Annotated in this window: 99 protein-coding genes, 3 pseudogenes and 1 riboswitch; of the genes and pseudogenes, 48 read left to right on the top strand and 54 right to left on the bottom strand. The window is 73.2% G+C overall.

The window, feature by feature from the left end; genetic code table 11:
- Positions 1–907: 907 nt before the first annotated feature.
- Positions 908–1,738 (bottom strand): alpha/beta fold hydrolase, encoded by an 831-nt coding sequence (locus I3F58_RS10915; RefSeq protein WP_240108112.1) that lies wholly within the window; start codon positions 1,736–1,738, stop codon positions 908–910.
- A 240-nt stretch (positions 1,739–1,978) separates the two neighbouring features.
- Between I3F58_RS10915 and I3F58_RS10910 the strand changes: the two genes are divergently transcribed.
- The gene (locus I3F58_RS10910) at positions 1,979–2,749 is read left to right on the top strand and encodes a GntR family transcriptional regulator (protein WP_240108111.1); all 771 of its coding nucleotides are present in this window, start codon (positions 1,979–1,981) and stop codon (positions 2,747–2,749) included.
- Positions 2,750–2,789: 40 nt separating this feature from the next.
- On the opposite strand, the gene I3F58_RS10905 is transcribed toward I3F58_RS10910, so the two are convergent.
- Positions 2,790–3,947 (bottom strand): ROK family protein, encoded by a 1,158-nt coding sequence (locus I3F58_RS10905; RefSeq protein WP_240108110.1) that lies wholly within the window; start codon positions 3,945–3,947, stop codon positions 2,790–2,792.
- A gap of 163 nt (positions 3,948–4,110) precedes the next feature.
- On the opposite strand from I3F58_RS10905, the gene I3F58_RS10900 reads away from it, so the two are divergent.
- The gene (locus I3F58_RS10900) at positions 4,111–4,545 is read left to right on the top strand and encodes a hypothetical protein (RefSeq protein WP_240108109.1); all 435 of its coding nucleotides are present in this window, start codon (positions 4,111–4,113) and stop codon (positions 4,543–4,545) included.
- A gap of 472 nt (positions 4,546–5,017) precedes the next feature.
- On the opposite strand, the gene purB is transcribed toward I3F58_RS10900, so the two are convergent.
- From purB to I3F58_RS10875, 5 genes and pseudogenes are all read right to left on the bottom strand, one after another.
- Positions 5,018–6,451: an adenylosuccinate lyase gene (gene purB, locus I3F58_RS10895; protein WP_240108108.1), complete on the bottom strand. Its 1,434-nt coding sequence runs from the start codon at positions 6,449–6,451 to the stop codon at positions 5,018–5,020.
- A 115-nt stretch (positions 6,452–6,566) separates the two neighbouring features.
- Positions 6,567–7,346 carry an SGNH/GDSL hydrolase family protein gene (locus I3F58_RS10890; RefSeq protein WP_240108107.1) on the bottom strand — a complete coding sequence of 260 codons (780 nt, stop codon included), beginning with the start codon at positions 7,344–7,346 and terminating at the stop codon, positions 6,567–6,569.
- 47 nt (positions 7,347–7,393) lie between these two features.
- Positions 7,394–8,416, bottom strand: a complete 1,023-nt coding sequence (locus I3F58_RS10885; RefSeq protein ID WP_240108106.1) for a hemolysin family protein — start codon at positions 8,414–8,416, stop codon at positions 7,394–7,396.
- The gene (locus I3F58_RS10880) at positions 8,413–9,792 is read right to left on the bottom strand and encodes a hemolysin family protein (protein WP_240108105.1); all 1,380 of its coding nucleotides are present in this window, start codon (positions 9,790–9,792) and stop codon (positions 8,413–8,415) included. The genes I3F58_RS10885 and I3F58_RS10880 overlap by 4 nt, the downstream gene beginning before the upstream one ends.
- Before the next feature lie 182 nt (positions 9,793–9,974).
- Positions 9,975–10,266 (bottom strand): annotated as a pseudogene (locus I3F58_RS10875) (GNAT family N-acetyltransferase).
- A gap of 92 nt (positions 10,267–10,358) precedes the next feature.
- Here I3F58_RS10875 and I3F58_RS10870 point away from each other — a divergent pair.
- Positions 10,359–10,610, top strand: a complete 252-nt coding sequence (locus I3F58_RS10870; RefSeq protein ID WP_240108104.1) for an antitoxin — start codon at positions 10,359–10,361, stop codon at positions 10,608–10,610.
- A 25-nt stretch (positions 10,611–10,635) separates the two neighbouring features.
- Positions 10,636–11,007, top strand: a complete 372-nt coding sequence (locus I3F58_RS10865) for a fic family toxin-antitoxin system, toxin component (RefSeq protein WP_240108103.1) — start codon at positions 10,636–10,638, stop codon at positions 11,005–11,007.
- 386 nt (positions 11,008–11,393) lie between these two features.
- Here I3F58_RS10865 and I3F58_RS10855 read toward each other — a convergent pair whose 3' ends face one another.
- The 6 genes from I3F58_RS10855 to bioB all read right to left on the bottom strand — a co-directional run bounded on the left by I3F58_RS10855 (position 11,394) and on the right by bioB (position 17,218).
- Positions 11,394–12,692 (bottom strand): MFS transporter, encoded by a 1,299-nt coding sequence (locus tag I3F58_RS10855; RefSeq protein WP_374207946.1) that lies wholly within the window; start codon positions 12,690–12,692, stop codon positions 11,394–11,396.
- 70 nt (positions 12,693–12,762) lie between these two features.
- Complete coding sequence (locus tag I3F58_RS10850; protein ID WP_240108102.1) at positions 12,763–13,419, bottom strand: class I SAM-dependent methyltransferase; 657 nt, start codon at positions 13,417–13,419, stop codon at positions 12,763–12,765.
- A 69-nt stretch (positions 13,420–13,488) separates the two neighbouring features.
- Positions 13,489–13,833: a VOC family protein gene (locus I3F58_RS10845; protein WP_240108101.1), complete on the bottom strand. Its 345-nt coding sequence runs from the start codon at positions 13,831–13,833 to the stop codon at positions 13,489–13,491.
- 209 nt (positions 13,834–14,042) lie between these two features.
- Positions 14,043–14,747, bottom strand: coding sequence for a dethiobiotin synthase (gene bioD, locus I3F58_RS10840; protein ID WP_240108100.1), 705 nt, complete (start codon positions 14,745–14,747; stop codon positions 14,043–14,045).
- 1 nt (position 14,748) lies between these two features.
- On the bottom strand, positions 14,749–16,047 hold the full coding sequence (locus I3F58_RS10835; RefSeq protein ID WP_240108099.1) for an adenosylmethionine--8-amino-7-oxononanoate transaminase: 1,299 nt from the start codon (positions 16,045–16,047) through the stop codon (positions 14,749–14,751).
- Positions 16,040–17,218 (bottom strand): biotin synthase BioB, encoded by a 1,179-nt coding sequence (bioB, locus tag I3F58_RS10830; protein WP_240108098.1) that lies wholly within the window; start codon positions 17,216–17,218, stop codon positions 16,040–16,042. The genes I3F58_RS10835 and bioB overlap by 8 nt, the downstream gene beginning before the upstream one ends.
- Positions 17,219–17,390: 172 nt before the next feature.
- On the opposite strand from bioB, the gene I3F58_RS10825 reads away from it, so the two are divergent.
- Both I3F58_RS10825 and I3F58_RS10820 read left to right on the top strand, forming a co-directional pair.
- On the top strand, positions 17,391–18,545 hold the full coding sequence (locus I3F58_RS10825) for an 8-amino-7-oxononanoate synthase (protein WP_240108097.1): 1,155 nt from the start codon (positions 17,391–17,393) through the stop codon (positions 18,543–18,545).
- 207 nt (positions 18,546–18,752) lie between these two features.
- Positions 18,753–19,184, top strand: a complete 432-nt coding sequence (locus tag I3F58_RS10820; RefSeq protein WP_240108096.1) for an anti-sigma regulatory factor — start codon at positions 18,753–18,755, stop codon at positions 19,182–19,184.
- Positions 19,185–19,203: 19 nt separating this feature from the next.
- Here I3F58_RS10820 and I3F58_RS10815 read toward each other — a convergent pair whose 3' ends face one another.
- The 3 genes from I3F58_RS10815 to I3F58_RS10805 form a co-directional block, all read right to left on the bottom strand.
- Entirely contained in the window at positions 19,204–19,644 is a 441-nt protein-coding gene (locus I3F58_RS10815) for a C40 family peptidase (protein ID WP_240108118.1), read from the bottom strand.
- Between the two features lie 117 nt (positions 19,645–19,761).
- A riboswitch (cyclic di-AMP (ydaO/yuaA leader) is annotated at positions 19,762–19,946 on the bottom strand.
- 315 nt (positions 19,947–20,261) lie between these two features.
- A complete protein-coding gene (locus I3F58_RS10810) occupies positions 20,262–20,579 on the bottom strand; it encodes a hypothetical protein (RefSeq protein WP_240108095.1) in 318 nt (105 codons plus the stop codon).
- Positions 20,576–21,196 (bottom strand): ATP-dependent Clp protease proteolytic subunit, encoded by a 621-nt coding sequence (locus tag I3F58_RS10805; RefSeq protein WP_240108094.1) that lies wholly within the window; start codon positions 21,194–21,196, stop codon positions 20,576–20,578. Before I3F58_RS10805 ends, I3F58_RS10810 begins: the two co-directional genes overlap by 4 nt.
- Before the next feature lie 56 nt (positions 21,197–21,252).
- Here I3F58_RS10805 and I3F58_RS10800 point away from each other — a divergent pair, with 56 nt between their 5' ends.
- The 7 genes from I3F58_RS10800 (at position 21,253) to I3F58_RS10770 (ending at position 26,273) form a co-directional block, all read left to right on the top strand.
- A complete protein-coding gene (locus I3F58_RS10800) occupies positions 21,253–21,528 on the top strand; it encodes a type II toxin-antitoxin system Phd/YefM family antitoxin (protein ID WP_240108093.1) in 276 nt (91 codons plus the stop codon).
- 230 nt (positions 21,529–21,758) lie between these two features.
- Positions 21,759–22,061, top strand: a complete 303-nt coding sequence (locus I3F58_RS10795; RefSeq protein ID WP_240108092.1) for an urease subunit gamma — start codon at positions 21,759–21,761, stop codon at positions 22,059–22,061.
- A gap of 16 nt (positions 22,062–22,077) precedes the next feature.
- Positions 22,078–22,389, top strand: a complete 312-nt coding sequence (locus I3F58_RS10790; RefSeq protein ID WP_240108091.1) for an urease subunit beta — start codon at positions 22,078–22,080, stop codon at positions 22,387–22,389.
- Positions 22,382–24,130: an urease subunit alpha gene (locus tag I3F58_RS10785; protein WP_240108090.1), complete on the top strand. Its 1,749-nt coding sequence runs from the start codon at positions 22,382–22,384 to the stop codon at positions 24,128–24,130. Before I3F58_RS10790 ends, I3F58_RS10785 begins: the two co-directional genes overlap by 8 nt.
- Positions 24,131–24,142: 12 nt before the next feature.
- A complete protein-coding gene (locus I3F58_RS10780; RefSeq protein ID WP_240108089.1) occupies positions 24,143–24,814 on the top strand; it encodes an urease accessory protein UreF in 672 nt (223 codons plus the stop codon).
- Between the two features lie 17 nt (positions 24,815–24,831).
- Entirely contained in the window at positions 24,832–25,530 is a 699-nt protein-coding gene (gene ureG / locus I3F58_RS10775) for an urease accessory protein UreG (RefSeq protein WP_240108117.1), read from the top strand.
- Entirely contained in the window at positions 25,527–26,273 is a 747-nt protein-coding gene (locus tag I3F58_RS10770) for an urease accessory protein UreD (RefSeq protein WP_240108088.1), read from the top strand. Before ureG ends, I3F58_RS10770 begins: the two co-directional genes overlap by 4 nt.
- Positions 26,274–26,288: 15 nt before the next feature.
- Here the strand turns inward: I3F58_RS10770 and I3F58_RS10765 are convergent, their stop codons facing one another.
- From I3F58_RS10765 to I3F58_RS10735, 7 genes are all read right to left on the bottom strand, one after another.
- Positions 26,289–28,922 (bottom strand): serine protease, encoded by a 2,634-nt coding sequence (locus I3F58_RS10765; protein WP_240108087.1) that lies wholly within the window; start codon positions 28,920–28,922, stop codon positions 26,289–26,291.
- Positions 28,919–29,071 carry a hypothetical protein gene (locus tag I3F58_RS10760; protein ID WP_240108086.1) on the bottom strand — a complete coding sequence of 51 codons (153 nt, stop codon included), beginning with the start codon at positions 29,069–29,071 and terminating at the stop codon, positions 28,919–28,921. The genes I3F58_RS10765 and I3F58_RS10760 overlap by 4 nt, the downstream gene beginning before the upstream one ends.
- A 557-nt stretch (positions 29,072–29,628) precedes the next feature.
- Positions 29,629–29,793 carry a hypothetical protein gene (locus I3F58_RS10755; RefSeq protein ID WP_240108085.1) on the bottom strand — a complete coding sequence of 55 codons (165 nt, stop codon included), beginning with the start codon at positions 29,791–29,793 and terminating at the stop codon, positions 29,629–29,631.
- Between the two features lie 60 nt (positions 29,794–29,853).
- Entirely contained in the window at positions 29,854–30,807 is a 954-nt protein-coding gene (locus I3F58_RS10750; protein WP_240108084.1) for a cytochrome c oxidase assembly protein, read from the bottom strand.
- 141 nt (positions 30,808–30,948) lie between these two features.
- On the bottom strand, positions 30,949–31,974 hold the full coding sequence (locus I3F58_RS10745) for a 6-phosphofructokinase (protein WP_240108083.1): 1,026 nt from the start codon (positions 31,972–31,974) through the stop codon (positions 30,949–30,951).
- Positions 31,975–32,230: 256 nt separating this feature from the next.
- Positions 32,231–32,962, bottom strand: coding sequence for a type 1 glutamine amidotransferase (locus I3F58_RS10740; RefSeq protein ID WP_240108082.1), 732 nt, complete (start codon positions 32,960–32,962; stop codon positions 32,231–32,233).
- Positions 32,963–33,005: 43 nt separating this feature from the next.
- Positions 33,006–34,244, bottom strand: a complete 1,239-nt coding sequence (locus I3F58_RS10735; protein WP_240108081.1) for a MurT ligase domain-containing protein — start codon at positions 34,242–34,244, stop codon at positions 33,006–33,008.
- Between the two features lie 114 nt (positions 34,245–34,358).
- Here I3F58_RS10735 and def point away from each other — a divergent pair, with 114 nt between their 5' ends.
- Entirely contained in the window at positions 34,359–34,919 is a 561-nt protein-coding gene (gene def / locus I3F58_RS10730) for a peptide deformylase (RefSeq protein ID WP_240108080.1), read from the top strand.
- A 65-nt stretch (positions 34,920–34,984) separates the two neighbouring features.
- On the opposite strand, the gene I3F58_RS10725 is transcribed toward def, so the two are convergent.
- On the bottom strand, positions 34,985–35,635 hold the full coding sequence (locus tag I3F58_RS10725) for a TetR family transcriptional regulator (protein WP_240108079.1): 651 nt from the start codon (positions 35,633–35,635) through the stop codon (positions 34,985–34,987).
- Positions 35,636–35,792: 157 nt separating this feature from the next.
- Between I3F58_RS10725 and I3F58_RS10720 the strand changes: the two genes are divergently transcribed.
- Positions 35,793–37,028: an acyl-CoA dehydrogenase family protein gene (locus I3F58_RS10720; protein ID WP_240108078.1), complete on the top strand. Its 1,236-nt coding sequence runs from the start codon at positions 35,793–35,795 to the stop codon at positions 37,026–37,028.
- A 152-nt stretch (positions 37,029–37,180) separates the two neighbouring features.
- Complete coding sequence (locus I3F58_RS10715) at positions 37,181–38,251, top strand: peptidoglycan-binding protein (protein WP_240108077.1); 1,071 nt, start codon at positions 37,181–37,183, stop codon at positions 38,249–38,251.
- 115 nt (positions 38,252–38,366) lie between these two features.
- Here the strand turns inward: I3F58_RS10715 and I3F58_RS10710 are convergent, their stop codons facing one another.
- From I3F58_RS10710 to I3F58_RS10690, 5 genes are all read right to left on the bottom strand, one after another.
- The gene (locus I3F58_RS10710) at positions 38,367–39,284 is read right to left on the bottom strand and encodes a carbohydrate ABC transporter permease (RefSeq protein WP_240108076.1); all 918 of its coding nucleotides are present in this window, start codon (positions 39,282–39,284) and stop codon (positions 38,367–38,369) included.
- Complete coding sequence (locus tag I3F58_RS10705; protein WP_240108075.1) at positions 39,281–40,645, bottom strand: ABC transporter permease subunit; 1,365 nt, start codon at positions 40,643–40,645, stop codon at positions 39,281–39,283. The genes I3F58_RS10710 and I3F58_RS10705 overlap by 4 nt, the downstream gene beginning before the upstream one ends.
- Before the next feature lie 14 nt (positions 40,646–40,659).
- Positions 40,660–42,009, bottom strand: a complete 1,350-nt coding sequence (locus I3F58_RS10700; protein ID WP_240108074.1) for an ABC transporter substrate-binding protein — start codon at positions 42,007–42,009, stop codon at positions 40,660–40,662.
- A 22-nt stretch (positions 42,010–42,031) separates the two neighbouring features.
- Positions 42,032–43,732 carry a glycoside hydrolase family 13 protein gene (locus I3F58_RS10695; RefSeq protein ID WP_240108073.1) on the bottom strand — a complete coding sequence of 567 codons (1,701 nt, stop codon included), beginning with the start codon at positions 43,730–43,732 and terminating at the stop codon, positions 42,032–42,034.
- Positions 43,733–43,933: 201 nt separating this feature from the next.
- Complete coding sequence (locus tag I3F58_RS10690; protein WP_240108072.1) at positions 43,934–45,229, bottom strand: ABC transporter substrate-binding protein; 1,296 nt, start codon at positions 45,227–45,229, stop codon at positions 43,934–43,936.
- Positions 45,230–45,360: 131 nt separating this feature from the next.
- Here I3F58_RS10690 and I3F58_RS10685 point away from each other — a divergent pair, with 131 nt between their 5' ends.
- The 6 genes from I3F58_RS10685 (at position 45,361) to I3F58_RS10660 (ending at position 50,894) form a co-directional block, all read left to right on the top strand.
- Positions 45,361–45,885 carry a PadR family transcriptional regulator gene (locus I3F58_RS10685; RefSeq protein WP_240108071.1) on the top strand — a complete coding sequence of 175 codons (525 nt, stop codon included), beginning with the start codon at positions 45,361–45,363 and terminating at the stop codon, positions 45,883–45,885.
- Positions 45,882–46,676 (top strand): ABC transporter ATP-binding protein, encoded by a 795-nt coding sequence (locus I3F58_RS10680; protein WP_240108070.1) that lies wholly within the window; start codon positions 45,882–45,884, stop codon positions 46,674–46,676. Before I3F58_RS10685 ends, I3F58_RS10680 begins: the two co-directional genes overlap by 4 nt.
- Positions 46,677–46,681: 5 nt before the next feature.
- The gene (locus tag I3F58_RS10675) at positions 46,682–49,018 is read left to right on the top strand and encodes an ABC transporter permease (protein WP_240108069.1); all 2,337 of its coding nucleotides are present in this window, start codon (positions 46,682–46,684) and stop codon (positions 49,016–49,018) included.
- A gap of 103 nt (positions 49,019–49,121) precedes the next feature.
- Positions 49,122–49,949, top strand: coding sequence for an aldo/keto reductase (locus tag I3F58_RS10670; protein WP_240108068.1), 828 nt, complete (start codon positions 49,122–49,124; stop codon positions 49,947–49,949).
- Between the two features lie 61 nt (positions 49,950–50,010).
- A complete protein-coding gene (locus I3F58_RS10665; protein WP_240108067.1) occupies positions 50,011–50,697 on the top strand; it encodes a DUF4389 domain-containing protein in 687 nt (228 codons plus the stop codon).
- Positions 50,694–50,894: a DUF6011 domain-containing protein gene (locus tag I3F58_RS10660; protein ID WP_240108066.1), complete on the top strand. Its 201-nt coding sequence runs from the start codon at positions 50,694–50,696 to the stop codon at positions 50,892–50,894. Before I3F58_RS10665 ends, I3F58_RS10660 begins: the two co-directional genes overlap by 4 nt.
- Before the next feature lie 49 nt (positions 50,895–50,943).
- Here the strand turns inward: I3F58_RS10660 and I3F58_RS10655 are convergent, their stop codons facing one another.
- A complete protein-coding gene (locus tag I3F58_RS10655; RefSeq protein WP_240108065.1) occupies positions 50,944–53,457 on the bottom strand; it encodes an RNA helicase in 2,514 nt (837 codons plus the stop codon).
- Positions 53,458–53,579: 122 nt separating this feature from the next.
- Between I3F58_RS10655 and I3F58_RS10650 the strand changes: the two genes are divergently transcribed.
- Positions 53,580–54,374 carry a metal-dependent hydrolase gene (locus tag I3F58_RS10650; protein WP_240108064.1) on the top strand — a complete coding sequence of 265 codons (795 nt, stop codon included), beginning with the start codon at positions 53,580–53,582 and terminating at the stop codon, positions 54,372–54,374.
- An 89-nt stretch (positions 54,375–54,463) separates the two neighbouring features.
- Here I3F58_RS10650 and I3F58_RS10645 read toward each other — a convergent pair whose 3' ends face one another.
- From I3F58_RS10645 to I3F58_RS10635, 3 genes are all read right to left on the bottom strand, one after another.
- A complete protein-coding gene (locus I3F58_RS10645) occupies positions 54,464–56,251 on the bottom strand; it encodes an ABC transporter ATP-binding protein (protein WP_240108063.1) in 1,788 nt (595 codons plus the stop codon).
- Positions 56,248–58,023: an ABC transporter ATP-binding protein gene (locus tag I3F58_RS10640; protein ID WP_240108062.1), complete on the bottom strand. Its 1,776-nt coding sequence runs from the start codon at positions 58,021–58,023 to the stop codon at positions 56,248–56,250. The genes I3F58_RS10645 and I3F58_RS10640 overlap by 4 nt, the downstream gene beginning before the upstream one ends.
- 131 nt (positions 58,024–58,154) lie before the next feature.
- Positions 58,155–61,052, bottom strand: coding sequence for an FAD-binding and (Fe-S)-binding domain-containing protein (locus tag I3F58_RS10635; protein ID WP_240108061.1), 2,898 nt, complete (start codon positions 61,050–61,052; stop codon positions 58,155–58,157).
- Between the two features lie 312 nt (positions 61,053–61,364).
- Here I3F58_RS10635 and I3F58_RS10630 point away from each other — a divergent pair, with 312 nt between their 5' ends.
- Together I3F58_RS10630 and mltG are read left to right on the top strand one after the other, a co-directional pair.
- Positions 61,365–63,245 carry an ABC transporter ATP-binding protein gene (locus I3F58_RS10630; protein ID WP_240108060.1) on the top strand — a complete coding sequence of 627 codons (1,881 nt, stop codon included), beginning with the start codon at positions 61,365–61,367 and terminating at the stop codon, positions 63,243–63,245.
- Positions 63,246–63,509: 264 nt separating this feature from the next.
- Positions 63,510–64,355 (top strand): endolytic transglycosylase MltG, encoded by an 846-nt coding sequence (mltG, locus tag I3F58_RS10625; protein WP_240108059.1) that lies wholly within the window; start codon positions 63,510–63,512, stop codon positions 64,353–64,355.
- Between the two features lie 182 nt (positions 64,356–64,537).
- Here the strand turns inward: mltG and I3F58_RS10620 are convergent, their stop codons facing one another.
- On the bottom strand, positions 64,538–65,635 hold the full coding sequence (locus tag I3F58_RS10620) for an NAD(P)-binding domain-containing protein (protein ID WP_240108058.1): 1,098 nt from the start codon (positions 65,633–65,635) through the stop codon (positions 64,538–64,540).
- Positions 65,636–65,697: 62 nt separating this feature from the next.
- On the opposite strand from I3F58_RS10620, the gene I3F58_RS10615 reads away from it, so the two are divergent.
- On the top strand, positions 65,698–66,120 hold the full coding sequence (locus tag I3F58_RS10615) for a secondary thiamine-phosphate synthase enzyme YjbQ (protein WP_240108057.1): 423 nt from the start codon (positions 65,698–65,700) through the stop codon (positions 66,118–66,120).
- A gap of 524 nt (positions 66,121–66,644) precedes the next feature.
- Here the strand turns inward: I3F58_RS10615 and I3F58_RS10610 are convergent.
- Positions 66,645–67,232: a DinB family protein gene (locus tag I3F58_RS10610; RefSeq protein ID WP_240108056.1), complete on the bottom strand. Its 588-nt coding sequence runs from the start codon at positions 67,230–67,232 to the stop codon at positions 66,645–66,647.
- Positions 67,233–67,237: 5 nt separating this feature from the next.
- On the opposite strand from I3F58_RS10610, the gene I3F58_RS29340 reads away from it, so the two are divergent.
- From I3F58_RS29340 to I3F58_RS10600, 3 genes are all read left to right on the top strand, one after another.
- On the top strand, positions 67,238–67,366 hold the full coding sequence (locus tag I3F58_RS29340) for a hypothetical protein (protein WP_275678384.1): 129 nt from the start codon (positions 67,238–67,240) through the stop codon (positions 67,364–67,366).
- A gap of 321 nt (positions 67,367–67,687) precedes the next feature.
- Positions 67,688–68,170: a hypothetical protein gene (locus tag I3F58_RS10605; protein WP_240108055.1), complete on the top strand. Its 483-nt coding sequence runs from the start codon at positions 67,688–67,690 to the stop codon at positions 68,168–68,170.
- 28 nt (positions 68,171–68,198) lie between these two features.
- On the top strand, positions 68,199–68,366 hold the full coding sequence (locus tag I3F58_RS10600) for a hypothetical protein (protein WP_240108054.1): 168 nt from the start codon (positions 68,199–68,201) through the stop codon (positions 68,364–68,366).
- 16 nt (positions 68,367–68,382) lie between these two features.
- Here the strand turns inward: I3F58_RS10600 and I3F58_RS29775 are convergent.
- The 5 genes and pseudogenes from I3F58_RS29775 to I3F58_RS10585 all read right to left on the bottom strand — a co-directional run.
- Positions 68,383–68,595: pseudogene (locus tag I3F58_RS29775) on the bottom strand (hypothetical protein); the annotation flags it as partial.
- 107 nt (positions 68,596–68,702) lie between these two features.
- Complete coding sequence (locus I3F58_RS10595) at positions 68,703–69,881, bottom strand: cytochrome P450 (RefSeq protein ID WP_240108053.1); 1,179 nt, start codon at positions 69,879–69,881, stop codon at positions 68,703–68,705.
- Entirely contained in the window at positions 69,878–70,273 is a 396-nt protein-coding gene (locus I3F58_RS29770; protein WP_374207945.1) for a DUF6545 domain-containing protein, read from the bottom strand. Before I3F58_RS29770 ends, I3F58_RS10595 begins: the two co-directional genes overlap by 4 nt.
- A 272-nt stretch (positions 70,274–70,545) precedes the next feature.
- Positions 70,546–71,186 (bottom strand): annotated as a pseudogene (locus I3F58_RS10590) (methyltransferase domain-containing protein).
- A gap of 34 nt (positions 71,187–71,220) precedes the next feature.
- The gene (locus I3F58_RS10585) at positions 71,221–71,658 is read right to left on the bottom strand and encodes an ATP-binding protein (protein ID WP_240108052.1); all 438 of its coding nucleotides are present in this window, start codon (positions 71,656–71,658) and stop codon (positions 71,221–71,223) included.
- A gap of 150 nt (positions 71,659–71,808) precedes the next feature.
- Here I3F58_RS10585 and I3F58_RS10580 point away from each other — a divergent pair, with 150 nt between their 5' ends.
- Together I3F58_RS10580 and I3F58_RS10575 are read left to right on the top strand one after the other, a co-directional pair.
- A complete protein-coding gene (locus tag I3F58_RS10580; protein WP_240108051.1) occupies positions 71,809–72,678 on the top strand; it encodes a helix-turn-helix transcriptional regulator in 870 nt (289 codons plus the stop codon).
- Positions 72,675–72,863 carry a DUF397 domain-containing protein gene (locus I3F58_RS10575; protein WP_240108050.1) on the top strand — a complete coding sequence of 63 codons (189 nt, stop codon included), beginning with the start codon at positions 72,675–72,677 and terminating at the stop codon, positions 72,861–72,863. Before I3F58_RS10580 ends, I3F58_RS10575 begins: the two co-directional genes overlap by 4 nt.
- Positions 72,864–72,916: 53 nt before the next feature.
- On the opposite strand, the gene I3F58_RS10570 is transcribed toward I3F58_RS10575, so the two are convergent.
- On the bottom strand, positions 72,917–73,939 hold the full coding sequence (locus I3F58_RS10570) for an AsnC family transcriptional regulator (protein WP_240108049.1): 1,023 nt from the start codon (positions 73,937–73,939) through the stop codon (positions 72,917–72,919).
- 111 nt (positions 73,940–74,050) lie between these two features.
- Here I3F58_RS10570 and I3F58_RS10565 point away from each other — a divergent pair, with 111 nt between their 5' ends.
- Positions 74,051–75,136, top strand: coding sequence for an S-(hydroxymethyl)mycothiol dehydrogenase (locus I3F58_RS10565; RefSeq protein ID WP_240108048.1), 1,086 nt, complete (start codon positions 74,051–74,053; stop codon positions 75,134–75,136).
- On the top strand, positions 75,133–75,747 hold the full coding sequence (locus tag I3F58_RS10560) for an MBL fold metallo-hydrolase (RefSeq protein WP_240108047.1): 615 nt from the start codon (positions 75,133–75,135) through the stop codon (positions 75,745–75,747). Before I3F58_RS10565 ends, I3F58_RS10560 begins: the two co-directional genes overlap by 4 nt.
- Positions 75,748–76,270: 523 nt before the next feature.
- Here I3F58_RS10560 and I3F58_RS10555 read toward each other — a convergent pair.
- Positions 76,271–76,783 carry an Lrp/AsnC family transcriptional regulator gene (locus I3F58_RS10555; protein WP_240108116.1) on the bottom strand — a complete coding sequence of 171 codons (513 nt, stop codon included), beginning with the start codon at positions 76,781–76,783 and terminating at the stop codon, positions 76,271–76,273.
- Between the two features lie 334 nt (positions 76,784–77,117).
- On the opposite strand from I3F58_RS10555, the gene I3F58_RS10550 reads away from it, so the two are divergent.
- Together I3F58_RS10550 and I3F58_RS10545 are read left to right on the top strand one after the other, a co-directional pair.
- Positions 77,118–78,632, top strand: coding sequence for an FUSC family protein (locus tag I3F58_RS10550; protein WP_240108046.1), 1,515 nt, complete (start codon positions 77,118–77,120; stop codon positions 78,630–78,632).
- Between the two features lie 97 nt (positions 78,633–78,729).
- Positions 78,730–79,821 carry a lactonase family protein gene (locus I3F58_RS10545; protein WP_240108045.1) on the top strand — a complete coding sequence of 364 codons (1,092 nt, stop codon included), beginning with the start codon at positions 78,730–78,732 and terminating at the stop codon, positions 79,819–79,821.
- A gap of 85 nt (positions 79,822–79,906) precedes the next feature.
- On the opposite strand, the gene I3F58_RS10540 is transcribed toward I3F58_RS10545, so the two are convergent.
- Positions 79,907–80,827, bottom strand: a complete 921-nt coding sequence (locus tag I3F58_RS10540) for a sirohydrochlorin chelatase (protein ID WP_240108044.1) — start codon at positions 80,825–80,827, stop codon at positions 79,907–79,909.
- Between the two features lie 265 nt (positions 80,828–81,092).
- Entirely contained in the window at positions 81,093–82,088 is a 996-nt protein-coding gene (locus I3F58_RS10535; protein WP_240108043.1) for an N-acetylglucosamine kinase, read from the bottom strand.
- A 103-nt stretch (positions 82,089–82,191) separates the two neighbouring features.
- Between I3F58_RS10535 and I3F58_RS10530 the strand changes: the two genes are divergently transcribed.
- Entirely contained in the window at positions 82,192–82,869 is a 678-nt protein-coding gene (locus tag I3F58_RS10530; RefSeq protein WP_240108042.1) for a uracil-DNA glycosylase, read from the top strand.
- Positions 82,870–82,904: 35 nt separating this feature from the next.
- Here I3F58_RS10530 and I3F58_RS10525 read toward each other — a convergent pair whose 3' ends face one another.
- The 3 genes from I3F58_RS10525 to I3F58_RS10515 form a co-directional block, all read right to left on the bottom strand.
- Positions 82,905–83,993: a sialidase family protein gene (locus tag I3F58_RS10525; protein ID WP_240108041.1), complete on the bottom strand. Its 1,089-nt coding sequence runs from the start codon at positions 83,991–83,993 to the stop codon at positions 82,905–82,907.
- 139 nt (positions 83,994–84,132) lie between these two features.
- Positions 84,133–85,545 carry an FAD-dependent oxidoreductase gene (locus I3F58_RS10520; RefSeq protein ID WP_240108040.1) on the bottom strand — a complete coding sequence of 471 codons (1,413 nt, stop codon included), beginning with the start codon at positions 85,543–85,545 and terminating at the stop codon, positions 84,133–84,135.
- A gap of 147 nt (positions 85,546–85,692) precedes the next feature.
- Positions 85,693–86,400, bottom strand: coding sequence for a DUF305 domain-containing protein (locus I3F58_RS10515; RefSeq protein ID WP_374207944.1), 708 nt, complete (start codon positions 86,398–86,400; stop codon positions 85,693–85,695).
- A 160-nt stretch (positions 86,401–86,560) separates the two neighbouring features.
- Here I3F58_RS10515 and I3F58_RS10510 point away from each other — a divergent pair, with 160 nt between their 5' ends.
- Complete coding sequence (locus I3F58_RS10510; protein ID WP_240108039.1) at positions 86,561–88,078, top strand: LVIVD repeat-containing protein; 1,518 nt, start codon at positions 86,561–86,563, stop codon at positions 88,076–88,078.
- Between the two features lie 4 nt (positions 88,079–88,082).
- Here I3F58_RS10510 and I3F58_RS10505 read toward each other — a convergent pair whose 3' ends face one another.
- The 4 genes from I3F58_RS10505 to I3F58_RS10490 all read right to left on the bottom strand — a co-directional run bounded on the left by I3F58_RS10505 (position 88,083) and on the right by I3F58_RS10490 (position 91,167).
- A complete protein-coding gene (locus tag I3F58_RS10505; protein ID WP_240108038.1) occupies positions 88,083–88,721 on the bottom strand; it encodes a TetR/AcrR family transcriptional regulator in 639 nt (212 codons plus the stop codon).
- A gap of 133 nt (positions 88,722–88,854) precedes the next feature.
- The gene (locus I3F58_RS10500) at positions 88,855–89,550 is read right to left on the bottom strand and encodes a phosphatase PAP2 family protein (RefSeq protein ID WP_240108037.1); all 696 of its coding nucleotides are present in this window, start codon (positions 89,548–89,550) and stop codon (positions 88,855–88,857) included.
- Positions 89,551–89,586: 36 nt separating this feature from the next.
- Complete coding sequence (locus tag I3F58_RS10495) at positions 89,587–90,522, bottom strand: M56 family metallopeptidase (RefSeq protein WP_240108036.1); 936 nt, start codon at positions 90,520–90,522, stop codon at positions 89,587–89,589.
- A 90-nt stretch (positions 90,523–90,612) separates the two neighbouring features.
- Positions 90,613–91,167, bottom strand: coding sequence for a DUF5134 domain-containing protein (locus I3F58_RS10490; RefSeq protein WP_240108035.1), 555 nt, complete (start codon positions 91,165–91,167; stop codon positions 90,613–90,615).
- Between the two features lie 154 nt (positions 91,168–91,321).
- On the opposite strand from I3F58_RS10490, the gene I3F58_RS10485 reads away from it, so the two are divergent.
- Positions 91,322–91,891, top strand: coding sequence for a GNAT family N-acetyltransferase (locus I3F58_RS10485; RefSeq protein WP_240108034.1), 570 nt, complete (start codon positions 91,322–91,324; stop codon positions 91,889–91,891).
- 19 nt (positions 91,892–91,910) lie between these two features.
- On the opposite strand, the gene I3F58_RS10480 is transcribed toward I3F58_RS10485, so the two are convergent.
- Positions 91,911–94,529: an ATP-dependent Clp protease ATP-binding subunit gene (locus I3F58_RS10480; protein ID WP_240108033.1), complete on the bottom strand. Its 2,619-nt coding sequence runs from the start codon at positions 94,527–94,529 to the stop codon at positions 91,911–91,913.
- Positions 94,530–94,817: 288 nt separating this feature from the next.
- Here I3F58_RS10480 and I3F58_RS10475 point away from each other — a divergent pair, with 288 nt between their 5' ends.
- From I3F58_RS10475 to I3F58_RS10460, 4 genes are all read left to right on the top strand, one after another.
- On the top strand, positions 94,818–96,215 hold the full coding sequence (locus tag I3F58_RS10475; RefSeq protein ID WP_240108032.1) for a DUF6421 family protein: 1,398 nt from the start codon (positions 94,818–94,820) through the stop codon (positions 96,213–96,215).
- Positions 96,216–96,286: 71 nt separating this feature from the next.
- Entirely contained in the window at positions 96,287–97,051 is a 765-nt protein-coding gene (locus I3F58_RS10470; RefSeq protein ID WP_240108031.1) for an SDR family NAD(P)-dependent oxidoreductase, read from the top strand.
- Positions 97,052–97,083: 32 nt separating this feature from the next.
- Positions 97,084–98,154 carry a low specificity L-threonine aldolase gene (locus I3F58_RS10465; protein WP_374207948.1) on the top strand — a complete coding sequence of 357 codons (1,071 nt, stop codon included), beginning with the start codon at positions 97,084–97,086 and terminating at the stop codon, positions 98,152–98,154.
- A gap of 109 nt (positions 98,155–98,263) precedes the next feature.
- On the top strand, positions 98,264–98,956 hold the full coding sequence (locus I3F58_RS10460; protein WP_240108113.1) for a B3/4 domain-containing protein: 693 nt from the start codon (positions 98,264–98,266) through the stop codon (positions 98,954–98,956).
- Between the two features lie 12 nt (positions 98,957–98,968).
- Here the strand turns inward: I3F58_RS10460 and I3F58_RS10455 are convergent, their stop codons facing one another.
- On the bottom strand, positions 98,969–99,691 hold the full coding sequence (locus tag I3F58_RS10455; protein ID WP_240108030.1) for a 1-acyl-sn-glycerol-3-phosphate acyltransferase: 723 nt from the start codon (positions 99,689–99,691) through the stop codon (positions 98,969–98,971).
- Positions 99,692–99,952: 261 nt separating this feature from the next.
- On the opposite strand from I3F58_RS10455, the gene I3F58_RS29765 reads away from it, so the two are divergent.
- The 4 genes from I3F58_RS29765 (at position 99,953) to I3F58_RS10440 (ending at position 102,630) form a co-directional block, all read left to right on the top strand.
- A complete protein-coding gene (locus I3F58_RS29765; protein ID WP_374207947.1) occupies positions 99,953–100,033 on the top strand; it encodes a putative leader peptide in 81 nt (26 codons plus the stop codon).
- A gap of 52 nt (positions 100,034–100,085) precedes the next feature.
- The gene (locus I3F58_RS10450) at positions 100,086–100,613 is read left to right on the top strand and encodes a flavin reductase family protein (protein WP_240108029.1); all 528 of its coding nucleotides are present in this window, start codon (positions 100,086–100,088) and stop codon (positions 100,611–100,613) included.
- A 201-nt stretch (positions 100,614–100,814) separates the two neighbouring features.
- On the top strand, positions 100,815–101,600 hold the full coding sequence (locus I3F58_RS10445; protein ID WP_240108028.1) for an electron transfer flavoprotein subunit beta/FixA family protein: 786 nt from the start codon (positions 100,815–100,817) through the stop codon (positions 101,598–101,600).
- 55 nt (positions 101,601–101,655) lie between these two features.
- Entirely contained in the window at positions 101,656–102,630 is a 975-nt protein-coding gene (locus tag I3F58_RS10440) for an electron transfer flavoprotein subunit alpha/FixB family protein (protein WP_240108027.1), read from the top strand.
- 67 nt (positions 102,631–102,697) lie between these two features.
- Here I3F58_RS10440 and I3F58_RS10435 read toward each other — a convergent pair whose 3' ends face one another.
- Positions 102,698–102,898, bottom strand: coding sequence for a hypothetical protein (locus I3F58_RS10435; protein ID WP_240108026.1), 201 nt, complete (start codon positions 102,896–102,898; stop codon positions 102,698–102,700).
- 222 nt (positions 102,899–103,120) lie between these two features.
- Here I3F58_RS10435 and I3F58_RS10430 point away from each other — a divergent pair, with 222 nt between their 5' ends.
- Together I3F58_RS10430 and I3F58_RS10425 are read left to right on the top strand one after the other, a co-directional pair.
- Complete coding sequence (locus I3F58_RS10430) at positions 103,121–104,431, top strand: aldolase/citrate lyase family protein (protein ID WP_240108025.1); 1,311 nt, start codon at positions 103,121–103,123, stop codon at positions 104,429–104,431.
- Between the two features lie 92 nt (positions 104,432–104,523).
- The coding region (locus tag I3F58_RS10425) for a serine/threonine-protein kinase (protein ID WP_240108024.1) at positions 104,524–105,512 on the top strand (989 nt) is incomplete at its 3' end.

Genomic DNA, 105,512 nt, shown 5'->3' with positions numbered 1-105,512 from the left:
CCGCCGGGCCGCCCCCGTCGGCAGCGGCACAGGCGTCGGCAGAAGCGCTCCGGCGCCCCGCTCGTCGTCACCGCGGCCCCCGTCTCGACCGGCGGAAGCCGCGCCGCCGACGCCCGGCGGCCCACCGGCAGCGCCGCGGTCCCGGCCCCGGCCACGGCACGACCGCTGCGGACGGCTCCGGCGCGGGACGGGAGGCGGGACGGCGGACGACGCCTCGTTCGCCGGACGGGCCCCGAACCGTCGGATCGCGGCCACGGCGCCCGAACAGCCGGTGACCGTGAGGGGTTCCCACCGGCGATGCGCTCGCCGGGTGAGGCGTTCACCCACCGGCTTTCCCGGTGCCGCCACTGGGGCGAGACCGCGGATCCGGTCCGGGCGCCGTCGAGACCCTCGCTCCGTACGACCGGGCGCGCGTCGACGGCGGCCGCGGCGGGAGTGCGGCTCGCGCCGCAGCCGGTCACCGTTTCCGGTCACCACCGGTGCGGGGACCGGGCACCGCCGCCGACCGCGGCGCGCGGCGGCGTCGTCCGCCTCGCCCGGCGGCGCTCGGGCCGCCGTGCGGGGCGATGCCCTGAAGGCGGAGAACAACCGCGAGGGGCCCCGGAGCCGGTGGGCGCCGGCGCACCGGTGGTCTCCGGCCCGAGAGGCCGTCCCGACACTGAGGAGCCCAGGGCGCACAGGTGGGCGAAGCCGGGGCCCGCACGGATCGCGTCATGCCTCCGGTCGTGGAACCCGAGGCTGACAACGCTCCGTTCACCCGGATCCGGGCATCAATGTCAGTGGGGCGCGCTACGGTGCGCAGCAATCCGATCCGCGCTTGCTGGCTGCGGCGCTGCCGGACCCGCCGCCCCGCCCTGCCCGCGCAGGGCGGAGCGGATCCCGGCGACTGACCGGGGCCGCCTGGATGTCAGCGGCTGCCGTCCAGGATGACGCGGGCGACCAGGGCCGGATCGTCGTTCATCGGAACATGCCCGCACCCCGGCAGCCGTACCAGACGGGCAGCCGGGACCACCCGCTTGGCGCGCGGGCCCTGCCGGGGCAGCAGGAGCCGGTCCCGGGTGCCCCAGGCGATGGTGACGGGCACGTGCCGTATGTCGTCCAGGAACAGCACGTCCCGTCCGGCGGTCAGTGTCTGGTCGAACCCGGAGGCCTCACGCAGTGCGAGCGTCTCCGCGACCACCGCCTCGGGGGAACGGCGCCCCGGCCGGGCGTAGATCGTCCCGGCCAGCGCGGCCCGCCCCGCCGCGGACCGGGACAGCCGCTCGACCAGCGGCACCGGCAGGGTCCGCGCCCCCGCGCGCATGGCCCGGAGCGTTCCGAACGCGTACCGCCGCTCGCCCTCCGTCCAGAAGCCGGCGGGGGACAGGGCGGTCACCGAGCGGACCAGGCCGGCCCGGCCCAGCTCCAGGGCGAGCAGCCCGCCCAGTGAGTTTCCGGCCACATGCGGCCGGTCCACGTCCAGGGCCGTGCAGAGCCCGTCCAGCACCGGGACGACCGAGGCCAGGTCGTACGCCATGCCCTCGGGCAGGGCGGAGGAGGCGCCGAAACCGGGCAGGTCGACGGCGATGACGTCCCGTTCGGCAGCCAGCAGATCCAGCACGGGCCGCCAGGCCTGCCAGTGGTGGCCGATGCCGTGCAGCAGGAGCAACGGATCGCCGCCACCACGCCGTTCGTACCGTACGGACACCACGCCCGGCCCCTGAGGGGCGTCCACCGTGAACGAGATCTCCCTGGTCATGCCGCCCCTCTCGCCTGTCCGCCCATCGCCCTGTACGGCGCGTCAGCAAGGATTACCGGCTGGTAGCCAAGAGTTCAAGGGGCCCTTGACCGGATTGCGCCCCGGGGCCGCACGCGCGGCCGACGATTGGTCTTGACCAAGTCCGGGGCCCGTCCTATGGTCGCAGAGTTAGTGAAAGAACCTTTAATAAAGAGCGTCGCGGAAAGTCGTTCCGGGCACGGCGATCGCGGAGGAATCAGGGTGGGGACCACACAGCTGGAGCCGGTGCCGGAGCCGAAGTACTGGCACCTGAAGACCGTTATCAGCGAGGCGCTCGACTCCGAGTTCGAGGTGGGCGAGATCCTGCCCAACGAGCGTGCGCTCGCGGCCCGCTTCGGCGTCGCCCGTGCCACCCTCCGGCAGGCCCTGGAACAGCTGGAGCTGGAGGGCCGCCTCCAGCGCCGCCGTGGCGTCGGTACCACCGTGGCCCCGCCGCGCGTCGGTGTGGACGTCTCGACCGCCCGTCACCACTGGCCCGCCGCGGGTGAGGACACCTGGCAGGCTGTCGACTGCGCCGCCGCCGTACCTCCCGCCGCCGTGGCCCGCCTCCTGGACCCGGAGGGCGAGGACGCGCCGGGCGGCGAGCCGGCGGCCGCCCGCCCCGTGTACGTCGTCCGCAGGCTCCGGGCCTCGAACGGCCAGTCCGTGGCCGCCGAGCAGCTCTACGTCCCGGCCGCCTCCGTTCCGGACCTCGCGGCCTCAGGCGACCCGGCCGGACAGGGGCTCGCGCGCGGGGTGCTGCGCGCACTGCAGTCGCTGCCCCTGGAGGGCCAGGACCGGGCCGTGGAGCTGGGCTCCGCACGCGCCGACGACGCCAGGGAACTGGACCGGCTGCCCGGCGCGCCCGTCCTCGTGGTCACCACCCGCTACTTCTCCGGCGGCCGTACCGCGGCCGTCTCCGTCGCCACCTACCGGGCCGACACCTGCCGACTGACCTTCGGAGACGTGGGCGACCTGCAGATCGCCTCCTGAAGAATCCGGGCCGCGCATGCCCCGGGCCCGCCGCCCCCGGTCAGCGGCGGGCCGTCACCGTGCCCTCCACCGCGAACAGCTGCTCCTCCACGTGGTCGAGCGCCAGCCGCAGCGCGCCCGTCGCCACCGCCGCCTCGCCCAGCAGCGACAGCGCCACCCGGGGCGGACGCAGGCAGAACCTCGCCAACTGCTCCCGCAGCGGCGGCAGAATCCCGTCGAGACCGGCCGCCCAGCCGCCCACCACCACCAGCTCCGGATCGAGCGCCAGCACCAGCGCCGCCACGTCGTGCACCAGCCGCTCCGTGAAACGGTCGACTGCCGCCTGGGCCCGCTCGTCGCCCTTACGGGCCCGCGCGAACACCTCCGCGACCGCCTGCTCGTCCAGAGGGTGCAGCGGTTCGTCCGTCGTCGACAGCAAGGCCTCCGGGGCGTCCCCCCGCCCCAGCAGATGCAGCGCCCCGATCTCCCCGGCCGCCCCGCCGAACCCCCGGTGCAGCCGCCCGCCGATCAGCGACCCGGCCCCCGGGCTCAGTCCGGCCAGCACGAACACGATGTCGTCCGAGTCGATCGCCGCGCCCTTCCAGTGCTCGGCCACCGCCGCCGCGTTCGCGTCGTTCTCCACGAGCACCGGGCAGCGGAACGACCGCCGCAGCCGCTCGCCCAGCGCCAGCCCCGTCCAGCCCGGCAGAGCCGTGCCCAGCCGCACCGTCCCGTCGGCCTCCACGATCCCGGGCGTGCCCACGCCGACCGCACGCAGGCTGCCGCGCGCCACACCGGTGCGCCGCAGCACGTCCGCGACCACCGTCCGTACACGCTCCAGCCGCTCGTCCTCAGAGGCGGTCTCCGCGACCGCCCGCTGTCCCGCGCCGATGATCCGGCCGTCGAGACCGGACAGCAGTGCGGCGACCCGGTGCGGGCCGATCTCGACACCCAGCAGGTGCCCGGCCTCCGCCCGGAACCGGAAGCGGCGGGCGGGACGCCCCTGACGCCGGACCCCGCCCTCCTCGGGCGCCGCCTCCATCACCAGCCCGGTCGCGATCAGCCCCTCGGTCACGCCCTCCACCGTGGGGCGGGAGAGGCCCGTGAGGCGTGAGAGGTCGGTCAGCGTGCGGGACTCACCACCGCGCAGCGCATGGAGTACCACCGCGGAATTGATCCGCCGCAGCAGCGACGGGTCCCCGCCGGTCAGCCGCCCCACCGTGTGTCCTCCCAGCTCGTGCCGCGTTTCGCAGCCGCTCGTCGCGTGTCTGGCGGATCGTACTCAATGTCCCGGCCGACGGGCGAGCAAGCCCGCTGGCTGCGCCGGGGGCCACGACGCTGACGGAACACCAATTGTCAGTGGCAGCAGCTTTACTGGACCCATGACCACCGCTCGGCATCTGGCGACGATCGACCTGCTGCGCCTCCGGCCCTTCCCCGGGCGGTGCGGCCGGTCCGAGGCGGGCGACAGCGGCCCGGGCTACCACGTGGCGGAGCTGGCGACGAGCGAGCACTTCTGGGAGGACGCCTCCCGGATCGAGCCGGTCGCGGAGCAGTACGAGGCCGAGCGCGACGCTTTGAGCGCGCTCCTGGCAGGACGCTGGGGCGAGCCGCAGGTGTTCAGCCTCTGGTCGGTCTTCCGGCGCGGCATGGACGGCGAGGACATCCCGGAGCCGTGGCACGGCCTGAGCGGCCATGTCCCGGACCTGCACCTGTGGCGGGCCGACGGCCGGTGGATAGCGCTCGGCGTCTCCCAGTGGGACGAGGAACTGCCGTTCCAGCTCCTCGCCGTGGTCACCGAGACCGATCCTCCGTAGCGTCGTCCTCCGCGCCGGTCCGCTCCCCGGAGGCGGCCGGCTCCGGCCGCGCGTACCCCTCCGCCGGCGTCCGTGCCGTCCGGCGTGCGTCGAGGCCGCCCGGACCGGGCGGCGCCCGCATCCGCATGCCCCGGACCGGTCCCCGCCTTCCTGTCCCCGAGGATTCTCCGGTGCACGGTGACGCCGACGACCCCGAGCCCAGGGGGGCGGAACCGCTCAGCCTGCGCGGCCCTCGGGGGGCGGCCCTGTCGGCCCGGACGGCTTCATCCGCCGCGGAACGGAACCGGACGTAGCCCGAGGGCCCTCGCCGGACCCGCCGAAGCGGCGGCCTCTCGCCCCTGGCACCGGGCTCGGGCCGATCCCGCGGCAGGGGACGGACAGGCCGCCCGCGGCCACGTCGGGAAGGACGCTGCCGCGGGCGGCCCGGAGTTCTTCAGCGGTGAACCGGCGAGCGGCGCCGCCTGAGGCCGTGTCAGAGAATGGCGCCCGGCGCGTAGGAGGCGGCCGCCGGGTGCTGCTTCACGATCTCCTCGATGCGCGAGACCACCGCGCCGACCTGGTCGGCCGCCGCTCCCGTGAAGGACAGCTTGTCCGCCATCAGCGCGTCCAGCCCGGCCCGGTCCAGCGGGATGCGCCCGTCGGAGGCCAGCCTGTCCAGCAGCTCGTTGCGCTCGGCGCCCTGCTCGCGCATCGCCAGCGCCGAGGCCACCGCGTTCTCCTTGATCGCCTCGTGCGCCTCCTCACGGCCCACACCGGCCCGCACCGACGCCATCAGCACCTTTGTCGTCGCCAGGAACGGCAGGTAGCGGTCCAGCTCCCGCGCCACGACCGCCGGGAACGCCCCGAACTCGTCCAGCACCGTCAGGAAGGTCTCCAGCAGACCGTCGAACGCGAAGAACGCGTCCGGCAGCGCGACCCGGCGCACCACCGAGCACGACACGTCGCCCTCGTTCCACTGGTCGCCCGCCAGCTCGCCCGCCATCGAGGCGTAGCCGCGCAGGATCACCATCAGCCCGTTCACCCGCTCACAGGAACGGGTGTTCATCTTGTGCGGCATCGCGGACGAGCCGACCTGGCCCGGCTTGAAGCCCTCGGTTACCAGCTCGTGCCCGGCCATCAGCCGGACCGTCTTCGCCAGCGACGACGGCGCGCCCGCGAGCTGCACCAGAGCCGTCACGACCTCGTAGTCCAGCGAACGCGGGTACACCTGGCCGACCGAGGTGAACGCGTGCGCGAAGCCCAGGTGCCCGGCGATCCGGCTCTCCAGCTCGGCCAGCTTCGCCGCGTCCCCGCCCAGCAGGTCCAGCATGTCCTGCGCCGTGCCGACCGGGCCCTTGATCCCGCGCAGCGGGTAGCGGCCCAGCAGCTCCTCCAGCCGCGCGTACGCGACCAGCAGCTCGTCGGCGGCGGTCGCGAACCGCTTGCCGAGCGTCGTGGCCTGCGCGGCCACGTTGTGCGAGCGGCCCGCCATGACCAGCTCGCCGTACTCGGCGGCCAGCTTCCCGAGCCGCGCCAGCACCGCGACCGTGCGGTCCCGCATCAGCTCCAGCGACAGCCTGATCTGCAGCTGCTCGACGTTCTCCGTCAGGTCGCGCGAGGTCATGCCCTTGTGCACCTGCTCATGTCCGGCGAGGGCGTTGAACTCCTCGATCCGGGCCTTCACATCGTGCCGCGTGACCTTCTCGCGCTCAGCGATCGACGCCAGGTCGACCTGCTCCAGCACACGCTCGTAGTCGGCCAGGGCGGCGTCCGGGACCTCGATCCCGAGGTCCTTCTGGGCGCGCAGCACGGCGAGCCACAGCCGCCGCTCCAGCTTCACCTTCTGCTCGGGGGACCACAGGACGGCGAGCTCGGTGGAGGCGTACCGGCCGGCGAGGACATTGGGGATACGGGGCTTGGCAGTCACGTGACCGGATTCTACTGGCGATTCGTGCAGGCCAGCGCCCCGGCCCGGCTTGTGGCTTGCTACGAGACCCCGGTCGCCGCCGCCGCGCCCGCCGACCGCCGCCCGGCCGGGGCGGTCAGGGCGCGGGCACCTCGTACGGCAGCAGCTCGGGGCGCTTCGCCGGGAGGCCGTCGCCCGAGGAACGGCCGGTCAGCCGCCGTCCGATCCACGGGCCCAGGTGCTCCCGGGCGAACCGCAGGTCGCCGCGCCGCCGCGCCAGCCACGGGGCGGGGACCGCCGGGGGCAGGGGCGCCCTCCAGTCCTCCTCCGGCGGGAGGCCCAGCGTCTGCCACACCGCCTCGGAGACCCGACGGTGCCCCTCCCCGGTCAGGTGCAGCCGGTCCACGTCCCACAGGCGCGGATCCCCGAGCACCTCGGCGCCGTACAGGTCCACGACCAGTGCCCCGTGCCGGGCGGCCAGCTCGTCGACGTACGAGAGGAGCGCCTCCATCCGGGGGCGGAACCGTTCCATGACCGGGCCCCGGCGGCCGGGGCTGCGCATCAGCACCAGCTGCCCGCACGACGGGGCGAGCCGCTCCACCGCCTCCTCCAGCAGGGCCCGCACCCGCCCCAGGTCGCAGCGGGGGCGCAGCGTGTCGTTGAGGCCGCCGACCAGGGTCACCACGTCGGCCCGCATCGCCGCGGCCGGGCCCACCTGCTCGTCCACGATCTGGCGGATCAGCTTGCCCCGCACGGCCAGGTTGGCGTACCGGAACCCGGGCGTGCGGGCGGCGAGGCGGGTCGCCAGCAGGTCGGCCCAGCCCCGGTAGGAGCCGTCCGGCATCAGGTCGGACATGCCCTCGGTGAAGCTGTCGCCGACCGTGACGAGACTGGTGTGGTTGGCAGTGGTCTCCATGGCGGACCGATCATACCGGTCGGTATGGAGACCACCGCCGCGGCGGCTCAGCCCGCCGAGGGGGAACCGCCCACGAGCTCGCGCAGGACGTCCTCCATGGTGACGAGCCCGGCCAGCCGGCCGTCGTCGTCCAGCACGGCGGCCAGGTGCGTCCGGCTGCGGCGCATCGCCGTCAGGACGTCGTCCAGCGGTGTCGAGGCCCGCACCCGGGCGATCGGGCGCATCGCGGACACCGGCAGCGGCAGGTCCCGCGGCACGATGTCCAGCGCGTCCTTGACGTGCAGGTAGCCGAGGATGCGCCGGTTCGCGTCCACCACCGGGAAGCGGGAGAACCCGGACCGCGCCGCGATCTGCTCCAGCTCCTCAGGCGTGGTGCCCGCGCCCGCGTACACCACCCGCTCCAGCGGCGTGACGACGTCCCGCACCGGCCGGCGGCCCAGCTCCAGAGCATCGTGCAGCCGCTCGGCCGCGCGGCCGTCCAGCAGCCCCGCGTCTCCGGCGTCGGTCACCATCCGTGCCAGCTCGTCGTCGGAGAAGGTCGCCGCGACCGAGTCCTTCGTCTGCACCCGCATCAGCCGCAGCAGTGCGTTCGCGAACGCGTTGATCGTGAAGATCACCGGCCGCAGCGCCCGGGCCAGAGCCACCAGCGGCGGGCCCAGCAGCAGCGCCGTACGGACCGGCTCGGCCAGGGCGATGTTCTTCGGCACCATCTCGCCCAGCAGCATGTGCAGGTAGGTGGCCACCGTCAGGGCGATCACGAACGAGATCGGGTGCACCAGCCCGTGCGGCACGCCGACCGCGTCGAACAGGGGCTCCAGCAGGTGCGCGATGGCCGGCTCCGCGACGATGCCGAGCACCAGGGTGGACAGCGTGATGCCGAGCTGCGCCGCCGCGAGCAGCGCCGACACGTGCTCCAGGCCCCACAGGACGCTGCGCGCCCGCCGGTTCCCGGCCTCGGCCTGCGGTTCGACCTGGCTGCGGCGTACCGAGATCAGCGCGAACTCCGCGCCGACGAAGAACGCGTTCAGCACGAGCATGAGAAAACCGACCAGCAGTTGGATGAAGATCATCGACCGGCCTCCCCACCGGCGGCGGGGTCGTCCCCGTCCGTGCCCGGACCGCCGGGATCACCCGGTGCGTCCGCGGGCGGGGCGTGCAGGATGACGCGCGCGGCGCGGTGTCCGGTGTCGTCGACGACGTCCAGCCGCCAGCCGCCGACCTCGACGTGGTCCCCGGCGACGGGGATCCGGCCAAGAGCGGTGGCGACGAGCCCCGCCAGCGTCTCGTACGGGCCGTCCGGGACGCGCAGTCCGATGGCCCGCAGCCGGTCGGCGCGGGCGGAGCCGTCGGCCGACCACACGGCCCGCCCGTCGGCGTCCTCGCCCGCCCGGACCAGGTCCGGCGTCTCGTGCGGGTCGTGCTCGTCGCGGACCTCGCCCACGACCTCCTCGACGATGTCCTCCATCGTCACGACACCCGCCGTGCCGCCGTACTCGTCGATGACCACGGCGATCGTGGCCTTGCCGTGCATCCGGTCGAGCAGCCGGTCCACGGTCAGCGTCTCCGGGACCAGCACCGGCTCGCGCAGCAGCTCGACGATCGGCGTGCGGTGCCGCCGCTCGGCCGGGATGGCCAGGACGTCCTTGATGTGGGCGGTGCCGACGACGCTGTCCAGCGTGCCCCGGTACACCGGGAAGCGGGACAGGCCGGTGGCCCGGGTGGCGTTCGCGACGTCCTCGGCGGTGGCCTGCGCCTCCAGGGCGGTGACCTGGACGCGGGGGGTCATCACGTTCTCGGCGGTGAGCTCGGCCAGATTCAGGGTGCGGACGAACAGCTCGGCCGTGTCCGCCTCCAGCGCGCCCGCCTTCGCGGAGTGCCGGGCGAGCGCCACCAGCTCCTGAGGGCTGCGTGCGGAGGCCAGCTCCTCGGTGGGCTCCATGCCGAGGCGGCGCACCATGCGGTTGGCGGTGTTGTTGAGATGGCTGATCAGCGGCTTGAAGGCGGCGCTGAAGAACCGCTGCGGGTTTCCGACGACCTTGGCGACGGCGAGCGGGGACGAGATGGCCCAGTTCTTCGGTACCAGCTCACCGACGACCATCAGGACGACCGTCGACAGGCCCGTGCCGATCACCAGCGCCACGGACGAGGCCACGGACGGGGACAACCCCAGGTCCCGGGCGGGTCCGGCGATCAGCTTGGCGATGGACGGCTCGGCGAGCATGCCGATGACCAGGTTGGTCACGGTGATCCCCAGCTGCGCGCCGGAGAGCTGGAAGGTGAGCGACCGTACGGCCTTGAGAGCGCCCTGCGCGCCCCGCTCACCCCGCTCGGCGGCGTCCTCCAGGGCGCCGCGCTCGACGGTCGTGAGGGAGAACTCCGCCGCGACGAACGCTCCGCACATCAGAGCGAGCAGCAGTGCCAGGAGCAGGAGCAGCACCTCGGTCATCGGTTCACCTCCGTCCCATGATCGGTCAGGGACGGGAGGAGCGCGCGGTGTCGGCTCCGACGGCTACTGGGAGGTTCGCCCATGGGCGGACGCTCACAACCTTTCGTGGACAGGAGTGGACACGGACTGCGGTGTCCGGGACTGATGTTCGCTCAGCCATAGTAAAGGAAAGGCAAAAGGCCTCAGTCCCCGAGTGGCCTGACCCACCGGCTCCACTCCGGCTGCGGCTCGTACCCCGCCGCCCGCCAGGCGTGGTGAGCACGAGTGTTGCGGTCCAGGACCATCGCGTCGGCGCGCCGTCCCCCGAGCCCTGCGAACCGCTCACCGGCCGCCTTGAGCAGCGCCGTACCGACGCCGCGCCGCCGCTGCTCCGGGTGGACGGCTGGTCCCCTCGGCCGCCGTCCTCCAGAAGGCCAGGACGTCGTCGAGGTCCTCGGGGGCGGCGGCGCGGACGCTTGGCTGAAGATCACTCATGGCTGGGCATCCCACCACCGGCCGGGGCGTCCCGTCGACCCCTTTCCGCAGCCCCCTTGTCCCTGCTAGCGCACCGGCGCTAGCGTAGTGGCGTGGCGAAGACTCAGCTGAACGTTCGGGTGGACGAGGCCACGGCCGTGACCGCCCGCCGGATGGCGCAGCAGCGGGGGGTCAGCGTGAACCGGTACATCGAGGAACTGGTCCAGCGGGACGCGGGCGAGGCGGGGCGCACCTTCGTCGAGGCGGCGGCCGACTTCATGAAGCAGTACGAGTCGGTGTTCGCCGAGGAGTTCCGCGCCGAGGCGGCCCACGGCCCCCGTCCCCGCCCGGCGGGCGAGCGGTGACGGCGACGGCCCCGCACGCCGCCGCATGAGCCTCACCGTCGACCTCGCCTGGCTGCTCATGGTCGCGGAGCAGAAGACACCCGGCGACCCGCAGGTCGCGGACTGGGGTGCCCTCGTCGCGGCCGTCAGCAGGCACGACGCGAAGATCTTCGACATCCCCGTCTACGACGACCCGCACGCCCGCGCCGCCGCCCTGCTCCAGCTCCTGCTTCACGTGCCCGCCCTGGAGCACTCCAACGCGCTGTTCGCGTGTGCCGTCGCGCACGGCTACCTCGTGGCGTCCGGACTGCGGGTGGCCACGTCCCCGGAGCGGGTCCGGGACCTGGCCCGGCTCGTCAAGGGCGGCCGGACGGACGTACGGAGCATCGCCGCCGAGCTGAAGCGCTGGACGCTGTGACTGCGGCAGTCCCATGACCGGGGTCATGAACGGCACTCCCGGTCCTGACCTCGTCCTCGTCGTGGCGTGCGAGAACCTGCCCGGCGGGCCGGGCCCGACGGCGGCGCTCCGCGCTTGGCTGCGGGACCGGGGCATCGACTGGATGCCCTTCCGGGACGGAGAGGTCCGGCTCGGCCTGGCCTGCGCTCCCGGGGCCGACGGCCGCTGGCGGGGCTGGTACGACGTACGCGTTCCGGCGGACGCCCTACGGCGGCTCGGCCTGCATCCCGACCAGTCCACCGCACGGGTCGACAGCCCCTCCCCGCCCGCGTGGTGGCACGCCGCCGCCGAACGCCAGGCCGGGAACCGGGGAGGGGGCCGGGAGCGGCACGGGGCAGTGACCGGCGTCAGCGGGGCCGCGCGGCGAGGGCGATCACGGGGATCAGGGACAGCGCCAGGGCGCCGCCGACCGCCGCGAGGAACGGAAAGCCCAGGCCCGCCACCACGAACCCGGACGCCATACCGCCCACGGCACCGGAGACCGCGATCCCCACGTCGACCATGCCCTGCGTACGTGCCCGGGTGGCCAGGGGGAGGCTGTCCGTGATCAGGGCCGTACCGCTGATCAGGCCCAGGTTCCAGCCCAGGCCCAGCAGCACCAGAGCCGCCGCCAGCAGCGGCAGGGAGTCCGGCGGGGAGAGCGCCGCGAGCACCCCGGCGGCCAGCAGCACCAGCCCGGACCCGCAGGCCGTCCACAACCGCCCCACACGGTCCACCAGCAGCCCGGTCAGCGGCGACGGCAGGAACATCGCCGCCACGTGCAGGGAGATCACCAGACCCGAGGCCGCGGTGCTGTGCCCGTGGTCCTGCATGTGGACCGGCGTCATCGTCATGATCGCCACCATGACGAGCTGCGCCAGCGCCATGATCCCGGCACCCAGCGGCACCCCGCCCCGAGAGGCGACCGGCTCGGTCTCCGGTCCGCCGCCTGCGGCGGGATCCTCCGCGGCGGCCTCCGCCACCTCCCGGCGCGCTGCGATCTCGCGGGCCGTCAGCAGCGGGTCCGGCCGCAGCCACACCGCCAGGAACAGCGCCCCCGCCCCGTACGCCGCACCGGCCAGCAGGAACGGACCCGCGAGCCGGGGTATCCCCAGCGCCTCCGCCACCACACCGGTCGGCGCCGCCAGGTTGGGCCCGACGACGCCGCCGAAGGTCGTGGCGACCAGCACGGTGCTCACGGCCCGGCCCCGGTGCGCGGGGTCGGCGAGGTCCGCGCCCGCGTAGCGTGCCTGAAGGTTGGTGGCGCTGCCCGCTCCGTACACGAACAGGGCGAAGAACAGCAGCGGCGCGCTGCCGGTGACCGCCGCCGCGATGACGCCCCCGCTGCCCACCGCGCCCGTGGCGTACCCGGCAGCCAGCCCGGGCCTGCGGCCGTATCGCTGCGACACCCGGCCGACCGCGACGGCGGCGAGCGCCGAACCCGTCGTGAACAGGCCGCTCGGCAGCCCCGAGAGGCGGGTGGAGCCCAGCATGTCCTGTGCCAGCAGCGCGCCCACCGTGATCCCGGCCGCGAGCCCGGCACCGCTCAGCACCTGGGACACGACGAGGACGGTCAGCACCCGGCGCTGCGCGGCGGCCTGCTCCACCCCCTCGGCGGCAGTGGGCGGGGTCTGTGAACGGGCGCCCGGCTCGGGCGGCGCTGTCAACGTATTCTCCGTGCTCGCATGGCTGATTGTATGCAGGGTCGCATCGGCCGCCCCGGGGCCGGCAGCCGCGTCAGCCGTCGGACAAAGGGCGCCGCGCCACACCCAGGACGTGCGGCGACATCGGCAGCAGCACCCCGCGCTCCGGCACCCGTGCCCTGCGGTACGTGACGACCTCGAAACCCGCCGCCTCGATCACCGCCAGCGGATCACGGGACGTGTGGCAGCCGCCGAACATCCGCGGCCACACGGTGGCGTCCAGGACCCGCTGTGTGGCCTCCAGCACCCGCCCGGGCGCCCGGGTGTGCTCGAAGAACCGCAGCTCACCACCCGGCCGGAGCACCCGCCGCAGCTCCTCCAGCGAGCGGCGCGGATTCCGTACGCTGCACAGCACCAGGGAGGCGACCGCCCCGTCGAACGCCTCACTCTTCACCGGCAGCGCCTCCGCCACCCCCGGCACCACGTCCACCGGCACACCCGCGCGCAGACCCGCCTCCACGGCCATGCGGCGCAGCACCCGCTCCGGTTCGATCGCGACGACCTCCGACACGGTGGCCGGGTAGTGCGCGAAGTTCAGCCCGTTGCCCGCGCCCACCTCGATGACCCGGCCGGACAGGCCGTCCAGCAGTTCCCTGCGGTACGCGGCCACGCCGGCCTTCTGCTCGCTGACGGTGCTCACGCGGGCGTAGAAGCGGGCGAACAGCGGATGGTGAACGGGATCCCGGGTCATCGCGGCCTCCTCCGGCGGAACGGACGGTTACCGGGATTGTGCCCCCTCCCCGCCTCTGCCGTCGGCCTGTCAGCCCGCCACGAAACAGAACTCGTTGCCTTCCGGGTCCAGCAGCACCTGGAACCGGCCGGCCTCGTCCTCCACGACCCCGCCGACGCGTACGGCTCCCATCCGGGCCGCCTCGTCCGCGGCGGCGGCCACGTCGGCTGCGTGCAGGTCCAGGTGCAGCCGGTTCTTGACGGCCTTGCCCTCCGGTACGCGCTGGAACGCGACCCGCACGAACCCGGGGGGTTCGACGTAGGACCAGTCGGGCCCCCGGTCCACGGGGTCACCCCCGAGCAGCCCTGCCCAGAACCGGACGAGGCCCGCCGGGTCGGCGCAGTCGAACACGATCTCACTGACGATGGCACGCATGAGGGAACCCTATGGACTGCCGCGGTTTCGCGGCAGTCAGTTCCCCGCCGTGGGCCTGCGTTCCCCTCCCCGCACGCGGGGGGTCCGCCGTGCGGGCGAAGCCGAGAGCACGGAGGGGCCGGGCACGGCGGGACCGGCCCGGTGGCCGTACGCCCGCCGCCCTGATCCGCCCTCCCTGTCCCTGCACGCCGAACCCGTATGCCCGGTCCTCAGCCCGTCCACGTCCCGCCCAGGCCCGCTCCCAGCCACCCTCGCGCCGCCGCGCGGAACGCGGCCGGCGTGAGGGCGCCCGCGCCCGCGGGGAGCGCGCCCAGCAGGGGCGCGCCCGCGGCGACCGGCAGGTCCGTCAGGTTGCAGCGTTCGGCGAGCCCGGGCCGCGCCGGCAGGCTGCCGACCAGCACGCCCAGCTGCCGCAGACCCCGGGCCCGCAACGCCTCGCCGGTCAACGCCGCCAGGTTCAGCGTGCCCAGCCCCGCCGCCGCGACCACCAGCACCGGTGCGTCCAGCAGCCGCGCCGCGTCCGCGAGCGTGCCGCCCTCCGCGTCGTAGCGCACGAGCAGCCCGCCCGCGCCCTCCACCAGCACGAGGTCGTGCTCGGCCGCCAGCTTCTCCGCGGCCTCGGCCACGTCGCGCGGCCCCACCGGGGGCAGCCCGGCCCGCCGGGCCGCCGTCTCCGGGGCCAACGGTTCCGGGTAGCGCGCCAGTTCACGACCCGTCACCCCGGCGCCCGCCAGCCGCACCACCTCGTCCGCGTCGCCCCGCTCACCGGGCCCGACACCCGTCTGCGCGGGTTTCAGCACGGCCACCGAACGGCCCGCCGCACGCGCCACGGCCGCTACCGCCGCCGTGGCGACGGTCTTGCCGACCTCCGTGCCCGTGCCGGTCACCACCAGCACGCGGTGCTCGCTCGGCATCTCAGCCCTCCTTCGCCGCGGCGCACACCGCGCGGCAGATCCGCGCCAGGTCCTCGTCGGACGTCACGTACGGCGGCATCACGTACACCAGGTCCCGGAAGGGGCGCACCCACACGCCCTCCCGGACCGCCGCGGCCGTGGCGGCCGCCATGTCGACCGGGCGGTCGAGCTGGACCACCCCGATCGCGCCGAGCACCCGTACGTCCCGGACACCCGCCATGTCCCGCGCCTCCGCCAGGCCCTCCCGCAGCCCCGCCTCGATCCGCCCGACCTCGCGCGCCCAGTCCTGTCCGAGCAGCAGGTCGATGGACGCGCAGGCCACGGCCGAGGCCAGCGGGTTGCCCATGAACGTCGGACCGTGGGCCAGCACCGGTACCTCGCCCCGCGAGATCCCGTCCGCCACGTGCGAGGTGCACAGCGTCGCCGCCATCGACAGGTAGCCGCCCGTCAGGGCCTTGCCGACGCACATCACGTCGGGCGACACCCCCGCGTGCTCCGCCGCGAACAGCGTGCCCGTACGGCCGAATCCCGTCGCGATCTCGTCGAAGACCAACAGCACGTCGTGCGCGTCGCAGGCCTCCCGCAGGACCCGCAGATACGCGGGGGAGTGGAACCGCATCCCGCCCGCGCCCTGGACGACCGGCTCCACTATCACCGCGGCCAGTTCGTGCGCGTGGCGGGCGACGAGAGCCCGCAGCTCCTCCGCGTACGACTCCTCGTACGTCTCCGGCGGCGGGCCCGCGAAGACCTGCTGCGGCAGCGCCCCCGACCACAGCTCGTGCATCCCGCCCTCGGGGTCGCACACCGACATCGGCTGCCAGGTGTCCCCGTGGTAGCCGCCCCGCCAGGTGAGCAGCCGTCGCTTGGCCGGGCGGCCCGTGGAGCGCCAGTACTGGAGGCACATCTTCACCGCCACCTCGACCGACACCGAGCCGGAGTCGCAGAGGAAGACATGACGGAGCGGTTCCGGAGCGATCTCCACCAGCCGTGCGGCCAGGCGGACCGCCGGCTCGTGGGTGAGCCCGCCGAACATGACATGGCTCATCCGGTCCAGCTGGGCCCGTGCCGCCTCGTCGAGCACCGGGTGGCCGTAGCCGTGGATCGCCGACCACCAGGACGACATGCCGTCGACCAGCTCGGTCCGCCCGTGCACCGGTTCGGCCAGCCGCAGCCGCACCCCGGAGGCCGACTCCACCACCAGCGGATCGGCACGGCCGGGCATCGGACCGTACGGGTGCCACACGTGCTCACGGTCGAGCGCGAGCAGTTCGCCCGGGCCGTACGAGGAGGGCTCAGGCATTGGGCGCGAGGTCCGTCCCGGTGCCCCGGCGGCGCACCGCCACCAGGTCCGGGCGCGCGCCCGACTCGGCCTCGGCCGCCCCGGCGGCCTCCGCCGGCTCGGACGTGCCGCACACGCCGCCGGAGCCGCAGCCCCCGCCGTCCGTACCGCATCCGGCCGCCGCGTCCGCCCGGTGCTCCGGCAGGGTGGTCGTGTCCGCGCCCTCCACCTCGAAGCCCGCGTCCGCGATCATCTCCAGGTCCGCCTTGCCGGCCTGGCCCTCACTGGTCAGGTAGTCCCCGAGGAAGATCGAGTTGGCCAGGTGCAGCGCCAGCGGCTGCAGCGTCCGCAGGTGCACCTCCCGGCCGCCCGCCAGCCGCACCTCCACGTCGGGGCAGACGAACCGGACCATGGCCAGAATGCGCAGCGCCCGCTGCGGGGTGAGGTTCCACTCCTTCGCGAGCGGGGTCCCCTCGAACGGGATCAGGAAGTTCACCGGCACCGAGTCCGGGTCCAGCTCGCGCAGCGCGAACACCACGTCGACGAGGTCCTGGTCCGTCTCGCCCATGCCCGCGATCAGGCCCGAACACGCCGAAAGACCGGCCGAGTGCGCCTTCTGCACCGTGTCGACCCGGTCCGCGTAGGTGTGGGTGGTCGTGATGTCCCCGTACGTCTCCTCGGACGTGTTGAGGTTGTGGTTGTAGGCGTCGGCCCCCGCCGTGCGCAGCCGCTCGGCCTGGCCGTCCGAGAGGAGCCCGAGGCAGGCGCACACCTCGATGTCCTCGTTCTCGCCCTTGATGGCCTCGATGGTCCTGGACACCCGGTCGATGTCCCGGTCCGTCGGCCCCCGGCCGCTGGCGACCAGGCAGACCCGCTTGGCGCCGCCCGCGACACCCGCGGCGGCGGCCGCCGAGGCCTCCTCCGGCTTCAGCCAGGTGTACTTGAGGATGTCCGCCTTGGAACCGAGCCGCTGCGAGCAGTACGAGCAGTCCTCCGGGCACAGACCGGACTTGAGGTTGACCAGATAGTTGAGCTTCACCCGCCGCCCGAACCAGTGGCGCCGCACCTTTCCGGCCGCGGCCACCACGTCCAGCAGTTCGTCGTCGGAGGTCGCCAGGACGGCGAGCGCCTCATCGCGGGTCGGCAGCTCACGCCGCAGCCCCTTGTCCACCAGCGTGTTCAACAGGTCCATGGCGCTGATCCTCACCCATGCCGTACCCCGGGGCCAAGGAGGAAATCCACAACAGGGCGCACCGGGGGTGTGTGTATGGCCACACTCTGACCATGCCCCTTCTTCGCTAGGGTCTGTGCGCTGCCTACAAAGCGGCACCCATGAGGCGACAGGGCACAGGAAGGGGCCGGGCATGTCCGAGGAGCCGGACGGGCCGTTCGGGTGGATCACCGCCGAGGCGCGCCGCCGGGCCGGCGCCGGGCTCGTCCGCACGCTGCGGCCCCGCCCCGCCGAGCCGGACCTGCTGGACCTCGCGAGCAACGACTACCTGGGGCTGGCGCGCCACCCCGAGGTCACGGCGGCCGCCGCCGGCGCGGCGACCCTCTGGGGCGCGGGCGCCACCGGTTCCCGGCTGGTGACCGGCTCCACCGAGCTGCACGCCGAACTGGAGCGGGAAATCGCCGCGTTCTGCGGGTTCGAGGCCGCGCTGGTCTTCTCCTCCGGGTACGCCGCGAACCTGGCCGTCCTCACCGCACTGAGCGCCCACGGCTCACTGACCGTCTCGGACGCGGCCAACCACGCCTCCATCGTGGACGGCTGCAGGCTCTCGCGCGCCGAGACCGCCGTCGTCCCGCACGCGGACCCCCACGCCGTACGCAAGACCCTCGCCGCCGATCCCGGGCGGCGGGCACTGGTGGTCACCGACTCGGTGTTCTCCGTCGACGGGGACGCGGCGCCCCTCGTCGACCTGGCCGAGGTCTGCCGTGATCACGGTGCGGCCCTGGTCGTCGACGACGCCCACGGACTGGGCGTCCTGGGCGAGGGCGGGCGCGGAGCGCTGCACGCGGCGGGCCTGGCGGGCGCCCCGGACGTGGTGGCGACGGCCACGCTGTCCAAGTCCCTGGGCAGCCAGGGCGGAGCGGTGCTGGGTCCTGCCCGGGTCGTCGAGCATCTGGTGAACGCAGCCCGGACGTTCATCTTCGACACGGGGCTCGCCCCGGCCGCGGCGGCCGCCGCGCTGGCGGCCCTGCGCCTTCTGCGCCGAGAACCGGAACGGGCCGCACGCGCGCGCACGGTGGCGGCCACCCTGCACGGACGGCTGACCGAGGCCGGGTTGAGCGCCGCGCGGCCCGACGCGGCGGTGGTGTCCGTGCGCGCCCCCTCGCCCGAACAGGCGGTGCGCTGGGCGGCGGACTGCCGCTCCCAGGGGCTGTCGGTGGGCTGTTTCCGGCCACCGTCCGTGCCTGACGGGATCTCGCGCCTGCGGCTCACCGCCCGGGGTGATCTGAGTGACCGTCAGATCGATGCGGCGCTCGCCGTCATCTCCCGGACAGCGCCCGCCGGTTGACGCCCCGCAGTGCGGTGGTGAACGGCCCCCGGGCGGGCGGCGTGAATTACGGCTGCGGTCTGCCGGTGCCCTTGGGGATCCGCCCTCCCGTCCCAGAGTTCACCGCATCGAGCGACAGGTGTGTGCGTATCTTGGTGGATCGCTCCCCGCAGGGGCGACATAAGTGGCAGTCTGGCGCGAAGCACCGCGGGAAGGGACAGCGTCGCCATGGCAGATCACCAGGAAGCGTCCGTCACTCTGCCGAGCGATCCGGCCTCGGTGTCCGCCGCCCGCAGATATGTGGCCGACATCCTGACCGAATGGGGACTGCCGGACGGCGCCGACATCACCGACACCGTCCGGCTGATCGTCTCAGAACTCGCCACGAACGCCGTGCAGCACACCTTCGGCCAGTCGCCCACGTTCACCGTCGACCTGCGGCTGGAACGCGAGGAGCGGCTGAGGCTCGGCGTCACCGACAGCCATCCGCGCTGGCCGCAGCGGCTGCCGGCGGCCGTTCAGCAGGACAACGGCCGCGGCATGGTCATCATCCGCTGGCTCACCGCCGAACGCGGCGGCCGGCTCTCGGTCACCCCGACCGACGAGGGTGGCAAGACCGTCTGGATCGCCCTGCCCTGGCCGGCCCCGGTGCAGAGCTGACCGCCGCGCCGCTACGGGGTCAGCGCACCCGGCCGTACGAGACGGACCGGGACCAGATGCGGTCGAGTTTCACCCACGAACCGCTCTTCGGGGAGTGCCAGATCCTGTTGTTCCCGGCGTAGATGCCCACGTGGTAGACGCCGCCCCGGCCGTGGAAGAAGACCAGGTCGCCCCTGGTCCGCTGGGACTTCGCGATCCGGCGGGTCCGGTTGTACTGAGCCTGCGCGGTGCGCGGCAGCCTCTTCCCGGCCTTCTTGTACGAGTAGAGCGTCAGGCCCGAGCAGTCGAAGCGGTACGGGCCGGTCGCGCCCCACTGGTAGGGCGCGCCCTTCTTGGACGCCGCGATGTTCAGCGCCTTGTTCGCGAGGGCGGGGGCGGCCTCGGCCTCCGGAACGGCACCGGGGGCCAGCATCGTGCCGCCGACGGCGGCCAGGGTGAGGGCGGCCAGGGTCCGGGCGATCCTGGCGGCCTGGGGGTGGCGGTGCGGTGCGGTGCGGCGGTGGTGGGGTGAGGTGAGAGGGCTGTGCGGGGAGCTGAGGGGGGACGGGACCTGATTCTGCGTCTGCGACTGCACGGCAGTACCCTTCGTCAGCCCGCCTGTGAAGGATTGCCTGTCGGGTTCGGACAGAACGAAGATGCCCGGCCGCTGACGCGGCTTCACCCCAAGGAACGCCCCGCTCCGCTGGTGCGGCCGGCTGTTCCGTACTGCTCGGGTCCTCCACTCCTGCCGATCCACTGATGTCGACCAGGCGTCCGGACGGCGGCAGGACTCGGCGTCCGCCCGGACCGCCCCGCCGGGCTGGCGGGGGCTTGTCGTCGGGACGGATCTTTCCCCTCGGCAGCCGGAATCCCGAGAGGAAACAGCGGTGTGTGAGTCTCGTCACGGCTGATCCGATCGGGTGGACACAGCGGGGCTCCGGACGGGCCGCGCGGTCCTGCTGAGCCCGTTACCAGCGGCGGAGCGGACGCGCGCCGCCCGCTGCGTCCACCGCGCCCGCACGACGCGCCGTACGAAGTTCGTCCCTTTGCGTCGGCTGAACGGAGGAGGGCCCGTCGCCCGGACGGGCCCGAAACCGGTCAGTCCAAGGGATCTTGAGGCAGGGTCACCCGACCGGTGCGCCGCTCACCGTCCAGCGCGCGCAGCGCACGCGCCAGGGTCGGGGCATGCACCTCGTGCTCGCCCCGCCGGTGCATCAGGTCGAGCGCGTCACGCAGCGCGACCGCCTGTGCGACCAGCGCCTGCGCCGCCCGCAGTGCGCCGTACGTGCGGGCGGTGCGCGCCGGGTTCAGCCGGGCCACCAGGTCCACGACATCCAGATAGCCGTCCACGTACGCGCCCTCGGCGCGGGTCAGTGCAGGCAGCGGGGTGAATTCGGGGGGCCACGCGGAGGTCACCGGGGGCCTGCCTTCCGGCTCTGGACCACCTCGTCGACGAGGCCGTGCGCCTGTGCGCCGGTCGCGTCGAGGATCAGGTCGCGGGCGAGGTCCGCGTCCACCCGCGAACGGTCCCGGCCGGTGTGCCGGGCCAGCAGGTCCGTCATCAGGTCCCGCTGGCGCAGCAGTTCACGGGCGTGGAGGTCCAGGTCGCCCGGCCGTCCACGCAGCGGCTCGTCCAGCGACGGCTGCCGCAGCACCACGCGCGCTCCCGGGAGGGCGTGCCGCTTGCCGGGGGCTCCGGCGGCGAGCAGGACGGCGGCGGTGGACGCGGCCTGGCCGACGCATGTGGTCGACACGTCGCACGCGACGATCTGAAGCGCGTCGTGGACCGCGGTCATCGCGTCGACCGGGCCGCCCGGCGAGTTGATGTAGAGCGCGATGTCCTGGTCCGGCGCCGCGTACTCCAGATGGACGAGCTGAGCGATCAGGTCGTTGGCGGCGGTCTCGTCGAGCGGGGTGCCGAGCAGGACGATCCGGCCCTCCAGCAGCTTGGAGTAGGGGTCGAGGGTGCGGGTGCCCCAGCTGGTGCGCTCCGTGAACTCCGGCAGTACGTGCCGGGCGGATGGTGCGTGCATGGCATCGCTCCTTGCGTAAAGAACGTACAGAATGTACAGAACGCTAGAATGGGAGCATGACGTACGAGATTCCTGTGACGCAAGCCAGGGCGGAGCTCGCCGACCTGATCAACCGCGTGGTGTACGGCGGTGAGCGGGTCGTCGTGACCCGGCACGGGAAGCCGCTGGTGGCGCTGGTGTCCGCCGCTGACCTGGAGCGACTTCAGTCCCCGGGGCACGCGGAGACCGGCTGGTCGGCCGGCTCGGTCACCGACGGGGGCGCGGCGCCGTCCGCTCCGGGCGAACGTCGCGGCTTCGGCCTCGCGGCGGAGCACCGCCCGTACGGCGACTGACCGGAGGCTCGCCCCGGCCCGCGCCGCGGAGGCCCTTGCCCGGAAGTGCCGGACGGGCGGAGAGGCGCCGGACCGGGCTGGAGCGTGCCGGACGGGCCGGGGGCGGTGGTGCGGCGTGTCCCCGGTTAACCTCCCCGAAATTTTTCTGCGAGCAGTTGAAATATCTCTCGGTCACAGTCGAGCGCAGTGGTCAACAAGGTGTTGAAGTCTGAAGGCCGAGGTGAGGCGACGTGCGACTGACCCCGCACGAACAGGAGCGACTGCTCATCCATGTGGCCGCCGACGTGGCGGAGAGGCGCCGGGCGCGAGGGGTGCGGCTCAACCATCCCGAAGCCGTCGCGCTCATCACCGCGCACATCCTGGAGGGTGCCCGCGACGGCCGCACCGTCGCGGAACTCATGGCCTCCGGCCGCAAGGTGCTCAGCCGCGACGACGTCATGGACGGCATCCCCGAGATGATCCACGACGTCCAGGTGGAGGCCACCTTCCCCGACGGCACCAAGCTCGTCACCGTCCACGACCCGATCCTCTGACCCGGGAGCGCCGCCCATGATCCCCGGAGAGTTCCTGTACGCGGACGGGCCCGTCGCTCTCAACGAGGGCCGTGCCGTCACCGAGCTGACCGTCCACAACACCGCCGACCGGCCCATCCAGGTCGGTTCGCACTACCACTTCGCGGAGGTCAACCCCGGCCTCGAGTTCGACCGCGCGGCCGCCCGCGGGCTGCGGCTCGACATCGCCGCCGGGACCGCCGTCCGCTTCGAACCCGGCATCCCCGTGGCCGTGCGCCTCGTCCCGCTCGCCGGGGCGCGGATCGTGCCCGGGCTGCGCGGCGCGACAGGAGGTGCCCTCGATGGCTGAGTCCCGCCCTGAGCGCCGGCCCGTGCTGCTCGACCGGGCCGTCTACGGGGACCTGTTCGGACCCACCGTCGGCGACCGTATCCGGCTCGCCGACACCGACCTGCTGATCGAGATCGAGGAGGACCGCTCCGGCGGCCCCGGGCGCGCCGGGGACGAGGCCGTGTTCGGCGGCGGCAAGGTCATCCGCGAGTCCATGGGCCAGTCCCGCGCCACCCGCGCGGAAGGCACCCCCGACACGGTCGTCACCGGCGTCGTCGTCCTCGACCACTGGGGCGTGGTCAAGGCCGACATCGGCATCCGCGACGGCCGGATCACCGGCATCGGCAAGGCCGGGAACCCCGACACCATGGACGGCGTCCACCCCGACCTGGTCATCGGCCCCGAGACCGAGGTCATCGCCGGGAACGGGAAGATCCTGACCGCCGGGGCCATCGACGCCCACGTCCACTTCATCTCCCCGACGCTCGTCGACCAGGCCCTGGCCTCCGGCATCACCACCCTCATCGGCGGCGGCACCGGCCCCGCCGAGGGCACCAAGGCCACCACCGTCACCCCCGGCCCCTGGCACCTCGCCCGCATGCTGGAGGCCCTCGACGGCCACCCCGTCAACATCGGCCTCCTCGGCAAGGGCAACACCGTCTCCCGCGAGGCCCTGCACTCCCAGCTCCGCGGCGGTGCACTGGGTTTCAAGATCCATGAAGACTGGGGCGCCACCCCCGCGGCCATCGACGCCTGCCTCACCGTCTGCGACCAGACCGGCGTCCAGCTCGCCATCCACACCGACACCCTCAACGAAGCCGGGTTCGTCGACAGCACCCTCGCCGCCATCGCCGGCCGCACCATCCACGCGTACCACACCGAGGGTGCGGGCGGCGGACACGCCCCCGACATCATCACCGTCGTCTCCGAGCCGTACGTCCTGCCCAGCTCCACCAACCCCACCCGCCCGCACACCGTCAACACCGTTGAGGAACACCTCGACATGCTGATGGTCTGCCACCACCTCAACCCGGCCGTCCCCGAAGACCTCGCCTTCGCGGAGTCCCGCATCCGGCCCACCACCATCGCCGCCGAGGACATCCTCCACGACCTCGGCGCCATCTCGATCATCTCCTCCGACTCCCAGGCCATGGGCCGCATCGGAGAGGTGATCCTGCGGACCTGGCAGACCGCGCACGTCATGAAGCGCCGCCGCGGCCCCCTCCCCGGTGACGGCCGCGCCGACAACCGCCGCGCCCGCCGCTATGTCGCCAAGTACACGATCAACCCGGCCGTCGCCCAGGGCGTCGACCACGAGATCGGCTCCGTCGAGACCGGCAAGCTCGCGGACCTCGTCCTCTGGGACCCGGCCTTCTTCGGTGTGAAGCCCGGGCTCGTCCTGAAGGGCGGGCAGATCGCGTACGCGCAGATGGGTGACGCCAACGCCTCCATCCCCACGCCCCAGCCCGTCCTGCCCCGGCCCATGTTCGGCGCCCACGGCCGCGCACCCGCCGCCGGATCCGTCAACTTCACCGCCCAGGCCGCCGTCGAGGACGGCCTGCCCGAACGCCTCGGCCTCGGAAAGAGGTTCGTCGCCGCACGGAACGTGCGGGGCGTCTCCAAGGCCGACATGCGTCAGAACGACGCCACCCCCCGGGTGGAGGTCGACCCCGACAGCTTCGCCGTCACCATCGACGGCGAGCCGGTCGAGCCCGCACCCGCCGCCGAACTGCCCATGGCACAGCGGTACTTCCTCTTCTGAGAGCTGAGAGCCATGCCCCAGAGGAGCCGTTCCGCACTGCTCGTGCTCGCCGACGGGCGCTTTCCCGCAGGCGGGCACGCCCACTCCGGCGGCGCCGAGGCCGCCGTCAGGGCAGGCCGGCTCAGGGACGCCGCCGATCTGGCCGCCTTCTGCCGGGGCCGCCTCCACACCGCCGGGCTCACCGCGGCGGGCCTCGCCGCTGCCGCCGCCCTCGGACACGACCCCGCCGGCCTGGACGCCGCCGCCGACGCCCGCACCCCGTCACCCGCCCTGCGCGCCACTTCCCGCCGCCTCGGCCGACAGCTCCTGCGGGCCGCCCGCGCCACCTGGCCCGGTCCCGAACTGGACGCGCTGGCAAGGGTGTTCCCGCGCGGGACCCACCAGCCGGTGGTGCTCGGCGCCACCGCCCGCGCCGCCGGGCTCGCACCCGAGGACGCCGCGCACTGCGCCGCCTACGAGACCGTCAGCGGCCCCGCCACGGCCGCCGTACGGCTGCTGAGCCTCGACCCGTTCCAGGCCACCGCCGTCCTCGCGCGGCTGGCGCCCGAGACGGACGCCGTCGCCGCCCGCGCCACCGCCGCCGCCCACCAGGGCGTCGACGCGCTGCCGGCCGCCTCGTCACCGCTGCTCGACATCACCGCCGAACAGCACGCGGCCTGGCCGGTGCGCCTCTTCGCCTCATGACCCCCTGGAGCCCCGCCATGCACCTCGACCACACCCGCACCCACGACGCACCGGGCGCCGTCAGCGCCGACGCCTCCCGCCCCGACGGCACCCGCCGGGCCCTGCGCGTCGGCCTCGGCGGACCGGTCGGCTCCGGCAAGACCGCCACCGTCGCCGCCCTGTGCCGCGCGCTGCGCGACCGGTACTCCCTCGCCGTCGTCACCAACGACATCTACACCCGAGAGGACGCCGAGTTCCTCCTCCGTGAGGCCGTCCTGCCCCCGGAGCGGATCACCGCCGTCGAGACGGGCGCCTGCCCGCACACCGCGATCCGCGACGACATCTCCGCCAACCTCGAAGCCGTCGAGGACCTGGAGGACGGTGTCGGCCCACTCGACCTGATCCTCGTCGAGTCCGGCGGCGACAATCTCACCGCCACCTTCTCCAAGGGTCTGGTCGACGCCCAGGTCTTCGTCATCGACGTCGCCGGCGGCGACGACATCCCGAGGAAGGGCGGACCCGGCGTCACCACCGCCGACCTGCTCGTCGTCAACAAGACCGACCTCGCCCCCCACGTCGGCTCCGACCTGGAGCGGATGGCCCGCGACGCCAAGGAGCAGCGCGGTGACCTGCCCGTCGTCTTCACCTCCCTGACCGGCGCGTCAGGCGTCGCACCCGTGGCGGAGTGGGTACGGGACCGGCTCGCCGCCTGGGCGAAGACGGCTGCCCCGGCGTGAGCGTCCAGGCCACCGCCCGGATCGTCGCGGACCCGGACGGCACCCTGCCGGTCCTGGAGAGCGACGGCCCGCTGGCCCTGCGCCGGACCCGCGCCACCGGCCCGTACGGCAGGGTCACCGTCGTCGGCGCCATGAGCGCGCCCCTGGGTGGCGACCGGCTGGCCCTGGAGGCGACGGTACGGGACGGAGCACGGCTGCTGGTCGACTCGGCGGCGGCGACCGTGGCCCTGCCGGGCCCCGGGGGGGAACCCGCTTCGTACGAGGTGCGGCTCACCGTGGGCGAGGGCGCCGAACTGCGCTGGCTGCCCGAACAGTTGATTGCGGCGCGCGGCTCGGACCTGCGGATGCGCACGACCGTCGCCCTCGCCCCGGGCGCCCGGCTGGTCCTGCGGGAGGAGCAGGTCCTGGGCCGCGCGGGCGAGGCTCCTGGCACGCTCACCACCCGGCTGACGGTCCACCGTGCCGGGCGCCCGCTGCTGGACCAGGAACTGGCCTGCGGGCCCGCCGCCCCGGGCGGCTGGGACGGCGGCGCCGTGCTGGCCGGACATCGTGCGGTCGGGCAACTCCTCGTCGTACACCCCGAGTTCGAGGAGAAACCGCCCGAGGTGCGGCTGCTCGGTGACACCGCGGTCCTCACCCCGCTCGCCGGGCCCGCCGCCCTCGTGACCGCCCTCGCCCCGGACGCGCTGCGCCTGCGCCGGATCCTGGACGAGGCCCACGCCGGACTCACCGGGCACCCGTAGGCCCCCGCGCCGACCTCACCGGCCGTCCGCGGGCTCCGGTTCGGGGCACACCGGTCCGGTGCCCGGGCGGGGAAGGGCGGCGCCTTCCCGCGGTGTGGGGTCGTGGTACGGCACGCGGCAGATGGCGGCGACGGCCGCCGCCCGCTGTGGCAGGGCCACGTCCTGCCACAGGGCGGAACCGTCGCCCCTTCCGGCGGCGGGGCCGCGTCCGTCGGGGTGGCAGGCCGCCGCGTGGATCTCCCCGCCACCGAGGGTCCGCGGCATGCTGAGCGGTTCGGCGGCGGCATGCGGACTGGGGACCGCTTCGCAGGCCGGGGCGGTGCGGTACGCGGCGACGGCGGGCAACGAGGCCGAATCGAGGCCGGCGGCCGGCGGCCCGGCCGAACGGAGGGCGAGCCGCCACGAGGCGGCCCGGAGCCCTTGCGGCTCCGCCTGTTCCCGGGTGTGGTCCGCGTTCCGCTGCTGGACATACGCCAAGGTCGCGGCGACCATCGCCAGGACCGCCAGTGTGATCAGGAGTACCCGGGTGCGTCTTCTGCGCCTCCGCAGGGACTCGTGCCGCTCGCGGCTGAGCGCGAGGAGCGTGTGCACGGGCGGGGGGAGTCCGCGCATGCCCGCCCACTCCAGGCCGTCCGCCAGGTCCGTACCGTCCAGCAGGTCGGCGGCTTCCCGGTGCTCCAGCCACAGGGCGTGCTGGTCGAGCACCCGGCGTAACCACATCTGGAACCGGTGGTCCGCGGCGACCCAGTCGCGCAGATCGCTCCAGCCGCTGATCAGCACGTCATGGATCAGCTCGGCCACCGGTCCCGTGCCGGGCTCGTGCAGACGGCCGGTGTTGCCGGTGATCACGATGCGGTGCTCGGTGAGCACCCGCAGGACCTCGTCCGCCTCTCCGCCCGGCCGCCCGCCCGCAAGGTGTCCGGCCGCCCCTCCGGCCAGGGCGCGCAGGTCGGCCAGGGCCAGCCGCTGACGGGTGGGAGGCACCGAGCGGATCTCGTCGGCGGGCCGTACGAGAGCGGTGAGCATCCGCCGCGCGGTGGCCCGACGGCCCTCCGGGAGGCGGTCCATCGCCGCTTCGCACCAGGTCGCCAGACTGCCCGTCACCCCGCCGACCCGTTCGTACGCGCGGTGGGTGAGGGTGTTGTCGGCCCGCCGCTCCCACAGCTGGCTGAGCGTCAGCTCCAGCAGGGGCAGCACGGTCACCGGGGCCTGCCGCTCCCGGGGTCCCGACGGGGTGGCGGCCAGGATGTCGGTGACGATCCGCTCGGTCAGGCCTTCCTCGACGCGCAGCCCCAGGGCCCGGGCGGGCTCCCGGATGATCGCTTCCAGGTCCGGCCTGCTCAGCCGTGCCGGGACAGTGAGCAGTCCCGGGACGGCGGCCCCCATCAGCTGTGGGGCGAGGGCGGCCAGCCGGGGGAGGAAGTCGTCCCGCATCACCAGCACCACGGTGACGGGTTCGTCGGACGCGATGGCCTGCGCGAGCTGTTCGACCGCCGCGCGGTGGCGGCCGGTGAGGTGGTCGTCGGGTGTGTGCTGCACGAGCGCCTCTTCGAACTGGTCGACGACCAGCAGCAGCCGCTCGGCGGAGGGGTCCTCGGCCAGGAGGCGGCGGGTCGCCTTCACCACCCCGTCCGTGGCCGCCCCCGGCAGCCCGGCGGTCTCCAGGCCGGCCAGCAGATCCTGCCCCGGGCGGGCCACGACCGGCCGCCACCGGTCGCTCCCGGGCAGCTCGCCCGCCGCCAGTGCGGGCAGCACCCCCGCCCGCACCAGGGACGACTTGCCCGCACCGGACGGTCCCAGCAGCAGGAGTGCCCGCCGCTGTCCGCCCAGCTCCGCCAGCAGCTGCTCGACCGCGCCACGCCGCCCGAAGAACCAGTCGGCGTGCTCCTCGGTGAAGGGCTCCAGCCCCCGGTACGGGCACACCTCGTCCTCCCCGAGACCGGGCCACACCTCCCGCAGCACCTCGGCCGGAGTGACACGGACGACGCCCTGGCCGCGCGGCTGCCCGTCCGGTGCGGTGAGCGCGGACACCATGCCGATGACGAGTCCGGTGACCTCGTCGACGACCGGAGCTCCGCCGAACCCCCGGGCCAGGCCGTCGGCGTCGGTCAGCCGGAGCAGCCCGCCGGCCCCGTCTCCGTCGAGAAGCACGTCCGCCGCCCTGCCGTACCCGAAACGCCCTCCGGGCAGGCCCTGTCCGGGGTAGCCGAACGAGGAGACCCGGTGGCCCCGGCACTCGGCGGCCGACCCCAGGGGCAGTCCGCGGGCCCCGTCCGGCGGCGGGTCGGTGAGCCGCAGCACGGCGATGTCCTGGGCCGCCGGATCCCGCCAGCCCTCCGTCAGCACGTCCGCCGGCAGCCGGGGCGACCGGGGCAGGTGCGGGAAGGCCACCTCGATCTCCTTCCCCGGAGCCGCCCCGGCCGCCGCCACTACATGCGCGCAGGTGACCACGGTGTCCGGGGCCACCAGGAATCCGGCACCGGCGACCGCGCCCCGGGTGTCGAGGACCTGGACCGTGGCGGCGACCACCGCCGTGCGGGGATCGCCGCCGTACGTCTCGGAGCCGTCGTCCGGTTCCGGTCTGCCGTGTTCGTCCACCGGACCGGTGGGCTCCAGGGCCGGGCCGGGTCCTGTGCCGAGCGGCTTCACAGGAGACGCAGCTCGTCGGGCTTCGCCTCCGCCGTGTCCCGCACGGAGTCCGAGAGTCCGCTCGCCTTCACCGGGCCGCCGCCCGGCACCGGCGCCTCGGAGAGGATCGTGCCTTTCCCCTCCAGCGGCACGCGCACGAACTCGCCCATCTCTCCCCTTTCACGTCATCCGCCTGCAGCTCAAGTATTGCGCTATGAAAGGCACTTGGGAGGGCGAAACGCCGAAACGGCCATGGGATGGGAGGCGCGGCCCGGAGCTGTCCGACACCCCGCGGCGCCTTCACACGTTCCGCAGGGTGCGGCTGCCCGTGTGGTGGGCGCCGTCGGCCGCCCGGGTACGCATGAACGGCGTTCCTGAGGGCCGCGCCGTCCGCCGGCCCGGGCAGCGGCGCCCGGTTCTCGTCCCGGCCGCCGTCCTCCAGGGCGCCGGTGGCGTCGAAGCGCCCTAGCTCCCCGTCGTGTGTGCCCTCGGCCTGGACGGCCTCGGCGACCGGGACGGTCCGCTTGGGCTGCGGCCGCCCCGTCGCGGCGCAGACGGGGGCGATCCTGCCCTGAGTGACCAGGGCGCGGCGCCGGGTGACGCGGCTGCGGTACCCGGGAACTCGTGCGATGACCGGGACGGGTGACCGCCTTGCGTACGGCGGCCGCCGCCGCGCCGGGAAAGGTCGCCGCGCGTCCGGGGACGGCCCGTCAGGGGGGAGGCGGGTTCAGGTGTCGCGGGTGCTGAGCATCCCCAGGGTCGCCAGGCCGAGCACGATCCAGGCGAACCAGAGCCATCCGTTGCTGCCCAGCGCCACCGTGTACGCGGTGGTCAGGACGAGCGTCCCGATGGTCAGCCCTCCCATGGTCTTCGTCGAACGGGAACCGGACATCGTGCCCTCCTCGCGGCCGTGGGCCTCGATGCCATGGTCCACCCGGACCGGCCGCGGGCGCTACCGGCCGCGCGCCTGGAGCGAGGCCAGATACGCGTTGTACGCCTCCAGCTCCTTGTCCCCGTCCCGGTCCGCCGCCCGGTCCTGGCGCCGCGCCACCCGCTCCTCCGAGCGGTACCACTGGTACAGCAGTGCGACCAGCACCACCACGGACGGGATCTCGCTGAACGCCCAGGCGATACCGCCCGCCGCGTTCTGGTCCGACAGCGGGTCCACGCCGAGCGAGGCGGGCGGGTTCAGGAAGGTGTCGACCATCGGCTGGGTCGCCATCATGAGCGCGATCCCGAAGAACGCGTGGAACGGCATGCCCGCGAACAGCTCCAGCATCCGCATCACATAGCCCGGCCGGTGAGGCCCCGGGTCCACCCCCATGATCGGCCAGAAGAACGTCAGTCCCACCACCAGGAAGTGCACCATCATGAAGATGTGCCCCGGCCTGGTCTCCATCAGCAGGTCGAACAGCGGGGTGAAGTACAGCCCGTAGAGGCTCGCGATGAACATCGGGATCGTGAACGCCGGATGCGTGATCACCCGCATATAGCGGCTGTGCAGCAGCGCCAGCAGCCACTCCCGGGGCCCCTTGCCCCGCCCCCGGCCCGCGACAGGCAGCGCCCGCAGCGCCAGCGTCACCGGCGCGCCGAGCAGCAGCAGGATCGGGGACAGCATGCTGATGACCATGTGCTGCACCATGTGCACGCTGAACATGACCATGCCGTAGTCGTTCAGCCCCGTGCAGGTCACCAGCAGCACGGTGAGGACGCCGAGCGCGAAGAAGACGGTCCGGCCGACCGGCCACGCGTCGCCGCGCCGCCGGAGCCGGGCGACCCCCCAGCCGTACAGGAACAGCACCAGCAGCGAGCCGAGAAGGAAGAAGCCGTCCGGCGAGAGCGCCAGCCCCCGCTCCAGCGTGAACGGCGGCAGATCCGTCGTCATGCCGTGCCCGCTGTGATCCATCCGCCGGCTCCTGGTTCGTGCTGGGTTGTCCGGTTGTCCCGCTTGCGGCACCAGACTAGAACCGCCCCCGGCCGCGTCGACGACCGGGGGCGGTTCTCGGGACCCGTACGGGCCGGATCGGGGCCGTACGGGCCAAACGGCTCAGAGAACGGTCTCGGCCTCCGCGTACCGCTCGGTCGGCACGGTCTTCAGCGCCGCGACCGCGTCGGCCAGCGGCACCATCACGATCTCCGTACCGCGCAGCGCGGTCAGCATGCCGAACTCGCCGCGGTGCGCCGCCTCCACCGCGTGCCATCCGAACCGGGTGGCGAGGACGCGGTCGTACGCGGTGGGGGTGCCGCCGCGCTGGACGTGGCCGAGGATCACCGGGCGGGCCTCCTTGCCGAGCCGCCGCTCCAGCTCCGTCGACAGCTGTCGCGCTATGCCCGCGAACCGCTCGTGGCCGTAGATGTCCTTGCCGCCCTCGTCGAAGTCCATGGAGCCGGGGCGCGGCTTGGCGCCCTCGGCGGCGACGACGATCGCGAACCGCTTCCCGGCGTCGAAGCGGGCGCCGACCCGCGCGGTCAGCTCCTCGATGTCGAAGGGCCGCTCGGGCACGACGATGGCGTGGGCGCCGGCCGCCATGCCGGAGTGCAGGGCGATCCAGCCGGTGTGGCGGCCCATGACCTCCACGGTCAGCACCCGCTGGTGGGACTCGGCGGTGGTCTTCAGCCGGTCCAGGGCCTCCGTCGCGACGCCGACGGCCGTGTCGAAGCCGAAGGTCACGTCGGTGGCGGAGATGTCGTTGTCGATGGTCTTCGGGACGCCGACGATCGGCAGACCGCTGTCCGACAGCAGCCGGGCCGCCTTGAGCGTGCCCTCCCCGCCGATCGGGATGATCGCGTCCAGGCCGAGGTCGGCGACATGGCCCTTGGCGCGCTCCACGCCGTCCACCAGGTGGGCGGGCTGGACGCGGGACGAGCCGAGGATCGTGCCGCCCTGGGCGAGGATGCCGCTGACCGAGTCCAGGTCGAGCTTCCGGTAGTCGGCCTCCAGCAGACCCTTCCAGCCGTCGTGGAAGCCGATGACCTCGTCACCGTGGTCGACGACGGCCCGGTGCACGACGGAGCGGATGACGGCGTTCAGACCGGGGCAGTCGCCGCCGGAGGTGAGCACACCAATGCGCATAGCCCAAAAAACCCTTGCAACGTGGGCGGACTCCCGGACCACGTCGTCCGGCTGGATCGCCCACACCCTACCGGCGCGGGGTGGATCGTCCGAACCGGACGTCCGACCCGTGGACGCGCTTCGGAGGAACCGACGAAACGTCAGACGGCCGCACGACACAGACGTTCGTGCGGCCGCCCGAATGAGCGATTCTGCGCTGGTCGCGCGGGGGGTGACCCGTGGCTTCCGGCCGACGCGCCGGCCGTCCGGAAGAGGGTCAGGACGCCGGCTGGCTGGCCGCCGCGATCCGCTCGGTCCGCAGCGCCTCGTACCACCGGTCGTCGGTCGGCGGCAGTGCGTTCACGTCCAGCGCCAGCTTCAGCAGCAGGTCCGCGATCTGCGGGTTGCGGGCCATGACGGGGCCGTGCATGTACGTACCGAAGACGGTCTCGCTGTACGCGCCCTCGGTGCCGTCGCCGCTGCCGTTGCCCCGGCCGTAGACCGTGCGGGCGAAGGGGCGGGCCGTCGGACCCAGATGGGTGACGCCCTGGTGGTTCTCGAACCCGGTCAGCTGCGGCAGCCCGAGCTGCGGGTCGATGTCCGCGAGGACGTCACCCACGCACCGCTCGCCCTCGCCGCGCACCGACGTGACGTCGAGCAGGCCGAGGCCGGGTTCCCGCTCCCCGAGGTCGTTGACGAACTCGTGGCCGAGGATCTGGTAGCCGGCGCACACCGAGAAGATGATCGCGCCGTTCTCGGCGGCCCGGGACAGGCCGCCGTCCCGGCGCAGCCGCTCGGCGGCCAGCCGCTGCGGCCGGTCCTCGCCGCCGCCGATGAGGTAGATGTCGCCGGAGGTGGGCACCGGCTGGTCGCTGCGCACGTCGAGGCGCTGCACATCGAGGCCGCGCTGCCGGGCGCGGCGCTCCGTGACGAGGACGTTGCCCTGGTCTCCGTACGTGCTGAGCAGGTCCGGGTAGACCCACACCAGACGCAGGCTGCTGTCGCTCATGCTCGTTCCTGTCTGTCTTCGCGCTGTCTTCGCGGGGGCGGGGTCAGTTGCCGACGCGGCGGCGGGCGTCCTGGAACGCGGTGTAGTTGGCGATCAGCTCGATCCGCCCGGGCGGGGCGAGCTGCACGGCCTCGTCGAGCGACTCGCACACGCGGAAGTCCAGCCCCGCGACCTCCAGCCGGACCGCCAGGTCGAGCTTGCGGTCGCCGATGACGAAGATCGGGTGCCCGGCCAGCCGCGGATAGTCCACGTCCCACAGCCACGAGGTGTCCGTGCCGTCGGCGCCGCGCGCGTTGACCGACAGGATGACCGGCGACGGCGGCGGATCGATCAGCGAGAAGGTCTCCAGCCACCCGGCGGGGTTCTTGGCGAGCAGCAGCCGCAGGTCGCGGCCCTGGAAGGAGATCACGTCATAGCGGCCGGCCACGGCCTGCACCTGGTACATCCGCTCCAGGGCCACCTGCGGCGGCACTCCGAAGGCGGCGGCGACGGCGGCGGACGTGGCGGCGTTCGCCTTGTTGGCGCGGCCCGGCAGCTGGAGCTGGATCGGCCAGGCCTGGCCGTGCGGGTCCAGGACGTGGTCGCCGCTGAGCGCCCAGGTGGGGGCGGGGCGGCGGAAGCCGCACTCGGCGCAGAACCAGTCGTCACCGGGGCGCTGCATGACGCCGCCGCAGGAGGGGCACGACCAGGCGTCGTCCTTCCACTCCTGCCCCGCCGCCACCCAGACCACGTTCTGGCAGCCGGACGCGGCCCACACGATCAGCGGGTCGTCGGCGTTGGCGATGACCACGGCCTTGGTGCCGTTCAGGCCCTCGCGCCACTTCTCCGCCAGCATGCGCGTCTCGGCCGCCCGGTCCAGCTGGTCGCGGGAGAGGTTGAGCAGTGCGATGGCCTTGGGGGTCACATCGCGGGCCACCCCGGCCAGGTACTTCTCGTCGACCTCGATGACGCCGTACTTGGCGTCGCTGCCCCCGGCGAGGGCCGAGGTGATGCCCGCGGGCATGTTGGCGCCGAGCGCGTTGGAGACGACCGGGCCGCTGGCGCGCAGGGCCTCGGCGATCAGCCGGGTGGTGGTCGTCTTGCCGTTGGTGGCGGATACCAGAACGACGTCCAGGTGCTGCGCGAGACGGCCCAGAAGGTCCGGGTCGAGCTTGAGGGCCACCCGGCCACCGATCACCGATCCGCTGCCGCGGCCTGCCGCGCGAGACGCCGCCGCTACGGCCTTGCCCGCCGTCACGGCCAGCTTGGCGCGCGGCGACAGCGGCTCCGAGTTGCCTGCCATCGTCCTTGTTCCTCCTAGCGTGGGTCCGGCCTCAGCCTATCGAGATCCGCTCGCCGTCCCGAATCCCGCCACCTGCGGAAGTGCGGGTCAGGGGCGGATCGTACGCTGAACGCCATGCGAAACCGGCCGATCCCCGGCAGTTCCGGCGCCGTGCGGGCGATGAGCCTGTACGGCGCCGCGGAGCTGCACGCGCCCTGCGAACCCGTCAACGACTTCGGCCCCGCGCTGGTGCGGCTCGTCGAGGACATGTTCGCCACGATGTACGCGGCGCGGGGCGTCGGCCTGGCCGCGAACCAGGTGGGGGAGGGGCTGCGGGTCTTCGTCTACGACTGCCCCGACGACGAGGACGTGCGGCATCTCGGGCATGTGGTGAACCCCCGGCTCGTGGCGGCCGACGGGGTCGTGGTGCGGGGCCCCGAGGGGTGTCTCTCCCTGCCGGGTCTTGAGGCGGGCACGGAACGGTACGACCACGCGGTGGTCGAGGGCGTGGACGTGTACGGCGAGCCCGTCCGGGTCGACGGTACGGGTTTCTTCGCCCGCTGTCTCCAGCACGAGTGCGACCACGTGGACGGGACGGTGTACGCGGACCGGGTGACGGGCTGGCGCCGGACGAAGCTGCTGCGGCAGGTGCGCCGGGCGCCGTGGGGCGAACCCGGCCCGGCCCGGGGGGCCTGAGGGCGGGCGGTGCGGGGCCGCGAGACGGGGGGCCGGTGCGGAGCCCCGGTCCCGGGGCCTGAGGGCTAGAATCCCGGCCCGCCCGCGCGATCGTCCGCCGCAGCCAGCCGCCCCCACAGCAGATCCGCCAGCGCCGACACCAACTGCGCCCGCGCGCAGGGGCGTTCCCCCAGCCACCAGTCCCCGGCCGCATGCATCATGCCGACGATCCCGTGGCCCCAGACCCGCGCCAGGGTCTCCCCTCCCTCGCCGAGGTCTATCCGCTCCGCGATGACCTCGGCCAGCTCCTCGCCCATCCGCCGCAGCAGCGGCGCGACGTGCCGTCCCACGTCGAAGCCCTGCTCCGGCTGGTGGCCGGTGCCGTCCTCCGCGGGGTGCATCAGGAACCGGTACACCTGGGGCCGCGCCTCGATCGCCGCGAGGTACGTGTCCAGCGTCGCCTCCACCCGGCGCCGCCGCTCCGCCGGCGCGTCCAGCGCGGCCCGCAACGCCGCCAGCAGCGCGTCCGTATGACGCCTCGCCAGCGCCCGGTACAGCCCGCTCTTGTCCCCGAAGTGCCGGTAGAGGATCGGCTTGGTGATGCCCGCCTCGGCGGCGATGGCGTTCATGGACGCCTGCGGCCCGTCGCGCAGCACCACGCGGTCGGCCGCCTCCAGCAGCTCACGGCGCCGCTGCTCGGCCGACCGCTGCTGCTCGGTCCGGTGGGTGGTGTCCATAGCGCGTCTCCCCGCCCTTCGATGTTCCTGAGGCGCCCGCAACGTAACACCCGTTCACCGCCCGCCGCCGGTTGACAGCGGCTACTTACCGGTAACAGACTGCGGTTACCGCTAGTAACAAGCGCCGTCAAGCGGCGTGCCCGCCGGGAGGGGAACCATGGCCGAGTTCACGTTCGAGCTCAACGAGGACCAGAGGCAGGTCCGTGACTGGCTGCACGGCTTCGCCAGGGATGTGATCCGGCCCGCCGCCGCCGAGTGGGACGAACGCGAGGAGACCCCCTGGCCGGTCATCCAGGAGGCCGCCAAGGTCGGCATCTACTCGCTCGACTTCTACGCACAGCAGTTCTTCGACCCGACCGGTCTCGGCATCCCCCTGACCATGGAGGAGCTGTTCTGGGGCGACGCGGGCATCGCCCTCTCCATCGTGGGCACCGGCCTGGCCGCCGTCGGCGTCCTCGCCAACGGCACCGAGGAACAGGTCGGCACCTGGCTCCCCCAGATGTACGGCGACACCGACGACGTCAAGGTCGCCGCCTTCTGCTCCTCCGAACCCGACGCGGGCTCCGACGTCGCCTCCATGCGCACCCGCGCCGTCTACGACCGGGCCAAGGACGAGTGGATCCTCAACGGCACCAAGACCTGGGCCACCAACGGCGGCATAGCCGACGTCCACGTCGTCGTCGCCGTCGTCGACCCCGCGCTCGGCTCCAAGGGGCACGCCTCGTTCATCGTCCCGCCGAACACCCCCGGCCTCTCCCAGGGCCAGAAGTTCAAGAAGCACGGCATCCGCGCCTCCCACACCGCCGAAGTGGTCCTGGAGGACGTCCGCGTCCCCGGCTCCTGCCTGCTCGGGGGCAAGGAGAAACTCGACGAACGCCTGGCCCGCGCCCACGAGAAGGCGAAGCAGGACGCGGGAGCGGGGGACCGGGTCAAGAACGCCGCCATGGCCACCTTCGAGGCGTCCCGTCCCGCGGTGGGAGCCATGGCCGTCGGCACCGCCCGCGCCGCGTACGAGGTGGCGCTCGACTACGCGCAGACCCGCCGCCAGTTCGGCCGCCCGATCATCGACAACCAGGGTGTGGCCTTCCAGCTGGCCGACATGCGGACCCAGATCGACGCCGCCCGGCTCCTGGTCTGGCGCGCCTCCTGGATGGCCACCGCCGGAAAGCCGTTCACCTCGGCCGAAGGCTCCATGTCCAAGCTGTACGCGAGCGAGGTCGCCAAGAAGGTCACCGCACAGGCCGTCCAGATCCTCGGCGGCAACGGCTACACCCGGGAGTACCCGGTCGAGCGCATGCACCGGGACAGCGCCATCTACACCATCTTCGAAGGCACCAGCGAGATCCAGCGCCTGGTCATCGCCCGCACCCTGTCGGGCATGCCCATCCGCTGACGGCCGCGACGAGACGTGCCGGGCGTCCCCGGGGTGCAGGCGTGCACCCCGGGGACGCCGGGCATGCTCTCCCGTGCACGCGCTTCGCGCAGTGGGGCAATCACCGGGCTCACGCCCATCCGACACGTCCCGCTGCCCTGAAGGAGCCGTCCATGGATCTCGTCACGCGCGCGCAGTGGGGTGCCCCGGCCGCCAGCCCCGCCCCCTACCTCGCCTCGACGCGCGGGGTGAAGGTGCACTACCTCGGCACCCCGTACGCATCCCGCCCGCACGACCGCTGCGCCGCCCACGTCCGCTCCGTACGCGACACCCATCTCGCCGACACCGCCGAGAACTACGTCGACATCGCCTACAGCATGCTCGTCTGCGAGCACGGCACCGTGTACGAGGGCCGCGGCGCCCATCGCCGTACCGGGGCCAACGGCTCACGGGCCCTGAACGAGGCGCACTACGCGGTGTGCGCGCTGCTCGGCACGTCCGGGCTGACCCGGCCGCCGGACCCGATGCTGCACGGGCTGCGGGACGCCGTCGAGTGGCTCCGCACCGAGGGCGCCGCGGGCCCGGAGATCAAGGGCCATCGCGACGGCTACCCGACCTCGTGCCCGGGCGAGCCGCTGTACGCCTGGGTCCGGGACGGGGCCCCACGCCCGTCCGGAGACGCGGGCACCGGTGGAGCGGCCAGGTACCAGACCACCATCCGCGGCCTCGTCTACGGGTACGGTGCCCGCGGCGACCACGTGACGGAGGTCGGCCGGGCCCTCGTCGGGAAGGGCCACGGCGCGCACTACCGGGTGGGCCCCGGCCCGCTGTGGAGCGACGCCGACACCCTCAACTACGCCTCCTGGCAGCGGGCCCTCGGCTACTCCGGCGCCGACGCGGACGGCGTACCGGGCGAAGCCTCCCTGCGCCGTCTGCTCGGCCGTCTGCCCTCGGCCCCGCCCCAGGTGGACCTGGACCGGCTCGTCGCCGCCGCCCGCCAGGACCCGCCGAGGAGCGGAAGGCCCGTCTCGTACCCGGGCGTACGGGTCGTCGAGGACGCGCTCGTCGCCGAGGGCCTGCTCGACGGGACGTACGCGGACGGCCACTTCGGCACCGCGACCGTCCGCGCCTATGCCGCCTGGCAGCGCCGCTGCGGCTACGCCGGCCCCGCCGCCGACGGCATCCCGGGACGCGACTCCCTCACCCGGCTCGGCCGCGAGCACGGCTTCACGGTCGCCTCCTGAGGCCCGGGCCCCGGTACGCCGGACCGGCCCCGCGCCGCCGGAGCGCGAGGCCGGCCCGGTGGCGCCGGGGTCCGAGGGGTGGCCGCCCGGCTCGCCGGTGCCGGGGTTTCCGGGGTCACTTGACCGACCCCGCCATCACCCCCTGGACGAAGTGCCGCTGGAACACCAGGAACACCGCCACCGGCACCACCAGCGACAGGAACGCGCCCGGCGCCAGGATGTCGATGTTGCTGCCGAACTGGCGCACCTGCGACTGGAGTTCCACGGTCAGCGGCTGGGAGGAGGCGTCCGCGAAGAGCAGCGCCACCAGCATGTCGTTCCACACCCACAGGAACTGGAAGATGGCCAGGCTGGCGATGGCCGGGCGGCCCACCGGGAGGATCAGCTGTGTGAAGATCCGCCACTCGCCACCGCCGTCCATCCGGGCAGCCTCCAGCATCTCCTTCGGGATCTCCGCGAAGTAGTTGCGCAGCAGGAACACCGCGAACGGCAGGCCGTACGCCACATGGAACAGCACCACGCCCGGGATCGTGCCGAACAGGCCGATCTGGCCGAACAGTTTGGCCACCGGCAGCAGGCCCACCTGCACCGGCACGACCAACAGGGCGACCACGACCAGGAACAGCCAGTCCCGGCCGGGGAACTCCAGCCATGCGAAGGCGTATCCGGCCAGTGAGGCGATCAGCACGACGAGCAGCGTCGCCGGGACCGAGATCAGGACCGTGTTCCAGAACGCCTTCGTGATGCCCGCGTTCTCCAGCAGCGTCGCGTAGTTCGCGAACGACAGCTGCCCCGGGTCCGCCAGCGCCGTCCACCAGCCGCTCGCCGCACTGTCCTGCGACGAGCGCAGCGAGGACAGCAGCAGACCCGCCACCGGTGTGATCCAGACCAGGCCCACCACCAGCAGGAACGCCTGCACCAGACCGTTGCCCAGCCAGCGCCGCAACCGGGGAGGACGCGGCCGGACGGCGGCGGCCGGCACGGGAGGCGTACCCGGCGGGGACTTCACGGGGGCGGTCGCTGCGGCGCTCATGACTGACTCCTGCGGAAGCGGCGTACGTTGAAGACCATCGCCGGGATCACCAGCAGCAGGAGCAGCACACCCAGCGCGCTGCCCAGGCCCTGGTCGTTGCCGCCGCCGAAGGACACCAGCCACATCTGTGTGGCCAGCACCGTGGCGTCCTCCTGTACCGGGCCCGGCGCGATGATGTAGATCAGGTCGAAGACCTTCATCACGTTGATGACCAGCGTGACGAAGACGACCGTCAGGACCGGCGCCAGCAGCGGCACGGTGATCCGGCGGAACACCTGCCACTCGTTGGCACCGTCCATCCGCGCCGCCTCCAGCGCGTCCCGGGGCAGCGCCGACAGGCCCGCGCCGATCAGCACCATCGCGAAGCCCGTCCAGATCCACAGGTACGCCCCGATGATCGCCGGGGTCACCAGCGCCGGACCGAGCCACGACACGCCCGTGTACGGCTCCGCGAAGTTCGCCGCCGGAAGGCGCAGCGCGTACGGCGCCGAGGCGTCGAGGCCGCTGAAGCGGAACGCTCCGTCGGGCCCCGTGGTGGCCGACGCCACTGCCTTGCCGTCCCGCACCGCCTCCACGGCCACTCCCGGCAGGCCCTTCTCCGCGGTGTCGACCTCGCCCGGGCGCCCCCCGCCGCCAGGCGTGAAGTCCAGGAACACCACACCGCGCAGCTCCCCCGGACCGGCAGCCGCGGCGGCGGCCTCCGTGGCGGGACGTGCCCGCGCCGGGACGTCCTGCGGCTTCACGCCCACCAGTCCCAGGGCCACGGGCGCGTCGCCCGGCGACACCGTCGCGTCCGTCTCGTAGCCGCCGGACGCCGTCTGCCGTGCCGTCCCGTCCTCCCGGGCCCGCGCGCCCGGGTAGGCCGAGCCGTCGGCGACCATGTCGTGCACGCCGACCACGGCCGCGTTCAGCACGCCCTTGTCCGGGTCCTCCTCGTACGCGAGCCGGAAGATGATCCCGGCCGCCAGGAAGGACACCGCCATCGGCAGGAACAGCAGCAGTTTGAACGCCGCCGCCCAGCGGATCTTCTCCACCAGCACGGCCAGGACCAGGCCGAGACCCGTGAGCAGCGTGGGCGCCACGACCACCCAGATCGTGCTGTTGCGGATCGCCTTCAGCGTGGCGGGGTCGCGGAACATGCCGACGTAGTTGTCGGCGCCGACGAAGCGGGTGCCCGACGCGTCGAACATGCTGCGCCCGACCGAGAACAGGACGGGGTACACCACGAGCGCGCCGAGCAGCAGCAGCGCCGGAAGGACGAAGGCGACGGCGATGATCCGCCGGCGCCGCCCGGCGCGGCGCCGCGCGTCCGCTGTCGCGGTCGCGGCGCCCCGCCGGGCGGATTCGGTGACTGTCGTCATGATGAGCGGCCGCCTCAGCCCTGCTTGGCCGAGCCGTACGCCTTGGCCGCGGCCGCCTCCAGCGCCGCCGCCGTGGCCTCCGGCTTCGACGGGTTGCGCAGGAAGTCCTGGAGGATCTTCCACTCGCCGGCGCCCTTCGTGCCGCCGAACGCCGCCGGGGCCTGGTCCGACATGTCGAAGCGGACCGTGTCACCCGCGTCCACCAGGGACTTGGCGGTGGCCCGCAGCGTCGCGTCGCCGTACGCACCCAGGTCCAGGCTGCGGTTCGGGGAGATGAAACCGCCCTCCGCGGCCCACACGGCGGCGGCCTCCGGCGTGGCCAGGTACTCGAGGAAGGCCATCGCGGCCTTCCGGTTCTTGCCGTCCTTCATCACGACGGCCGCGTCACCGCCGCTGACCACCGGTGCGTCACCGCCGCCGACCGGCGGGAAGGGGAAGAACGCCGCGTCCTCACCGATCTTGCGGCCGAACTCGTCCTTGGCGACACCGGCGACGAAGTCGCCCTCGTACACCATGCCCGCCTGCGGCTTCGGGCCGAAGACCTTCTCGACCGAGCCGGGGAAGTCGGTGGACAGCGCGCCCTTCTTGCCGCCCGCCATCAGCTTGTCGTCGGAGAACAGCTTGGCGAGGGTCTTGAGCGCCTCGACGACCGTCGGGTCGGTCCACTTGATCTCGTGCCGGGCGAGCCGGTCGTACTTCTCCGGACCCGCCTGCGACAGATAGACGTTCTCGAACCAGTCGGTGAGCGTCCAGCCGTCCTCGCCGGCCACCGCGAACGCGGGCAGGCCCGAGTCGGCCACGGTGCGCGCGGCGGTGAGCATCTCCTCGTACGACTTCGGGGGCTTCACCCCGGCCGTGTCGAGCGCCTCAGGGCTGTACCAGACCGTCGACTTGTTGGCGGCCTTGAAGTACAGGCCGTACAGGGTGCCGTCGACGGAGCCGTAACTCTTCCACACGGGAGCGAAGTTGGCGTCGACGCTCTTCTCCGCCTCCTTCGACAGGGGCGCCAGCCACTTGTTCTGCGCGAACTGCTGGAGGACGCCGACCTGCGGGACCATCACCACGTCGGGGGCGTTGCCGCCCTCGATCTTGCTGCCGACGACGGTGGAGACGTTGTCGCCGGTGGAGGTGAAGCGGGTCTTCGCGCCGGTCTTCTCGGAGAAGGCGTCCAGCACCTTCTGGAAGTTCTGCTGCTCGGTGCCCGACCAGACACCGGCGACGGTCAGTGTCTGGCCGGACAGCGTCTTCTCGCCGCCGCTGGCCGTGCCGACCGGGTCGGCGCCCCCGCAGGCGGTGGCGCCGAGCGCCAGCGCCGTGACGGTGAAGGCCGAGCAGCACGCCGTCGTGAAGCGTCGTCTCATCATCTTCGTACCTTTCGTGGGGACTTCAGGGGCAGGTGGGGGACTGAGGGGTGGTGCCGTCGGTGATCCACCAGGCGGCGGTCGAGCCGGGCAGCGCCCCCGGCGGGCAGGGGCCGCTCGCCAGCAGCGGCGTCCCGGAGACGGGCGCGGGCACGGGAGCGGTCGTGAAGTTCACCGCGCACACGAGCCCGTCGCCCCGCGCGAAGACCAGCACCCCGGGCGGGCCGTCCAGCCAGCGCAGCGTGCCTTCACCCAGCTGCGGCAGTCCGTGCCGCAGCTGCAGGCCCTCCCGGTACAGGTGCCAGAAGGAACGGGTGTCGGCGAGCGCCCGGTCGGTGGCGTGGTCCGCGAACCACGCGGGCTGGGGCAGCCACGGCCGCGCCTCGGGTCCGGCGCTGAACCCGAACGGGGAGGCATGGCCCGACCAGGGCAGCGGGACCCGGCAGCCGTCGCGGATCCGGGCGCGGCTGCCGGTGCGGTGGAAGATCGGGTCGGTGAGCACCTCGTCCGGCAGGTCCACCACCTCCGGCAGGCCCAGCTCCTCGCCCTGGTAGATGTACGCGGCGCCGGGCAGCGCCAGCATCAGCAGCGCGGCGGCCCGGGCGCGGGCGGCCCCGAGCCCGCTGCCCCCGGTGCCGGACTCGCCGTACCGGGTCACGGTCCGCACCTGGTCGTGGTTGTTGAGCACCCAGGTGACGCTGGACCCGGTCCCGGCGATGTCCCGCAGCGCCTCGTCGATGACGTCCCGGAAGGCGGCCGGGTCCCAGGGGGCGCCCAGCAGGTCGAAGAAGAACGCCTGGTGCAGCTCGTCGGGCCGGACGTACCGCGCGTGCTCGCGGGCGGTGGGCACGGACACCTCACCCACCAGCAGCCGTTCCCGGCCGTCCCGGGCCGTGTACTCCTCGCACACCCTGCGCCACTGGCGCCACACGTCGTGCACCTCGGGCTGGTTCCAGGCCAGCGGGTTCACCGAGTCGCGGGTGCGGGCGTCGGCCTCCGGGTCGTCGGAGTCCGGCAGGTCCGGGTGCTTGAAGAGCCCGGCCGCCACATCGATCCGGAAGCCGTCCACGCCCCGGTCCAGCCAGAACCGCAGCACCTCGTCGAAGTGCGCGGCGATCTCCGGGTTGCGCCAGTTCAGATCGGGCTGCTCCGGCGTGAACATGTGCAGGTACCACTGGCCCGGCGTGCCGTCCGGCTCGGTGACCCGGCTCCAGGCGGGCCCGCCGAACATCGCGTGCCAGTTGTTCGGCGGCACGTCTCCGCCCGGGCCCCGGCCCTCCGCGAAGTGGAACCGGGCGCGGGCCTCGCTGCCCGGGCCGGACGCCAGCGCCTCACGGAACCAGGGGTGCTCGCTGGAGCAGTGGTTCGGCACGATGTCCAGCAGCACCTTGATGCCGAGCCGGCGGGCGTCGGCCACCAGGCGCCCGAACTCGTCGAGGTCGCCGTAGACCGGGTCGACGTCGCGGTAGTCCGCCACGTCGTAGCCGTGGTCGTGCTGCGGCGAGGGGTAGAAGGGGCTGAGCCAGACTCCGTCGACGCCGAGCTTCTTCAGGTACGGCAGTCCGGCCCGTACACCGGCGAGATCACCGATGCCGTCGCCGGTGCTGTCCAGGAAGCTGCGGACGTACACCTGGTAGATCACCGCGTCGCGCCACCAGGGCCGCGCGGGTGTCCGCGTGTCCGTGTCGCGCTGCGAGAGGCCGTCGCCGGCCGGGGCTGTGAGCATCACCCGTTGACCTGTGTTTCTGCGTGCGGGTTGTTATGCATGCATGTTAGGTAGCGCAGTTAACCGGGTGTCAATGACAAGGCAATAAACACTGGAGAGTTACCCGAAAACATCCCGATTTGTCCTACCCGGGATACGTAAAAAGCTGACCCCCAGCTACTTAACAAGTAAGTAGCCGGGGGTCAGCTGCCCGCCGGATCGTCAGCGTCCGCGCGTGGTCACCGCGTCCAGTTCCGCCGCCAGCCGCCGCACCGCCGCCTCCGGCTGCTGCCGCTGCGCCAGCGCGTCGTGCATCACCGCCTGCACCACCAGGCTCACCTGGTCGTACCGGGGGCTCTTCGGCCGCGGCCGGGCCGCCAGCACGCTCTCCCGCAGTGCCGGCAGATACGGATACCGGCCCACCAGCTCCGCGTCCTCGTACAGCCCCGCCCTCACCGGCGGCAGCGCGCCCTCGGTCAGCACCCTGCGCTGAACGTCCTCACCCGTCAGATACGCGATCAGGTCCGCCGCCGTCGCCCTGTGCCGCGCCCGCTCGCTCACCGCCAGGTTCGACCCGCCCAGCACGCTCGTCCCCGGCCCGTCCGGCCCGGGCAGCGGTACGGCTCCGAACCGCCCCGCGACCTTCGACTCCGGCCCCGACGCGCCCGCCCAGGCGTACGGCCAGTTCCGCAGGAACAGCAGCCTGCCGTCCTGGAACGCCCGCCGCGACTCCTCCTCCGTGTACGACAGCGCCTCGTGAGGGATCCATCCCTCGCGCACCCCGCGCGCCAGGAACCCCACCCCGGCCCGCCCTGCCGCCGAATCCACGGCCACCCGGCCGTCCTCGTCGTCCAGCACCGTGCCACCCGCCGAGTACACCGCCTCCACGGTGTTGACCGTCAGTCCCTCGTACGGCAGGAACTGCCCGGCATAGCCGTCCAGCCCGTGCCGCGGCGCGACGGTCCGCGCCTGCCGCTCCAGCTGTTCCCAGGTGCGCGGCGGCTTCTCGCCCTCCGCGGCCAGCACGTCCGCGCGGTAGAACAGCATGCCCGCATTGGTCACGTACGGGACCGCGTACAGCCTCCCGTCGTACGTCGCCGTGTCCACGACCGGCGGCAGGAAGTCGCCCAGCGCGAACCGCGCCCGCTCCAGCGGGGTGATCCACCCGGCCGCGGCGAACTCCGAGGTCCACGCCACATCGATGTTGAGGACGTCGAAGCGGCTCTCCCGCGACCGCAGGTCCGTGATCATCTGCGCCCGGGTCTCGTCCGCCGAGTCCGGCAGCTCCACGAGCGTGACCTTCTCGGCGGGCCGCGCCCGGTTCCAGTCGTCCAGCAGCGGGCCCAGGTACCCGGTGAGGTCCCCGGCCGTCGCCAGCGTCACCGGCCCCCGCCCGGCGTCGGGCCCCCGCCCGGCGTCCGGGACCCGCCCGGCGCCGGGGACACCCGAGGCCACCGAGCCCGTCAGCAGCAGGAGCGCGACCAGGAGGCCCCTACCCGCGGCACGCGTCCACCGCATAGGTTCCTCCCTGTGGCACTGGTACCCGGACACCATCGTCAGGTCAGCGGCATGTATACCTGTTAGGCATTGGGCGATACTAGGGCGCAGAGCACATTGACGCCGGATCGCGACAGAAGGAGAGCCCCCGAGTGCGTATGCAGCTCCTCGCTCTCCTGGCCGACGGGCCCGCCCACGGTTACGAACTGAAACAGGACCTTGAGCAACTGCTGGGTGCCGCGTACCCTCAGCCCAACGTCGGCCAGATCTACGTGACCCTCGGCCGCCTGGAGAAGTCCGGGCTCATCGAGGGCGAGGAAGTCGCCCAGTCGAGCCGGCCCAACAAGAAGATCTACCGCCTCACCGCCGCCGGGCGGGAGGCCCTGCGCGCCTGGTTCGAGGAGACCGCGGACGAACCGCGGGTCAGAGACGAGTTCTTCATGAAGCTCGCCCTCGCCCCCCGCACCGGGCTGGCCGACCAGATCACCCTGATCAACAAGCAGCGACGCGAGTACCTCACCACCATGCGCACCCTGTCCAAGCTGGCCGCGACCGAGAACCGGGACAACCGCATGGCTCATCTGCTCATCGAGGGGGCCATGCTCCATCTCCAGGCCGACCTCGACTGGCTGGAGCGCTGCCAGGAGGAACTGGAAGAGCTGGAGGGCCTGCGATGAGCGACGACAAGGTGATACCCGCGCCCGCTGCCGACCCGGAGCCCGGGGCCGCCCCGGCCGTGCCCCTCCTCGAAGTCCGGGGCCTCGGCAAGACCCACCACGGCGAGGGCGGCCCCGTCCACGCCGTACGCGACGTCGACCTCACCGTCCGGCCCGGTGAGTTCGTCGCCGTCACCGGCCCCTCCGGCGCGGGCAAGTCCACCCTCCTGCACCTGCTCGGCGGCCTCCAGCGCCCCGACAGCGGCTCCATACGGCTCGACGGCGAGTCCACCGACTCCTACAGCGAGGCCCGCTGGGCCGTCGCGCGGCGCCGCAGCATCGGCGTCGTCTTCCAGTTCTTCAACCTGGTCTCCGATCTCTCCGTCGCCGACAACGTCGAACTGCCCGCCCTCCTCGCCGGAACCGCCCCCAGGCAGGCCCGCGCCGAACGCGAGAAGCTCCTCGAAGAGCTCGGTCTCACCGCCAGGGCCCGCAGCATGCCCGGCGAGCTGTCCGGCGGTGAACAGCAGCGCGTCGCCCTCGCCCGCGCGCTCGTCAACCACCCCCGTCTGCTGCTCGCGGACGAGCCCGCGGGCAGCCTCGACAGCAAGGGCACCCGCGAGGTCATGCGGCTGCTGTCCCGCTTCCACCAGCGCGGCCAGACCATCGTCCTCGTCACCCACGACGCACGGCTGGCCAGCGCCGCCGACCGCGTCATCAGCTTCTTCGACGGCCGGATCACCGACGACGCCCACCTGGACACCACGCCCGCCCCCGCCGCCCGCACCCGTGTCGTCGAGCTGAGGGACTGACCGCCGTGCGGGCCATGCTGCGCTGGGCGCACGCCTCCCAGCGGACCCACCGGGGCGAGGCGCTGTTCCTGGTCTCCGCCACCGCCGGGATCGTCGCCTCCCTGCTGCTCGCCGCCGCCCTCTTCGGCTACGCCACCAACCCCTGGCAGCGGATCTTCACCCAGTCCCACGGCGCCCACGTCTGGCTCCACACCACCCGCGCCGCCGACCCCGCCCCGCTCGCCGACCTCAACGGCGTGGCCGCGGTGACGGGCCCGTACGACACCGTCACCACCGGGGTCACCTCGGGCGGCGTCCGCGCCACCGTCGAGCTGCGCGCCGCCCCCGACACCCCGCCCGCCATCGGCCGCCCCCTGCTCACCTCGGGCCGCTGGCTCGACCCGGCCGTCCCGGAGGGTGTCGTCCTCGACAGCGGCCTCGCCGCCGCGCTGGTCGCGGAGCCGGGCGACACGCTCACCCTGCCGGGCACCGACCGCCGTACCCTCACCGTCCTCGGCGTGGCGGACACCGCGGAACCCCGCTACGAACCGGGCGAGCGTCCCGGCACGGTCTGGGCGCGGCCGACGGCCGTCGCGGCGGCCCCCGGCACTCCCGGCCGGGTCACCGGACTGCGGCTCGGCCACGCCGACGACACCGCGTACGCCGTTCAGCGCGCCGTCACCGTGCTCGGCGCGGGCGCCGTCACCGACGTCACCCCCTGGCAGCAGGCCCGCGCCGAGGCGCAGGGCGACACCCGGCTCCTCGGCCAGGTCCTGGGCCTGTTCGGGCTCGGGGCGCTGGCCGCCGCAGCGCTCGCCGTCTTCGGCGCGATCAGCACCCGCGTACGGGGCCACCTCCGCGACATCTCCGTCCTCAAGGCCATCGGCTTCACCCCCGGCCAGGTCGTCCGCGCCTACCTCGTCCAGCATCTGGCGTACGCGGCCCTCGGTGCCGCCCTCGCCACCGCGCTCGTCCAGGGGCTCGGCCGACACCTGCCGGGGCGGCTCGGGGAGGCCGTCGGAGTCTGGCAGGGCCTGGCCGGCCACACCGCCGCGCTGCTCGGCATACCCGTGGCCGTCGTCGTCCTGATCGGTGCCGCCACCGGCCTCGCGGCCTGGCGCGCCGGACGGGTGCCGCCCGTCCCCGCCGGGACGGCCGCCACCCCGCGCGGCGGCCACGGCCTGTCCCGTCCCGTGCTCCGCGCCCTGTCCGTCCCCCGCGTCCCTCCCGCCCTGGTCCTCGGCTGGCACCGCGCCTTCGGGCGGGGGCGCGTCCTCGGCCGGGCCCGCCGCGGCCACGCCCTGACCACGCCCGCGGCCGTGGCCCGGCTGGCCCTCCCGCTGCTGCTGATCACCGTGGCGCTCGGCGCCTGGACGACCCTGGAGCGCTTCGAGTCCCGCCCCGATCAGCTCGGTCTGCCCGCCGCGCTCACCGCCCGCCCCGCCGACGGCGTCGGGGACCGCGAGGCCCGGGCGCTGCTCCAGCGCAGCCCCGACGTGGCCGCCGCCCACCGCGGCCTTGAGGTCGCCGCCCTGGTCCCGGGCCAGACGGGCACCATTGCGCTGCGCGGCCTCGGCACCCGGCAGGACCCGTACCCGTACTCCGTCGTGGAGGGCCGCCCCGCCCGCGGCCCCGACGAGGCCGTCGCCGGACAGGGCCTGCTGGACCTGCTCGACGTCCGGGTGGGGGACTGGGTGCGGCTCACCGTCGCCGGACACCCGCAGGTGCTGCACCTCGTCGGCCGGAGCATCGAGCCCGAGAACGGCGGCCGGGTGGTCTCCACGTCGCTGGACACCCTGCGCGAGAACGACCCCGCACTGGAGCCCACCCTCTACCACGTACGCCTGCGCCCCGGCGCCGACCCGCATGCCGTGCGCGCCGAACTGACCGAGGCCGCGGCCGGGCGCCTCGACATCCACGAGGTCGCAGGCCCCGCCGACCGGCTCACCTCCCTGAAGGGCGTCGTGGTCGGCCTGATCGCCGTCCTGGCCCTGATCGGGCTCACCGAGGTGTCGACGGCGATCGGCGGGACCGTACGGGACGGGGAGCGGGACCTGCTGGCACTGAAGGCCATGGGGCTGTCCCCGCGCCAGATCACCGCTGTCACGGTCACCGCCGTCGGCTGGACCGCCCTGGCCGCAGCGCTCGCCGGTACGGCTCTGGGGGTGCCGCTCGCCCACTGGCTGATCGACTGGCAGGGCCACACCAGCGGCATGGGCGCGGGCATCGCCCACGGCCCGTCCGCGCTCCAGCTCCTGGCCCTCGGGGCGGGCGCGGTCATCGGTGCGGCGGCCCTCGCCGTGCTGCCGGCGGCGCGGGCGGCACGGCGCAGGCTGGCGGACACGCTGAGCGCGGTGGCCTGAGCTCCCGCCGTGCGGGCGTGCGACCGGGAATGATCTCCGGTGGATGACGGTTCAACCTTCAGCTGAACGAAGCACCGACCGACGACGCAAGGATCCACCCCACGTGACCAAGGTCCCGTCCCTCACGCTCAACAACGGCACCGCGATGCCCCAGCTCGGCTTCGGCGTCTGGCAGGTCCCGGACGACCAGGCCGCCACCGCTGTCGGCAAGGCCCTGGAGGCCGGTTACCGCAGCATCGACACGGCCGCCGTGTACGACAACGAGCGCGGTACCGGCCAGGCCGTCGCCGCCTCCGGCATCCCCCGCGACGAGCTGTTCGTGACGACGAAGCTCTGGAACGGCGAGCAGGGCCACGACTCCACGCTGCGTGCCTTCGACGCCTCCCTGGAGCGGCTCGGCCTCGACCATGTCGACCTGTACCTGATCCACTGGCCGGTCCCGGCCAAGGGCGCGTACATCGACACGTACAGGGCGCTGGAGAAGATCCTCGCGGACGGTCGCGCGAAGGCGATCGGGGTGTCCAACTTCCTCCCCGAGCACCTGGAGCGGCTGATGGACGCCACGTCCGTCGTGCCCGCGGTCAACCAGATCGAGCTGCACCCGCAGCTCGCCCAGGCCGAGACCCGCGCCTTCCACGCCCGCCACGGCATCGCCACCGAGGCGTGGTCGCCGCTCGGCCAGGGCCGGGGCCTGCTGGAGCTGCCCGCGGTCGTCGAGATCGCCCGCAAGCACGGACGCACCCCGGCCCAGGCGGTGCTGCGCTGGCACCTCCAGCTCGGCAACATCGTCATCCCCAAGTCGGTGACGCCCTCCCGCATCGAGGAGAACATCGAGGTCTTCGGCTTCGAGCTGGATGCCGACGACCTCGCCGCGTTCGCCGCCCTCGACGAGGGAAGGCGGCTCGGGCCGGACCCGGCCCACTTCGGCTGACGCCCGGCAGCGCACCGGGCTCCGGTGGCAGCTCCCGGAGTCCGGTGGGATGCTGGTGATCATGAACGCTGCTGTCTCCCCGGCTGCGGTCACCCCGTACGCCTCCGTCACCGTCGCCGCCCGCCTCGACACCCCGCTGTCGCGCTGGCTGTGGCTGGTGAAGTGGATCCTCGCGATCCCGCACTACATCCTGCTGACGTTCCTCTGGATCGCGTTCTTCGTGGTCGCGGTCATCGCGTTCTTCGCGATCCTGTTCACCGAGCGCTACCCGCGCGCCCTGTTCGACTTCAACCTGGGCGTGCTGCGCTGGTCCTGGCGTGTCAGCTACTACACGTACGGCGGCCTCGGCACCGACCGCTACCCGCCGTTCAGCCTGGGTCCCGAGCCCGACTACCCGGCCCGCCTCGACATCGCCTACCCCGAGCGGCTGTCCCGCTCGACGGTGCTGGTCAAGTGGTGGCTGCTGGCCATCCCGCACTACCTGATCGTCGGGTTCTTCGCCGGGGGCGGGCGCATGGGGTGGGCGAGCGGCGGGCTCATCCTGCTGCTGGTCCTGATCGCCGGCTTCGCCCTCGCCTTCACCGACCGCTACCCGCCCGGCATCTTCGACCTCGTCATCGGCCTGAACCGCTGGGTGATGCGGGTCGTCGCGTACGCGAGCCTCATGACGGACGCGTACCCGCCGTTCCGGCTGGACCAGGGCGGGGAGGACCCGAACGGACCCGCCGGGGTAGAAAAGGCCGTATGACCGACCACCTCCTGCCGGACGGCGACGATCCGGCCCTGCGCCCCATGCGGTGCCGACTGTGCGGCCGGCCACTCACAGGACGGGCCTCCCGGCGCAGCGGCCTGGGCCCCTCCTGCGACGCGAAGCTGCACCCGGCGCGGGCGGAGGTGCGGGCGCGGCGCCACGAGGTGGCCCAGGAGCCGCTGCCCGGGCTGTGAGCCGGGCCAGGCCCGGGGGCAGAGCTCCCGGAAGGGCCCGGCGCACGCGTCAGAACGGGCCCACGTCCGTCACGCGGACGACCGCCCGCCCTTCCTCGTCCGACGCGGCCAGGTCCACCTCCGCGCTGATGCCCCAGTCGTGGTCACCGGCCGGGTCCGCGAAGGTCTGGCGGACGCGCCACAGCCCGTGCTGCCCGTCCTCCTCGATGGACAGCAGCTTCGGGCCCCGGGCGTCCGGGCCGGTGCCCAGGTCCTCGTACTCGTCCCAGTACCGGTCCAGTACCTCGCCCCACCGGTCGGCGTCCCAGCCGGACTCGCCGTCCATCTCGCCCAGCTCGTCCACGTCGTCCAGCGCGGCCAGCTCCACCCGTCGGAACATCGCGTTACGCACCAGCACCCGGAACGCACGGGCGTTGGCCGTGACCGGCCTGACCTGGTCGGCCTTCTCCTGCGCCTGCTCCGCGGTCTCCACCTCCGGGTTGGCCAGCTGCTCCCACTCGTCCAGCAGGCTGGAGTCGACCTGCCGCACCATCTCGCCCATCCAGGCGATCAGGTCCTCCAGGTCCTCGGTCTTCAGGTCGTCGGGGATCGTGTGGTCCAGCGCCTTGTACGCGCCCGCCAGATAGCGCAGCACGATGCCCTCGGTGCGGGCCAGTTCGTAGAACGACGTGAACTCGGTGAAGGACAGCGCCCGTTCGTACATGTCCCGGATCACCGACTTGGGGGACACCGGGTGGTCGCCCACCCACGGGTGCGACTTCCGGTAGGTGCCGTAGGCGTGCCACAGCAGCTCGTCCAGCGGCTTCGGGTAGGTGACGTCCTGGAGCCGCTCCATGCGCTCCTCGTACTCGACGCCGTCCGCCTTCATCGCGGAGACCGCCTCGGCGCGCGCCTTGTTCTGCTGGGCGGCCAGGATCTGCCGGGGGTCGTCCAGCGTGGACTCGACGACCGACACCATGTCGAGCGCGTACGACGGGGACTCCGGGTCCAGGAGGTCGAACGCGGCCAGCGCGAACGTCGACAGCGGCTGGTTGAGGGCGAAGTCCTGCTGGAGGTCCACGGTCAGCCGGATCGTGCGGCCCTCCGCGTCCGGGGTGTCCAGCTGCTCCACCACGCCGCCGTCCAGCAGCGAGCGGTAGATGGCGATGGCCCGGCGGATGTGGCGGAGCTGGTTCCTCCGCGGCTCGTGGTTGTCCTCCAGAAGCCGCCGCATCGCCTCGAAGGCGTTGCCCGGGCGGGCGATCACCGACAGCAGCATGGTGTGTGTGACCCGGAAGCGGGAGGTCAGCGGCTCCGGCTCGGACGCGATCAGCTTCTCGAAGGTGTTCTGCGACCAGTTGACGAAGCCCTCCGGCGCCTTCTTCCGCACCACCTTGCGGCGCTTCTTCGGATCGTCCCCCGCCTTCGCGAGCGCCTTCTCGTTCTCGATGACGTGCTCGGGTGCCTGCGCCACCACGAACCCGGACGTGTCGAAGCCCGCCCGCCCCGCGCGGCCCGCGATCTGGTGGAACTCGCGCGCCCGCAGCGTCCGCACCCGGTTCCCGTCGTACTTCGTCAGCGCCGTGAACAGCACCGTACGGATGGGGACGTTGACCCCGACGCCGAGCGTGTCCGTCCCGCAGATCACCTTCAGCAGACCGGCCTGCGCCAGCTTCTCCACCAGGCGGCGGTACTTGGGCAGCATGCCCGCGTGGTGCACCCCGATCCCGTGCCGGACGTAACGCGACAGGTTGCGGCCGAACTTGGTGGTGAAGCGGAAGTTGCCGATGAGCTCGGCGATCTGGTCCTTCTCCTCACGCGTGCACATGTTGATGCTCATCAGCGACTGCGCCCGCTCGACGGCCGCCGCCTGCGTGAAGTGCACGATGTAGACCGGCGCCTGCCTGGTCTGGAGCAGCTCGGTCAGCGTCTCCGTGATCGGTGTGGTCCGGTACTCGTACGACAACGGCACCGGGCGGGTCGCGGACCGGACCGTGGCGGTGGGGCGGCCGGTGCGGCGCGTCAGGTCCTTCTCGAACATCGAGACGTCACCGAGCGTCGCGGACATGAGGACGAACTGCGCCTGCGGCAGCTCCAGCAGCGGGATCTGCCAGGCCCAGCCCCGGTCCGGTTCGGCGTAGAAGTGGAACTCGTCCATCACGACCTGGCCGATGTCGGCGTCCTTGCCGTCCCGCAGCGCGATCGACGCCAGCACCTCCGCCGTACAGCAGATGACGGGCGCGTCGGCGTTCACGGACGCGTCGCCGGTCAGCATGCCCACGTTCTCGGTACCGAACAGCTTGCACAGGTCGAAGAACTTCTCCGACACCAGCGCCTTGATCGGCGCGGTGTAGAAGGTGACCTGGTCGTTGGCCAGCGCCGTGAAGTGGGCACCCGCCGCGACCAGGCTCTTGCCGGAGCCGGTGGGGGTCGAGAGGATCACGTTGGCGCCGGAGACCACCTCGATCAGCGCCTCCTCCTGGGCCGGGTAGAGGCTGATGCCCCGGCCCTCCGCCCAGGACGAGAAGGCCTCGAAGAGGGCATCGGGATCGGCGGACTGCGGGAGCTGATCGATAAGGGTCACGCCTCCATCTTGCCTGCCTTCCCCTGTGAAAGGGGAACCGGGCACCGGGCCGAAGATCACGGGCGGTACCCTGTGCCGTCAACTCGGCTACACGGCACGAACACTGGGGGCGGGCACACACCATGATGGGACCGGCGCACTCTCTCTCCGGCGCGGCAGCCTGGCTGGGGGTGGGTGCCGCGACCGCGGCCGCCGGCCACCCGATGCCATGGCCCGTGCTCGTCGTCGGCGCGCTGATCTGCGCCGGAGCGGCCCTCGCTCCCGACCTCGACCACAAGTCCGCGACGATCTCGCGCGCCTTCGGACCGCTGTCCCGCTGGCTCTGCGAGATCGTCGACAGGCTGTCGCACGCGGTCTACAAGGCGACCCGCAAGCCCGGCGACCCGAACAAGCGGGGCGGCCACCGCACCCTCACCCATACCTGGGCCTGGGCCGTGGCGGTGGGTGCGGGGTTCTCCGGGATCGCCTACCTGGGTGGCCGCTGGGCGGTCCTCGCGATCCTGTTCGTGCACCTGGTGCTGGCCGTGGAAGGGCTGCTGTGGCGGGCGGCCCGGGTCTCCAGCGACGTGCTGGTGTGGCTGCTCGGCGCGACGAGCGCCTGGATCCTCGCCAGCATACTGGACCAGCCCGGCAACGGGGCGAACTGGCTCTTCGAGGCGCCCGGCCAGGAGTACCTGTGGCTGGGGCTGCCCATCGTGCTGGGCGCGCTCGTCCATGACATCGGGGACGCGCTGACCGTGTCCGGCTGCCCGGTCCTGTGGCCCATCCCCGTCGGCCGCAAGCGCTGGTACCCGGTCGGCCCGCCCAAGGCCATGCGCTTCAAGGCGGGTGCCTGGGTGGAGGTCCGGGTGCTGATGCCCGCGTTCATGATCCTCGGCGGTGTGGGCGGGGCGGTGGCCCTCAACGCCACGCTCTGAGCCCGGATACTGCGGACACATCACCGGCACCGGATGCGTGAGGGGCGGCCGACCCGAGGTCGGCCGCCCCTCACGTCGCGTTCCGCAGCTCACCCGTCCCCGTGCCAGGACCGCCACAGCGCCGCGTACGCACCGCCCGTCGCGACCAGCTCGTCATGGGTGCCCAGCTCGGCGATCCGGCCGTCCTCCACCACCGCGATCAGGTCCGCGTCGTGCGCCGTGTGCAGCCGGTGCGCGATCGCGACCACCGTGCGCCCCTCCAGCACCCGCCCCAGCGACCGCTCCAGATGCCGCGCCGCCCGCGGATCCAGCAGCGACGTCGCCTCGTCCAGGACCAGTGTGTGCGGGTCCGCCAGCACCAGCCGGGCCAGCGCCACCTGCTGCGCCTGCGCCGGGGTCAGCGCCCGGCCGCCGGAACCGACCTCGGTGTCCAGCTCCTCCGGCAGCCCCCGCGCCCAGGCGTCGGCGCCCACCGCGTGCAGCGCCGCCCACAGCTCCCCGTCCTCCGCGCCCGCCCGCGCCAGCCGCAGGTTGTCCCGCAGCGACCCGACGAACACATGGTGCTCCTGGTTCACCAGCGCCACATGCTCCCGCACCCGCTCGGCCGGCATCCGGGCCAGCTCCGCCGCGCCCAGTGTGACCCGCCCGGAGCCCGGCGCGTAGATCCCGGCCAGCAGCCGCCCCAGCGTCGACTTGCCCGCACCCGAGGGGCCCACCAGGGCCAGCCGCGTACCCGGGGCCACCGTCAGTGACACCGTGTGCAGCACGTCCACGCCCTCCCGGTACCCGAACCGCACCTCGTCCGCCCGCACGTCCCGCCCCTCCGGGCGTACGGCTCCGTCACCCGCGTCCGCTTCCACCTCGCGCACGCCCACCAGCCGCGCCAGCGACACCTGTGCGACCTGGAGTTCGTCGTACCAGCGGATGACGATCCCGATCGGGTCGACCAGCATCTGCGCCAGCAGCGCCCCCGTGGTGAGCTGGCCGACGTCGAGCCGGCCGTGCAGCACCAGCACACCGCCGATCAGCAGCACCGCCACCAGCACCACGGCGTGCGTGAGGCTGATGACCGGCAGGAACACGGTCCGCAGATACAGGGTGTAGCGTTCCCAGGCGGTCCACTCCCGGATCCGCCGCTCCGACAGCGCCACCCGCCGGGCACCCAGCCGGTGCGCCTCCACCGTGCGGCCCGCGTCCACCGTCTCCGCCAGCGCCGCCGCGACCGCCGCGTATCCGGCGGCCTCGGAGCGGTACGCCGCCGGGGCGCGCCGGAAGTACCAGCGGGCACCGGCCAGCAGCAGCGGCGCCGCCACCACCGCGGCCAGCGCCAGGGGCGGCGCGACGGCCGCCATGCCGCCGAGCAGCAGCGCGACCCACACCACGCCCACGGCCAGCTCCGGCACGGCCTTGCGCATCGCCTCCGCCAGCCGGTCCACGTCCGTGGTGATCCGGGACAGCAGGTCACCCGTCCCGGCCCGCTCCAGCACCCCGGGCGGCAGCCGTACCGACCGCACGAGGAAGTCCTCGCGCAGATCGGCCAGCATCTCCTCACCGAGCATGGCCCCACGCAGCCGCACCAGCCGCATGAACACCGCCTGCACCAGCAGGGCCAGTGCGAACAGGGCCAGCATCCGCTCCGGATGCAGCTCACGCGTCCCCGTCGCGATCCGGTCCACCAGCGCGCCGAGCAGATACGGACCGGTCATCGACGCGACGACCGCGACCGTGTTCACCCCCACCAGCAGGGCGAACGCCCTGCGATGGCGGCGCAGCAGGGCCCGCGCGTACGAGCGGACGGTGGTGGGCGAGCCCACGGGCAGGGTCGTCGCGGACCGAGGAGCCGCCGGGTCGTACTCCGGGGGTGCCAGGCCGATCATGCGGACTCCTCGGCGGGAACGGGCGCGCGGGACACCACGGCGCGGTACACGGGGTCGGACAGCAGCAGTTCACGGTGGGTGCCGGTCGCGGCAGCCGTGCCGTCACGGACGAGCACCACGCGGTCGGCCCGGTCCAGCAGCAGCGGCGACGAGGTGAACACCACCGTCGTACGTCCCGCCCGCAGCCGCCGCACCCCGGCGGCGACCCGGGCCTCGGTGTGCGAGTCCACGGCCGACGTCGGCTCGTCCAGCACCAGCACCTCCGGGTCCGTGACCAGTGACCGGGCCAGCGCGAGCCGCTGCCGCTGACCGCCCGACAGCGACCGGCCCCGCTCGGTGATCCGTGCGTCCGCGGGCTCCCCGTCCGGGTCCGGCGACCCCTGCGCCAACGCCGCCAGCACATCCCCGCACTGCGCGGCCGCCAAGGCCTCCCGCGCGCTCACGGCCCCGGACGACGGCACATCCAGCAACTCCCGCAGGGTGCCCGACAACAGGACCGGGTCCTTGTCCTGGACCAGCACGGCGGTACGGGCCGCCTCCAGGGCCAGCCCGTCCAACGGCACCCCGCCGAGCAGCACGGACACGTGCTCCCCCGCGTCGGCATCCTCCCCCGCCGGATGCCCTCCGAGCCGGTCCGCGAGGCGGCCCGCCGCGTCCGGATCGCCGCACACCACCGCCGTCATGAGCCCGCCGGGTGCAAGGAGACCGGACGCCGGGTCGTACAGGTCCCCGCCCGGGGCCTCCCCGCCGGGGGATACCGGCACGGTGGGCCGGTCCGTGCGGGAGAGGGCCAGGACCCGCGCCGCGCGCGTGGCCGACGGACGGGAGAACGAGTAGGCCATGGCCAGCTCCTCGAAGCCGCGCAGCGGATACTGCGTCAGCATCACCGCGCCGTACACGGTCACCAGCTCACCGGCCGTGATCCGCCCGTCCAGTGCGAGCTTCGCCCCGTACGCCACCACGCCGATCAGCAGCAGCCCCGGCAGCACCACCTGCACCGCCGCGATCAGCGCCCAGGACCGGGCACTGCGCACGGCGGCGGCCCGCACCTCCTGGGACGCCTTCCGGTACCGGTCCAGGAACAGCTCCTCACCGCCGATACCGCGCAGCACCCGCAGGCCCGCGACCGTGTCCGAGGCCAGCTCGGTCGCCCGGCCCGCCTTCTCCCGCTGCGTGTCGGCCCGCCGGGTCGCGTGCGGCAGCAGCGGCAGCGGCGCGACCGCCAGCAGCGGCAGACACAGGGCGACCGGCAGGCCCAGTTCCGGCTGGTACAGCACCAGGCCCACGCACACCGCGAGCAGTGTCAGCGCGGCCGCCGCGAACCGGGACAGCACCTCCACGAACCAGCCGATCTTCTCCACGTCGGCGGTCGAGACGGCGACCACCTCGCCCGCCGCCACCCTGCGGGTCAGCACCGCGCCCAGCTCGGCCGTCTTCCGGGCCAGCAGCTGCTGCACCCGCGCGGCGGCGGTGATCCAGTTGGTGACGGCGGCACGGTGCAGCAGCCCGTCGGAGACCGCGATGACGACGCCCTGGACGGCGAGGATCCCGCAGGCCACGGCCAGCCCGCCGCCCGACCCGTCCACGACGGCCTGGACGGCCAGGCCCACGCCCAGCGGCAGGGTCGTGATGCCGAGCTGCATGACCAGACCCCAGCACAGGGCGGCCAGCTGGCCGCCCCACTGCCGGCGGCCCAGCCAGACCAGCAGCCGGGTGCCCGAGCGGACGTCGGGTTCGCCGGGGTCCTGGTACGGAAGATGACGGATCTGCATGGAGTCCCGGATATCTCGTGGAAGGGGCGAAGCCGTGCAAGGTTCGCGCCGCCACCCCGCCCGGGGCAAACGGTTTTCGCACCGGGAACACCGGCACCCGCCGCCCGAACGCGCCTTCCGCTGACGGGCCCTCAGGGCCGGGTCGCCCGTTCCAGCTCCACCAGCACCGAACGGTACGGGCGGCCCGTCGCATGCCGCATCCCGGTCTCGCACATCCGCCCCGCGGACAGGTACACGTCGAACGCCCGGGCCGTCACCTCGACCGCCTCCCGGGCCGTCGCCGCCTCCGTCAGCTCCCGGTGCAGCAGCCCCCGGTCGCCCGCGAAGGCGCAGCACCCCGCGTCGTCCGGGACGACCACCTCCCGCGCGCACACCGCCGCCAGCGCGGACAGCCGGTCCTCCGCGCCGAGGCGCCGCGCCGCACACGTCGGGTGCACCACGGCCGACGCCACGCGGCGCCGTACCGCCAGCCGGGGCAGCAGCCGGTCCGCCGCCCACACCGTGGCATCCAGCACGGTCAGCTCGCCGTGCAGTTCCCGGGCCCGCCCGCTCAGGTGCGGCACCAGCTCCGGGCCCAGTCCCAGGGCGCACGACGAGGCGTCCACCACCAGCGGCAGCCGCCCGCCCTCGGTCCAGCCCCAGGCGGCCTCCACCACCCGCTCCGCCATGACGGCCGCGCCCTCCGCGTACCCCTTGGACGCCCAGATCGTGGCGCAGCACGTGCCCCGCACGTCCTCGGGGATCCACACCGGCAGCCCGGCCCGCTCCGACAGCGCCACCACGGCCTCCGGCAGCGACGGCCCCACCTCCTCCGGCGGCCCGCCGAAGATCCGGTTCACACAGGCCGGGAAGTACACGGCGGCCGCACCCTCCCGCTCGGTCCGCGGCAGCTCGGGCGCGGCGGCACCGGGCAGCTCCGGCAGCCACTCCGGGACGAGGTCCGGCCGTACGAACCAGCGCAGCGCCCCCGTCACGGCCTGCGGCAGCCGGTCGCCCGTCAGCCGCCCGGCCCGGTGCGCCGCCGCCACCGCGCTTCGCGCCGCCGCCTCCACGGACGCGAAGTTCCGCGCGGCCAGCGCGGCGGCCCGTTCCTCGCGCTCCGAGTGCCGGGCGTGCCGCAGCCGCTTCATCAGCGCCCCCGTGTCGATGCCCACCGGGCAGGCCAGACCGCAGGAGCCCTCCACCGCGCAGGTGTCGACCGCCTCGTAGCCGTACGACTCGGCAAGCGCCGTCTCCACGGGGGAGCCGTGCCCCTGCCGGGCCATCTCCCGGCGCAGCGCGATGCGCTGGCGCGGAGTGGTCGTCAGATCGCGGCTGGGGCAGACCGGTTCGCAGAACCCGCACTCGATGCACGGGTCCGTGAGGTCGCCCACCGCCGGGACGGACTTCAGTCCCCGCAGGTGGCCGCGCGGGTCCCGGTCCAGGACGACCCGGGGTGCCAGCACCCCGTCCGGGTCGAAGGCCTGCTTGGTCCGCCACATCAGCTCGGTCGCCCTCGGCCCCCACTCCAGCTCCAGGAACGGGGCGATGTTCCGCCCCGTGGCGTGCTCGGCCTTCAGCGAGCCGTCGAACCGCTCCACCACCATCCGGCAGAAGGCCTCCATGAACGCGGCGTATCGGTCCACGTCGGCCGGGTCCGCCGGGTCGAAGGCCAGCAGGAAGTGCAGGTTGCCGTGGGCGGCGTGCCCGGCCACGGCCGCGTCGAAGCCGTGCTCGGCCTGGAGCTTCCGGAGCGCCTCGCAGGCCTCCGCGAGCCGGTGCGGCGGCACCGCGAACTCCTCGGTGATCAGGGTCGTACCGGAGGGCCGGGAACCGCCGACGGCGGCGGCGAACCCCCGCCGGGCGGACCACAGCCGGGCGACGGCCGCGGGATCCCGGGTGAACCCCTGCACGGCGTCCGCCCCCAGCCTCTCCACCACCGCGGTGGCGACCCGCTGCAGCACCTCCAGGGCGGACTCGTCCGCCGCCCGCAGCTCCACCAGCAGCGCTGCCGCGTCCCGGGGCAGTCCCGGCCAGCCGTCCCGCAGGGAGGCGCCGTCCATCAGCTCCACGGCCGCGGCACCGGCCTCGGCCAGGCTCGGCACGGCCGCCGCGGCGTCAGGCAGCGACGGGAAGAGCAGCAGCGCGGCCGACACGGCCCGGTCCAGCGGCAGCGTGTCGAACACCGCCTCCGCGATGAACCCGAGCGTTCCCTGCGAGCCGACCATCAGCCCGCGCAGGATCTCCACGGGCGTCCGGCCGTCCAGGAACGCGTCCAGCCGGTAGCCGTTGGTGTTCTTGATCGCGTACTTGGCGCGGATCCGGGCGGCCAGCGCGGGATCACCCTCGATCTCCGCCCTGAGGCCCATCAACGCGGCACACAGCACGGGCTCGGCGCGGGCGAGTTCCTCGTCGGCGGCGGGGTCGCCGGTGTCGACGACGGTCCCGCTGGGCAGCACGGCCGTCACCGACGCCATCGTCCGGTACGCGTTCCGCTCGGTCCCCGCCGTCATGCCGGAGGCGTTGTTGGCGACGGCCCCGCCGACCGTGCAGGCGGCCGCGCTCGCCGGATCCGGTCCGAGGACCCGCCCGTACCGGGCGAGCGCGGCGTTCACCCGGCCGACCGTGGTCCCGGGCCGCACCCGCACCCGCGCCCCGGCGTCCAGGACCTCCACGCCCTCCCAGTGGCGGCGCACGTCCACCAGGATGTCCTCGCCCTGAGCCTGGCCGTTGAGACTGGTCCCCGCGGCCCTGAACACGACCTCACGTCCTTTGCCGCGCGCGAACGACAGGATGGCCGACACGTCGTCGATGTCCTGCGCGACCAGCACGACCTGAGGCACGAACCGGTACGGGCTGGCGTCCGACGCGTACCGCACCAGATCCTGCACCCGCCACAGCACCCGCTCGGCGCCGAACACCGCCTTGAGCTCCTCCCGCAGCCGCGAGGGCGTCCCGTGCGCCGTCAGGTCGGCCACCCGGTCGGGGAACGGTACCCGCGCCGGGTCCCCGTGCCGCAGCGCATCAGGGTCCGGCTCCAGCAGCGGCATGTCGCACTCCCCTCGCCGAGCGGTCGTGTAGGCCCAGCATCTCCCCTGGACGGGGTTTCAGCCCGTCCGGCGCCCGTCAGGCCCGTCGCGTGTCCTCAAGCCCGCCCGGCGTTCGGGGAAGCTGCGGCGACGCCGCGACGACAGGGCCCGGGACGGCGCCCCCGAGCCGCGGGCCGAGGTCCGCTCCGCCACGGCCGGGAAGAGGCGGGCTGGGGGAAGGGCCCGCCGCAAGCGCCCACCCGGCCTCACCCACCGCACGCCCCCACCGGGTGGGCTAGCCTCGCAGAGACCCCCGAGCCGCCCGAAGGAGCCATGCGCATCCACGCCGAGTCCACCTGGACGCCACCCCCACCGGACCCCGACCAGCCCCCCGCGCAGATCCGCCGCATCCTGGGGCTCTTCCGCCCCTACCGCGGCCGTCTCGCCGTCGTCGGCCTGCTGGTCGGCGCCGCGTCCCTGGTCGGGGTGGCCTCGCCGTTCCTGCTGCGGGAGATCCTGGACACGGCGATCCCCGAGCGCCGCACCGGGCTGCTCAGCCTGCTGGCCCTCGGCATGATCCTCACGGCGGTGGTGACCAGCGTCTTCGGCGTGCTGCAGACCCTGATCTCCACGACCGTCGGCCAGCGCGTCATGCACGACCTGCGCACCGCCGTCTACGCGCAGCTCCAGCGGATGCCGCTGGCCTTCTTCACCCGTACGCGCACCGGCGAGGTGCAGTCGAGGATCGCCAACGACATCGGCGGCATGCAGGCCACCGTCACCTCGACGGCGACCTCCCTCGTCTCCAACCTCACCGCCGTCGTCGCCACGATCGTCGCCATGCTGGCCCTGGACTGGCGGCTCACCTGTGTGTCCCTGGCCCTGCTCCCGCTCTTCGTGTGGATCAGCCGAAGGGTCGGCCGGGAACGCAAGGCGATCACCACGCAACGCCAGAAGCAGATGGCCGCCATGGCCGCGACCGTCACCGAGTCGCTGTCCGTCAGCGGCATCCTGCTGGGCCGCACCATGGGCCGTGCCGACTCGCTGACCCGCTCCTTCGAAGCCGAGTCGGAACGGCTGGTCGACCTGGAGGTGCGGGCCTCCATGGCCGGGCGCTGGCGGATGGCGTCCGTCAGCATCGTCATGGCCGCCATGCCCGCGCTGCTCTACTGGGCCGCCGGGCTCGCCCTCCAGACCGGCGGGCCGGACATCTCCATCGGCACGCTGGTCGCCTTCGTCTCCCTCCAGCAGGGCCTGTTCCGCCCGGCGGTCAGCCTGCTCTCCACCGGCGTGCAGATCCAGACCTCTCTCGCCCTCTTCCAGCGGATCTTCGAGTACCTCGACCTGCCCGTGGACATCACCGAGCCCGAGAATCCCGTCCGGCTGGAGAAGGTCCGCGGCGAGGTCCGCTTCGAGAACGTCGGCTTCCGGTACGACCCCGAGGACGGGACCGCCCCCACGCTCGACGGCATCGACATCACCGTCCCGCCCGGCAGCAGCCTCGCCGTCGTCGGGGCGACCGGCTCCGGCAAGTCCACCCTCAGCTACCTGGTGCCGCGGCTCTACGACGTGACCGGAGGCCGGGTCACACTCGACGGCGTCGACGTACGCGACCTCGACTTCGACAGTCTCAGCCGCGCGGTGGGCGTCGTCTCCCAGGAGACGTACCTCTTCCACGCCTCCGTCGCCGAGAACCTGCGCTTCGCCCGCCCCGACGCCACCGGCGCGGAGATCGAGGCCGCCGCCAGGGCCGCGCAGATCCACGACCACATCGCGTCACTCCCGGACGGGTACGACACGCTGGTGGGGGAGCGCGGCTACCGCTTCTCGGGCGGCGAGAAACAGCGCCTCGCGCTGGCCCGCACCATCCTGCGCGATCCGCCGGTGCTCATCCTGGACGAGGCCACCAGCGCGCTGGACACCCGCACCGAGCACGCCGTGCAGCAGGCCGTCGACGCCCTGTCGGCGGGCCGCACCACCATCACCATCGCCCACCGCCTCTCCACCGTCCGGGACGCGGACCAGATCGTCGTCCTCGACCGGGGCCGCGTCATCGAGCGCGGCACCCATGCCGAACTGCTGGCCCTGGGCGGCAGGTACGCCGCGCTCGTGCACGGCGACACGACGACGGCGGCGCCGCCGCTCCCGTGGGACGGGGGAGCGACGGCGCCGCGCGAGGCGAACGTCAGACCAGCCAGCCGACGAAGTGGATGAATCCGGCGAGCAGGTCGGTGATGAGGTTCATGGGACGTGGATCTCCTTGTGCAGTCATTTTCCTCGGGACAACGCCAACAGCGGTCTGCAGCCCGCCGCTTGCGCACCACAAGCATCAGCCGCAGCAGCCGTTCTGCGGCTCGGATCCGGAGGCGGCCACACATTCGAGGGAACGCCCGTTCGTGCGTTCGTTTAGGTGATGGCTCGACCGGCACTCACCCGAAATATCAGAAAGTGGGATGAACGCACCCTAGGGTGCCGTGCATGAGGCGAGCGCCCCGACACCTGCACAGAAGGCCACGGCTCACCCGCCGGGGCCGGATCGTCGTACTCGCCGCCGCGCTCGCCCTGATCGCGGCCGGCGCCCTGGTGCCGCTGCTGCTCAAGGACACGGCACCTCCCGAGCCGCCGCCCCCGGAGACCCGCACCCTCGTCGTCCCCGAGGGCTGGCGCGCCGCCCAGGTCTACGACGCCGTGGACAAGGCCCTCGACGCCCCGCCCGGCACCGCCCGGGCCGCCGCCGGCACCCTCGCCACAGGCCTGCCGCCCGCGGCCGGGGGCAACCCCGAGGGCTTCCTGTTCCCGGCGACGTACCCGATCGACGACACGACCACCCCGGAGGGCCTGCTGCGGTACATGGTCAGCACGGCTGTGGAGCGCTTCGGCAGCGACCGCATCACCAAGGGCGTACAGCGGAACGACCACAGCCTGTACGAGACGGTCGCGATCGCCAGCATCGTCCAGGCGGAGGCCGACACGGCCGAGGACATGGGCAAGGTCGCCCGCGTCATCCACAACCGCCTCGCCCTCGGCATGGCCCTCCAGATGGACTCCACGCTCAACTACGCGCTGAACCGCTCCACGCTGGACACGAGCCACGCGGACACCCGCATCGACAGCCCGTACAACACCTACGCCCGCACCGGCCTCCCGCCCACCCCCATCGGCAACCCCGGCGAAGCCGCCATGCACGCCACCATCGCCCCCACCCCTGGCGACTGGCTCTACTTCGTCACGGTCAGACCCGGCGACACCCGCTTCACCGACAGCTACGCGGAACAGACCCGGAACGTCGCCGAATTCAACGAGCACCGCCGCACCGCGAGCTGAGCGCGGGAGGACGCGCCGGCCGGTGCCGCCGGCCGCGCCGACGGCGCGGCGTTCCGCCCGGCGTCTCCCCGCGCGAAGCGATCGGGGCAGGACCCCGGCCCCGCGGCCCGAGCGGAACCTGCCCGGTACGCCGTGCCGCCCGCGTGCCACCCACGCACCCCACCGGCCGGGCACGCGAGACGTCACGCCGCCGCCCGGGCCCCGCCCAGCACGTCCAGCACCTCCCGGACCGCCGCGCGCCCCGCACGGTTCGCGCCCACGGTCGAGGCCGACGGCCCGTACCCCACCAACTGCACCCGCCCGTCCCGCACCGCCCGCGTCCCGTCCATCCGGATCCCGCCCCCCGGCTCCCGCAGCCGCAGCGGAGCCAGATGGTCCAGCGCCGCGCGGAACCCGGTGGCCCACAGGATCACATCGGCCTCCATCACCCGCCCCGAGTCCCACGCCACTCCGTCCGGCGTGATCCGGTCGAACACCGGCAGCCGGTCCAGCACCCCCCGCTCCCGCGCCTCCCGCAGCGCGCCGTCCAGCGGCAGTCCCGTCACGCTCACCACGCTCCGCGGCGGCAGCCCGCGCCGTACCCGCTCCTCCACCAGCGCCACCGCCGCCCGCCCCTCCGCCTCCCCGAACGGCCCCTCGCGCCACACCGGCTCCCGCCGCGTCACCCAGGTGGTCTCCTCGGCGACCTCCGCGATCTCCAGCAGGTGCTGAGTCCCGGACGCCCCGCCCCCGACCACGACCACCCGCAGCCCCGCGAACTCCTCCGGCCCCGCGTACTGCGCCGTGTGCAGCTGGCGCCCCCGGAACGTCTCCTGGCCCGGGTAGCGCGGCCAGAACGGGCGGTCCCAGGTCCCGGTCGCGTTGATCAGAGCCCGAGCCGAGTACACCCCCTCCGAGGTCTCGACCCGCAGCCGCCCGCCCTCACCCTCCCGCACCGCCGCCACATGCACCGGCCGGTGCACCCGCAGCCCGAAGGCCTCCTCGTACCGGGCGAAGTACCCGCCGACGACCTCTGCCGACGGCCGCCCGGCGTCCGCCCCGGACAGCTCCATGCCCGGCAGCGCGTGCATCCCGTGCACCCTGCCGTACGTCAGCGAGGGCCAGCGGAACTGCCAGGCGCCGCCCGCCCGGGGCGCGTGGTCCAGCACCACGAAGTCCCGGTCCGGCACGAGCGCCTCCCGCCGCAGGTGATACGCGGCGGACAGCCCGGCCTGCCCGGCCCCCACCACGGCCACATCGACATCCCGTCCCGGCGCGGAACCCGTCCCGAATTCGTTCACGCTTCTACCAACTCTGGAAGCGTCATGGATCTTCCCGGCCCGGGAACGGGCACCATGGAGACATGAGCGACGCCTTCACCACCCGTACGCTGCACATCACCACCGGCCGCCACGAGGTGGTCCACGACCTCACGGCCGCCGCCGAGTCCTTCCTCGACGAGGCCGCCGCGGGCCGGGACGGCCTGCTGAACGTCTTCGCCCCGCACGCCACCACCGGCATCGCGATCCTGGAGACAGGCTCCGGCAGCGACGACGACCTGCTCGCCACCCTCCACACCCTGCTCCCCGCCGACGACCGCTGGCAGCACCGCCACGGCACCCCCGGACACGGCCGCGACCACGTCCTCCCCGCCCTGGTCCCACCCCACGCCACCCTCCCCGTCGTCGCCGGCCGCCTGGCCCTCGGCACCTGGCAGTCCGTCTGCCTGGTCGACACCAACAAGGACAACCCCGACCGCCAGGTGCGGTTGAGCTTCCTGGGCTGATCGGACCGATCAAGATCGTCCTGGATGTGGCCGCCGATTCTCCTTGCGCTCCGGCGAAACGGGAGAAGGATGCGCGGTACGACCATGGACGGGATCGAGCGGCCGTACGACGGCTGCGGAAAGTGGCTGCTCGGAGTACGCCGGCTGCCGCGGGTCAAGGCCGCCACGACCTCGCCCGAGCGGCAGCGGGAGGGCGTGCCGACGGCTGCCGCCGCCGCTGGCGGGCGCGTCATCGACTGGGGCGGACGGCTGGGAGGTGTCCGGCGCCACCGACCCGATGACCCGTCCGAAGCTCGGCCCGTGGCTGCGCGACGAGCGGGGCACGTACGACGGGCTCGCCGCCGCGGCCGTCGACCGGCTCGGTCGCAACGTGGTCGGCTGTCTTAAGAGCGTCGACGTAGCCGAGCACGAACTCCCTTGCAGCCGCAACCCGTTCCATACGGCGTCATCTTCCCCTGAGCCCGTAGTTGGGGGGATGGTTCCATGGGCCTCTGGCGTTTCCGCGCGACGGAATTCTGAAACGATCAGTAAGCCTTGATCGGTGCGGCCGACCTGGCGGCCTGCTCGATCTTCGCGCAGTGGGCTGCACGGGCTTCCTCGTCGATCTGCTTCTCGTGTTCGGCGCGCAGCCCGGTCCGGCCGTCGATTCCCTCGCGCAGGATGTCGGCGTGCCCGGCATGCCGGATGGTCTCGCCGAGGGCATGGGTCATGACGGCGAACAGGTTCGTGTTGAGATAGGGCTCGGGCCACCACGGCACGTGGCCGGGGGCGTCGAGGGGGAGCTCGTTGATTGTCGCGTCCGAGTGTTCCCACGTGCGCTGGTAGAACCCGATGATCTGATCGCGGGTCTCGTCCTCGGTCGCCCATAGATCGCTGCCGTTGGAGTCCTGCCACCGGGGCAGCGGTTCCGGGGAAGGGCGGTCGAAGACCTCGCCGAAGTACCTGGCCTCGACGGTGGCCACGTGTTTGACGAGGCCGAGGAGGTTGGTCCCGGTCGCTGTCAAAGGTCGGCGGGCGTCGTATTCGGACAGGCCGTCGAGTTTCCAGAGCAGTGCCTTGCGGTCCCGCCGCAGTCTCCCGTGCAGGTTGCCTTTCGCGAATTCATCGATCATGCGGCATGAGCCTGCCATGGGCTGTTCGTGGTCTCAAGATCCCGTACGTGGTCCGCAACGGCTGGCAGAGCCGAGACCCGGCCATGGCCGTCGTCCTGACCTGCTACAAGGAACTCGCGAAACCTGCCACGTGAGACACCCTCCGAGTCGCTGCGCTGCTTCGGTCGGCAGCCAGGGATGGTCTCGCCAGTATGGCGAGGCGAACAGGCCGGTGAGAAAGACGGCTTCGGGGCAGATGTGTGTCCCTTCGGCGTGGAAGCCCAAGCAGAATCCCGCCTGTGCCCCGACCGGTTGGACCGGCTCGAAGGAGGCCATGGTCTCATGGTAGGCAGGCGAGAGCGGCTCGGACGACGGGAGACCATCCTCGAAGACCAGGTCCAGGGTGGTCTCGCGGGTGGTCTCCAGACGTGGGTGCGGCCTGGGTGCGCAGTCCTGTGACGCTTCGATGAGTCGACGTGGAGCGGGAGTTCACAGTGCCAGAGGTTTGGGTGCGCAGCGGAATGGACCCGGACGACCCTGAAGCGGTCGTGGTCGCTGTTGTCATGGATCCGAAGGGGTCACCGGAGGAACGCGCAGTCCTTGAGCTCGGTAACCGCGCGCACGAGATGGAGGACTGTTTCGGTCTCCTCCAGACGGACGGCTGGGCCGAGCGGCGACTGGACGGTGAGGTGCTGACCGTCGACATCGTAGCCTACCCGTTCGAGGGGCTGGAGATTGACGCAGGCGCGTACTTTGAACGCTCGCTCGTTGATCAAGAGGCGGTCCGGCTGCTACGGGTGAGCTCCCATGTCGCTCGGCCTCAGTACGAACGGGCACTCGACTTGACGGCCGTGGTGATGGCTCCGGCCGGCACGTCGGACAAGCAGATTGCGGCCGGCCTCCAGTCCGGGGAGCTATGGCCGCTGATCCTGGACACGCCGCCTCCGGCGGAGATCTGAGGCTTCTGAGCAGACGCCGTGGGCACACATGTCGGGCGAGCGGCTCGGCCGACACCACTGGAAGATCGAACGGTCGATCGCCTGGCTGTTCGGCTACCGCCGCCTCACCGTCCGATACGAGCGCAAGGGCTCGCGCCTCCTCGCCCTCGCAGCAGCCCTGCCCTGCTACCAGAAGCCGGCACAAGTCACCACGTGAGACATCCTCTCAGTCCCCAGGCACAGGAGCAGCATCGGTTCTGAGTCGTGCCGCGTTCGACCCGCCGGTCCGGAACGCGAAGCCGCCCGGGATGCCGACGGCGCCGTTCGGGAGCGGGAGGCAGCAGCGGGGACACCCGCTCCCACAGGTCGTCAGGAACAAGATCAGCACGCACCCGGACACCCTGTCGATCAAGATCGACAAGTGCGGGACCCGCAGCTCGACTCATTCTGAAACGATCAGTTGGCCAAGCTTCGAAATCATGCATCCCGAGCGCGGAGCGTCCCTCTCCCGGGACGCGGCAATCACTGGTCCGCGAAAGGGCCCTTCATTCCCTCACGCCAGAACAGGCAACGATTCCAGACCGCGGACCAGTCGGGTCCGTCGCCAGTCCAGCTGATCCGCCGGTACGGCAAGGCGGATTCCGGGAAATCGAGTCAGCACTGCTCGCAGAGCGATCTCCACCTCGGCCTTGGCAAGGGGAGCACCCACACAGCGGTGGAAGCCGTGACCGAAAACGAGGTGAGCAGCCGCGTCCCGGCCCAGGTCGAGCTGGTCCGGCTTCGGGAACCGCTTCGGGTCTCGATTGGCCGCCCCGAGAACTATCTGTACCGGGACGCCGGCTGGGAGGTCGGTCCCGCCGAGCGTGATGGCTTCCGTGGTGAACCGGAAGGTGGCCGTACTCACTGCGGAGTCGAAGCGGAGCAGTTCGTCCAGCGAGGCAGGGATCTCATCCGGATCCGCCCGAAGGCGATCCAGCTCGCCTGGGTGCTGGAACAGCGCCAGGAGGACGTTGCCCAAGGCATTGGTGGTGGTCTCGTGTCCGGCCACGAGCAGCAGCACAGCCAGGGAGACCAGTTCCTCCTCGCTCAGGTGGTCGTCTCCGTCACGAGCAGAGATGAGCCGGTCGAGAAGAGAGCTGCCTGGATCCCGGCGCTTGGCGGCGATGAGTCCTGTCATGTAGTCAGCCATCGAGTGAGAGGCCGAGTCGATGACGTCGGGCTCTCCCGCCGCGAAGAGCTGCGCGGACCAGCGCTGGACAGCAGACCGGTCGGCCGACGGGACTCCGAGCAGTTCACAGATCACGATGACGGGTAGCGGTACCGCTAGGCCGGCCACGAAGTCGAACGGTTCTCCGGCTGGCCACTGGTCCAGCAGCTCGTCGGTGAGCCGGCAGATGAACGGGCGCAGCTCCCCGACGGCCCCGGTGGTGAACGCCTTGGTCACCAGCTTGCGCAGCCGGGTGTGCTGGGGCGGGTCGCTGGCCAGCATGGTGTGGGCAACCGCAGGATGCAGACGGCGTCGTGACCCCTTGCCCGCGAAGAACGCAGCCGTGTCCTTCGAGAGCCGAGCGTCGCCGAGAGCTTCTCGGGCTTCCGCGTAGCCGGTGATCAGGTAGCTGGAACGCCCGCCGGAGCCGGCGGATACGGGCTGTACCGGGCTGGTGGACCGCATGGTCGCATAGGCCGGATAAGGATCCCGGAGGAAGTCGGCGTCCTGAGTCGGGTCGGTCATGACCTCAGGCTCCAACGGGTGCCGGTCGGCCGTCTACGACGACACGCCCGACACGGTCGGCGTAGGGCGTCCGCCACGAGGAGGAGCCACTCGGTGTCCGCACGCAGGTCCCCACGGGAGGCGGCCTCCGCCGATGGTGGGGCGGCATCGTCGGCGAGCCGCCCGGCCTTCAGGCCGACGAGCGCCGCCTCCACAACGGCCGCCTCGACTGCTGCGGCGCCTCGCTCCGTTCCGGCGTCGACGGTGATCTGTGCGGTTTCCTGCACCTTGAGGGACCGGTACGGCCGCAGAGCGAGAATGCCGTCACTGATCTCGATGCCCCCTCGCGGAGCAGGAAGTCCGAGTCGGCCGACACGTCCTCGATGGCTACGGACGAGGACGATGTGCGGCATGGACCACGTCCTGTACGGACCACTGTGGCCCGTTCCCTCGTACGGTTTCGGCCTCGTTTCCGTGGTCGCGCACAGTCCTCGTTCCCGGCGACGACGGAGGCTCCGGCGGGTGACAGTGCTGCTCCTGACCGCTGCGACGGCGTACACGGTACCGGAGCGGCCGCCATGTGGGGCGGGAGTTCTGCTGGCTCTCCTGATGCGATGGTCCACGCTTGGGGCGCCTCGGAAGGGCAAGAGATCGAGGTCGGCGCCCTCACCCGGCCTGGCGCATTTCAACCCCTTCCCGCGCGCATCAGCAGACCCCCGGCGGATCCGTTCCCCCTCGCACGGCTCGCGCAGCATCCGGCCGAACCCGGTGAGACCGGCTTCGCCGGCCGGCCCGGCCAAGCCGTCGATCGGCCATCGGCAGGCCGTCGTCACCTTGTGGTCGAACGCCGTGGTCGGCTCGCCTTCGGACTCGGAGAAGGCGATCGGGAGCGTTCCGTCGGGCGCGAGTACCCGACGGAACTCCGCGAAGTGCAGAGGCATGTCCTGCGGCGGGGCGTCAATGACCGAGTACCAGGACACGATTCCGTGCAGCCCGCCATCCCGCCAGATCCAGGGCGCCCATGGAACCGACCTCGAAGCGCAGGTCCGGGCAGGCCCCGGGGCGAGGCCGATCGTCACCGGCGGCAGGTCGATGCCGAAGAAGTCCAGCCCCGGATCCCGCAGACGCGCGGTGACCGGCCCCGGACCGCATCCAGCTCGGCGACCGGCCCGGCGCCGTCGGCTCGCACGGTCTCCGCGAACGCGGCGAGCACCGCGCGAGCCAGAGGGAGCGATTCGAGGTCATCGTAGGAGAGTTCGCATGGCGCACGGCGATGGCGTCGTAGGCATCGGCTGTCGCACGGCGACGCGAGGAAGGTCCAGTCACAAGCGGGGACGGCAGAACCTTCCTGTACGTCCCGTCAGACGGTACGGGCCGCCAGTTCCGCCCACACCACCTTGCCGCCGGGCGGGAACGCGGCGCTGCCCCAGTGGTCCGCGAGGGCGTCGACCAGGACGAGGCCGCGACCTCCCTCGCTGTTCCCGTCGGAGTCCTGCGCGTGCGACGGTGCTCGCTCGCCGCGAGCGTCGGTGACCTCGATGCGGAGCGTTCCGGCCGCCGCGTCGAGTGCGAGCCCGAGCCGGAAGCCCCGGCCCCGCACGCGCCCGTGCAGGACGGCATTCGCGGCCAGCTCTCCGACGATCTGTTCGGCGCGCCGCGCCGACTGCGGTGCGCAGCGCCATCCGTGAAGCTCCATCACGGTGACCAGCCGTGCCTGCCGTGCGCCGAGGTGGGTGGCGGGGAAGAGGCGGCTGTACGTGTGCGTGGCGGGAGGCGGCAGTGAAGTGACCGGGTTCATGGGTCCACCGTGGCGGCAGCGGCCGGGTCCGCGCGAGAGCCTCAGTCCGTACGCTGCGTCAGCGTACGGACACCCAGGGTGGACAGTACGTCCCGCGCCGCGCCAGGCTGGTCCCGGACAGTGCTCGGGTGCACGCGGAGGTGGCAGCGCATGACGGTGGTCGAGGGGGACGTCGGTGAAGGCGTGGGGAAGGAGGGGGAGGGGGCGCGGGAACCCGACCCGTCGGACAGCCTGCGGACGTTCGGCGCGTTCGTCCAGGCCCTGCGCGAGCATGCCGGGTTCAGCCGGGGCGAGTTCGGTGAACTCGTGCAGTTCTCCAAGCACACGGTCGAGTCCGTGGAGCGGGGCCGCCGCATGCCGGACAAGGACTTCGTGGAGCGGGCGGAGGCGGCGCTCGGGAACACCGGGGCGCTCCGGAAGTCCGCGAGGCACCTGACACGGGGTGAGTCGGGGCTGGCGACGTGGTTCCGCCAGTGGGCGCGGCTGGAGAAGGTGGCGGTGAGCCTGTGCACGTACGAGTGCAGGCTGGTGCCGGGCCTGTTGCAGTCGGAGAGCTACGCGCGGGCGGTGTTCGAGGGGACCGTTCCGGTGGCGCCGGACAGTCGGCTGCAGGACTACATGGCCAAGCGGATGGAACGGCAGCGGATGCTCTTCGAGCGGCCGACCACGCCCTTCAGCTTCATCGTCGAAGAGCACGTCCTCCGGCGCCGGTTCGGAGACGCCAACCAGATGCGGGAGCTGCTCGACCACGTGCTGGCACTGACCGCGCCGCGGAACGTGACGCTTCAGATCGTCCCGTGGGAGGCCGGGCTGCACGCCTGTCTGGACGGCCCCTTGCAGCTGCTGGAGACACCGAGGGGGCAGCGGCTCGCGTACTCCGAAGGGCAGCAGAACGGCCGCCTGATTTCGGACCTGAAAGAGGTGAGCCTGCTCCACCAGCGCTATGACACACTTCGCTCGCAGGCCCTCAACGCCAAGGACTCGCGGGGCCTGCTGGAGCGACTGCGAGGAGAACTATGAGCACCACGACGGAACTTGCCTGGTTCAAGTCCAGCTACAGCGGCAGCCAGGGTGACAGCTGCGTCGAGGTCGCCGTCACCGAACAGGCCGTCCACGTGCGGGACTCCAAGGACGTGGAGCTGCCCCACTTCGCCGTCAGGCGCGAGGGCTGGTCGCGGTTCATGTCGTTCGTGGCGCACGTCTGAGCGAAGCGCACACGCCGGGCGGTGGAGGCCTGTCGGCGGCCATCGCCCGGCGTTCACGGAGTTCCGCGGCGGGTGAGGCGTTTGACCTCGCGGATGACGGGGGTGGCCTCGACACTCTGGATGTCGGGCAGGGCGCCGATGCGGTGGTTGAGGTAGAGGTAGAGCTCGGTGGCGTCGCGGCAGATGACCGTGGCGACGAGGTTGGCGGGGCCGGTGGTGGCGGCGACCAGGTCGGTCTGCGGATGGCTGCTGAGGGTCTCGCCGACGGTCTGCATCGCCCCGGGGGAGACGCGGAGCCACAGCACGGCACGCTTGCGGTAGCCGACGCGGGCAGGCGGGAAGGCGACGGCGATGCGGACGGCTCCGGTGTCGCGGAGCCGGTCCAGGCGTCGGCGGACCGTGGTGCGGGGGAGCCCGGTGGCCGCTTCCAGCTCCGGCAGGGTGGCGCGCGCGTCGCGGGCGAGGGCGTCCAGCAACAGCCGGTCGGCGTGGTCGAGTTCCAAGCTCGGCCGGGCCGTGCTGAGAGCTGCCGGAGGCGGCGGCCCGGGGTCGGGGAGCGGGCGGCGGCTGTCGTGGGGCGGCAGCAGGGCGGCGTGCTGGCCGGGGGTCAGGGAGCCGAGCTTGGTGTACCAGCTCGGCGGGTCGCCGGCGAAGGTGTGCAGGAAGCAGTGGGCGTCCAGGGAGATGATGCGCGGCGTGCGGGGAAGGGCACGCAGCAGGATCTCCTCGTCCTCCTCCGCGCTGCCGGTGCTGAGCGAGCAGTGCAGTTCGGTGCCGCCTGAGGCGAGACTGACGTAACCGGTGTCCGGCCGGCGGGCGAGGGCGTCCGCGATGGCGGGCGCGGCGTCCGGGGCGCACCGCAGCCGCAGCAGCCAGCGGGTGCGGCCGAGGCGCTCGGGGTCGGGCTCACCGGCGAGTTGCAGGCCCGCGGCGCGCAGGCGGCGGTAGCGGCGGGCGACGGTGTGCTCGGAGACGCCGAGCACCGGGGCGATCCGGCGGAAACGGGCGCGCCCGTCGAGCTGGAGGGCGTGCAGCAGCTGCCGGTCGAGCTGATCCACGGTGCTGGTATCGGCCATCTGGTTCCTGGATGCTGACGGTATGTGCCGCTCTGCCGCGCCTGGTTGGGGCCTGCGGCCGTACGTGGTGATCGTAGAGGACAGTTCACACCGCGAAGGGACGGAAACGTCATGTCACAGCAGGTACGCGGGGTCATCGCGCCCGCGAAGGACGCCCCGGTCACGATCGCCACGGTCCTGGTGCCGGAGCCGGGGCCGGGCGAGGCCGTGGTGAAGGTGCAGGCGTGCGGTGTCTGCCATACGGATCTGCACTACCGGCAGGGCGGGATCAGCGACGCGTTCCCCTTCCTCCTCGGTCACGAGGCCTCGGGCGTCGTGGAGAGCGTGGGCGAAGGTGTCACCGACGTCGCGCCCGGCGACTTCGTCGTCCTCAACTGGCGTGCGGTGTGCGGGCAGTGCCGTGCCTGCCGCCGGGGCCGCCCGCAGTACTGCTTCGACACCCACAACGCGAAGCAGCAGATGACCCTGGCCGACGGCACCCCGCTCAGCCCGGCGCTGGGCATCGGCGCCTTCGCCGAGAAGACCCTGGTCGCCGCCGGGCAGTGCACCAAGGTCGACCCGGCCGCGTCCCCGGCCGCGGCCGGGCTGCTCGGCTGCGGGGTGATGGCCGGTATCGGCGCCGCCGTCAACACCGGCGGTGTCACCCGCGGCGACTCGGTGGCCGTCATCGGCTGCGGCGGTGTCGGGAACGCGGCTGTCGCCGGGTCCCGGCTGGCCGGAGCGGCACGGATCATCGCCGTCGACATCGACGACCGCAAGCTGGACCGGGCCCGCACGATGGGCGCCACCCATACCGTGAACTCCCGCACCGCCGACCCGGTGGAGGCCATCCGCGAGCTGACCGGCGGACACGGCGCGGACGTGGTCATCGACGCGGTCGGCCGCCCGGAGACGTACCGGCAGGCCTTCTACGCCCGCGACCTCGCGGGCACCGTCGTCCTCGTCGGCGTACCCACCCCCGACATGGAGCTGACCCTGCCGCTGCTCGACGTCTTCGGCCGCGGCGGCTCCCTGAAGTCCTCCTGGTACGGCGACTGCCTTCCCTCACGTGACTTCCCGATGCTGGTCGACCTCTACCGGCAGGGCAGGCTGGACCTGGACGCCTTCGTCTCCGAGACCATCTCGCTCGACGACGTCGAGACGGCCTTCGCACGGATGCGCTCCGGCGACGTGCTGCGCTCGGTGGTGATCCTGTGACGACCGCACGGATCGAACACCTCACCACCGCGGGGACGTTCTCGCTCGACGGCGGCACGTGGGACGTCGAGAACAACGTCTGGATCGTCGGGGACGACACCGAGGCGGTCGTCATCGACGCCGCGCACGACGCCGATTCCGTCGCCGCCGCGCTCGGCGACCGCCGCCTGCTGGCGATCGTGTGCACCCACGCGCACAACGACCACGTCGGCGCCGCCCCGGCCCTCGCACGCCGCACCGGCGCGCCGGTCCTCCTCCACCCCGACGACCTGCCGCTGTGGCGGATGACCCACCCCGACCGTGATCCGGACCGGCCCCTCACCGACGGGCAGACGCTGACCGTCGCGGGCGTGGACCTGACGGTGCTGCACACCCCCGGACACGCGCCCGGAGCAGTCTGCCTGCACGCACCCGGTCTCGGGGCCGTCTTCACCGGGGACACCCTCTTCTCCGGCGGCCCCGGCGCCACCGGCCGCTCCTTCTCCGACCACCCCACCATCATCGGCTCGATCCGCAGCCGGCTGCTGACGCTGCCCCCGGACACCGTCGTCCACACCGGCCACGGCCCGAGCACCACTATCGCGAAGGAGTCGCCCGGCCTGGCCGGGTGAGCCTCCCACGACGACCGGCCGACGGGGAGCGGGGTCCGGGCTCCGGCCGCGGGGGCCTCCGTGGCTCCTCGGCCCTCCTGCCGGGCCTTCCCGGCAGGAGGGCCGAGCCGGTCCCGGGGAGTCCCGAACTCGCCGGGATGGGGCGCTCGAACAAGGTCTCCAGGACGACGGTCGCCTGCGTACCGCCCACCCGGCCGATCGCGTACAGCCGCCGCAGCACGTCCCGGAGCTGTTCCGCCGTCGCCGTCCGGACTTCACGAGGACCATGGCGTTTGCCCGCGATGTCATGGGCCTCCTGGACCCCGGGGACGGCCACGAAGGCGTCGTGTGCGTCGCCGGTCCGGGCCGAAGAGCCGACCATCACGGACGCCCGGCAGGTCCGTCCCCAGCACGGCGGGGCGGGCGCCGACCGTCGTGCGCCGGACGACGCCCCGCTGCAACCTCTCGGACAGCGCACGGCGGATCCGGTGGGACAGGAGGGGCGGGCAGACTGCGGCGGCGTTCCGCCCACCGCACACGCGGCTCAGCGCGGCGGGAGCCCCGCGCCCCCGCTCGCGCGGGACGGACGCGAGGCCCGGCCGATGGACTGCACCAGCGGCAGCAGCCGGTAGGGCACCCGCTCCCGCAGGGCGACCTCGGTCCGTGTCCGCACCACCCCGGGCAGGCGGATGAGCTGCTGGATCACGTCTTCGAGATGCTCGTTGTCCCGCGCGACCACCCGGGTGAGCAGATCGCCGCCGCCGGTGATCGAGAACGCCTCCACGATCTCCGGCACGGCCGCCAGCGCGTCCCCCACCTCGTCCAGGTGCCCCTGCGTCACCTCCACGTGCACGAACGCCAGGACCGGGTGACCGAGCGACGCGGGGGAGAGGAACGGACCCGTCCCGGTGATCACGCCCTCCCGCTCCAGTCGGTCCAGCCGGGCCTGGAGCGTGCCCCGGGCGATCCCCAGGATCCGGGCGTACTCGCGCACACTCGTGCGGGGCTGCTGGATCAGCAGCCGCAGGATCCGGGTGTCCAGCTCGTCCACCGGCATCGCGTCCGCTGCCTCCTCCCACTGGCCGGAATCCGACATTCCGACATGCCGACTGTACCAACGGCGGCCGTGCGCGCCTCACGCGTGGGCCAGTGGCCGAACGGGGCCTGCGGCGGACCATCTGGTCCGTTGGCCAGGTGGTGGCCGACGCGGTGGCCACTCTCCTGGGCCAATGGCCCAGCGCTGCGGGTGCGAGTTGAGCCAACGCGCCACGTGGTGGTGTCATGGAGCGGTCGATGGCGCTGCGGATCCCGCGGCGCCTTTTTCATGCCACGGGTGCCTGCCGCCGATTCCGGCGGCAGGTCTCCGAGAACGCGCGAAGGGGCGGTAGTAGGTGCTCAAGAAGATGTTCGTGGCTCCTGACCCGGGTCTGCTGCGGCTGCGTGCCGCGACGCGGGCGGTCCTCGGCATCACCCTGGCGGTCGCACTGTGCGGGACGGCCGGTCACTCGCTCGTCGCGGCCGTCACCGGCGGTCTCGCCGCGCTGCTCGCGCTCTTCACGGTGACCGACCCGACCGTGCGCGGCCAGGCCGTCACCACCGCCCTGCTCCCCGTCGTCGGCCTGCCGGTGCTCGCCCTCGCCGCCGTCCTGCACGACCAGCCCCTCGCCCGCGACGCGGCCTTCCTCGCCATCGTCGGCGCCGGCGTGTACGCCCGCCGCTGGGGGCCGCGCGGCCACTCCCTCGGCGTGTTCGCCTTCATGTCGTACTTCGTGACGCAGTTCCTCGGCACCGTCCCCGCCCAGCTGCCCGAGCTGTACGCGGCCGTGACGGTCTCCCTGGTCGCCGCCGCGTTCGTGCGGTTCGGGGTCTGGTGCTACGAGCGGCGGCTGCCGCAGCCGCCCGCCCTCCCCGCCCCGGACAGCGGTACGGGCCTGCGCCGCGCCACCACCCGGCAGGCCGTCCAGGCGACGGCCGGCGCGGGTTTCGCGCTGCTCGTCGGGCAGCTGCTGTCCCAGGACCGCTGGTACTGGGCGGTCGGTGCCACCTGGTGGATCTTCGTGAACACCACCTCCCGGGGCGAGACCCTGGTCCGCGGCTTCCGGCGCTTCCTGGGCACGTTCATCGGCATCGGGGTGGGCGCGCTGGTCGCCGTACCGCTGCACGCGGCGCCCCTGCCGAGCGCCGCCATCATCGCGGTGTGCGTGTTCGGCATCTTCTACACCGCGCCCGTCTCGTACACCTGGATGATGCTCGCCGTCACGGTGATGGCCAGCCTGCTGTACGGGCTGCTGGGACTGCTCGACACCGGACTGCTGGCGCTGCGGCTGCTGGAGACCGGTGTCGGCATGCTGGGCGCGGTGCTGGCGGTGCTGTTCGTCCTGCCGATCACCACGGACGCGACGACGAACGGCTGGATCGCCCGAGCCCTGCGCAGTGTGCACGCCTCGGCCGCGTCGGCCGCCGCCCGGCTCGCGGGCGACGCGCAGGCGGACCCGACCCCGCACATCAAGGAGCTGGAGGCCGTGCTGGCCCGGGTGCGGATGTCCCTGGCCCCGCTGCTGCACCCGCTCAACCCGCGGCGCGTCCGCAAGCAGCGCGCCCTGCGGGTGATGGAGCTGCTCGACGACTGTGCGGCCGAGACGCGGGCGCTCGCGCTGGTCGCGGCGGACGCGGACGCCTCACACGACGCGCGGCTCGCCGTGGCCTGCTGGCGTGTGGAGGCCGCCGTGCGGGCCCTCACGGCGGCGCCTCCGACCAGGGCCGAGGCGGCCCCCGTGCCGTCCGGCGCGACCGGCGGCACGGAGGCGGACCACCCGGCGCTGCACCACCTGCACGCGCTGGAGCACGCGCTGACGGACCTGGCGGCCCCCCTCCAGCGGTCCGTGGACCTCCAGCCGCAGCCCTGAGTGTCGGCCGGGCACCTGACGGCGGCTCGGATGGTCTAGACCTGAAGTGCTAGCGTCGGCTCCCGTCGGTTCCACGGCCGAGGAGAGGGGCAGCGCGATGTCATCGCGTCAGGAGGGATCGGGAGCGGTACGGCGCAGGGGGGCCGCGCGCCGCGCCTTCATCGGGTCGTTCACCCACGCCGGGGGAGCGGGGATCACCGCCGCCTCCGTCGAACCGGGCACCGGCGCGCTCACCGTCACGGGCGCCACCGACGCGGTCCCCGACCCGTCGTTCCTCACGCTCGGCCCGGGCGGGTCCGTGCTGTACGCGGTGTCCGAGACGGAGAACGGCGCCGTGGCAGCGCTCGACGTCGCCTCCGGCCCGGCGCCCCGCTTGCTGGCCGCCCCCGTGCCCACGGGCGGCTCCGCCCCGACCCACCTCGCCTACCTGGCGGGACACGTGCTGGCCGCCCACTACGGCTCCGGAAGCGTCGCCGCCCTGCCGGTGCACCCGGGAGGCACGCTGGGCCGGGTCACCGGCGAGCTGCGCCACGAGGGGCGCGGACCGGATCCCGAACGGCAGGCGGGCCCGCACGCCCACCAGGTCGTGCCCGCGCCCGGGGGGCGGCTGGTGCTGGCGGTGGACCTCGGCACCGACTCCGTGCACGTCAGCGCGCTCGACGCGGCGACGGGGGCGCTCACGCCGCGCGAGGTGACCCCGTTGCGGCCCGGGAGCGGGCCGCGCCATCTGGCCTTCCACCCGGCGGGCAGCCATGTGTACGTCCTCGGCGAGCTGGAGCCGACGCTGGCCGTGTGCCGCTGGCAGGCCCGTACCGGCACGCTCGTCCCGGTGGGGGAGGTGTCCCTGCGGCCGGAGGGAGGCCCGGCCGCCGGGAAGGGGCCCGCCTACCCGTCGGCGCTGGCCGTCGCCCCCGACGGCCGGCACGTCTGGGCGGCCGTGCGGGGCGAGGACATCATCGCGGTGCTGGCCCTGGACGAGGGCGGCGAGCGGCTGACGCCCGTCGCTCATGTGCCCTGCGGAGGGCGCTGGCCCCGCGATCTGACCCTCGACCCGGGGGGCCGCCGCCTGTACGTGGCCAACGAGCGCTCCGGTGACGTCACCTGGTTCGACCTCGACCCGGACAGTGGGGTGCCCACCCCCGCCGGCTCCCTCGCGGTGCCCGCCGCGACCTGCGTCGTCCTGGCCTGAACGCGAAAGGGCCCGTACGTCTGAACGCGAAAGGGCCCGCACGGCGGCGAACCGTGCGGGCCCCGCGAAGTCGGGGGGCGGCGTCTCAGCGGGCGGGCGTCGCCGCCTGCTGAGACGTGATCCCCAGCAGCGTCATGTACTGCGACAGCACCAGCTTGCCGACCGCCGGGTACGCGCCGAGCGCCTCGGCCACCGGGCAGTCCGCAGCCTTCGCCGCGTCGTCCAGCAGCCCGTCGGCCACCTCCGGGCCCACCACGTACGGCGCCAGTGCCAGCTGCACCGAGCCGGAGGAACGCAGCTGGTCCGTCACGGCCGCCACCGAGCCCTCCTGGTCCAGTGCGGCGGCCATCACCGGCACCGCCAGCCGCGCGGCCAGCAGCATGCCGGTGATACCGGCGGCCTGCACGGCCTCTTCGCCGCCGACCGTGGCCAGCACGATGCCGTCGGCCGCCGTCGCGACGGTGAACAGCCGGGCCCGGTCCGCGCGGGCCAGGCCCGCCTCCGACAGCCGTACGTGCAGCGCCTCGGCCAGCAGCGGGTGCGGGCCCAGCACATCGGTCAGCTCGGCGGGCACGCCGCTGTCGGCCACCGCCTGCCGTATCCGGCCCATCACCTGGACGTCCGGGCCGGCCAGCAGCGGGACCACCACGGCGGCCGGGCCCTCGGGCGCGGACACCTCCCGGCCGGCGGCCTGGGCCAGCTCGTACCGCTCGACGCGCAGACCCTGGGCCGCCTTCAGCACGCCCTGCAGCGAGGGGTGCTCGGCGTCGTCCCCGTCCAGGAAGGCCACGGCGGCCTCCAGTCCGGGCAGCTCGGAGCGCGCGATGCTCACCAGCTCGTCCGCGAGGCTGCGCACCTCGGCGGAGGGCTCACCGGGGACGGCGAGGACGAGTGCGGGCGCGCCCTCGGGCGCCGCCAGGGGTTCGGGGCGACGGTGCCGCCCGGACTGGCGGGGTCGCGGCATTCGTACAGGCAGGCCGTTGTCGGGCCCAGTGGGGGAGCTCATGGCGCCGCATGCTACTGGTTTTGCCTGCGCGGAAGCTCGGGAGGGTGCGGTCCGGTGGCCTATACCCGGGTTTGTCCTTTCCTTTGCCTTGCCCTTGCCGGGCCTGTCGGCGGTACCCCGCTCGCAGCGCGCGGGGGAGTGCGGGGACCAGGGGCTAAGCCGCGGTACCTGAGGCCCGTGCCGCGGGTACCGTCGCGGCCGTGCCGCGTACCGGCACAGACGGAAGGGGAGGGGCGGGGGAGCCGTGGGCAGTCGCGGTGACGCCTCACCCTCCGTAGACGTCCAGCAGCCCCCGCTCAGCCGGCAGCCGCAGCCCGCCCCGCGCCACCGCCGCCGCGAGCCGCAGCGCCCCGGCCAGCGGGTTGCGGGCCGCCGGCACCACCCGGACCCCGGGCAGCGCCCCGGCCACCGCCTCCCGCACGGGAGCGAGCAGCACCTCTCCCGCCCGGAACAGGCCACCGGCCAGCGCCAGCACCTCGCCGCCCGGCGGGTGCACCGCCGCGGCCGACCCCGCGAGATGCCGCGCCGCCTCCGCGAGGATCCCCGCCGCCACCGGGTCACCGGACGCGCACCCCGCCACCTCGGGCGCGAACGAGGCCAGCACGGCCGGCCGGTCGGGCCTCGGGTACACCCGGCCCGGCAGTCCCCCCACCGGCCCGAAGACCGCCTCGGCCCGCCGCAGCAGCGCGCGCGACCCGTCCGGCCGCCCGTCATGGGCCCGCAGTGCCGCCTCCAGCCCCGCCCGCCCGATCCACGCACCGCCTCCGCAGTCGCCCAGCAGATGCCCCCACCCGTCCGCCCTCCGCCAGCCGGACAGGTCCGTGCCCAGAGCCACCACCCCGGTCCCCGCGGCCACGACCGCCCCCGCCCGCTGCCCCAGGGCACCCGCGTACGCGGTGACGGCGTCGGCCGCCAGCACCACCCGCCTCACCCCCAACGAGCGGCGCAGCGCCCCCGGCAGCGCGGCCCGCAGCCCGTCGCCCAGTGACGCCATCCCCGCCGCCCCCACCGCGACCGCCGCCAGGGGCGGGCCCGCCCCGCCGCCCGCCTCCGCCAGCAGCTCCCGCGCCACCGGCAGCACCCGCGCCAGCATCGCGTCCGCGTCGATTCCGCCGGGCCCGCTCGGCACGGGCCCGGCGAACGCCCGTGCCGCCACGGTCCCGGCACCGGCCTCATCGCCCTCGCCGGTGATCCGGCCCAGCGCGACCCGCAGCCCCGACCCGCCCGAATCCACCCCCAGCACCCGTTCGCACGACGCCATACCGCTCACCCTCTCCCGGCCCCGTTCCGCGTCCCCAACTGCCCACACTCCGGCGGCCGGGCGATTGGGGCGTGTGCCCGTTGCGCCGGTAGAGTGACGCTTCGTGGCAGCACTACCCTTGGATCAACTGGTCGAGCCCGGCTGGGCGGAGGCGCTGCGCCCCGTGGCGGGGCGCGTCGCCGCGATGGGCGACTTCCTCCGCGCGGAGATCGCGGCCGGCCGTACCTACCTCCCCGCCGGACCGGACGTCCTGCGCGCCTTCCAGCAGCCCTTCGACGAAGTGCGGGTCCTGATCGTGGGTCAGGACCCGTATCCCACGCCGGGGCACCCCGTCGGGCTCAGCTTCGCGGTCGCGCCCGACGTCCAGCGGCTGCCGGGCAGCCTGGAGAACATCTTCCGCGAGCTGCACACCGACCTGCAGCTTCCGCGCCCCTCCAACGGCGACCTGACACCCTGGACCCGTCAGGGCGTCCTGCTGCTGAACAGGGTGCTGACCACCGCCCCCCGCAAGCCCGGCGCGCACCGCGGCAAGGGCTGGGAGGAGGTCACCGAGCAGGCCATCAAGGCGCTGGCCGCGCGCGGCAAGCCGTTGGTCGCCATCCTGTGGGGGCGGGACGCCCGCAACCTGCGGCCGTTCCTGGACGCCTACCCGGCCATCGAGTCGGCGCACCCGTCCCCGATGTCGGCCGACCGCGGTTTCTTCGGCTCCCGGCCGTTCAGCCGCACCAACGACCTGCTGATCGGCCAGGGCGCGCAGCCGGTCGACTGGCGGCTGCCGTAAGCGGCCGGGGCCCGCGGCGAGGAGCCGAAGGACCGTCACCCGACGACCGCCGCCCGTACGCACAGCACATCCGGCAGGTGCTCGGCCAGCAGCTGCCAGGTGTCGCCGTCGTCGGGGCTCCCGTACAGCTCGCCGTTCCGGTTGCCGAAGTACACCCCGGCCGGGTCGGCGCCGTCCGTGCACATGGCGTCCCGCAGCACCGTCCCGTAGTGGTCGCCCTCGGGCAGGCCCGCCGACAGGGCCTCCCAGCCCGCACCGGCGTCCCGTGTGCGGAACACCCGGCAGCGCCGCTCGGCCGGCACCCGGTCCGAGTCGGCGGTGATCGGGAAGACGTAGGCCATGTCGGCGTGGTGCGGATGCGCGACCGCCGCGAACCCGAAGTCGGACGGCAGCCCGGCCCCGATGTCCGTCCAGGTCACGCCGTGGTCGTCACTGCGGTACACGCCCCAGTGGTTCTGGAGGTACAGGCGGTCCGGGTCCCCGGCGTCCTGCGCGATCTTGTGGACGCACTGCCCGAACCTCGGGTGCCGGTCCGGCAGGAACACCGCCGACACCCCGTCGTTCGACGGCGCCCAGGTCCGGCCGCCGTCGACGGTGCGGAACACCCCGGCCGTGGACACGGCCACCGTCACCGCATCCGGGTCCCGCGGGTCGGTGATCACCGTGTGCAGGGCCTCCCCGCCCCCGCCGGGCTGCCACTGTGACCGGGTCGGGTGCTCCCACAGGGGCCGCACCAGCTCGAACGTCTCGCCCTCGTCCACCGACCGGAACAGCGCGGCCGGTTCCGTGCCCGCGTACACCACGCCGGGCGCGGCGGGCCCCGCCGGATGGAGCTGCCACACCCGCTCCAGTGAGGCTCCGGTGTCCTCCGGGAACCTCACGGCCGGGCGCGCGGGCTCCGTCCAGCTCGCACCCAGGTCGTCGGAGTGGAACACCGACGGCCCCCAGTGCGCGCTGTCCCCGCCCACGAGCAGCCGGGGCGAGCTGCGCCGCAGGTCGATCCCGATGGAGTACACGGCCTGGGCGGGGAACTGCGGATCCCCGAACTCCCAGACCCCGCCGCGCCTGCGGCCGATGAAGAGGCCCTTGCGGGTGCCGACGGCCAGCAGTACGTCATCTGTCATGGTTCAGCCTCCAGGACGCCGTTGTCACGGATATGCGCCAGTGTGCACCCGCCCACCGACACCGGCCCGTTCTCTCCGCGACCGGGCGCCCCGCCCCCTGACACCTCGGGCGGAGCCCTGCCTCAGGCAGAGTCCCCGCTCAGGCGGAACTCCCCGCAGCCGCCAGCAGCCCCTCCCAGTCCGGGATCTTCACCCGGTCCCGTCCGAGCGCCCGCCCCAACGCGGCCTCCGCCCGCTCGATGGCGAGCCACCCGGGCCACTCCACCGGCCGCAGACCCCAGGAGCGCATCGCGTCCAGCGGGTCCGGGGCGACGGCCCGGCGAGCCAGCAGGTGGGCGTCCGCCAGGACGGACGCGGCCGTCTCCTTGGCGCAGGGCCGGTTCGTACCGATGACCCCCGAGGGGCCGCGCTTGATCCACCCCGCGACGTACTCGCCCGGCGACGGCGTTCCGCCCCGCAGCACCCGCCCGGCGGCATGCGGCACGGTGCCCCGTGCCGGGTCGGACGGCAGGCCCTCCGGGGGCGCGCCACGGTAGCCGACCGCCCGCAGCACCAGGCCGGCCGCGATCTCCTCGTACGTCCCGGTGCCCCGTACCCCGCCCGCCCCGTCCGGCAAGGTCCGCTCGAAACGCACGCCCGCCACCCGGCCGCCCGCGCCGAGGATCTCCACGGGCCGGAGGAAGAACCGCAGCCGGATCACCCGTCCCGTGCCGGGATCCGGCTCCGCTCCGGGGGCGTGCCCCCCGCCGGGGTCCCGGGTGCCTGCACCCTGTTCCGCGCCGGAGGACGTCGCCCAGCCGCGGATCACCTCCACGTTCCGGCGGTTCACCGCCGGGAGGCCCGTCGGGTCCCCGTACGCGGGGTCCAGCGCCAGGTCGGCCTCGGTCAGCGCGACGCCCGCCGACGGCAGCGTGCCCAGCTCCCGCAGCTCCTTGGTGGTGAACCGGCCCTGCGACGGCCCCCGCCGGGCCACCATGTGCACCTCCCGTACCGTGCTCGCCGCCAATGCCTCCAGCGCCGCCGCGGGCACGTCGGTCGGCCGCAGCTCCTCCGGGGCCCTGGCCAGGATCCGGGTCACGTCCACCGCGACGTTGCCCGCGCCGACGACCACGGCCGACCGGACCGTGTCCAGTGCGAAGCGGCGCGCCCAGGCGTCCGGGTGAGCGCTGTACCAGGCGACGAAGTCGGTGGCGGAGCAGCTGCCCGTCAGGTCCTCCCCCGGGATGCCCAGCCTGCGGTCCCGCGCGGCGCCCACGCAGTACACGACGGCGTGGTAAAGCTCCAGCAGCCGCGCGGGTGTCAGCGCGCCCTCGCCCACCGGCACGTTCCCGATGAAGCGGACCCGCTCGTGCTCGAGCACGGCCCGCAGGTTGTTCTGCAGTGACTTGATCTTCTCGTGGTCCGGCGCCACCCCGTAGCGGACCAGCCCGTACGGGCACGGCAGCCGGTCCAGGACGTGCACCCGCACGTCCGGCACCGCGGTCTGCTCGACCAGCGACTGGGCGGTGTAGACCCCGCTGGGGCCGGAACCGACCACGGCGACACGAAGCATGCGCGCTCCTTCCCGGGGAGGGTTCCAGCATCCCACCGGCCGCCGCGCGGGGGGAGGCCGCTCAACGCCAGCGTGTCAGCGGCGCGTCGGCGGGGACGGTCCGCCGGCGAGCGGGGAGGCGGCCCGCGGTCGCGGGCGGTGCCGGGGTCACATCCCGCGCATCCGGTGGATCTCCGCGGTCTGCTGGGCGATCACGTCGTTCGCCATCTCCTGGACGCGGATGTTCCGTCCCTCGCCCAGCACCTCCGACGCCATGGTGACCGCCCCCTCGTGGTGGGTGATCATCAGTTTCAGGAAGAGGTCGTCGAACGCCTCGCCCCGGGACCGCTCCAGCTTCGCGAGCTGCTCCTCGGTGGCCATGCCCGGCATCCCCGAGTGGTCGTCGTGTTGCTCGCCGTGGCGTCCGCCGCCGTGGCCCTCCTCGCCGCGACTCGTTTTCAGCCAAGCCCGCATCGCTGCGATCTCCGGTCCCTGCGCCGCCTCGATCCGCGCCGCCAGGGCCCTCACCTGCTCCGAACGCACCCGGTCCGGGACCAGTGCCGTCATCCGCAGTGCCTGTTCGTGGTGGACGATCATCATCGTCGTGTACGACACGTCCGCCGCGTTCGGCGCGTCCTCGGGTACCGCGGTGGCGGCCTCCTCCGGTGACAGTGTCCGGGCGGGCTCACCCGGCCTGCCCGGGGCCAGCACCCCCACCTCGGCCCCGGCCGTGGCCTGCGGCTTCCCCCCGCTCCCGGCGGTACCGGGGTCACAGGCGGAGAGGACGAACACGCCCGTCAGGGCCAGCGCGGCGGCGAGGGCCACCGGCAGCGGGGCGGGGCGAACGGGCTCACTGCGGTGTCTGCTGCGGGTCAACACGGCGACCTCCCGGGTCAGTTGTGTACAGGGAGTCGGTCCTGGCGTGCTTCCGTACGGTGGCGCCCGCCGGCGCCCCTCCCACTCTGTAGCCATCTGTTGAGATGTCCATGCCCGGGCCCATACTGCCGTGGTCGACGACCCTCAAGGGAGGACGCACATGGCCCTGTCGCGTACCACTCGACCGCGTCGCAGACGCCTGCTCGTGACCACCGCAGCGGCAGGCCTCATCGCCGCCCTGCTCGCCACGGGAACAGCCGCCGCCGTCCCCGGCCCCGGGGACACGCCGTCCGGCGGCGGCGCGGCATCGGAGCGCCAGAGGGAGGACACCCGGGCCGCCATCGCGCGCGGGGACATTCCCGATGTGGACGAGATCGTTCACAGCGACAACATCAAGCACGTCGCCAACATCCCGTTGACGACCATCAAGGGCATCAACTCCGACCTGGCCTTCCAGGGCAGGTACCTGTTCGCCGGAAACTACGACGGCTTCCAGATCTTCGACATCGGCAGGCCGTCGAAGCCCGAGGCGGTCGCCCGGGTTCTCTGCCCCGGCTCCCAGAACGACATCTCGGTCTCCGGGGACCTGCTCTTCCTGTCCACCGACTCGTCCCGCAGCGACGACTCCTGCCAGAGCACCTCCCAGCCCGCGACCGAGAAGTCGTCCTGGGAGGGGATCAAGGTGTTCGACATCAGCGACATCCGCAATCCGCGGTACGTCGCCTCCGTCGAGACCGCCTGCGGCTCCCACACGCACACGCTCGTGCCGCAGCGCGCGAACGTGTACGTGTACGTCGCCTCGTACTCGCCCAGCGCCGCCTTCCCCGACTGCCGTCCGCCGCACGACGGCATCTCCGTCATCAAGGTGCCGCGCAACGCACCCGAGAAGGCCCGGGTCGTCGGATTCCCGGTGCTCTTTCCCGGCGAGGGCCCCGACGGCGGCGGCAACCCCGGCTCGCCGGCCAACCCGGGCGTCTCCAAGACGACCGGCTGCCACGACATCACCGTGCTGCCGTCCAGGAACCTGGCGGCCGGCGCCTGCATGGGCGACGGCATCCTGTTCTCCATCGAGGACCCCGAGCACCCCAGGGTGATCGACCAGGTCCAGGACAACACCAACTTCGCCTTCTGGCACTCCGCGACCTTCAGCAGGAAGGCTGACAAGGTCGTCTTCACCGACGAGCTGGGCGGCGGGGGCGGTGCCACCTGCAACGAGCGGGTCGGTCCCCACCGAGGCGCCGACGGCTTCTACGACATCACCGGCAAGGGTGACAGGCGCAAGCTCGTCTTCCGCGGCTACTACAAGATCGACCGCCACCAGGGCGACACCGAGAACTGCGTCGCGCACAACGGCTCCCTGATCCCCGTCAAGGGCCGCGACCTCATGGTCCAGGCCTGGTACCAGGGCGGCGTCTCCGTGTTCGACTTCACCGACTCCACCCGCGCCGAGGAGATCGGCTACTTCGAGCGCGGCCCGCTCAGCGCCGACACGCTCTCCGTCGGCGGCTCCTGGTCCGCGTACTACTACAACGGCCACATCTACTCGAACGACATCCGCAAGGGACTCGACGTCCTGAGGATCGAGGACCGCCGCACCGACCCGGCCGAGCGGATCCGGATGGACGAACTGAACGTCCAGACCCAGCCCGACTACTTCGACCGCCGGCACCGGCCGTGACCCGTCACCTGTGAGCCGACCCGCCGGACGGCGACCGGTCCTCCGGTCCCGCGTCCGGCGGGAAACCGCGCTCCCAGTCCAGCCCGTACCGCTGGAACAGCTCCGCCCGCAGCCGGGTCACCGGCATCGGCGCCCCCGGCAGCAGGACCGCGAACACCGCGCCCATCAGCAGCGCCCGCAGCAGCGGGTAGTCCGTGTCCACGTCCCGCGAGCCGTACCGCACCACCGTGTCCCGCAGCAGCGCCGCCAGCCGCTGCTGCTCGGCGCACCGCACGAACCCCTCAGCCTGGAGGATCCCCGCCATGTGCGTCCGCATCAGCACCGGCTGAGCCACCGCGAGTCCCAGGATCGCGTCGATCGCCCGTGCCAGCCGCTCCCGGCCGTCGTCCGTGCGCGGCTCCCGCTCCAGGGCGTCCTCCAGTGTGCGGTGCATGAGCCGGTGGACCGCCGACTGCAGCAGCTGCCGCTTGCCGGGGAAGTAGTACGAGACCAGCCCGCGAGCCGAACCGGCCCGCTCCGCGATGTCCCCGAGGGTCGTCGCCTCGTACCCGCGTTCGGCCACCAGCTCGACCGTCGCCTGAAGCAGCCGTTCCCGGGAACGGCGCCGGAGTTCCTCATTGACCGACGGGCTCCGCGGGGACATGCTGAACTCCTGCGTTGACTGGCTCCCAGCCAATATACTCGGGGTGTCCAGGTCGGCAGGCGGAGCGCCGCCGGTCTCGGCGTGCCTCCGGACCGGGCGACGCGGGGGATCGTCCGGTCCGGGGTGCGGGTCCTCACGGCCGCCGGACCACCCGTACGGGACGCGCCGCCGCTGCCGCCGCCAGACACAGGCCCAGCAGCCAGCCGCCGACCACGTCCGATGCCCAGTGCACCCCCAGATACACGCGGGTCAGCCCCACGCCCAGCACCGAGACGCCCGCCACCACGGCCCAGCCGGAGGCCGCCGCGCGCCCCGGAGCCCGGCCCACCGCCGTCGCCGCCCACCACAGCAGTCCGCAGGTGACCGCCGCCGTCAGTGCATGGCCCGACGGGAACGCCGCGAACGCGGCGCCGTCCACCGGGTCCGCCCAGCGGGGCCGGTCCCGGCCCACCGCCGCCTTCAGCCCCTGCTGCACCACCAGCGCCAGCGCGCTCACCCCTGCCACGCGGCCCGCCACCCACCGCTGCCCGCGCCGCCACAGCGCGACCACCGCGAGGGCGGCGAGCAGACGCATCGCCCACGGGTCCCACAGCCAGTCGGTCAGCAGCAGACTGACCCGTACCAGCCAGGGGGACTCCACCGCCGACGCATGCGTGGCCTCGGCCACCCACCGGTCCAGGGCCGTCAGCGGCCCCCACCCCACCACCACCGGCGCCAGCAGGGCCAGGGACGCCCCGCCGGTCCACCAGACCACGGACCGCGCGGCGGCCCACGGGGCGCGGGTGACGGAAGTGACGACGGATGCGCGCGAGGACGGTGAGGTCGCCATGGGCGCCATCCTCGCAGCCGAACCGGTCCAGTCCCGTCAGCGCAGCGCGCTCAGCCCCGGGGCGAGCGCCACCAGCAGCGGCACAGCCGGCACGAGGGCTGCGGTGGCCGTCAGCCTGAGGCGACGGCCCGGGGTGAGCCTCGGACGGTTCGCCAGCAGCCGGTTCACCCGCAGCGGCAGCTCCGCGCCCGGCGTCGGGCAGGGACCGAACACCCCGCGGTCCTCGTTCAGCCCCACCAGCGCCAGCGCCGTCGTCAGTCGCCCGTGCCGCTTCGACGCCGCGTCGTCCGCCGCCAGCTCCACCAGCCGGTGCATCTCGTCCCGGAACGCTGCGAACACCGGAACGCGCGGGAACCCCTCCGCGAGCGCGGCGGCACAGTGCAGCAGCCAGTCGTGCCGGGCGCGCGCGTGGCCCTCCTCATGGGCCAGCACCGCGTCCAGCTGACGCCCCTTCAGCCGGCGCAGCGCCGCCGTGGTGATCACCAGCCGGGGCGTGGGGCCCGGCAGCCACCACGCCCCCGGGCGGTCGCCCTCCAGCAGCGCCAGCGGTCCCGCCTCCGGCTCCTCGCCCGGCAGCAGCGGTGCACGCACGAGCAGTTCGGCCCGCCGACGGCGGCGCCGCGCCCGCGCCCTGCGTACCACCAGGGTCAGCATGGCCCCGGTCCACAGCCCGCCGCAGGCCAGCAGCACGGCCAGCGCCGCCGACCAGGGCGTGTGGTCCACCAGGGCGTAGGCCTCCACGACCGCGCTCGGCGCCGGGGCGAAGACCTGCCCCCGCACGCGCTGCCACGCGGCCGATGCGCTGAACGTCATCGCCAGGGCGAAGCTCAGCAGCACCGAGGCGACGACGCACTGCCACACCCAGAGCGCCACGATCGGCTCGCGCTCGGGCCAGTCGGCCCGTGCCAGCAGGCGCGGAGCCGTCACGGCGGCCACGACGCCGAACATCAGCAGCGCGAAGGAGAGCAGCATGGCGCCAGCCTATGAGCGGCGGGCCGCCCGGCGGAGCGCCGCGGACCGCGAAGTGACGCACACCACGGTTTGGGCCGTGCCCGCCGCACGTCACAGCGTGAACAGCATCGCCAGCATGGCCGTCGCCATCACCATCCGGCATCCGAACGGGAGTTCAGGGCCGTCCAGCACCGTCCCGGTCCCCCGGGGGATCGCCACACCGACCGGCACCGTCCGCGTCCCCGACCACAGCACCCACCCCGCGTAGTACGCCAGCAGCGCGCCCGTCACCAGCGGAAGCCCCCCACCCGCATGCGCCCCGTGCGGCCCGTGCGTGCCGGCGGCGGCGCCCGCCGACGGCACCGCCATGTACACCATGGCCAGGCACCCCACCAGGTGGTGCAGATGCCGGCGACCGTCCCGGATCTCCCACAGCACCCGCGCCGCCGCCGTGCCGAACACCGCCGCGTACACCGTCCACACCCACTCCGGAGGCGCGAACACCGCGGCCGGGACCCCCATCGTGGCCATCCCGAAGGCCATCACCGCCTCGCTCGCGGCCTCCCGCCGTTCCCGCACCGCTCCCCGCCGCCGCATCCGGGCCCTCCGCACCAGGCAGTACGCCCCGGTCGCCGCGCACAGCGCCACCAGCAGCCAGCTCGCCACCGCGTGCCCCCTCCCCGAGACGGGACCGGCCCCTGGGACGATGCCCGCGAGCCATGGGGCGCACGCGAGCGCAGGGACGTACAAGGGGGGCGCGCTAGGCTCGTCGACCGGGACGACCATCCCGGGACAGCTTGCCGAGGGGAGACCGCACACGATGGACACCGCAGTTCAGAGGACCGGAGAGCCGACGTACCGCGACGCGGTGGAGGCGGACGTTCCCGCGCTCGTCGCCCTTGTCGAGTCGGCGTACCGGGGCGACTCCAGCCGTTCCGGGTGGACCACCGAGGCCGACATCCTCGACGGGCAGCGCACCGACCCCGACGGGGTCCTCGCGGTCATCACCACCCCCGGCTCCCGGCTCCTCGTGGTCGAGCGTGACGGTGCGCTCGTCGCCTGCTGCCAGCTCGAACACCGCGGTGACGCGGCCTACTTCGGGATGTTCGCGGTGCGTCCCGGGCTCCAGGGCGGCGGCCTCGGGCGGCGGGTCCTGGCGGAGGCCGAGCGCCTCGCGCGCGCCGGGTGGGGCGTGCGCGAGATGCACATGACGGTGATCTCCGTGCGAGAGGAGCTGATCGCCTGGTACGAGCGGCGCGGCTACCGCCGCACCGGCCGGACGACCCCGTTTCCGTACGGCGACGAGCGGTTCGGGCTGCCTCGCCGCGACGACCTGTGCTTCGAGCTGTTGGTGAAGGACCTCGCATTGGGTCCGGTGAGTGACCGGTGAGCCGTCACGCGGAGACGGGCTAGGCCGGGGGCTCCGCCCGCAGGGGCTCCTGGCGGAACGGGTCCGTGCGGAAGTCCAGGCGGCCGTCCGCCACCCCGACGGTCACCGAACCGCCCTCCCGCAGCCGCCCGTCCAGCAGCAGCCGGGACAGCTCGTTGTCGACCTCGCGCTGGATGGTGCGGCGCAGCGGGCGGGCGCCGTACTCCGGCTGGTAGCCGCGACGGGCCAGCCAGTCGACGGCCTCCGGGGTGAAGTCCACCGTCACGTCCTGGGCGCGCAGCCGGCGCCGGGTCTCCTCCAGCAGCAGGTCCGTGATCTGCCGCAGTTCCGCGCCCTCCAGCCGGTGGAAGAGCACCACCTCGTCGATCCGGTTGAGGAACTCGGGCCGGAAGTGCTCGCGCAGCGGGCGCAGCGCACGCTCCCGCCGGGCGTCGCCGTCGGCGCCGGTCTCGGCGGAGCCGAAGCCGAGGACGCCGCGGCCGGTGCCGATGGCGTCGGCCCCGAGGTTGCTGGTCATCACGACGACCGTGTTCTTGAAGTCCACCGTGCGGCCCTGGGAGTCGGTCAGACGGCCGTCGTCGAGCACCTGGAGCAGGATGTTGAAGACGTCCGGGTGGGCCTTCTCCACCTCGTCGAGGAGCAGCAGCGAGTACGGGTGGCGGCGTACCGCCTCCGTGAGCTGGCCGGCCTCCTCGTGGCCCACATAGCCGGGGGGCGCGCCGACCAGGCGGCTGACGGTGTGCCGCTCCTGGAACTCGCTCATGTCCAGGCGGACCATCCGCTCGTCGCTGCCGAACAGGGCGTCCGCGAGGGCGCGGGCCAGCTCGGTCTTGCCGACGCCGGTGGGGCCGAGGAACAGGAAGCTGCCGATGGGCCGTCTGGGGTCGGCGAGCCCTGCCCGGGAGCGCAGCACCGCCTCGGAGACGGCCGAGACGGCCTCGTCCTGGCCGATGACCCGCTCCTTGAGATGCTGCTCCAGGCCGAGCAGGCGGTCCTTCTCCTCCTGGGTGAGGCGGCTGACCGGGATGCCGGTCTGGCGGCTGACGACCTGCGCGATGTCCTCGGCGGTGACTTCCAGGACCGGGTCGTGGGCGTCCGCCGACTGCGGCTCGCTCCGGCTGGCCCTGATCCGGGACTCCACCTCCTGGACGCGGTCGCGCAGCTCGGTGGCCCGCTCGTACTGCTCGGCCGCCACGGCCTGGTCCTTGTCGCGGACGAGCTGCTCCACCTGCCGCTCCAGGGCCCGCAGGTCGGTGGGCTGGGCATGGGCGCGCAGCCGCACGCGGGCACCGGCCTGGTCGATCAGGTCGATGGCCTTGTCGGGCAGGAACCGCTCGGTGAGATAGCGGTCGGACAGTTCGACGGCCGCGCGCAGTGCCTCCTCGGCGTAGCGGACCTGGTGGTGGGCCTCGTACCGGTCGCGCAGCCCGCGCAGGATCTCCAGGGCGTCCTCGGGGCCGGGTTCGGGGACGAGCACGGGCTGGAAGCGGCGCGCGAGCGCGGCGTCCTTATCGATGTAGCGGCGGTACTCCTCCAGCGTGGTGGCGCCGATGACGTGCATCTCGCCGCGGGCGAGCACGGGCTTGAGGATGTTGCCCGCGTCCATCGAGCCGCCCTCGCCGCCGCCTCCGCCGCCCCCGGCGCCCACCACGGTGTGCAGCTCGTCGATGAAGACCACCAGTTCATCGGAGTGGGCCCGCACCTCGTCGATGATGCCGGTCATCCGCTCCTCGAAGTCGCCCCGGTAGCGGGTGCCGGCCACGACGCCCGTCATGTCGAGCGCGACGACCCGGCGGCCCAGCAGGGAGTCGGGCACGTCGCCGTCCGCGATGCGCTGGGCGAGGCCCTCCACGATCGCCGTCTTGCCGACGCCGGCGTCACCGATCAGCACGGGATTGTTCTTGCCGCGCCGGGACAGCACTTCGACGGTCTGCTCGATCTCCTGCTCGCGGCCGATGACGGGGTCGATCCGTCCCGAACGGGCCAGGTCGGTGAGGTTCCGGCCGAACCGGTCGAGGGTGGGTGTGCCGGTCTGGGGGGCGGGGCGGTGGTCGGCCGCGGTGTTCTCCCAGCCGCCGGACGGTCCGCCGCCGCGCTGTGGCGCCGCCCCGGCCGAGGGTCCCGGCACCGAGCCCGGGTCGAACCGGGCGGCCCGCAGGATGCGCCCGGCCGCCGAGTCGGGGTTCGCGGCGAGGGCGGCAAGGACGTGCTCGGGGCCGATGTAGGAGGCGCCGATGTGCCGGGCCAGGTCGTGGGCGTCGAGCAGGGCGCGCTTGACGGCGGGAGTGACGGCGATACGGGACTGCGGCGGGCCTTCGCCCGCGGTGCGGTCGATCTCGGCGGCCAGCGCGTCGGGGTCGGCGCCCGCCCGGACGACGAGGTCGCGGATCGGCTCGGTGTCGAGCGCGGCGCGCAGCAGGTGCTCGGTCTCCAGGTCCGTGCTGCCGTGCTCGGAGGCGTACGAGGCGGCCTCGTCGACCATGCGGCGGGTGGGTTCGCTCATCATCCGGGCGATGTCGCTGTACCGCGGCCCGCGGCGGGCCGCGGAGGCGGCCGGGGCGCCTCCGAAGAGGCGGGCCAGAAACTCGCTGAACGGGTCGGGGCCGAAGCCCTCGGGTCCGAGGTAGCCGCTGCTCATCTGTTCGTACCGTCCGTCCCAGTTAGCCCAGTCCGTCCCTGTTCATTCCTGTCCGTCCAGGATTCCTGCGGAAGCCGCCGAACACCAGCCGGCGGGTTCCCCGGCACCTCCGGGTTACACCCCGGGTGGCATCAGACCCCGGCAACACCCGTGGAACGGGAGGCGTGCAGGAAAATCAGCGGTGACCATAGGGGTCGCGCAGGATAATTTTCATCGAACCCCCTTGTGGTGGAGAAGCGCGCATGGATACGGTGCTTTGACGCGAGGTTCTCCCGTGGAGGAAGTGAGATGACGGAAATTCTTGTGCAGGACGTTGCCGGTGGCGGCGTGGCCACCGACACTCGGGTGGTCGACCACCCGGCGTGGGCCGCGCTCAAGAATGCCGTGGAGGAGATCCGCGTCTGGCAGTCAGCGGACGGCTCCATCGCCTTCGACGCCGAGAACGCCCCGGCCCGCGCGGACGCCGACACCGCGCTCGACCGGGTCGTCGCCGCCGTCGAGCAGCTCTCCCCGCTGCTCCCGCACGGCACCGCCTACCACCGCGCCCTCGTCGCCGATCTCCGCAAGTGGGCCGAGGGCGGCTACGCCGTCCCCGACTTCCTGGACTCCCTCATGGAGTTCCACCCCGCCGCCGAGCGCGTCGACGGGCGCCAGCACCTGGTCGTGTTCCCGATGTACACCCAGAACGGCAACCCGGACCGCAATCTGGAAGCCGTCGTGCTCCGCATGGTCTGGCCCGAGTGGCTCTCCGAGCTGGAGGCCGCCCGCTACGACAACCCGCTGTTCTGCGGCATCACCTTCGAGGACTTCACCTCCGGCTACGACACCAACTCGGCCGTCCTCTTCCCGGAGACCGTCGCCGTCCGCGAGGCCCCCGAGCGCTTCACCTGGGGCGGCATCTTCTGCGACCGCGAGGCCGCCCGTTTCCGCCGGGTCACCGAGGCCGCCGTCGGCATCCTGGGCGTCGAGCTGCCCGACGACATCAGGGACATGCTCGCCGACCAGCGGCGCTGCCAGCAGGCCTTCGTCCTGTGGGACATGGTCCACGACCGCACCCACAGCCACGGCGACCTGCCCTTCGACCCGTTCATGATCAAGCAGCGGCAGCCGTTCTGGATGTACGGCCTGGAGGAGCTGCGCTGTGACCTGACCGCCTTCAAGGAGGCCGTCAGGCTGGAGGCCGAGGGCAACCCGGTCGGCCGCGACGTCCAGTACGCCGTGCTGTTCGACCGCATGTTCCGCTTCCCGCTCACCGGCGACCGGGTCCGCAACTACGACGGGCTCGGCGGCCAGCTGCTCTTCGCGTACCTCCACAAGCGTGACGTGGTGCGCTGGACCGACAACACCCTGCACATCGACTGGAAGCGGGCCCCCGAGGTCACCAACCAGCTGTGCGCCGAGATCGAGAAGCTCTACCGCGACGGCATCGACCGCCCCAAGCTGGTCCACTGGTTCGCCGCGTACGACCTCGTCTCCACCTACCTCTCCCCGCACCCCGGCTCCCGCTGGGCCAAGGGGCCCGACGCCCTGGACCTCACCCAGCAGCCCCGCAAGCTCGTCGACGACGTGCTTCCGGACGAGTTTCCGCTCAGCATGTTCTTCGAGGCTCTTTCGAAGAAGATGAAGTCCGTGATCGCCTCCACCAAGGGGATCACCGCCGCCGACGTCGAGAAGGCCGCCGCGTGAGCGACGGCCCGACGGGTGAGGCAGCAGGGGCGGAAACGCCAGACGCGTCCGGCACGGAGGAGACGAACGACATGACCAAGAACGGCAACGGGAACGGCGGGCCCCTGGAAGGCGCCGTCGTCGCGGTCGCCGGAGCGGCGGGCCCGGCGGGCCGCGCGGCCCTGCTGCGGCTCGCGGAGGCGGGGGCGACCGTCGTCGCCGCCGACGCCGACCCGGAACGCCTGGCCGAGGCCGTCGACGCCGCCCGGTACGCCCACGGCGGCGCCACCGTCATCGGCGACACCGTCGACCTCCTCGACCCCGACGCCACCCGCGCGTGGGCGGAGAAGACGGAGAAGGAGTTCGGCCGGATCGACGGGCTGGTCCACCTCGTCGGAGGCTGGCGCGGCAGCGCCACCTTCGCGGACAACGACCTCGCGGACTGGGCCCTGCTGGAGAAGCTGCTGATCCGCACCGTCCAGCACACCTCGCTCGCCTTCCACGAGGCGCTCAAGCGCAGTGACCGCGGCCGGTTCGTCCTGGTCAGCCAGTCCGGCGCGGCCAAGCCGACCGAGGGCAACGCCTCCTACGCCGCGGCCAAGGCCGCCGCCGAGGCGTGGACCCTCGCCCTCGGGGACTCCTTCCGCAAGGCGGGGGGCGAGGAAGGCCCGAAGTCGGCTGCTGCCATCCTGGTGATCAAGGCACTGGTGCACGACGCTATGCGCGCCGAGCGCCCGAATGCGAAGTTCGCGGGCTTCACCGACGTCAAGGACCTGGCCGACGCCATCGTCGGCGTCTGGGAGCAGCCCGCCCAGGAAGTGAATGGACAGCGCCTGTGGCTGACCCCCAAGCCGTGAACCCGGCCGTGAACCCGGCCGCCGTGAACCTGGTGGCGCCCGCCCGTACCGACGCCCGTCGCCACCACGACCCGTCGGTACGGGGCTTCGCCAGCGACAACTACGCCGGAGTCCACCCCGAGGTCCTCGCGGCCATCGCCCTCGCCAACGGAGGCCACCAGATCTCCTACGGCGAGGACGAGTACACCGACCACCTCCAGCGGGTGATGCACAGTCACTTCGGCTCCACCGCCGAGACGTTCCCGGTGTTCAACGGCACCGGTGCCAACGTCACCGCCCTCCAGGCCCTGACCGACCGCTGGGGCGCCGTGATCTGCGCCGAGACCGCGCACATCAACGTCGACGAGGGCGGCGCGCCCGAACGCATGGCCGGTCTCAAGCTGCTCACCGTGCCCACCCCGGACGGCAAGCTCACTCCCGAGCTGATCGACCGGCAGGCCTGGGGCTGGGAGGACGAGCACCGGGCCATGCCGCAGGTCGTCTCGATCGCCCAGAACACCGAACTCGGCACGGTCTACACCCCGGACGAGATACGGGCCGTCGTCGAGCACGCCCACGGCCTCGGCATGAAGGTGCACGTCGACGGCGCCCGTCTGGCCAACGCCGCGGCGACGCTGGACGTCCCCATGCGGACCTTCACCAACGCGCTGGGCGTCGACATCGTGACCCTCGGCGGCACCAAGAACGGGCTGCTCTTCGGTGAGGCGATCGTCGCCCTCAACCCCGAGGCCGGCCGCCGGATGAAGCACATCCGCAAGATGTCGATGCAGCTCGCGTCCAAGATGCGCTTCCTGTCGGTGCAGTTCGAGGCGCTGCTCGCGAAGGACCTGTGGCTGCGCAGCGCCCGGCACGCCAACGCGATGGCCCAGCGCCTCGCGGACGGCGTCCGGACCGTGGACGGCGTGGAGATCCTGTACCCGGTGCAGGCCAACGCGGTCTTCGCCCGGCTGCCGCACGACGTGACCCTGCGCCTCCAGGAGCGGTTCCGCTTCTACTTCTGGGACGAGGCGGCGGGCGACGTCCGCTGGATGTGCTCCTTCGACACGACGGAGGAGGACGTGGACGCCTTCGTCCAGGCGCTCAAGGAGGAGACGGCCCGGTAGGCCGTGGTCCCGGACCTCCCCGCCCCGCCGGGCGGGGAGGTCCGGTCATGCCCACCAGGGTTCAGTGAAGTGAATCGCGGGGTCCTGTACGCTGAACCTCGTGATTCCGATGTTCCCCACACTCACCGTCCACGAGGACGTACGCGCCCTCGTCCCCGGCTTCACGCATCTCGCCGTCGAGGCGCGCGGGCTCGTCAACGGTCCCAGCGACGAGGCCAGTGCCGCCCTGCTGGACGACGCCGCCCGCCGCCTCGCCGAGCGCCTGGACGGCCGCGCTCCGCAGGACGACCCGCACATCGCGGCCTGGCGTGCCGCCTACACCGCGTTCGGTGCCAAGCCGTCGCGCACCCGCAACTCCGCCGAGGCGCTCGCCCGGCGGGCCCTCGCGGACGGCGGGCTGCCGCGCATCAACCGGCTGGTCGACGCGTACAACGCGGTGAGCGTCGCGCACCTCGTCCCCGTCGGCGGCGAGGACGCCGACCGCATCCGGGGCGGCATGCGGCTGGTGCGGGCCACTGGTGACGAGCCGTTCCCGACCGCCGCGGGCGGCGCCGGGACCGTCGAGCACCCGGACGCGGGCGAGGTCGTCTGGCGCGACGACGAGGGCGTGACCTGCCGCCGCTGGAACTGGCGCCAGGGCGTGCGCACCCGGCTCACGGAGGAGTCCGTGAACGCGCTGTTCCTCCTGGAGTGCCTCGCCCCCATGACCCGTATGGCCCTGGAGGCGGCGGGCGCCGAACTGGCCGGGTCCCTGGAGAAGCTGAGCCCGGGCGCGAGCGTGACGGTCCACCCGGTGGCCTGACCCGGCGGGACGTTACTGCGCTTCGCGCACCTGTGCCGGTGTCGGGGCCGTGCCGCCCAGATGGGCGGGGATCCACCAGGTGTCGGCCGCGTCCCGGGGCCGTACCGGATACGCCCGCTGGGCGGCCTCCAGCAGCTCCTGGACCCGCTCCCGAAGCCGCCGGGTGATCGCGCCCGCGTACTGGTCGGACGGCGCCTCCACCGGCTCGCCCACCCGGATCGTCACCGGGATGTGGCTGCGCTTCAGATTGCGGGGGCGGCCCTTGGTCCACAGCCGCTGCGTACCCCACAGGGCAACCGGGATCAGCGGGACCCCGGCCTCCTGGGCCAGCCGGGCGGCGCCCGACTTGAAGCTCTTGAGGGTGAACGACTGCGAGATCGTCGCCTCCGGGAACACGCCGATGACCTCGCCCGCGCGCAGCGAGTCCAGGGCGTGCCGGTACGCGGCCTCGCCCTGGGTGCGGTCCACGGGGATGTGCTTCATGCCCCGCATCAGCGGGCCGGAGATCTTGTGGCGGAACACCGAGTCCTTCGCCATGAACCGCACCAGGCGCTTCTGCGGCCGGGCCGCGAGACCCGAGAAGATGAAGTCCAGGTAGCTGATGTGGTTGCTGACCAGGACCGCCCCGCCCTTGCGCGGGATGTTCTCCGAACCCTGCACGTCGATCTTCAGGTCGAGCGCCTTGAACATCGTGAGCGCGGCGCCGATGACCGGCCGATAGACGAGTTCTGCCATCGGGGAGAACACCCTTCTTCCATGCCTGGGGAGGCTTCTCCCGGCGAAGTTACGCGGCCGTAGGTAACGGCATGCGCCCGATCGTGCCCCATGCGCCGGGAACAGGCCAGCCCGGATGGGGGCGGAGCAGGGGAAACCCGGCGAGATACTTGTCACGTCACGCGGGCACAGGCAGTGAGGGCGGGCGACCGGCCGTGACGCTCGTCCCATCTTCCCGTACGCCCTTGACGACGCGCGCCGCCCGTCGAGAAGCTGACGCCCGTGCCGTACGAACTCCTTCTCTTCGGGCGCGTCCACGTCGACCTCGCCCGTAACGCGAGCGCGCTCTGTCCGGGTGTCTGAGCAGCCACGGACCACCCGCACGCGCGCCAGCGCCCCGCAGAAGGACAACTCCATGACGGTCACCTCTCCCCTCGGCGCCGCACCGGCCCTCGCCGGTTCCGATCTCCTGCGCTCCACGTTCCGGCGGCATGCCGCCGGTGTCGCCGTGATCACCGCCGCCGGGGACCCCGCCCACGCCGACAGGCCCGTGGGCTTCACCGCCACCTCCCTCACCTCCGTCTCCGCCGAGCCGCCGCTCGTCTCGTTCGGCATCGGCACGGCCTCGTCGAGCTGGCCCGTGGTCTCCGCGGCCGGGCATGTCGGCGTGCACATACTCGGTGAGCACCAGGAGGAGCTGGCCGCCACCTTCGCCCGGAGCGGCGCCGACCGGTTCGCCGCGCCGACCCGCTGGCGCCGGGGGCCCGAGGGCGTCCCCGTCCTGGAGGGCACCCTCGCGTGGCTGGTCGGGCGGGTGGTGGCGCGCATCCCCGCGGGCGACCACCGGATCGTCGTGGCGGAGGTGGTCGCGGGCGATCCGGAGGCGGGCGGCGGTCGGCCGCTGCTCTACCACCACGGGCGCTTCAACGCGTTGCGCGGCTGAGGAATCCCCGGGAATCCTGGTTACTCAGCGTTGCCAAGGTCACAGTGCAAAGCGCTTGCTTACCGGGAGGGAGCCCGGTGTACTGGCGAGTAATATTTCGTTGCGGGGCGCCCGCCGCCCCGAGCGGAATCCGCCCCATAAGGCGCCTATGCTGCGTGCAACAAGGCAGCTCGGTAATGACGATGCAGTAGGAGAGCCGGCGTGAGCTTGAGGATCGTTGTCTGTGTGAAGTACGTGCCCGACGCCACCGGCGACCGGCACTTCGCCGATGACCTGACCGTCGACCGCGACGACGTCGACGGCCTGCTGTCGGAGCTGGACGAGTACGCGGTCGAGCAGGCGCTTCAGATCGCCGACGAGGCCGACGACGCGGAGATCACCGTCCTCACGGTGGGCCCCGAGGACGCCAAGGACGCCCTGCGCAAGGCGCTGTCCATGGGCGCCGACAAGGCCGTCCACGTCGAGGACGACGACCTGCACGGCACCGACGTCATGGGCACCTCCCTGGTGCTCGCCAAGGCCATCGAGAAGACCGGCTACGACCTGGTCGTCTGCGGTATGGCCTCCACCGACGGCACCATGGGGGTCCTTCCGGCGCTGCTCTCCGAGCGCCTGGGCGTCCCGCAGGTCACCCTCCTGTCCGAGGTCTCCGTCGAGGACGGCACCGTCAAGGGCCGCCGCGACGGCGACGCCGCCACCGAGCAGCTGGAGGCATCCCTCCCGGCCGTCGTGTCCGTGACGGACCAGTCGGGCGAGGCCCGCTACCCGTCCTTCAAGGGCATCATGGCCGCCAAGAAGAAGCCGGTGGAGTCCCTGGACCTGGACGACCTGGACATCGACGCCGACGAGGTCGGCCTCGAGGGCTCCTACACCACGGTGGACTCCGCTGCGGAGCGCCCGGCCCGTACGGCCGGAACGATCGTCAAGGACGAGGGCGAGGGCGGCAAGCAGCTCGCGGAGTTCCTCGCGGGCCAGAAGTTCATCTGAGGCTTCGGCCACCCACTGCCCCCTCACACTTCGTAAGCAGGAGAGAAGAAGTCCCATGGCTGAAGTTCTCGTCTATGTCGACCACGTGGACGGCGCGGTCCGCAAGCCCACCCTGGAGCTGCTGACTCTGGCCCGCCGCATCGGTGAGCCGGTCGCCGTCGCTCTCGGCTCCGGTGCCGAGGCCACCGCCGCCACGCTCGCCGAGCACGGTGCGGTCAAGGTCCTGACCGCCGACGCCGCCGAGTTCGCGGACTACCTGGTCGTCCCGAAGGTGGACGCGCTCCAGGCCGCGTACGAGTCGGTGTCCGCCGCGGGCTCCCCGGCCGCCGTGCTGGTGCCGTCCTCCGCCGAGGGCAAGGAGATCGCGGCCCGCCTCGCGCTGCGCATCGGCTCCGGCATCATCACCGACGCCATCGACCTGGAGGCCGGTGACGAGGGCCCGGTCGCGACGCAGTCCGTGTTCGCCGCCGCGTTCACCACCAAGTCCCGCGTCTCCAAGGGCACCCCGGTCATCACCGTCAAGCCGAACTCGGCCCCCGTGGAGGCCGCCCCGGCGGCGGGCGCCGTCGAGGCCCTGTCCGTCTCCTTCTCCGAGAAGGCCACCGGCACCAAGGTCGTCTCCCGCACCGCGCGTGAGTCGAGCGGCCGCCCCGAGCTGACCGAGGCCGCGATCGTGGTCTCCGGCGGCCGCGGCGTCAACGGCGCGGAGAACTTCGCGATCATCGAGGCGCTGGCCGACTCGCTCGGTGCCGCCGTGGGTGCCTCGCGCGCCGCCGTCGACGCCGGCTGGTACCCGCACACCAGCCAGGTCGGTCAGACCGGCAAGTCGGTCTCGCCGCAGCTGTACATCGCCGCCGGCATCTCCGGTGCGATCCAGCACCGTGCCGGTATGCAGACCTCGAAGACCATCGTGGCCGTCAACAAGGACGCCGAGGCCCCGATCTTCGAGCTGGTCGACTACGGCGTGGTCGGTGACCTGTTCGAGGTCGTCCCGCAGCTCACCGAAGAGGTCCGCAGCCGCAAGGGCTGACCCTCTCGCCCGTACACGGCCGGGGCCGCGTGGTGCACCTGCACCACGCGGCCCCGGCCGTTCCGCGTCAGGCCGCGCCCTCGTCCGCGAGGATCCGCCACCGCCCCACCTCGCGGTACTCCGAGTCGTGGACGGCCGACCCGTCGCCCGGCTTCAGTGCGTAGTGGTGCAGATTGCCGCCCCAGTAGCGCAGGATGCGCCCCAGCTCGCCCGCGGTCTGCTCGGCCGTCGCCTCGTCGTCCACCGTGACTTCCAGCAGGAACTGCACATCGAGTCCTTCCGTCGTGGGATCGGTCCGAGTGTCGCGCGAGGCTCTCATGGGCGGGCGGTTTCCGGACACCGCCGCCGACGGGGCGGGCGCGCGGAGGGCCTCGCCCGCTGGTGCGCCGCCGTGAGACACCATTGACGGGTCTCCGTCGACCCGGATAACTTCACCATGCGGATGAAGGATTCCGTGAAGCGGAAACAGTCTGGTGTGGAGGGTGCGGGAATGGGTCAGCAGGACCGGCAGCAGGAGCATGTGGCGACCAGCCTCGCCGGCGCGGTCAGCAAGGGTGTCAGTGCCTCCCTCGCCCCGGTGGACGCCGAACTCGCCCGCCGCTACCCCGGCGACCCCGGCACCCGCCAGCCCGTCCACACGGTGTACGTCCCCGGCGAGGCCTTCGCCGCCGGCACCGTCCGCAGCTGGGGCGACCGCGCCCTCGCCGCGCTCGACGAGCACGCCCCCGACGCCGCCTCCCTCGGCGCCGTCCTCGGCCTGTCCGAGGAGCTCGCGGAGCCCGTCTACGCGCGCGTACGGGCCAAGCTGGAGCGCGAGCCCGTCGAGGATCTGCGCGTCGACTTCGAGGACGGCTACGGCGGCCGGACGGACGACGAGGAGGACCGGGACGCCGCCCGCGCCGCCCGGCTGATCGCCCAGGCGTACGAGAACGGCACCGCCGCCCCGTACACGGGCATCCGCATGAAGTGCATGGAGGCCGCCGTCCGGGACCGGGGCATCCGGACCCTCGACGTCTTCCTCACCGGCCTCATGGAGGGCGGCGGGCTGCCGGACGGGCTCGTCCTGACGCTGCCGAAGGTCACGTACCCCCAGCAGGTCACCGCGATGGCGCGGCTTCTGGAGGAGTTCGAGAAGGCGCGCGGTCTGGCGCCCGGCCGGATCGGCTTCGAGATCCAGATCGAGACCAGCCAGGCCATCCTCGCCGCCGACGGAACCGCCACCGTCGCCCGCATGATCGACGCCGCGGAGGGCCGCGCCACCGGCCTCCACTACGGCACCTTCGACTACAGCGCCTGCCTCGGCGTCTCCGCCGCCTACCAGGCCAGCGACCACCCCGCCGCCGACCACGCCAAGGCGATCATGCAGGTCGCGGCGGCGGGCACCGGAGTACGGGTGTCCGACGGCTCGACCAACGTCCTCCCGGTCGGCCCCACCGAGAAGGTCCACGACGCCTGGCGGCTCCACTACGGACTCACCCGCCGCGCCCTTGCCCGCGCCTACTACCAGGGCTGGGACATGCACCCGGGCCACCTCCCCACCCGGTACGCCGCCGTCTTCGCCTTCTACCGCGAGGGCTACGAGCAGGCAGCCGCCCGTCTCTCGGCGTACGCCAACCAGGCCGGCGGCGACGTGATGGACGAGCCCGCCACCGCCAAGGCCCTCAGCTCCTACCTGCTGCGCGGCCTCGACTGCGGCGCCCTCGACACCGCCGAGGTCGACCGCCTCACCGGGCTCACCCGCGCCGACCTAGACGGATTCGCCGCCCCCCGGCGCGGCGACCTGACGGCCGGCGCCCAGTAGCCCGACACCTCCGTCGGCGGGTCACCGCCGCCCCGTAATGTGGAGGCGTTCGACGCGCCGGCGCAGAGGGACCACAGAGGAACGGGGCAGCGGTGTCATCGGGGGAGCACGAACCGTACGGGCTGATCGCGGGGCGGTACCGGCCCGTCCGGCAGCTGGGGCGCGGTGGCATGGGCGTCGTGTGGCGGGCCGTCGACGAGGTCCTGGGCCGCGAGGTGGCCGTCAAGGAACTGCGTACCTACGCGGACGCGTCGGGTCCCGAACTCGACGAGCTGCGGCTGCGGATGCGGCGGGAGGCCAGGGCCGCCGCCCGCGTCCGGCACCCCGGGGTCGTCGCGGTCCACGACATCGCGGACCACCAGGGGCGGCCCGTCATCGTCATGGAGCTGGTCGACGGGCCGTCCCTCGCGGACGTCCAGACGGAACGCGGCCTCGTGGACCCGCACGAGGCCGCCCGGATCGGCGCCGAGGTGCTGGAGGCGCTGGCCGCCGCCCATGAGGCCGGTGTCCTGCACCGGGACGTCAAGCCCGGCAACATCCTGCTGGACCTTCCCCGAGCTCCCGGCTCCGCTCGAGCAGGGGAACCCCCGACCGGCCGCGTCGTTCTCACCGACTTCGGCATCGCCGCCATGGAGGACCCCGGCGACGGCGGCGCCACCCACCTCACCCGAAGCGGTGAACTCGTCGGCTCGCTCGACTACCTGGCACCCGAGCGGGCCCAGGGGCACCGGCCCGGGCCCGCCTCCGACGTGTGGGCGGTGGGGGCCACCCTGTACACGGCCGTGGAGGGCGGCTCCCCGTTCCGCCGTACGTCGGCCTGGTCGACGCTGACCGCGATCGTGTCCGACCCGCTGCCGGAGCCGCAGCGGGCCGGTCCGCTCGCGCCCGTGCTCCGGCTGCTGATGCACAAGGACCCGGCACAGCGCCCCGACGCCCGGTCCGCCGCCCGGCTCCTGAAGGCCCTCGCCGACGGTGCCGCCGACCCGGCGGGCGCGGCGCCCGCGCCGGTCCCGGCCCCGGAGCCGCCACAGGGCTTCGGGCCTGCGCAGGCCCCGCCGGGGGGCTTCGAGCCGGGCGGCCC

Source organism: Streptomyces sp. MUM 203J (assembly GCF_022414595.1).
Classification (GTDB): domain Bacteria; phylum Actinomycetota; class Actinomycetes; order Streptomycetales; family Streptomycetaceae; genus Streptomyces.
The sequence above is the reverse complement of the archived record's forward strand: the minus strand, read 5'-3'. Positions and strand labels throughout refer to the sequence as shown.

Bases quoted from the DNA above. Each gene is read 5' to 3' on its own strand.
- I3F58_RS10700 (WP_240108074.1), bottom strand. From the start codon at position 42,009: ATGATGAGACGACGCTTCACGACGGCGTGCTGCTCGGCCTTCACCGTC.
- I3F58_RS10615 (WP_240108057.1), top strand. From the start codon at position 65,698: ATGAGCGACGCCTTCACCACCCGTACGCTGCACATCACCACCGGCCGC.
- I3F58_RS10540 (WP_240108044.1), bottom strand. From the start codon at position 80,827: ATGAGCTCCCCCACTGGGCCCGACAACGGCCTGCCTGTACGAATGCCG.
- mltG (WP_240108059.1), top strand. From the start codon at position 63,510: ATGAGGCGAGCGCCCCGACACCTGCACAGAAGGCCACGGCTCACCCGC.
- I3F58_RS10900 (WP_240108109.1), top strand. From the start codon at position 4,111: ATGACCACCGCTCGGCATCTGGCGACGATCGACCTGCTGCGCCTCCGG.
- bioD (WP_240108100.1), bottom strand. From the start codon at position 14,747: ATGCCGAGCGAGCACCGCGTGCTGGTGGTGACCGGCACGGGCACGGAG.
- I3F58_RS10475 (WP_240108032.1), top strand. From the start codon at position 94,818: ATGACGGAAATTCTTGTGCAGGACGTTGCCGGTGGCGGCGTGGCCACC.
- I3F58_RS10725 (WP_240108079.1), bottom strand. From the start codon at position 35,635: ATGGACACCACCCACCGGACCGAGCAGCAGCGGTCGGCCGAGCAGCGG.
- I3F58_RS10545 (WP_240108045.1), top strand. From the start codon at position 78,730: ATGTCATCGCGTCAGGAGGGATCGGGAGCGGTACGGCGCAGGGGGGCC.
- I3F58_RS10665 (WP_240108067.1), top strand. From the start codon at position 50,011: ATGAACGCTGCTGTCTCCCCGGCTGCGGTCACCCCGTACGCCTCCGTC.
- I3F58_RS10650 (WP_240108064.1), top strand. From the start codon at position 53,580: ATGATGGGACCGGCGCACTCTCTCTCCGGCGCGGCAGCCTGGCTGGGG.
- I3F58_RS10470 (WP_240108031.1), top strand. From the start codon at position 96,287: ATGACCAAGAACGGCAACGGGAACGGCGGGCCCCTGGAAGGCGCCGTC.
- I3F58_RS10785 (WP_240108090.1), top strand. From the start codon at position 22,382: ATGGCTGAGTCCCGCCCTGAGCGCCGGCCCGTGCTGCTCGACCGGGCC.
- I3F58_RS10835 (WP_240108099.1), bottom strand. From the start codon at position 16,047: ATGCCTGAGCCCTCCTCGTACGGCCCGGGCGAACTGCTCGCGCTCGAC.
- I3F58_RS10640 (WP_240108062.1), bottom strand. From the start codon at position 58,023: ATGCAGATCCGTCATCTTCCGTACCAGGACCCCGGCGAACCCGACGTC.
- I3F58_RS10495 (WP_240108036.1), bottom strand. From the start codon at position 90,522: ATGCTGCTCTCCTTCGCGCTGCTGATGTTCGGCGTCGTGGCCGCCGTG.
- I3F58_RS10880 (WP_240108105.1), bottom strand. From the start codon at position 9,792: ATGACCGAGGTGCTGCTCCTGCTCCTGGCACTGCTGCTCGCTCTGATG.
- I3F58_RS10575 (WP_240108050.1), top strand. From the start codon at position 72,675: ATGAGCACCACGACGGAACTTGCCTGGTTCAAGTCCAGCTACAGCGGC.
- I3F58_RS10715 (WP_240108077.1), top strand. From the start codon at position 37,181: ATGGATCTCGTCACGCGCGCGCAGTGGGGTGCCCCGGCCGCCAGCCCC.
- I3F58_RS10505 (WP_240108038.1), bottom strand. From the start codon at position 88,721: ATGTCCCCGCGGAGCCCGTCGGTCAATGAGGAACTCCGGCGCCGTTCC.
- I3F58_RS10805 (WP_240108094.1), bottom strand. From the start codon at position 21,196: ATGCACGCACCATCCGCCCGGCACGTACTGCCGGAGTTCACGGAGCGC.
- I3F58_RS10510 (WP_240108039.1), top strand. From the start codon at position 86,561: ATGGCCCTGTCGCGTACCACTCGACCGCGTCGCAGACGCCTGCTCGTG.
- bioB (WP_240108098.1), bottom strand. From the start codon at position 17,218: ATGGACCTGTTGAACACGCTGGTGGACAAGGGGCTGCGGCGTGAGCTG.
- I3F58_RS10790 (WP_240108091.1), top strand. From the start codon at position 22,078: ATGATCCCCGGAGAGTTCCTGTACGCGGACGGGCCCGTCGCTCTCAAC.
- I3F58_RS10800 (WP_240108093.1), top strand. From the start codon at position 21,253: ATGACGTACGAGATTCCTGTGACGCAAGCCAGGGCGGAGCTCGCCGAC.
- I3F58_RS10485 (WP_240108034.1), top strand. From the start codon at position 91,322: ATGGACACCGCAGTTCAGAGGACCGGAGAGCCGACGTACCGCGACGCG.
- I3F58_RS10450 (WP_240108029.1), top strand. From the start codon at position 100,086: ATGACGGTCACCTCTCCCCTCGGCGCCGCACCGGCCCTCGCCGGTTCC.
- I3F58_RS10740 (WP_240108082.1), bottom strand. From the start codon at position 32,962: ATGAGCGACAGCAGCCTGCGTCTGGTGTGGGTCTACCCGGACCTGCTC.
- I3F58_RS10430 (WP_240108025.1), top strand. From the start codon at position 103,121: ATGGGTCAGCAGGACCGGCAGCAGGAGCATGTGGCGACCAGCCTCGCC.
- I3F58_RS10645 (WP_240108063.1), bottom strand. From the start codon at position 56,251: ATGATCGGCCTGGCACCCCCGGAGTACGACCCGGCGGCTCCTCGGTCC.
- I3F58_RS10595 (WP_240108053.1), bottom strand. From the start codon at position 69,881: ATGACCGACCCGACTCAGGACGCCGACTTCCTCCGGGATCCTTATCCG.
- I3F58_RS10710 (WP_240108076.1), bottom strand. From the start codon at position 39,284: ATGAGCGCCGCAGCGACCGCCCCCGTGAAGTCCCCGCCGGGTACGCCT.
- I3F58_RS10455 (WP_240108030.1), bottom strand. From the start codon at position 99,691: ATGGCAGAACTCGTCTATCGGCCGGTCATCGGCGCCGCGCTCACGATG.
- I3F58_RS10500 (WP_240108037.1), bottom strand. From the start codon at position 89,550: ATGGCGACCTCACCGTCCTCGCGCGCATCCGTCGTCACTTCCGTCACC.
- I3F58_RS10660 (WP_240108066.1), top strand. From the start codon at position 50,694: ATGACCGACCACCTCCTGCCGGACGGCGACGATCCGGCCCTGCGCCCC.
- I3F58_RS10915 (WP_240108112.1), bottom strand. From the start codon at position 1,738: ATGACCAGGGAGATCTCGTTCACGGTGGACGCCCCTCAGGGGCCGGGC.
- I3F58_RS10460 (WP_240108113.1), top strand. From the start codon at position 98,264: ATGTTCCCCACACTCACCGTCCACGAGGACGTACGCGCCCTCGTCCCC.
- I3F58_RS10845 (WP_240108101.1), bottom strand. From the start codon at position 13,833: ATGCGTGCCATCGTCAGTGAGATCGTGTTCGACTGCGCCGACCCGGCG.
- I3F58_RS10600 (WP_240108054.1), top strand. From the start codon at position 68,199: ATGTCGGGCGAGCGGCTCGGCCGACACCACTGGAAGATCGAACGGTCG.
- I3F58_RS29340 (WP_275678384.1), top strand. From the start codon at position 67,238: ATGAGCCTGCCATGGGCTGTTCGTGGTCTCAAGATCCCGTACGTGGTC.
- I3F58_RS10520 (WP_240108040.1), bottom strand. From the start codon at position 85,545: ATGCTTCGTGTCGCCGTGGTCGGTTCCGGCCCCAGCGGGGTCTACACC.
- I3F58_RS10825 (WP_240108097.1), top strand. From the start codon at position 17,391: ATGTCCGAGGAGCCGGACGGGCCGTTCGGGTGGATCACCGCCGAGGCG.
- I3F58_RS10890 (WP_240108107.1), bottom strand. From the start codon at position 7,346: ATGGAGACCACTGCCAACCACACCAGTCTCGTCACGGTCGGCGACAGC.
- I3F58_RS10555 (WP_240108116.1), bottom strand. From the start codon at position 76,783: ATGCCGGTGGACGAGCTGGACACCCGGATCCTGCGGCTGCTGATCCAG.
- I3F58_RS10525 (WP_240108041.1), bottom strand. From the start codon at position 83,993: ATGACAGATGACGTACTGCTGGCCGTCGGCACCCGCAAGGGCCTCTTC.
- I3F58_RS10735 (WP_240108081.1), bottom strand. From the start codon at position 34,244: ATGGCAGGCAACTCGGAGCCGCTGTCGCCGCGCGCCAAGCTGGCCGTG.
- I3F58_RS10680 (WP_240108070.1), top strand. From the start codon at position 45,882: ATGAGCGACGACAAGGTGATACCCGCGCCCGCTGCCGACCCGGAGCCC.
- I3F58_RS10850 (WP_240108102.1), bottom strand. From the start codon at position 13,419: ATGACCCGGGATCCCGTTCACCATCCGCTGTTCGCCCGCTTCTACGCC.
- I3F58_RS10705 (WP_240108075.1), bottom strand. From the start codon at position 40,645: ATGACGACAGTCACCGAATCCGCCCGGCGGGGCGCCGCGACCGCGACA.
- I3F58_RS10580 (WP_240108051.1), top strand. From the start codon at position 71,809: ATGACGGTGGTCGAGGGGGACGTCGGTGAAGGCGTGGGGAAGGAGGGG.
- I3F58_RS10635 (WP_240108061.1), bottom strand. From the start codon at position 61,052: ATGCCGCTGCTGGAGCCGGACCCTGATGCGCTGCGGCACGGGGACCCG.
- I3F58_RS10885 (WP_240108106.1), bottom strand. From the start codon at position 8,416: ATGATCTTCATCCAACTGCTGGTCGGTTTTCTCATGCTCGTGCTGAAC.
- I3F58_RS10760 (WP_240108086.1), bottom strand. From the start codon at position 29,071: ATGGGCGAGTTCGTGCGCGTGCCGCTGGAGGGGAAAGGCACGATCCTC.
- I3F58_RS10820 (WP_240108096.1), top strand. From the start codon at position 18,753: ATGGCAGATCACCAGGAAGCGTCCGTCACTCTGCCGAGCGATCCGGCC.
- I3F58_RS10630 (WP_240108060.1), top strand. From the start codon at position 61,365: ATGCGCATCCACGCCGAGTCCACCTGGACGCCACCCCCACCGGACCCC.
- I3F58_RS10755 (WP_240108085.1), bottom strand. From the start codon at position 29,793: ATGTCCGGTTCCCGTTCGACGAAGACCATGGGAGGGCTGACCATCGGG.
- ureG (WP_240108117.1), top strand. From the start codon at position 24,832: ATGCACCTCGACCACACCCGCACCCACGACGCACCGGGCGCCGTCAGC.
- I3F58_RS10695 (WP_240108073.1), bottom strand. From the start codon at position 43,732: ATGCTCACAGCCCCGGCCGGCGACGGCCTCTCGCAGCGCGACACGGAC.
- I3F58_RS10440 (WP_240108027.1), top strand. From the start codon at position 101,656: ATGGCTGAAGTTCTCGTCTATGTCGACCACGTGGACGGCGCGGTCCGC.
- I3F58_RS10480 (WP_240108033.1), bottom strand. From the start codon at position 94,529: ATGAGCAGCGGCTACCTCGGACCCGAGGGCTTCGGCCCCGACCCGTTC.
- def (WP_240108080.1), top strand. From the start codon at position 34,359: ATGCGAAACCGGCCGATCCCCGGCAGTTCCGGCGCCGTGCGGGCGATG.
- I3F58_RS29770 (WP_374207945.1), bottom strand. From the start codon at position 70,273: ATGCCGCACATCGTCCTCGTCCGTAGCCATCGAGGACGTGTCGGCCGA.
- I3F58_RS10865 (WP_240108103.1), top strand. From the start codon at position 10,636: ATGAGCCTCACCGTCGACCTCGCCTGGCTGCTCATGGTCGCGGAGCAG.
- I3F58_RS10585 (WP_240108052.1), bottom strand. From the start codon at position 71,658: ATGAACCCGGTCACTTCACTGCCGCCTCCCGCCACGCACACGTACAGC.
- I3F58_RS10610 (WP_240108056.1), bottom strand. From the start codon at position 67,232: ATGATCGATGAATTCGCGAAAGGCAACCTGCACGGGAGACTGCGGCGG.
- I3F58_RS10535 (WP_240108043.1), bottom strand. From the start codon at position 82,088: ATGGCGTCGTGCGAACGGGTGCTGGGGGTGGATTCGGGCGGGTCGGGG.
- I3F58_RS10570 (WP_240108049.1), bottom strand. From the start codon at position 73,939: ATGGCCGATACCAGCACCGTGGATCAGCTCGACCGGCAGCTGCTGCAC.
- I3F58_RS10720 (WP_240108078.1), top strand. From the start codon at position 35,793: ATGGCCGAGTTCACGTTCGAGCTCAACGAGGACCAGAGGCAGGTCCGT.
- I3F58_RS10745 (WP_240108083.1), bottom strand. From the start codon at position 31,974: ATGCGCATTGGTGTGCTCACCTCCGGCGGCGACTGCCCCGGTCTGAAC.
- I3F58_RS10750 (WP_240108084.1), bottom strand. From the start codon at position 30,807: ATGGATCACAGCGGGCACGGCATGACGACGGATCTGCCGCCGTTCACG.
- I3F58_RS10780 (WP_240108089.1), top strand. From the start codon at position 24,143: ATGCCCCAGAGGAGCCGTTCCGCACTGCTCGTGCTCGCCGACGGGCGC.
- I3F58_RS10565 (WP_240108048.1), top strand. From the start codon at position 74,051: ATGTCACAGCAGGTACGCGGGGTCATCGCGCCCGCGAAGGACGCCCCG.
- I3F58_RS10690 (WP_240108072.1), bottom strand. From the start codon at position 45,229: ATGCGGTGGACGCGTGCCGCGGGTAGGGGCCTCCTGGTCGCGCTCCTG.